Origin of the sequence: Capnocytophaga sp. oral taxon 864, assembly GCF_002998835.1 — a bacterium.
Lineage (GTDB): Bacteria > Bacteroidota > Bacteroidia > Flavobacteriales > Flavobacteriaceae > Capnocytophaga > Capnocytophaga ochracea.
Genome location: NZ_CP027232.1, coordinates 615,001 through 730,343, shown reverse-complemented (window position 1 = coordinate 730,343; position 115,343 = coordinate 615,001). Strand labels below are relative to the sequence as shown.

84 protein-coding genes, 2 tRNA genes, 2 rRNA genes and 1 pseudogene (2 of these 89 only partly in view) are annotated in these 115,343 nt (G+C 37.9%); 37 read left to right on the top strand and 52 right to left on the bottom strand.

Annotated features, from left to right (window positions below; translation table 11 throughout):
• A protein-coding gene (locus C3V44_RS03305; RefSeq protein WP_106096615.1) for a sialidase family protein crosses the window boundary here: on the top strand, positions 1 to 661 show its end. The gene continues 2,078 nt to the left of window position 1, outside the view; only the last 661 of its 2,739 coding nucleotides appear in the window; its start codon lies off the left edge, out of view; it ends in the stop codon at positions 659 to 661.
• A gap of 92 nt (positions 662 to 753) precedes the next feature.
• Here C3V44_RS03305 and C3V44_RS03300 read toward each other — a convergent pair whose 3' ends face one another.
• The 6 genes and pseudogenes from C3V44_RS03300 to dapB form a co-directional block, all read right to left on the bottom strand.
• Entirely contained in the window at positions 754 to 3,861 is a 3,108-nt protein-coding gene (locus C3V44_RS03300; RefSeq protein WP_106095515.1) for a glycoside hydrolase family 2 TIM barrel-domain containing protein, read from the bottom strand.
• A 47-nt stretch (positions 3,862 to 3,908) separates the two neighbouring features.
• Entirely contained in the window at positions 3,909 to 5,444 is a 1,536-nt protein-coding gene (locus C3V44_RS03295) for a sulfatase (RefSeq protein ID WP_106095514.1), read from the bottom strand.
• 517 nt (positions 5,445 to 5,961) lie between these two features.
• Positions 5,962 to 6,584, bottom strand: a pseudogene (locus C3V44_RS03290) (WbqC family protein).
• Between the two features lies 1 nt (position 6,585).
• Positions 6,586 to 8,139, bottom strand: coding sequence for a signal peptidase I (gene lepB, locus C3V44_RS03285; RefSeq protein WP_106095513.1), 1,554 nt, complete (start codon positions 8,137 to 8,139; stop codon positions 6,586 to 6,588).
• A 19-nt stretch (positions 8,140 to 8,158) separates the two neighbouring features.
• Positions 8,159 to 8,989 (bottom strand): HAD family hydrolase, encoded by an 831-nt coding sequence (locus C3V44_RS03280; protein WP_106095512.1) that lies wholly within the window; start codon positions 8,987 to 8,989, stop codon positions 8,159 to 8,161.
• Positions 8,990 to 9,088: 99 nt separating this feature from the next.
• Positions 9,089 to 9,790 carry a 4-hydroxy-tetrahydrodipicolinate reductase gene (gene dapB / locus C3V44_RS03275; protein ID WP_106095511.1) on the bottom strand — a complete coding sequence of 234 codons (702 nt, stop codon included), beginning with the start codon at positions 9,788 to 9,790 and terminating at the stop codon, positions 9,089 to 9,091.
• A gap of 80 nt (positions 9,791 to 9,870) precedes the next feature.
• Between dapB and C3V44_RS12035 the strand changes: the two genes are divergently transcribed.
• Entirely contained in the window at positions 9,871 to 10,014 is a 144-nt protein-coding gene (locus C3V44_RS12035) for a hypothetical protein (RefSeq protein WP_164996604.1), read from the top strand.
• Between the two features lie 135 nt (positions 10,015 to 10,149).
• Here the strand turns inward: C3V44_RS12035 and C3V44_RS03265 are convergent, their stop codons facing one another.
• The gene (locus C3V44_RS03265; RefSeq protein ID WP_009418743.1) at positions 10,150 to 10,926 is read right to left on the bottom strand and encodes a C40 family peptidase; all 777 of its coding nucleotides are present in this window, start codon (positions 10,924 to 10,926) and stop codon (positions 10,150 to 10,152) included.
• A gap of 109 nt (positions 10,927 to 11,035) precedes the next feature.
• On the opposite strand from C3V44_RS03265, the gene C3V44_RS03260 reads away from it, so the two are divergent.
• A complete protein-coding gene (locus C3V44_RS03260) occupies positions 11,036 to 11,950 on the top strand; it encodes an NTF2 fold immunity protein (protein WP_106095509.1) in 915 nt (304 codons plus the stop codon).
• Positions 11,950 to 12,288 carry a cell-division protein gene (locus tag C3V44_RS03255; RefSeq protein ID WP_106095508.1) on the top strand — a complete coding sequence of 113 codons (339 nt, stop codon included), beginning with the start codon at positions 11,950 to 11,952 and terminating at the stop codon, positions 12,286 to 12,288. Before C3V44_RS03260 ends, C3V44_RS03255 begins: the two co-directional genes overlap by 1 nt.
• Here C3V44_RS03255 and C3V44_RS12180 read toward each other — a convergent pair.
• Entirely contained in the window at positions 12,258 to 12,569 is a 312-nt protein-coding gene (locus C3V44_RS12180) for a hypothetical protein (protein ID WP_164996588.1), read from the bottom strand. The two genes, C3V44_RS03255 and C3V44_RS12180, sit on opposite strands and share 31 nt — an antisense overlap.
• Before the next feature lie 266 nt (positions 12,570 to 12,835).
• Here C3V44_RS12180 and C3V44_RS03245 point away from each other — a divergent pair, with 266 nt between their 5' ends.
• Positions 12,836 to 13,579, top strand: a complete 744-nt coding sequence (locus tag C3V44_RS03245) for a class I SAM-dependent methyltransferase (protein ID WP_174683108.1) — start codon at positions 12,836 to 12,838, stop codon at positions 13,577 to 13,579.
• A gap of 144 nt (positions 13,580 to 13,723) precedes the next feature.
• On the top strand, positions 13,724 to 13,963 hold the full coding sequence (locus C3V44_RS03240; RefSeq protein WP_009411771.1) for a hypothetical protein: 240 nt from the start codon (positions 13,724 to 13,726) through the stop codon (positions 13,961 to 13,963).
• Between the two features lie 4 nt (positions 13,964 to 13,967).
• Here the strand turns inward: C3V44_RS03240 and C3V44_RS03235 are convergent, their stop codons facing one another.
• From C3V44_RS03235 to C3V44_RS03190, 10 genes are all read right to left on the bottom strand, one after another.
• Positions 13,968 to 16,658: a M16 family metallopeptidase gene (locus C3V44_RS03235; RefSeq protein ID WP_106095506.1), complete on the bottom strand. Its 2,691-nt coding sequence runs from the start codon at positions 16,656 to 16,658 to the stop codon at positions 13,968 to 13,970.
• Positions 16,659 to 16,741: 83 nt separating this feature from the next.
• Positions 16,742 to 18,505, bottom strand: coding sequence for a leucine-rich repeat domain-containing protein (locus tag C3V44_RS03230; protein WP_254425463.1), 1,764 nt, complete (start codon positions 18,503 to 18,505; stop codon positions 16,742 to 16,744).
• Positions 18,506 to 18,551: 46 nt separating this feature from the next.
• Positions 18,552 to 19,745: a DUF4929 family protein gene (locus C3V44_RS03225; protein ID WP_106095504.1), complete on the bottom strand. Its 1,194-nt coding sequence runs from the start codon at positions 19,743 to 19,745 to the stop codon at positions 18,552 to 18,554.
• Between the two features lie 256 nt (positions 19,746 to 20,001).
• Positions 20,002 to 21,348 (bottom strand): RagB/SusD family nutrient uptake outer membrane protein, encoded by a 1,347-nt coding sequence (locus tag C3V44_RS03220; RefSeq protein WP_254425462.1) that lies wholly within the window; start codon positions 21,346 to 21,348, stop codon positions 20,002 to 20,004.
• A 58-nt stretch (positions 21,349 to 21,406) separates the two neighbouring features.
• Positions 21,407 to 24,427: a SusC/RagA family TonB-linked outer membrane protein gene (locus C3V44_RS03215; RefSeq protein ID WP_254425461.1), complete on the bottom strand. Its 3,021-nt coding sequence runs from the start codon at positions 24,425 to 24,427 to the stop codon at positions 21,407 to 21,409.
• Positions 24,428 to 24,682: 255 nt separating this feature from the next.
• Entirely contained in the window at positions 24,683 to 25,282 is a 600-nt protein-coding gene (locus C3V44_RS03210; RefSeq protein ID WP_009418740.1) for a 50S ribosomal protein L25/general stress protein Ctc, read from the bottom strand.
• Between the two features lie 99 nt (positions 25,283 to 25,381).
• The gene (locus tag C3V44_RS03205) at positions 25,382 to 26,326 is read right to left on the bottom strand and encodes a ribose-phosphate pyrophosphokinase (RefSeq protein WP_009418739.1); all 945 of its coding nucleotides are present in this window, start codon (positions 26,324 to 26,326) and stop codon (positions 25,382 to 25,384) included.
• A gap of 625 nt (positions 26,327 to 26,951) precedes the next feature.
• Entirely contained in the window at positions 26,952 to 28,460 is a 1,509-nt protein-coding gene (locus C3V44_RS03200; RefSeq protein ID WP_254425460.1) for a DUF6850 family outer membrane beta-barrel protein, read from the bottom strand.
• Between the two features lie 101 nt (positions 28,461 to 28,561).
• Positions 28,562 to 29,770, bottom strand: a complete 1,209-nt coding sequence (locus C3V44_RS03195; RefSeq protein WP_106095500.1) for a DUF4876 domain-containing protein — start codon at positions 29,768 to 29,770, stop codon at positions 28,562 to 28,564.
• A 14-nt stretch (positions 29,771 to 29,784) separates the two neighbouring features.
• Entirely contained in the window at positions 29,785 to 32,418 is a 2,634-nt protein-coding gene (locus tag C3V44_RS03190) for a TonB-dependent receptor plug domain-containing protein (protein ID WP_106095499.1), read from the bottom strand.
• An 827-nt stretch (positions 32,419 to 33,245) separates the two neighbouring features.
• Here C3V44_RS03190 and C3V44_RS03185 point away from each other — a divergent pair.
• Entirely contained in the window at positions 33,246 to 34,088 is an 843-nt protein-coding gene (locus C3V44_RS03185) for a serine O-acetyltransferase (RefSeq protein ID WP_106095498.1), read from the top strand.
• Positions 34,089 to 34,173: 85 nt separating this feature from the next.
• A complete protein-coding gene (gene cysK, locus C3V44_RS03180) occupies positions 34,174 to 35,082 on the top strand; it encodes a cysteine synthase A (protein WP_002671722.1) in 909 nt (302 codons plus the stop codon).
• A 46-nt stretch (positions 35,083 to 35,128) separates the two neighbouring features.
• On the opposite strand, the gene C3V44_RS03175 is transcribed toward cysK, so the two are convergent.
• From C3V44_RS03175 to C3V44_RS03160, 4 genes are all read right to left on the bottom strand, one after another.
• On the bottom strand, positions 35,129 to 37,030 hold the full coding sequence (locus tag C3V44_RS03175; protein WP_106095497.1) for a S9 family peptidase: 1,902 nt from the start codon (positions 37,028 to 37,030) through the stop codon (positions 35,129 to 35,131).
• Entirely contained in the window at positions 37,027 to 38,166 is a 1,140-nt protein-coding gene (locus tag C3V44_RS03170) for a heparan-alpha-glucosaminide N-acetyltransferase domain-containing protein (protein WP_106095496.1), read from the bottom strand. The genes C3V44_RS03175 and C3V44_RS03170 overlap by 4 nt, the downstream gene beginning before the upstream one ends.
• Before the next feature lie 423 nt (positions 38,167 to 38,589).
• Positions 38,590 to 39,141 carry a DUF4199 domain-containing protein gene (locus tag C3V44_RS03165; protein WP_015782863.1) on the bottom strand — a complete coding sequence of 184 codons (552 nt, stop codon included), beginning with the start codon at positions 39,139 to 39,141 and terminating at the stop codon, positions 38,590 to 38,592.
• A 252-nt stretch (positions 39,142 to 39,393) separates the two neighbouring features.
• Positions 39,394 to 39,738, bottom strand: coding sequence for a hypothetical protein (locus C3V44_RS03160; RefSeq protein WP_106095495.1), 345 nt, complete (start codon positions 39,736 to 39,738; stop codon positions 39,394 to 39,396).
• Between the two features lie 224 nt (positions 39,739 to 39,962).
• Here C3V44_RS03160 and C3V44_RS03155 point away from each other — a divergent pair, with 224 nt between their 5' ends.
• From C3V44_RS03155 to C3V44_RS03120, 8 genes are all read left to right on the top strand, one after another.
• On the top strand, positions 39,963 to 42,419 hold the full coding sequence (locus tag C3V44_RS03155) for an ATP-binding protein (RefSeq protein ID WP_254425459.1): 2,457 nt from the start codon (positions 39,963 to 39,965) through the stop codon (positions 42,417 to 42,419).
• Positions 42,420 to 42,468: 49 nt separating this feature from the next.
• Positions 42,469 to 43,338 carry a nucleoside phosphorylase gene (locus tag C3V44_RS03150; protein ID WP_106095493.1) on the top strand — a complete coding sequence of 290 codons (870 nt, stop codon included), beginning with the start codon at positions 42,469 to 42,471 and terminating at the stop codon, positions 43,336 to 43,338.
• Positions 43,339 to 43,358: 20 nt separating this feature from the next.
• Positions 43,359 to 43,724 carry a hypothetical protein gene (locus C3V44_RS03145; RefSeq protein WP_009418728.1) on the top strand — a complete coding sequence of 122 codons (366 nt, stop codon included), beginning with the start codon at positions 43,359 to 43,361 and terminating at the stop codon, positions 43,722 to 43,724.
• A 48-nt stretch (positions 43,725 to 43,772) separates the two neighbouring features.
• Positions 43,773 to 44,774, top strand: a complete 1,002-nt coding sequence (locus tag C3V44_RS03140; protein ID WP_002671739.1) for a PLP-dependent cysteine synthase family protein — start codon at positions 43,773 to 43,775, stop codon at positions 44,772 to 44,774.
• Between the two features lie 34 nt (positions 44,775 to 44,808).
• A complete protein-coding gene (locus C3V44_RS03135) occupies positions 44,809 to 46,071 on the top strand; it encodes an aminotransferase class I/II-fold pyridoxal phosphate-dependent enzyme (protein WP_106095492.1) in 1,263 nt (420 codons plus the stop codon).
• 133 nt (positions 46,072 to 46,204) lie between these two features.
• Positions 46,205 to 46,903, top strand: a complete 699-nt coding sequence (locus C3V44_RS03130) for a polyprenol monophosphomannose synthase (protein ID WP_106095491.1) — start codon at positions 46,205 to 46,207, stop codon at positions 46,901 to 46,903.
• 16 nt (positions 46,904 to 46,919) lie between these two features.
• Entirely contained in the window at positions 46,920 to 47,285 is a 366-nt protein-coding gene (locus C3V44_RS03125) for a diacylglycerol kinase family protein (protein WP_106095490.1), read from the top strand.
• Between the two features lie 8 nt (positions 47,286 to 47,293).
• The gene (locus C3V44_RS03120) at positions 47,294 to 48,169 is read left to right on the top strand and encodes a DMT family transporter (protein WP_106095489.1); all 876 of its coding nucleotides are present in this window, start codon (positions 47,294 to 47,296) and stop codon (positions 48,167 to 48,169) included.
• Between the two features lie 32 nt (positions 48,170 to 48,201).
• Here C3V44_RS03120 and metG read toward each other — a convergent pair whose 3' ends face one another.
• The gene (gene metG / locus C3V44_RS03115; protein ID WP_106095488.1) at positions 48,202 to 50,268 is read right to left on the bottom strand and encodes a methionine--tRNA ligase; all 2,067 of its coding nucleotides are present in this window, start codon (positions 50,266 to 50,268) and stop codon (positions 48,202 to 48,204) included.
• Between the two features lie 195 nt (positions 50,269 to 50,463).
• Between metG and C3V44_RS12030 the strand changes: the two genes are divergently transcribed.
• From C3V44_RS12030 to C3V44_RS03095, 4 genes are all read left to right on the top strand, one after another.
• Positions 50,464 to 50,823: a hypothetical protein gene (locus tag C3V44_RS12030; protein WP_164996587.1), complete on the top strand. Its 360-nt coding sequence runs from the start codon at positions 50,464 to 50,466 to the stop codon at positions 50,821 to 50,823.
• A 146-nt stretch (positions 50,824 to 50,969) separates the two neighbouring features.
• On the top strand, positions 50,970 to 52,448 hold the full coding sequence (locus C3V44_RS03105) for a YfcC family protein (protein ID WP_106095487.1): 1,479 nt from the start codon (positions 50,970 to 50,972) through the stop codon (positions 52,446 to 52,448).
• A gap of 12 nt (positions 52,449 to 52,460) precedes the next feature.
• Positions 52,461 to 53,087 (top strand): rhomboid family intramembrane serine protease, encoded by a 627-nt coding sequence (locus C3V44_RS03100; RefSeq protein ID WP_016478692.1) that lies wholly within the window; start codon positions 52,461 to 52,463, stop codon positions 53,085 to 53,087.
• 26 nt (positions 53,088 to 53,113) lie between these two features.
• The gene (locus C3V44_RS03095; RefSeq protein ID WP_106095486.1) at positions 53,114 to 55,843 is read left to right on the top strand and encodes a PD-(D/E)XK nuclease family protein; all 2,730 of its coding nucleotides are present in this window, start codon (positions 53,114 to 53,116) and stop codon (positions 55,841 to 55,843) included.
• A gap of 32 nt (positions 55,844 to 55,875) precedes the next feature.
• Here C3V44_RS03095 and C3V44_RS03090 read toward each other — a convergent pair whose 3' ends face one another.
• Genes C3V44_RS03090 through C3V44_RS03080 form a run of 3 tightly spaced genes read right to left on the bottom strand, consistent with a single transcriptional unit; the run spans position 55,876 to position 59,050 of the window.
• Positions 55,876 to 57,096, bottom strand: a complete 1,221-nt coding sequence (locus tag C3V44_RS03090; protein WP_106095485.1) for an aminotransferase class V-fold PLP-dependent enzyme — start codon at positions 57,094 to 57,096, stop codon at positions 55,876 to 55,878.
• Between the two features lie 34 nt (positions 57,097 to 57,130).
• On the bottom strand, positions 57,131 to 58,729 hold the full coding sequence (gene bshC, locus C3V44_RS03085; protein WP_106095484.1) for a bacillithiol biosynthesis cysteine-adding enzyme BshC: 1,599 nt from the start codon (positions 58,727 to 58,729) through the stop codon (positions 57,131 to 57,133).
• 18 nt (positions 58,730 to 58,747) lie between these two features.
• Positions 58,748 to 59,050 carry a hypothetical protein gene (locus tag C3V44_RS03080; protein WP_002671767.1) on the bottom strand — a complete coding sequence of 101 codons (303 nt, stop codon included), beginning with the start codon at positions 59,048 to 59,050 and terminating at the stop codon, positions 58,748 to 58,750.
• Between the two features lie 129 nt (positions 59,051 to 59,179).
• On the opposite strand from C3V44_RS03080, the gene C3V44_RS03075 reads away from it, so the two are divergent.
• On the top strand, positions 59,180 to 59,920 hold the full coding sequence (locus C3V44_RS03075) for a 16S rRNA (uracil(1498)-N(3))-methyltransferase (protein WP_106095483.1): 741 nt from the start codon (positions 59,180 to 59,182) through the stop codon (positions 59,918 to 59,920).
• Positions 59,921 to 60,165: 245 nt separating this feature from the next.
• On the opposite strand, the gene C3V44_RS03065 is transcribed toward C3V44_RS03075, so the two are convergent.
• The 8 genes from C3V44_RS03065 to C3V44_RS03030 all read right to left on the bottom strand — a co-directional run bounded on the left by C3V44_RS03065 (position 60,166) and on the right by C3V44_RS03030 (position 70,936).
• Positions 60,166 to 63,342 (bottom strand): efflux RND transporter permease subunit, encoded by a 3,177-nt coding sequence (locus tag C3V44_RS03065; RefSeq protein ID WP_106095481.1) that lies wholly within the window; start codon positions 63,340 to 63,342, stop codon positions 60,166 to 60,168.
• Between the two features lie 116 nt (positions 63,343 to 63,458).
• Positions 63,459 to 63,989: a DUF4136 domain-containing protein gene (locus tag C3V44_RS03060; protein WP_106095480.1), complete on the bottom strand. Its 531-nt coding sequence runs from the start codon at positions 63,987 to 63,989 to the stop codon at positions 63,459 to 63,461.
• Positions 63,990 to 64,049: 60 nt separating this feature from the next.
• The gene (locus C3V44_RS03055) at positions 64,050 to 65,015 is read right to left on the bottom strand and encodes a polyprenyl synthetase family protein (RefSeq protein WP_106095479.1); all 966 of its coding nucleotides are present in this window, start codon (positions 65,013 to 65,015) and stop codon (positions 64,050 to 64,052) included.
• Positions 65,016 to 65,058: 43 nt separating this feature from the next.
• Positions 65,059 to 66,717, bottom strand: coding sequence for a DNA repair protein RecN (recN, locus tag C3V44_RS03050; RefSeq protein WP_106095478.1), 1,659 nt, complete (start codon positions 66,715 to 66,717; stop codon positions 65,059 to 65,061).
• Between the two features lie 5 nt (positions 66,718 to 66,722).
• Positions 66,723 to 67,619 carry a DUF4835 family protein gene (locus C3V44_RS03045; RefSeq protein WP_106095477.1) on the bottom strand — a complete coding sequence of 299 codons (897 nt, stop codon included), beginning with the start codon at positions 67,617 to 67,619 and terminating at the stop codon, positions 66,723 to 66,725.
• A 28-nt stretch (positions 67,620 to 67,647) separates the two neighbouring features.
• Positions 67,648 to 68,772 carry a 3,4-dihydroxy-2-butanone-4-phosphate synthase gene (gene ribB / locus C3V44_RS03040; RefSeq protein WP_053580568.1) on the bottom strand — a complete coding sequence of 375 codons (1,125 nt, stop codon included), beginning with the start codon at positions 68,770 to 68,772 and terminating at the stop codon, positions 67,648 to 67,650.
• Between the two features lie 83 nt (positions 68,773 to 68,855).
• Positions 68,856 to 69,401, bottom strand: coding sequence for a hypothetical protein (locus C3V44_RS03035; RefSeq protein WP_009411807.1), 546 nt, complete (start codon positions 69,399 to 69,401; stop codon positions 68,856 to 68,858).
• On the bottom strand, positions 69,401 to 70,936 hold the full coding sequence (locus C3V44_RS03030) for a helicase HerA-like domain-containing protein (RefSeq protein WP_009411808.1): 1,536 nt from the start codon (positions 70,934 to 70,936) through the stop codon (positions 69,401 to 69,403). Before C3V44_RS03030 ends, C3V44_RS03035 begins: the two co-directional genes overlap by 1 nt.
• Before the next feature lie 523 nt (positions 70,937 to 71,459).
• Here C3V44_RS03030 and murB point away from each other — a divergent pair.
• Positions 71,460 to 72,443 carry a UDP-N-acetylmuramate dehydrogenase gene (gene murB / locus C3V44_RS03025; protein ID WP_106095476.1) on the top strand — a complete coding sequence of 328 codons (984 nt, stop codon included), beginning with the start codon at positions 71,460 to 71,462 and terminating at the stop codon, positions 72,441 to 72,443.
• 83 nt (positions 72,444 to 72,526) lie between these two features.
• The gene (locus tag C3V44_RS03020) at positions 72,527 to 73,609 is read left to right on the top strand and encodes an aldose epimerase family protein (protein WP_254425458.1); all 1,083 of its coding nucleotides are present in this window, start codon (positions 72,527 to 72,529) and stop codon (positions 73,607 to 73,609) included.
• Between the two features lie 3 nt (positions 73,610 to 73,612).
• Here the strand turns inward: C3V44_RS03020 and C3V44_RS03015 are convergent, their stop codons facing one another.
• The 7 genes from C3V44_RS03015 to C3V44_RS02985 form a co-directional block, all read right to left on the bottom strand.
• Complete coding sequence (locus tag C3V44_RS03015; protein ID WP_015782883.1) at positions 73,613 to 74,671, bottom strand: nucleoid-associated protein; 1,059 nt, start codon at positions 74,669 to 74,671, stop codon at positions 73,613 to 73,615.
• A 30-nt stretch (positions 74,672 to 74,701) separates the two neighbouring features.
• On the bottom strand, positions 74,702 to 75,211 hold the full coding sequence (locus tag C3V44_RS03010) for a hypothetical protein (RefSeq protein WP_002671788.1): 510 nt from the start codon (positions 75,209 to 75,211) through the stop codon (positions 74,702 to 74,704).
• Positions 75,212 to 75,313: 102 nt separating this feature from the next.
• On the bottom strand, positions 75,314 to 76,444 hold the full coding sequence (locus tag C3V44_RS03005; RefSeq protein ID WP_106095475.1) for a peptidylprolyl isomerase: 1,131 nt from the start codon (positions 76,442 to 76,444) through the stop codon (positions 75,314 to 75,316).
• Positions 76,445 to 76,469: 25 nt separating this feature from the next.
• Positions 76,470 to 77,042, bottom strand: coding sequence for a gliding motility-associated peptidyl-prolyl isomerase GldI (gldI, locus tag C3V44_RS03000; protein ID WP_106095474.1), 573 nt, complete (start codon positions 77,040 to 77,042; stop codon positions 76,470 to 76,472).
• Positions 77,043 to 77,048: 6 nt separating this feature from the next.
• On the bottom strand, positions 77,049 to 78,056 hold the full coding sequence (locus C3V44_RS02995) for a bifunctional oligoribonuclease/PAP phosphatase NrnA (protein WP_106095473.1): 1,008 nt from the start codon (positions 78,054 to 78,056) through the stop codon (positions 77,049 to 77,051).
• Positions 78,057 to 78,680: 624 nt separating this feature from the next.
• Entirely contained in the window at positions 78,681 to 82,085 is a 3,405-nt protein-coding gene (locus C3V44_RS02990) for a hypothetical protein (protein ID WP_106095472.1), read from the bottom strand.
• A 509-nt stretch (positions 82,086 to 82,594) separates the two neighbouring features.
• A complete protein-coding gene (locus tag C3V44_RS02985) occupies positions 82,595 to 83,935 on the bottom strand; it encodes a Fic family protein (RefSeq protein ID WP_106095471.1) in 1,341 nt (446 codons plus the stop codon).
• 447 nt (positions 83,936 to 84,382) lie between these two features.
• On the opposite strand from C3V44_RS02985, the gene C3V44_RS02980 reads away from it, so the two are divergent.
• The 6 genes from C3V44_RS02980 to C3V44_RS02955 all read left to right on the top strand — a co-directional run bounded on the left by C3V44_RS02980 (position 84,383) and on the right by C3V44_RS02955 (position 94,190).
• Positions 84,383 to 84,592, top strand: coding sequence for a helix-turn-helix transcriptional regulator (locus C3V44_RS02980; RefSeq protein WP_106095470.1), 210 nt, complete (start codon positions 84,383 to 84,385; stop codon positions 84,590 to 84,592).
• A gap of 9 nt (positions 84,593 to 84,601) precedes the next feature.
• On the top strand, positions 84,602 to 86,200 hold the full coding sequence (locus C3V44_RS02975) for an N-6 DNA methylase (protein WP_106095469.1): 1,599 nt from the start codon (positions 84,602 to 84,604) through the stop codon (positions 86,198 to 86,200).
• A complete protein-coding gene (locus C3V44_RS02970) occupies positions 86,187 to 87,299 on the top strand; it encodes a restriction endonuclease subunit S (protein ID WP_106095468.1) in 1,113 nt (370 codons plus the stop codon). The genes C3V44_RS02975 and C3V44_RS02970 overlap by 14 nt, the downstream gene beginning before the upstream one ends.
• Positions 87,300 to 87,309: 10 nt before the next feature.
• Complete coding sequence (locus tag C3V44_RS02965) at positions 87,310 to 90,621, top strand: type I restriction endonuclease subunit R (protein ID WP_106095467.1); 3,312 nt, start codon at positions 87,310 to 87,312, stop codon at positions 90,619 to 90,621.
• A gap of 81 nt (positions 90,622 to 90,702) precedes the next feature.
• Positions 90,703 to 92,130, top strand: a complete 1,428-nt coding sequence (locus C3V44_RS02960) for an SIR2 family protein (protein ID WP_106095466.1) — start codon at positions 90,703 to 90,705, stop codon at positions 92,128 to 92,130.
• 11 nt (positions 92,131 to 92,141) lie between these two features.
• Complete coding sequence (locus C3V44_RS02955) at positions 92,142 to 94,190, top strand: ATP-binding protein (RefSeq protein WP_106095465.1); 2,049 nt, start codon at positions 92,142 to 92,144, stop codon at positions 94,188 to 94,190.
• Between the two features lie 275 nt (positions 94,191 to 94,465).
• On the opposite strand, the gene C3V44_RS02950 is transcribed toward C3V44_RS02955, so the two are convergent.
• From C3V44_RS02950 to clpB, 11 genes are all read right to left on the bottom strand, one after another.
• The gene (locus C3V44_RS02950; protein ID WP_106095464.1) at positions 94,466 to 95,062 is read right to left on the bottom strand and encodes a hypothetical protein; all 597 of its coding nucleotides are present in this window, start codon (positions 95,060 to 95,062) and stop codon (positions 94,466 to 94,468) included.
• A gap of 23 nt (positions 95,063 to 95,085) precedes the next feature.
• Complete coding sequence (locus tag C3V44_RS02945) at positions 95,086 to 95,874, bottom strand: relaxase/mobilization nuclease domain-containing protein (protein WP_106095463.1); 789 nt, start codon at positions 95,872 to 95,874, stop codon at positions 95,086 to 95,088.
• A complete protein-coding gene (locus tag C3V44_RS02940; RefSeq protein WP_106095462.1) occupies positions 95,867 to 96,316 on the bottom strand; it encodes a special sigma factor in 450 nt (149 codons plus the stop codon). The genes C3V44_RS02945 and C3V44_RS02940 overlap by 8 nt, the downstream gene beginning before the upstream one ends.
• 111 nt (positions 96,317 to 96,427) lie before the next feature.
• On the bottom strand, positions 96,428 to 97,276 hold the full coding sequence (locus C3V44_RS02935) for a toprim domain-containing protein (RefSeq protein ID WP_106095461.1): 849 nt from the start codon (positions 97,274 to 97,276) through the stop codon (positions 96,428 to 96,430).
• A 220-nt stretch (positions 97,277 to 97,496) separates the two neighbouring features.
• The gene (locus tag C3V44_RS02930) at positions 97,497 to 98,726 is read right to left on the bottom strand and encodes a primase-helicase family protein (protein ID WP_106095460.1); all 1,230 of its coding nucleotides are present in this window, start codon (positions 98,724 to 98,726) and stop codon (positions 97,497 to 97,499) included.
• A 23-nt stretch (positions 98,727 to 98,749) separates the two neighbouring features.
• On the bottom strand, positions 98,750 to 99,088 hold the full coding sequence (locus tag C3V44_RS02925) for a helix-turn-helix domain-containing protein (protein WP_106095459.1): 339 nt from the start codon (positions 99,086 to 99,088) through the stop codon (positions 98,750 to 98,752).
• 144 nt (positions 99,089 to 99,232) lie between these two features.
• The gene (locus C3V44_RS02920; RefSeq protein ID WP_254425457.1) at positions 99,233 to 99,994 is read right to left on the bottom strand and encodes a hypothetical protein; all 762 of its coding nucleotides are present in this window, start codon (positions 99,992 to 99,994) and stop codon (positions 99,233 to 99,235) included.
• 16 nt (positions 99,995 to 100,010) lie between these two features.
• Positions 100,011 to 101,243 carry a site-specific integrase gene (locus C3V44_RS02915; protein WP_106095457.1) on the bottom strand — a complete coding sequence of 411 codons (1,233 nt, stop codon included), beginning with the start codon at positions 101,241 to 101,243 and terminating at the stop codon, positions 100,011 to 100,013.
• Positions 101,240 to 101,812, bottom strand: a complete 573-nt coding sequence (locus tag C3V44_RS02910; protein ID WP_009411836.1) for an AlpA family transcriptional regulator — start codon at positions 101,810 to 101,812, stop codon at positions 101,240 to 101,242. The genes C3V44_RS02915 and C3V44_RS02910 overlap by 4 nt, the downstream gene beginning before the upstream one ends.
• A 195-nt stretch (positions 101,813 to 102,007) precedes the next feature.
• Positions 102,008 to 103,912 (bottom strand): molecular chaperone DnaK, encoded by a 1,905-nt coding sequence (gene dnaK, locus C3V44_RS02905; RefSeq protein WP_048746774.1) that lies wholly within the window; start codon positions 103,910 to 103,912, stop codon positions 102,008 to 102,010.
• A 150-nt stretch (positions 103,913 to 104,062) separates the two neighbouring features.
• On the bottom strand, positions 104,063 to 106,669 hold the full coding sequence (gene clpB, locus C3V44_RS02900; protein WP_048746776.1) for an ATP-dependent chaperone ClpB: 2,607 nt from the start codon (positions 106,667 to 106,669) through the stop codon (positions 104,063 to 104,065).
• 913 nt (positions 106,670 to 107,582) lie between these two features.
• Here clpB and purE point away from each other — a divergent pair.
• The 8 genes from purE to C3V44_RS02860 all read left to right on the top strand — a co-directional run.
• Positions 107,583 to 108,068, top strand: a complete 486-nt coding sequence (gene purE / locus C3V44_RS02895) for a 5-(carboxyamino)imidazole ribonucleotide mutase (RefSeq protein WP_016478654.1) — start codon at positions 107,583 to 107,585, stop codon at positions 108,066 to 108,068.
• Positions 108,061 to 109,608 carry a glutamine-hydrolyzing GMP synthase gene (gene guaA, locus C3V44_RS02890; RefSeq protein ID WP_016478653.1) on the top strand — a complete coding sequence of 516 codons (1,548 nt, stop codon included), beginning with the start codon at positions 108,061 to 108,063 and terminating at the stop codon, positions 109,606 to 109,608. Before purE ends, guaA begins: the two co-directional genes overlap by 8 nt.
• A gap of 59 nt (positions 109,609 to 109,667) precedes the next feature.
• Complete coding sequence (locus tag C3V44_RS02885; protein WP_009421045.1) at positions 109,668 to 111,596, top strand: LysM peptidoglycan-binding domain-containing protein; 1,929 nt, start codon at positions 109,668 to 109,670, stop codon at positions 111,594 to 111,596.
• A gap of 19 nt (positions 111,597 to 111,615) precedes the next feature.
• The gene (locus tag C3V44_RS02880) at positions 111,616 to 112,605 is read left to right on the top strand and encodes an aspartate-semialdehyde dehydrogenase (RefSeq protein ID WP_106095456.1); all 990 of its coding nucleotides are present in this window, start codon (positions 111,616 to 111,618) and stop codon (positions 112,603 to 112,605) included.
• A gap of 337 nt (positions 112,606 to 112,942) precedes the next feature.
• Positions 112,943 to 114,460: ribosomal RNA gene (locus C3V44_RS02875) — 16S ribosomal RNA — on the top strand.
• A 122-nt stretch (positions 114,461 to 114,582) separates the two neighbouring features.
• Positions 114,583 to 114,656: transfer RNA gene (locus C3V44_RS02870), tRNA-Ile, on the top strand.
• 85 nt (positions 114,657 to 114,741) lie between these two features.
• Positions 114,742 to 114,815, top strand: a tRNA-Ala gene (locus tag C3V44_RS02865).
• Positions 114,816 to 114,978: 163 nt separating this feature from the next.
• Positions 114,979 to 115,343 (top strand): 23S ribosomal RNA (locus tag C3V44_RS02860) (it continues 2,480 nt past the right edge of the window).
• Together the 16S and 23S rRNA genes with 2 tRNA genes alongside form the textbook arrangement of a ribosomal RNA operon.

Sequence of the window (115,343 nt, the reverse complement as noted above, 5' to 3'; positions counted from 1 at the left end):
TATCCATTCTAACCTGCCCGATAGTAAAGTAAATGTACTCAAAGAAGACCCTAAAAACAGTCAGATTCTTTATGCAGGAACTGATAATGGGGTGTATATTTCGTTTAACTTAGGTGAAAGTTGGCAACCATTCAGCAAAGGATTGCCCGAAACAGGTGTTTACGATATTTATATAGACGAAACAAATGGCGAAATGACAGTTGCGACATTGGGACGTGGTATTTTTCGCACCTCGGTGAAGATGATGCAAGAGCTAAGAGTAGCGATTACCTCGCAAGATTTTTATCCACTTGAAACGCCTATTACGCTTCCTTATTCTGCAAATTGGGGAAATACCAATAACGAATGGGAAGAACCAGTGAAGCCTAATGTGTATTTCTATGCTTTTGCTTCAAAGGAAAATTTATCAATACCTATAAAAGTGATGAAAGGACGTGTTACCTTGCAAACATTTACTTATAGGACAAATGTTGGGTTTAATTATATACCTTATGACTTGACGATGTCTTATGCGGGAAAGACAGCCTATGAGAAGAGTCTTCAAAAGATATTTCTACCTATTGCTACTGATGGTAAAGTATATCTACCCAAAGGACGCTACACTATTATATTTACGCTTCCTGACGGCTTTGAAGAAGAAAGAACACTTGATATATATTAGAAGGAAAGAATTTTATAAGGGGTTTAACAAAAAAGCACAGACGACTTGAGTTTATCAAGAAGTCTGTGCTTTGCTTATATAAGAATATGCCATTAAAAAGCTTCTATTCTGTAACTATAGCTGTAAGGCTGATACAGATACAGTAGGTATTGTTCCATTGGTAAGTTGCCCCAGCTGTTGTCACCTCCCAAACCTAATTGTTGCAAGTCGATGTCTAAGTGAGTATACTTATCAGGGGTGAGTTCACCTGCGTGTGTTTGTCCTTTTTCTATACCAGGGAATAACTGTGCAGGACTATAAGGCAGGGCATTTATATTTAGTAGAGAACCTGTACTATAAATGGCAATGTTTACTCCTTTTTTCTTACTGAGCTTTGCCCAACGTACATCAGTTTTATTACCATTCTCTTGCGGACGCACATAAGGGTAATACTGGTTAGCAATAGCTCCTTCGTACAAGCCTATCATAGCCGATGTTTTCCTATCCCAATAACTTTCCCAAGGACCTCTACCATACCACTGAATGCGCTGAAAAGGCAGAAGTGTAAGATGATTGCCTATCTTAAAAGTAAGCGTTATGTCGTTCTTTAGAGGTTTGAAGTGATTGCTCACCGTTACGGAAGGCTTGCCATCAAAAAGCAACTCTTGAGTATAATCAATTGTACCTTCTACCAATCGTTTCCGTAGGGTTATCTTCACTTGACCAGAGTTTAGTTTCTCTACCGATATACGGACACTATCAGCTTTTTTATCTGCCTCTTGAAGCTGTTGCAGTTTTTTAGGTAAACCTGCCCCAAAGTCGTTATCAGTGCCAGCCCGCCATAAATTTACCTCTAAGCCTTCGGGAGCAAAGAGTTCTTCATTCTTCACTTGAAACGATACCCATTTGCCTGTTTGTTTATCTATTTTAGCTGTATAATGCTTATTATGCAATAGAATGTGACTAGTTGTTTCTTCTACCTCTAAAAGTGTTGTATCAGCAATAGCTTTTTGAGGAGTGTAGGAGGTGAGAGGAAACTCGGCAAAAGCAAGTTCTGTACCTTTCTTTAAAATGCCTTCGTCTTGTTTGAGACGGGCGGTACATTGCAAGATATATTCTGCCTTATTGTCTGTTTTAAGAGGAGGTAGTAAAAAAGTAGCCTCGCTTTGTGGTAATACTATTAAGTTGGTAATATTACCACTTTGAACAGGCACACCTTCTTTGAGCAGTTGCCAATGTATTTCGTAGTTTGATAAATCTTTAAAGAAATGTTTATTGCGCAATATCAGTTGGTTATTTTGATATTGGAAACCTATTTCTTGTTGCACTTTGCGTACTTCATAGGCGTGAGGATGCCAACTTCTGTCGGAAGCTATTACTCCATTGATAAGAAAATTATTATCACTGGGGGTATTTTTATCACCGTAATCACCCCCGTAGGTTACTATTTTCTTGCCATTAGGTAAGGTCTTATAAAGCCCTTGATCGATGAAATCCCAAATAAAACCACCTTGTAGTTTAGGATAATGCTCATACACGTCCCAATATTCTTGAAAGTTACCTACACTGTTACCCATTGCGTGAGCGTATTCACATTGCAAGAAGGGTTTAGTGTGATTGCTGAGTGCATAGTCGATAAGGAAAGGAATACGACGGTACATACGCGACTCGATATCTGTATTCCAATCGTAGTGAGCTAATTCATAGTGAATAGGGCGTGAGGAGTCTAAGCCTTTTATGTGTTGGTAGCCTTTGTAGAAGTTCCAACCGTTACCAGACTCGTTGCCCATACTCCAAAACAGAACCGATGGGTGGTTTTTATCGCGCTTTACCATACGTTCCATACGTAGCAAATGAGCATATTCCCACACGGGGTCATTGCCGATAGTCTTATCCATTTCATAATGCATACCGTGGCTTTCTATATTAGCCTCGTCCATTACATAAATCCCATATTTATCGCAAAGGTCATAGAAATAAGGGTCGTTAGGGTAATGAGAAGTGCGTACAGCATTAAAGTTGAGGGCTTTCATCTGCTTTACATCGTTCTCCATCTGTTCTTGACTCACTACTTGTCCCGTATGCGGGTTGGTTTCGTGGCGGTTTACTCCTTTGAAGAGTATGCGTTTGCCGTTTACCAAAATGTTAGCACCTTCTATCTCAATCGTTCTAAAGCCTATGAGACGACTTACTACTTCTTTCACCTTTCCCTCAGCATCGTACAGCACCATTTGTAAACGGTACAGATAAGGCGTTTCGGCACTCCACGCTCTCACTTGTGGCAATTGTGCTTCGAATTGCAATTCGGTTTTACCAAAGGCTTTTTTGAGTCCGATAGTTTCTTTTTGCTCTTGGTAGAGCAGTTGTTCTTTGTCGAACAGACTTACTTCTACTTGGTATTTAGAGGCATCGCTTGGAGTTTCGTTCCATATTTCTACCGAAGTGGTGAGTTTGCCATTGGTGTAGTTTTTATCTAAACCAGCGCTGATGCTAAGGTCGTATAAATGCACTTTAGGTCGCATATAGAGGTAGCAATCACGAGAAATCCCGGAAAAGCGCCACATATCTTGGCATTCGAGGTAGCTTGCGTCCGTCCATCGACGCACTTCCATTGCAATGAGGTTTTTGCCCTTAGTGATATAAGGTGTAATGTCAAATTCCGAAGCCAACTTGCTGTCTTTACCCATACCCACAAACTTACCGTTTATATACAGTTTAAATGCCGATTTCACTGCTCCTAAATGTAAGTATACCTTTTCTCCTTGCCAAGAAGAGGGCAAATCGAAAGTTTTGCGATACAGACCAGCATTTTGTTGGAGACTATCAGGAATATCGGGAGGAGTAGGGTTCTTTTGATTGAATTCGTAAGAAGCGTTCACGTAAATTGGAACGCCATATCCCTGTACTTCCCAATTAGAAGGTACAGGAATTTTCTTCCACTGACTTTCGTTAGAATTGGTTTTGTAGAAGTCTTTTGGCAACTGACGATAGTCTTCCTTCCAGAGAAATGACCACAAGCCATTGAGATTTAGGAAACGTGCTGATTGCTCTATCGTACCATTTTTTGCTTTAGCTGTATTCTCAAACGGAAAGTAGGAGGCACGCATTGGCATTCGATTGATTTCTTGCAGTGCTGGATTTTCGAAAATGGAATCCAAGTGTTGTGCATAAGAGACTATAGTTAGAAAAAATGATATAATAATGTATAGGTAGTTTTTCATACAAATAATATATTACAAATTTTGGCAAAGTTGAATCGTTATAAAATTTATTTCACAGGAAACTCTTTATTGAAAAATACCTTCTCAGCCAAATCGTCTTGCTTGTCTCGAATTTCTTTTAAAAGTAAAGATTCTAACTGTTTAGTAATTTTTAGATATTCTTTTTTGCCATAGACGTTGTTGAGTTCTTTAGGATCGGTTTTGAGGTCAAATAGCTCCCAAGTATTCACGCGTTTGTAGTAACGAATGAGTTTATAACGATCAGTGCGAACACCAAAATGAGGTGATACTGCGTGCTCCCCGTTTTCGTAGTAGTGATAGAATATTTGATTGCGTATAGGTTTAGCTTTTTTAGCAAACAACGGTAAGAACGATTTGCCTTGTATGTCAGCAGGGATAGGCAGGCCTGCTAATTCTAAGAAAGTAGGCGCCAAGTCGATGTTCAATACAAAATCATCGTTGGTTGTGCCTTTAGGAAAGAGCTTAGGGTAAGAGACAATCATTGGGGTACGGAAAGATTCTTCGTACATCCAACGTTTGTCAAACCAACCGTGCTCGCCCATATAAAAACCTTGGTCGGACATATAGATAATCACAGTATTGTCTTTCAATTTGTGCTTTTCTAAGTAATCGAGCATACGCTGAATGTTCTTATCCATCGATCTTACGGTAGATAGATAATCACGCATATAGCGTTGGAACTTCCATTGTGCTAATTCTTTACCACTGAGGTTTGTGCTGAAATACTGTTGACGTATAGGATTGTAGAAATCGTTGTAATGTGCTAATTGAATAGCGGTCATACGAGAGAAGTTTGCATCTTGCACTTCTTCTTTTTCATCTTTGAACATCTTCAAATCGTAGCCCATTATCATATCCTTACCAATGGACATTTCTTGCAAACTTGCGGGCTTGCGAGTTGCATAATCGTCAAAGAAAGTATCGGGCAATGGGAAGTTTACCTGTTCATAAGCTCCTAATTCAGGTAAATCGGGCATCCAAGTACGATGCACCGCTTTATGCCCCACTACCAAACAGAAAGGTTTATTAGGGTCACGACGATCGAGCCATTTTTCGGCTTCATCTTCAATGATATTGCTTACATAACCTTGCTCGTTTACACGTTTTTTACCTTCAATGATAAAGTCGGGGTTAAAATAACGACCTTGGTCAACTAAGATTTTGAAGAAGTCAAAGCCCTTGGGGTCATCACCTAAGTGGTATTTTCCCACCCAAGCAGTTTGGTAGCCTCCTTGTTGCAAGAGATTCACAAACTGTTGTTGTGAAGAATTATAGTGTGATGTCTCATTGTCCATAAAGCCATTCTTATGGCTATACTTACCCGTGAGAATACAAGCCCTACTAGGACCACAAATGGAGTTGGTAACAAAAGCTTTGTTGAACCTTACACCCTCATTAGCAAGTTTATCAATTGCAGGAGTTGCATTAGTAGCCCCATTGTTATAAGCCCCAATCGTTTGATACGAATGGTCGTCTGAAACAATAAGTATAATGTTAGGTTTGCTTTGTGCAAAAACTGTTGTGGCATATAAAAGCCCAAAGAAGAATACGAATTTTTTCATAAATGAATTGGTGTTAAAATGAACCACAAAAGTACAGCGACTTTTTTAAAGTACCAAATTAATTAAGAAAAAAATATTCTATTATGAGTATTTATATAAAAAGAAGTTAGCAATAGCATTCTAAATATAAAAAAGCTCTCTAATTTCTTAGAGAGCCTTTTTCACAATGCATATAAATACTACTACTAACTCCAAAAATGAAGAAATTTTTTCAGTTTTAGAATCTCTACTACTGTTCTCAGTAATAAAGTTTTTTTACATAAGATTTTGTTTTAAGTTTGATAGTTTTAATGAAAATGTTTTTTCTAATTCTTGTTTTAACAATGTTTCTTTTAGCAATCTTCTGTCTACTACATTGAAAACTCTGTGCCAAAAAAACATTCCTTTATATTACATTTTGTAAATTACTGATTATAAGGAAGTATATTTTGATAATAAAAAATTAATTACTTTTTGTAACCTTCTTTTTATTTGTGTAATTACACGTTTTTGATGTCTATTTACACACTTTATAGCACTACACTTTTACCTTAGTTAAAAACTCTTGTGTATTAGGTCCTTCGTGGAAAAGCAAATCTAAAATAGATAAGTTAGGAATAAAACCATATTTATCTGAGAATATTTGGTGGTAAGAGGGCATTGTTACAGGGTATTTTTTTTAGCACTACTCAAAAAACGATAGTCTTTCACTCCTTGTGGCTCGGCTTCATACGTTTTTGTCTTGTCAAAGTTAATATGTACTAACAAACAGGCTAAAACGGTCTCAATTGTGTCGATATTTACATCGAGTAGGTAAGTATATTGCTTTTCAAAAATACGTACCAAATCGTCTTCATAATACTCAAAATAAGGAGATGTGCGATAGGCTGTCTCTAAACTTTTCCAGTGCAGACGTTGCCATAGGAAATTATTCTCCACTTTCACATCTTTGAACAACTGTCGTCCGGTATCACCTCCTACGTGCTTAATAGGTAAGTTTAAGGATTGTTTGCCATTGGCACCGTAAATATATGTGCGATTGCGCAAGGTTTGTTTCTGATAGTTATCAGACACTTCTAAAACGCAAGGTTTGTTCAACATCAAGTGAAATTGAGCAATAGAAGGAAAATAAGTAGGGTGTAATAATACTTGTTCTACCATATTATTCTTTTACTTTTTTCTTTTTAACCAAACTATATACCAACCACAAACCAAGTAACCCAAATACAATATATCGGTAGGACACAGGTTCACCTTCACCATTTACGGTAGTGAACAAACGCTGCCAACGTATTTTCTTAAATCCTGAGGCATTCTTGTCTAAACTCATCCAAATGAGTACGGGTTTACCAAGTACGTGATCTTCAGGTACAAAACCCCAAAAACGACTGTCTTCTGAATTGTGACGGTTATCTCCCATCATCCAGTAGTAATCTTGTTGGAAGGTATAAGAGGAAGCTTTCTGTCCATTGATGTAAATATCATCACCTTTTGTTTCTAATTTATTGTGTTCATACTCACTAATAATGCGTTTATACAAAGGCAAATTCTCTTTAGTAAGTGTTACGTTTTTTCCTTTGGCAGGAATGGTAATAGGTCCGTAATTATCCTCATTCCAAGCAAAAGTAGGGCTGTGAGGGAAGATTGCAGGATTGTAGACCCCAGCCTTATTTATATTGCGAGTAACTGACACAATACTTGTATTAGCTTCCAAAGCCTTAGCTACGTCATCTGTAAGGGAAGTAAAAATATAAGTGTCGTTGTTTATGGGATAAGCGGGATCGGTAACACCGTACTGTTGGTACATCACTACTCTAAACTCATCGGGATGACTGAATAAATTGGGTTGTGTAACCACTATATAAGAAGTTTGTAACTTGGCACGTACAGGATAGATTTCTTTTTTGCCATTTATCCATACATCGCCGTTTTTGATTTCTAATACATCGTTAGGGATAGCTACTGTGCGTTTTACATAGTTAGACTTCTTATCTATGGGCTTATCTACGTGAATACCCGAATTGTCTCGGAAGTACCTTACTGTATCGGTAGGCCAGTTGAATACCGTAATATCATTGCGCTGTACTTTCTGCAAGGCAGGTAAACGCAAATAAGGTAACTGAGGCGTTTTGATATACGATTTTGTACCTATTACGGGAATTGAATCGTGTACCATAGGCAATGATAGTGGAGTCATAGGTACACGCACGCCGTAGTGAAACTTACTTACAAAAAGAAAATCGCCCACCAAGAGGGTTTTTTCTAAAGAAGAAGTAGGTATCATATAAGGCTGTATAAAGTAGGTGTGAATAGCCGAAGCTGCTACTACCGCAAAGATAGTAGCACTCACCCAAGAGGAAACATTCTTTTTGATGGCTTCTACATCTTTACCTACGTAGTGTGTAGAAGGTAAATAGGTTATGTAGGCAGCAAAAAGTCCCAAAGTAATTATTGATAGCAAGGTGTAACGCTTCTTGCGATAGTTAAATACGTGTAACCATTCGTAAGTCATCACAATTACCATAATATTACCTATTACAGGCAAATACAACAGGAATACCCACCACCAAGGGCGAGAGATGATACGTAAGAAAATAACGGTATTGTAGAAGGGAACAAAGGCTTGCCAAGCTTTGTAACCTGCTTTTTCATATCCTTTCCAAAAGAATAGCCCATTAATGAGCTGTGCAATGATTAAAATATATAAATATATCATAATGATGAATGATTAACGTTTAAAGGTTCATTACTTTTTGTTCTCTCAACTGTTTTAAGAATGTTGCCACACCGTCTTTGGAGTGGTGAAGCGTTATGTATTTGGCTACAGCTTTTACTTCGTTGCGAGCATTAGCAACTGCTACGCCACAACCTACGCCTTTGAGCATCTCCAAATCGTTATAGTTATCGCCAAAAGCTATTGCTTCGCTCAAAGGTAAGTGATATATCTCGTTTGATACTATTTTCACTCCTGTGAGTTTAGAAATACTGATATCTGATAGTTCTATATAAGTTTCTCTCCCGCGATAAATTTGCATTACCTCTGTATATCTATCGTTTAGTAGCTTGAACATTCGCTCTATAAGAGTTTCTTCTCCCATTAACATTAGCTTGTGAGCGCCGTGTCCTGCTTGTTTCCACTGAGTGAGTACTTCGCGATTGGGTCGCACGGTAGGAGTTACTTTGGTAATTGTTTCTTCACGTTGTGCCCATTCATCGTTAGCGGGTACATACCACTCGTCGTTATAATAAAAGCTAATGTGTATCTGAGCATTGAACTCTTGTTCGTTGAGAGCGACTACTTCTTCGAGAATAGAGTAGGGGATAGTAGTAGAGTGTAGCACCTTTTCGCCATTGAGCACTAATCCGCCATTATAAGCGATAAGTGGTAATCCTGCGATGCCTAAGTTTTTTTGTATGTGATACATTTGCTCAGGCATACGTGAAGATACTAAAATGAAAGGTATTTTGTCTTTCAGTTGTTTTACTTCGTGAATGGTGTTCTGCGTAAGGGTTCGCGAACCACTTAATAGAGTGCCATCGATATCAGAAAAGATAATTTTATACATTCTTTTAGTTAAGAGTCCTATGTTAAAAATTATGAGTTATTAAAGTGCAAAGATAATGCCTTTTTTTAAGATAAGTAGTTTTTTGATTAAAAAATACGCTTAATGAAGGTTGAGTACATCGTTCATCGTAAATACTCCTTGCTTACCTACAATCCATTCGGCTGCTATAACGGCACCGAGAGCAAAGCCTTTGCGATTGTGAGCGGTATGCTTGATTTCTATGGTGTCTACCTCACTGGTATAGGTGATGATATGAGTGCCTGGGACGCTATCTATGCGCTTGGCTACGATAGGAATTTCGTTCTCGGTAGCTGTGTTTAAATGCCAACCTGTTTTATCAGTTTCAGCGATAATACTTTCTGCCAAAGTAATCGCAGTACCGCTGGGGGCATCGAGCTTTTGAGTGTGGTGAATTTCTTCGATAGCTACCTCATAGTCTTTGAGTTTAGCCATCAGTTTGGCTAAGGTTTTGTTCAGTGCGAAGAATACATTTACCCCTATACTGAAATTAGAGGCGTAGAGAAAAGCGGTTTGGTGCTTTTGGCACAAAGCTACTGCCTCATTGTATTGGGCTAACCAACCGGTAGTACCTGCAATCACGGGGACTTTGTGTGTGAGACAGTTGCTAATATTAGCAAAGGCACTGCTGGGGGTGCTGAATTCTATAGCCACATCGGCTATTGTAATGTCGTAAGAAGTTTCGGCATTATCTATTTTTAACACGATTTCGTGTCCGTGAGCGATGGCTATTTGTTCAATGGTTTTACCCATTTTGCCATATCCGAGTAAAGCTATTTTCATAATTGACTATTATAAATTAAATATTTTATTTCTTCTGTTAAAATACGCAAAGTAGTAGTAGCACGACGGTCAGATAAACAATGAACGAACAAAAGACGGAGCGAGCCGCACGAGCAGATAAAGAAAAGACGAACAAAAGACGAACAAAAGACGAACAAAAGACGAACAAAAGACGAACAAAAGACGAACAAAAGACGAACAAAAGACGAACAAAAGACGAATAAAAGACGAACAAAAGACGAACAAAAGACGGAGCGAGCCGCACGCGCAGATAAAGAAAAGACGAACGAAAAATGGTTCGAGCTGCACGAGCAGATGAACGATAAACGAACCTAAGATGTAGGAATCTTGAATTTATACTACTTTTCAGTCGTTGAGATTCTTCGCAAGAGGCGTAGTTGGTGAGTGTAATTGCGCAGTTCACTATTAAAAATACCGATATGATCTAACCGGTCGATGCGCACTTTGCCAAAAGAATGAATAATCCTGTTGTCGCCTAAGAGAATGCCCACGTGAATGATATTGCCTTCTTCGTCGTCGAAAAAAGCTAAATCACCTGCTTGGCATTCTTCTATAAAACTAAGAGAAACACCACAAGTAGCCTGTTTTTTAGCCGTACGAGGTAGGTGTATGCCGTTGAGTTTGAAAACCATTTGCACCAGTCCGGCGGCATCTATCCCAAAGGGAGTTTTGCCTCCTGTTAAGAAAGGTACGTTTAAATATTCCAAAGCAGTGGGGATAATGCCTTGATGAGGTATTCTTTGGGTAGATTGTGAAGTTTGTAATAGATGATTGTGAGAAAAGGTAGCACCTTTGGGTATGTGCAGAAAGAGGTTGTCTCCGGTTTTCAAACGGAGTTTTGTAAGCCATCGGTGAGCGTATTTTTCTTTCTTTTTTAGAGATTTTTTGTAGTCCTTATCCGAAATTTCTGTAAACTGACTGTTGGCTACCCAGCCTTCAATATTGTCGAACAGCAAGCGTACATAGCTCCAATGCTCTTCTTTATCAATTACTTGCAACAACTCTCCGAAGAGTAATTGCGTAATCATCTCAGCCCCCTCAAAGGGCTCTAAACGTACGGGAACAACGCTCAAATGGCATATTCCATAAGGTGTTTCTAATATCTTCATATTCATCACGCCTGCAAAGATAGCAAATAATTAAGTATTAGCAAGAAACTATTCATATTTTTTTGTTTTTAAATGCTATTTTGTCTACTTTTGCACTCATAACAATCACATTACTATGGCAGTTTACAAACACCCTATTACCTTAGAAGCCGCTTTAAAAGAAGTAACCGAAGAGCGCTTCTGCAAAGGGCATCATTATAAAGATGTTGCCCTCACCGATGCGATGGTAGAGCAGATAGTGCAAGTAAAATCCTTAGTAAATATGGGTTTTATCAATACTGATATTACCGATGAAGCCCTCAAATACTTGGCTACTTTGCCCAAACTAAAACTTCTTTTTTTAGAAGACAATAAGCAACTCACAGGCGAAGGCTTCAAATACTTTGTCGAGAAACCTGTTGACCACGTTTCGTTGGACGGTTGCCCCGTAACCGATGAAACCTTGAAAATTGTTTTGCAAGTGCCTCGCTTGAAGTCTATTTCATTGCGCCGTACCCGCATCACTTTCGAGGGGCTAATGGCTGTGGCGCATTATAGCAGAATAAAGTTCTATCTCGATAAGTTTTTCACCGAGGAACAAATAAAAACCTTTGAACAAGCCCAGCGCACGGCAGGAAAGAAGAAACCTACTGCTACCAATGCTGATGATTTGCAAGTAGTGAAACAATTGCTCTTAAACTTTTTCTCGGCGATGACCCAGTGGGAAGAATTTGCTACAAAAAATGATGAAACAGAAGAGGATGACCTTTTGATAGAAGAAAAATGTAAAACGATTTTTAAAAAATATTGCACCGACAAATGCCGCATAGGCTATCGTCCTGAGTGGATTAGCTTTTCTATGACAAAAGGCGGGACCTATGGCAATCATCAAATTATAGATAGTGAAACCCTTACCAAGAATAAGATATATATTTACACCCAAGACGAGTTAAACTTTCAGTATCGCTTCCTAATTATCCGAAAAGACGGTATTTGGAAGATTGACGAGTGCCAATGGCGTGACGGAGGCTGGAAAAAATACGGATTATAATGAAGACAACTGCTCAACAACTTATAGAAAATGAACTTCAAAAAACAGTTCAGCAGATTAAAGAACATTTTCTCTCAGAAAAAGAGAAGCAAGAACTTGTAGATTATAAAAAGGAGTTAGAACAGCTATTATTCCTTAAAAACCTTTCAGACACCTATCATTTGGAACGAAAAAATATAGAAAAGCTCATTGTTTTGCCTGCTCCTTCTACCGATTTTGCTAATTTTCGTATTGTAGATGATACAGAAATTGAAGAGAGGAAATATTGGCAAGAGTTACAAATAGAGGGTGAAAAACTTTTTTTGAATCAGGGAGATATATTAATTAAGAAAAAATAATAAAGGTAAAAATTAAGTTTGTAGAATACAAAATTGAGTCTGTAGAAAGCAATATTAAGTCTGTAGAATACAATATTAAGTCCGTAGAAAGCAATATTAAGTCCGTAGAAAGCAATATTAAGTCCGTAGAAAGCAATATTAAGTCCGTAGAAAGCAATATTAAGTCCGTAGAAAGCAATATTAAGTCCGTAGAAAGCAATATTAAGTCTGTAGAATACAATATTAAGTCCAAACAATGCAATATTAAGTCCAAACAATACAATATGAAGTACAGGAAACACAATATCAGGTTCAAATAATACGATATTAAGTACAGGCAATGCAATATGAAGTAGAAAACTGACAGAATAGATAAGAAATATACTGAATATTATTTGTTTTTGGTAAAAAGTGAGGAAATATTTTTCGGATTTCTTGGATTTTTTATCAAGAATAATAGGGAAAGTAACAAAAATAGGTAGTAGAACGAAAAGATATAAAAAGGGAAAAAGCCCTATGGAATTTGAAATATAACTTAGTTAAGAGAAACTCATTTGAATAAATAAATATGATAACAGATATATCTCAAAAGCTAAAATCTGATATAAAAGTAGAAGATTTGAAGCAAGAAAATGGTATTTTATGCTGTATGAATGACTATTTCATTAGTGGAGATAACCAAAGGTATATGAAAATGTACGATTGGATGTCTTTTTTCTATGATTTTGGAGAGAAATGGATAGGAAGACTCAAGTATGGACACGCTATTGATCATCTACGTACCGAGTTGATGAGCCGTTTGGAATGGAAAAACAATATTTCGGTGCTTTATGTTTCCATAGGTACAGGAGCTGACTTGCATTACCTGCCACAAGGGATTGATTTGAAAACGATAGACCTTGTAGGAGTTGATATTTCGATGGGAATGCTCAAAAAGTGCAAGAAAAAAATGCAAAAGAAAACTAATTTAACGCTTGTACAATGCCCCGCTGAAGATCTTCCTTTTGCTGATAATATCTTTGATATTGTTTTTCACATTGGGGGCATTAACTTTTTTAACGACAAAACTCGTGCAATGAGTGAAATGCTTAGAGTGGCTAAAGTGGGAAGCAAATTGCTTATTGCAGATGAAACAGCCGACTTTGTGGAGACCCAATACAAGAAGAGTGTCTTCTCCAAATCCTATTTCGAAGGCAAAACAGTCGATTTGAATGCCATAGAACAATGTATTCCTACTTCAGTGGCTGAAAAGAAAACAGAATTGTTTTGGGATAATAAATTTTATGGTATTACTTTTAGAAAAAGTAACTAAATGAGTTATATTACTTTTAAAAGCAAGCTTATAATATGAAAAAGATATCCTTATTAACCTCCTTATTGGCGCTATTCTCTTGTGAACATTCACCAGAGCAACGAAAAACAGCAGAAGCCCTCCTTTTACAATCCGTGATTGCCTATGAATTATTGTGAAGAAAAGGACGGAGGTGTAGTGTTACGCTATTTTCTCAATTGTTCCGACTTGCACAAACAAAAAGATAACCGTTCTACTTATTTATACGATGAAATAACGCAAAAAGATTCCGAAACACACAGTAAAGAACGCGCTTATTATATAGGATATTACAAAAATAGGCAGCTTATTCGTTATAAAAAAGTATATCGAGGACAAGTGTTAATGGATAAAGAAATACACTAACGCTCTATTTATTCAATAAGTCAATACTTTCCAATATTTTTTCATAAGAAGAGAGTTCTTCTAAAGAGACATCATTTTTAAAGCAGTCCATAAGATAATTGCGCCAGTTATAAGCATTTTCATCAGAGAGATATTCTTTTTTGTTCACAGCAAAAGAATATTTAAAGTCAGTTAAAGCATTCTGGTTTATCTTTTTCTCTTTTACAAGATTATTGATAATTCCGATGACGCTTTTTTCTACATCATTGAAGTGTTTTTCATCAGTTTCACCACTTACGATAAGCACAAAGGTAGGAGTAGGCTCACTATAATACTCCAATTCTACATAAGGAGTGTACACCCAGCCCTTTTTTTCTCGTATTTCAGCAATCACTTCCTTGCGCAAGAGCTCTCGCAGCAGTTTGATAGATAATATACCTTTTAAATTCTTCTGATAACTATCTTTATATACGATATTGAAACTTGTGCGTTTGTTTTGTGTTACTTTTAGTGTCTGGAAAAAAGGTTTTTGTATAGTCTTTTTTACTGAGGCTCCCTCTTGTCTCTTTAAATGAGAAAGAGTCCCGACTAATTCTTTCTTTAGTTTATCTATCTCAAAGCTACCCGTTACTACACATAGAAGCTCATCAGAAGATAAAAAGTACTTTTGATAATAACTATAAAGCGTATCTAAATTCATTTTCTGAATATCATCAGTAGTTTTATTGAGCTCAGTAAGCGGATAAGTAGCTCCTTTTATGGCTTCTAATTTAAAAGCCATTTCTTTAAGAAGGTCTGCTTTTTTATCATTCTTTTTACTACTAAGAGATTGTATTTCATCAGCCTTCACCTCTTCAAAGGCTTTATATGCTCGCTCGGGATACCGCAACTTCTGATAGATAAGATTACAAAGCTCCTTGCTTTTATTCACAGGAGCGGTTGCCATTGCCAAGTGCTGATAGCCCTCAGTACCTACTATAAATGTAAGGTTGTTGTGATATAGTAGTTCTTCATAAGCTTCACCTTTTAATGATTCAATACCACCTAAGTGTACATATTGCAAAATATCTTCGTATTGTTTAAATTCCTTTGGTGGCAATAGCGAATACCCTCCTTTAAAGAGTAGTGTAACATTTAGTTTCTCATCATTTTCTGTAGGTTTGAGGTAAATAGTAGCTCCATTAGTGAGTTCAATCCTATGTATTCCTATTTCCTTAAAAAAGGTTTCATTTTTAATGTCTTTGGGATGAAAAGAAATCTCTTTTGTGAGTACCTCAGGTATAACAACAGATATTGTTTTTTCTTCTTCTTTGAAAATGGGAACGGTAGTATCAGGGTGTGCTATTCCATCACTGATAATATGCTTAAAATCCTCGTAAGTATATTCTTTATTATCTGCAGGAGTGTATAGAATGATAGGGTCTTTTAAATTCAGTACGTTTTTGCAAATGTGTTGCCAATGGTGGAGTTGATAGTCTTCTCTCAACTCTTTAATAAGTCTTTCCTTGTCCCTATACTGAGAGATAAAACGCTCTCTAAAAACAAAATTATCAATAAAACTCAGCACCCAATCCTCTGAAGTTCTCTCGGTGGGTATTTTCTCAATAGCAGTAGTTACTTTCTCTAAGGCTTTACCTATTTCTTCTTCTGTGAGTAAGGTTTTTACACCTTCAATAATAGCAAATGTTTTTTTGAGGGTTTGCTCTATATCGTCAGAGGTCATCTCTATCTCCAAAAAACTCGTTCTACGCAAATACCAATACTGACTGATACGAATATCTTCTTTATGTGCCCTAAAACGGTTATTAAGAATTTCTAATACTACTTTCGGAAGTTCTATTTCTTTTCTATATTCGTCTATGAACGGGGTACTTACGTACTCTATGGGGTATAACAAAGATAGTTTTGTTCTCTTGCCTTTCTCCTTTTCAACTGAAAACATTTTTTTATTGGGAAAGGAAATAGGTTTAAGATTTCCCACTTCTTCTCCTCGCTGTCCAAGCATTCCAAAGTGTTCTTTTATTGCCTTCTCAGTAGCTTGTGGGTCTATATTTCCTATTACAATAAGCGAGGCATTTTGTGGAGTATACCATTTCTCATAGAAAGAGCGAAGTTTTTTAGGTGTAACTTTAGCTATTTCTACTTTAGTTCCTATGGGAAAGCGCATCAGTTGCTTGTCATAGCCTACCATAATAGGGTTAAGGTCTTTGTAAGGCTTATAGCTGGCAATTTCCTGTGTGATGATTTTGCGCTCTTTCTCCACTGCCTGTGTGGTAATATCCATATAGTATAACCAATCGGATAGTATATGAATAGTCTTAGCTACCTGCTCAGTATTCACGTTCGAAAGGCTTACGCTGTATACAGTTCGGTCATCGGTAGTATACGCATTGATGTTTTCTCCATATTTTGCCCCTAAACTTTCCCAGAATTTTAGCGCGCTATTCTTAGGGTAATGTTTTGAGCCACTGAAAGCCAAATGTTCTAAGAAATGAGCAATACCTTCTTCTCCTTTCTGTTCTTGAAACGATCCTACCCGCAAACACAAACAGAGTTCCACCCTTCCTTTAGGCTGTTCATTAGGCATTATCACGTAACTAAAACCATTGCTAAGGGTTTCCTTTGTAGCATTATTGGGTAATAAAAACTTTTTACCTTGTGAAAAAGTAATTTCACTTACTAAAATAGCCACTACGAGTATAATATATCTTTGCATATTATTTACTAAAAAACTTTGGCAAATATAAAAAATATCTGCCAAAGCTCCTTAATTTATTATAAATAATTTACTGCAACTATCTATTTGAATGTTACTTTCTCACTTACAAAGCCATTTCTCATTTGCCCTAATAGTTTCGTGTTCTTCACAACGATTTTATAGCTTCCAGCTTTCTTTACAGTCAGCACACCTGTGTTGCTGTCGTACTGATAAGCACTGTTATCGGTATCTTTTAGGGTTACTTCGGTTTGTACACCGTGAGTAGGCTCTTGGCTAATGGCAAAAGTTACTTGGTTATTAGTAACTCTGCCTATCTTAAAGGCACGTTGCTTTACATAACTACACGCTTTTGAACTACTACCAGCTCCTGATAACGAAAAGTCAAGCGAAGGAAATGCTTTTTTAAGGGTATAAATAGCATCTGGATGCAATGCGTTATTTTCGCATTCTATGAGATTTATTTTAGCCGAAATGTTTTCTTGTCCATCGGTGTCGATGCTTGAAAGTGCGTTCCAATTTGCTAATAAACGTTCTAATTTAGCAAGTCCAGCAATTTTAAGATAGGAAAGAGCGCTTGGTGCAGTTGCTTTGGTCTCTCCTTTCTTATACCCATTAATATTTACTAAAGTAAGTTCTTTATAAGGTGATAAATCAACAGCAGTAAGCCCTTCGTTACCTTGCAAACTCAACATCGAGACATTGGCAGGAAGTTTGAAAGGAGTGCTACCTTTTAGTTCATTGTTGTTAAGATGGAGTTTGGTAACTTTGTTAAGAGAAGAAGCTTCAATATTTGCAATCTTATTTCCTGCAAGGTCAAGCGTTTTGAGTTCGCTTAACCCTTGAAGGGTGATGTTATTAAAATTACCATTCTGAATCATTAGCGAAGTAAGTTTTGGGCAAGCGGTAACGGATGCCTTAGTAACTGAAGAAATTTTGCTGATATTAATGTCGGTTAAGTTAGGCAATCCTTCCACACTAAGATTTTTCGCAGAGTTAGCAGTAAGTTTTTTAAGTGCCAATGAGGTCAATTTAGGATATGTAGTGGCATTAAAATCCAAATTCTTCATTGGAGCGTCCTCAATATTCAGTTCGGTCACATTTGCATTGTTCAGCAAATTGAGCTCTTTAAGTGTTTTTTCAGCACTCACCTGAATATTACTTGCCCCAATATTATTTAGAGTAACATTCACTAAATTCTCACAGTAATAATAACTACTTATGGCAAAATAATCCTCATCGTTAGTGGTTTTAAGGCTTGGGAAATCGGTTAAGGAAAGAGTTTCTAAGCCTTTCAAGTTACGAATAGTGATTTTTTCCAAAGGAGAAGTCTTTTGGGTATCATTTCCTTTGAGAATAATACTCTTTAAAGACGGAATGCTACCATCAATATACACAGTAGAAAGTTCAGGAGCAGTAAGTTCCACTTTTTCTAACTTTGTAAAGGCATTATTTACATCAAAAAAATCCAATTTGGTTATACCTTTGCCTCCACCTTTTGTGCCACCGAGCTCAGAAACAAAATAAGTGTCTTTACCATTAGCAGTTTCTTTTTTCCAGATGACCCCCAAATGTTCTTTTTTCCATTGCGAAGGGTCATCAGTTTTAAAGTCCTCTTCAAAGCCATTCATTTTAGCTATTTTGCGGAGGAATTTCACATCATCAGCACTACAGCTTGTCACGCTTTTAGGATCATCATAAATGGGAGTGGCAGGCGTAAGCTCTGTCCAAGGCACAGAGGGCTTGGGTTTGTCTGGGGTAGGTGTTTCGCTGTCGTCGTTCTTCTGACAGCTGATTGCCAAGCTCATTGCAAGGGCAATCATCGTGTAATTACGAATGTAACTCATTTTTAGTTTTGTTTATAATTAATTTTAAAGTGTTTTTACTTAATGTTTATTGGGCTATATACTCTATTTTTACGATAATGTAGTCCCCACCATATTCGTGAGAGATTAGAAATTCAAACGACATCTTCTTTTCCGTAAAGTTAATGCTTCCTGTTGAAGCTTTCCAAGCTCCTTTTTCATATTTATCACTTAAAATATTGGTAGTATTTAGATAATAAATAGGGTTAGGACCTCCCGCTTGCCCATTATTCTCTATCGCAATGGGATTTCCTTCATCTACTAACTTTTTAAACCTATCATAAGCAGAATAAGTGAATTGAAAAGGTACCATATCTGTTAAATCATCGTATAAATCCTTTGTCTTATGGATAAATTCTATTTGGCTAACCCCATTAGTAGGACTCCCTATCTTGATATTGTCCAAAGTAACCCCAAAAGTCTCTTTGCTATCCTTATTCCAATTAATCAAAGGCATTATAGCTTTTGCCACAGGTGACGCGGGAAAAAATTCGGTATCCTCAACGGTATTTTTTCTAAGCAAGAATAGCCAAAATTCTGTCAATCCCATTGGATTATCAGTCATTTTCAGTACAGGACTATCAGAAGTAGCCAAAGCACTAAGCGTGATAAGAGTACTTCCGTTAATTTCTCTTGTAAATTCCTTCACAAATGGTTCTGCATTACCACCAGCAGGACTAAAAATAGTACCTGTTACTTTTACTTTCCCCATAAAGGGGTACAAATCTATTCCTTTTGCCTTATAAGCGTTTAACAATTGGCGTTGGGCAGGGGTGAGATTCATTACTATTGCTGAAGGTTTTACAACTATAGCCAAATCTTCTTGTGCTATAAGCCCTGTTACGGGTTCAAAAGTAACTTTAAGGCGTTGTTCTTCGGTTATGGTTGCATTTGCTTTAAGAGTGAGGGTAAAAGTAGCCTCACGCGCCTCTTTGGCAATGATAATAGGATTAGCAGAAAGGCTTACAAGGTCGGAGGTTTGACCTTGTGCATCTACCACTTTTAGATGAATGGCCGTATCAGCATTCACTTTGGTTGTTAGTGAAAATTTAGCTTCAATTTTTTGATTAGCTTCTCCTAATGTAAGCACTTTATCGCCTTTGGCAGTGATATACACACGGTTTTCACCGCTGTATTGAGGAGCAGAGTCGTCGTTCTTAGAGCAACTCACAATGTTCAGGGCAATAAACATACCCATTGCTAATTTACTAATAAATTTCATATATAATACTCATTAAATGTTTCTTATTTGTATGTCAAATGTTTTTATCTTAACCGTTTAACATTATTACTTTTTCCACTTTATCTCTATCTTATCTTCACTCGTTCTTTATTTTTTCTTGTGGCTCATACCGTTCATTGTTCGTCTTTTGTTCGTCTTTCCTATAAGGTTCGTATAGGTTCTCCTAACTCTACCATTAATTTAAGCTTTAATAAACTAGCCCTATTTTTCATTTCACCAAAAAATGCTCGTCGTGCTACGACTGGTTTACACCTTCTCCAACATTCCATCCTTTATTTTGTAAAATAGCAGTGTTGTAACGCTTTTCAGAGGCAGGAATAGGAAGTGTCCAGCGCGGATCGGTTGCCTCAATGGTGTAGTTTGTACCTGCCGTAGTGGTACGCACAATAGGACGATGATTGCGCTTGAGGTCAAAAAAGCGGATGGGCTCTCCCACAAACTCTTTTTGCTTTTCAGAGAGCAAAAGGGTAAGCAGAGTGTCGGTGTCAGTAGCTGCTGGGGCAAGTGTATTGGCATTCCGAGCGGTTAAAAGGACATTCAGCAAGGCAAATGCACTGTTTTTGTCGCCTTGCTTGAGGTAGGCTTCAGCAAGTAGGAACACCAATTCTGATGGGCGTGTCCACGTGTAATACTGCACTTGTTCACGTGCCTTCACTTGCTTGCGATACTTGCCCAAGAGGCGATTGTTGGCATTGTGGGGAGCTACTATCGTATAGACATCAGTTCGTACATCGGTTGTAGTGTATGAAATAGTGCTTGCCACAAGCAAGTAATCACCTATGTTTTCATTGTATTCCAATTTCATATACGGTGAGACACTAACGTTGCGTGTATCTAAGGCAAAAAGACGCAAAGCAGAAGCATTAGCTGACCAAATATTAGCTGCGGGCAAAGTGGTGAGGCTTGTTTTGTATTTTTCGTAAAGCGGAAGCGCAAGCTCAATGGCTTTGACATTGTCCTGAGTCCACAAAGCCAACTCCGCCCTGATAAGTTGCGCTACCTCTGGGGTGATATAGTACGTATTGGTATCTTGCTCTGCCGAAATGGTGAGCAATTGCTCAATCACGTTCACCGATTGAGAAAAAGTAAGCCTGTTTTGCTCTTTGGTAAGGTTAAATTTGTCTTTTATCAAAATTCCATAGGGTTCGCTATTGGTTGTAGCATAAGCAGGAGAAAATATTTTCAGCAATTCAAAATAACAAAGAGCTTTGAGATAGATAGCACGTTGCTTGATGAGCCTCAATTGCCTACTTTCGGCATCGGTGAGGGGCGAAACATTAGGCAAACGCTCCAAAAGTACATTGCATTGGGCAATGGTAGCATAAAGAGACTTCCATATGCTCTCAGAATGATTAATAAGTTCACGCCCTACCCATTCGTAAGTGTTTTTGAGCTCTACTTCACGCGGAAGGTAGCTACTTGGTATCATATCATCGCTTCTTGCGACCCACGTAAGGGCATCGTTATAGGGAGCAAAGGACGTGTAAGCCGCTGCAAGCGAACGTTCAGCGGTAACCACCGAGGTAATAGCATCGGGGTCACTCACTTCGTCTTCTGGCGGAAGGTCTAAAGAACAACTCATAATAGCTAAACTAATGGCCGAAAAAAGAAATATTCTGTATATAAGCATAATATTCAATTTAAAAAGATAAGTGAAGGTTCAAGGTAATAGTAGGAGGTAGCGGATTTACAATATTATTTGTTTCAGGGTCGCTCTCTTTGTATTGACTCCATACCGCAATATTGGTAGCTGTAACTCCCAAAGTAGCGTGACGTATTTTCCCAATAGAAGCTAAGTCTTCTTGACTGAACTGATAACGCACAGATAGATTCGTAAAGCGTAAGAAGTCGGTCTTCATTAAAGTCTTGTTGTTAGGCTGACTAAGGTTCTCAATGGCACTCGACGAGTAGAAAGGGGTGTGATATCTCTTGTTCTCATCGCCTACTCGCCACCACATATCGGTAAGCTGGGCTTTGGCAGCATTGAAGCGTGCCGAATCCAAGTCGCGAATATACTTATTGCTATAATTGCGCACCCCGCCAAGTGTATAATAGAAGTCAGTAGATAGTTGCCATTGTTTATAGTTCACATAAAAGTTGAAACCTCCGCTAATAGGTGGAGTTGATTGCCCTAAGTAGATAAAATCTTCCCCTCGCAAGGTGGTAGTGGCATTCACTTGTCTACCATCAGCTGTGATAAACTCAGGCAATCCTGTAATAGGATTAATGCCAGTAGAGTTCAGCCCGTAAAGTGCCTCGGTAGATTTGCCTACCTGATATTCAGGGAGCTTCTGATCGGCACTGGTGTAAATACGGTCTCTTCCGTATAGGTCAATCACCTTATTTTCGTTATACGAAAGGTTCCCGCCCCAGCTCACATTCCAATCGGAAGAGGTAAAAATAGGCTGATTGATACTCACTTCTATTCCTTTATTCTCCAAGACACCTATGTTTTGCATCTGTACTTCAAAGCCAGAAGAAGAAGGAATAGGAATGGTAAGCAAAGCATCTTTGGTCGTGCGCTCGTATACTGAGAATTGCAAATTAGTTTTGAAAATAGTAGCCGAAAGTCCAATATCGGTAATAAGGTTTTGTTCAGCTCTCAAATCTTTATTGGGGAGTGCTGTAATATTCATTATACGCGTGTCGGCATAGCTTTCGGGTAGATATTTAAAGGTGGCTGTTATCAGTGAAGGCGATATAGCCTGCGCATTGGCAGTGTGTCCATAAGAACCTCGTATATCTAATTGTGATAGCCACTCTACTTCTTTTAAGAAAGCGTACTCTTTAATATTAACACTTACTCCTAATGCCCAAGCACTGTTCCAACGTTTTTCTCTGGGCAATATCGATGAGGCATCAAGTTTATAAGTACCAAAAAGATTGTAGGTACTATTGTAAGTATACCCAATGAGCCCTCCAAACCCCAGATTCCGATCTGTTTGTTTACGCCCTCCCACAGTAGGTTTCCCCGCTCCTGTAAGCGAGTTGTCAATTGCCGCTACCGAGCGTATTTTGCCGTACAATCCGTGCCCTACTACCGATAGATTATCGGTGATAGAAGTATAGTTGTCGGCATTAGCACCCAGGGTAAGCTCGTGTTTGCCAAAAGTTTTTTCGTAGTTAATACGCATATTAGCTGTAATATTGGTAAGTGTATTTTTAGCTTGGTATAAAGTCCCTAAGGCGTTGCGCGCTCTCCCAGAGTTTCTTTCAGAAAAGGCAGTCTCAGGAGTTATTTGCAAATCATCTGTCAAAGAATAATCTAAACCTGCCACAGCCGATAACTCTAATTCAGGACGTATTTTCCAGTTGAAACTCAATGAAGTCCCTATGTTTTTAGTAATGTTTTCCCTGCTAAACTGATTGAATAGATCGCTATAACTTCTGTTAGGATAGGAATATAGTCGTTTGGAATTTTTACTCTCGTAAGGGTTCAATTGGTAAATCAAATCCTCTATTGAAAAGTTAGCACCATTTGGAGTACTCACCTTTGCATAAGAACCATTAATTGATAGAGTAGCAACCGCATTTTCCGATAAGGCTTGATCTATTGCTAAACGAGAAGAAATGCGGGATAGTCCATTCCCTTTTATCTGTCCGTCTTGTTGCAGATATCCTAACGAGAAAAAATAAGAGGTCTTTTCATTGCCATTTTGGAAACTGAGATCGTGTTTTTGGTATACTTGTAAGTTAGTGAGCTCCTTATGCCAATCGGTATTGATGGCACGTAAAGAGTCTAATTTTTGTCTTCCTTCAGTTAAACGTGCTTGCAACTCAGGGGTACCTCCGTATTTCCTATTGATGTATTCTTCACTGTACAGATAGCCTGGTGTACCTTCATTCTTCAATAAACGCTCTAATTCTAATTTCTCTGCACTGTTCATCAGTTGTGCTTTCAGGGGTGATGCAAAGGTAAATCCCGTTTGTAAGTGATAACTCAATACCTTTTCCCCTCCGCGTTTAGAGGTTATTTCTATCACCCCATTCGATGCTTTAATACCGTATAGAGCTGTAGCTACTGCATCTTTTAGCACTTTCATCTCTTTGATATCTTCAGGATTGAGATAATAAAAGGTCTCTGCCGAAATCATTTTTCCGTCCAATATAAACAGTGGCTGGTTAGCTTCGTCTCCTTTACGTAACGAAGAATTTCCACGTATGCGAATTTCGGGAGTCGCTCCCACTTCACCCCTGTTAATAATGCGTAACCCTGGTGCTTTGCCCTGCAATGCCAATGCCAATGAAGGAACAGGAATATTTTTAACTTCTTGCATCGCTATAGCTTCTACATTTCCCGTTTTAGCACGTACATCTATTTCGTTGATGTTTTGCTTAGCAGTTACCTGTACTCCTTCAAGCATCAACATATCTTCTTGCATCGTGATAAAAAACTCAGCACTCCCCTGAAAGGTACGTTTTACTGTTTTCATTCCTATATAGCTAAAAACAAGCTCACCCTTCTGGTGTAAGGTTTGAAGTGAAAAAGCACCGTTTATATCAGTAGCCATTCCTTTAGCTGTATTGTTAATACGTACCGTTACTCCGCTAATAGGAGTCCCTTCCTTATCTTTAACAACACCTTTAAGAGTGATAGTATTTTGAGCTATCACGTCGCCAAAAAGAATAATAGTAAAGATGAACCATAAAATAAATTTCATTTCACATACCATATTTTGAGAGTGCAAAGATAGTATTTTTATTTTATCTAAATAACAATTGATGAATAATTTTATTAAAGAGAAGGATTATTTTTGTGTGATAATAATCAAATCTGTTTATAATCAGTGGTTTAATTAGTGAATAATTAAATGATAATGTTATGAGAAAAAAAGAGTTTGCTAAACTGCAATATAAAAGCCATAACAAACAATTGTTTGTTATGGCTTTTTTGTAGAAAGTCTATTTGTTAAAAGTTATTTCTTAGTGGCAGCTTTTTCAGCTTTTGCAGCATCTTGTGCGGCTTTCATTGCAGCACGAGATACTCTCACCTGGCAAACCACAGTATTATCTGGGTGCATAATCTTGTATTTATCTTGTGCTAATTTAGTAACGTATAGCTTGTTACCCATTTCTAAGCCCGAAATATCTACAGGAACAAAATCAGGTAAATTGTCAGGAAGAGCTTTTACTTTTAGTTTGCGGTTCACAATACGCAAAGTACCCCCTGCCATAATACCTGGTGAAGTTCCCTCAATTTGAATTGGCACTTCAATAGTAATTTCTTTGTCTTTGTGAAGCTGATAAAAATCGATGTGGATAATTTTATCAGATACAGGGTCAAACTGAATGTCTTGTAGAATGGCGTTATAGGTTTTACCATTCAATTCAATCGCAGCGGTGTATACGTTAGGAGTGTACACGATGTTTTTGAATGCTAATTCAGGTGCTGAAAAATGCAGAACATTGTCTCCCCCGTATAGTACGCAAGGAACCTGTCCAGCATTACGTAAGGCTTTGCTCGCAGCTTTGCCCACGCTTTCTCTTTGAGATCCTTTGATTGTAATTGATTTCATTTATTTATAAATAATTATTAAGTTACTTGTTCTTAGGCGTTAGGTTTTGTTAGATATTAAACATCAATCCTTACCTTTTCTTTTTTGCTTTTCACCTTGCTACATTATAAATTTAGAACTGATAGGCTCGTTGTGGTGTACGCGATGCATTACATCAGCAAAAAGATCAGCACAACTCAGTACTTTTATTTTGCTCGAAGGCTGCTTTAGTGGAATCGAATCAGTCACGATAAGCTCTTCTAAAGCCGAATTCTCTATGCGCTCATATGCGTTTCCGCTCAGTATAGGGTGAGTAGCCACCGCTCTTACACTTACAGCTCCTCTGTCCTTCATCAGTTGGGCAGCTTTCACCAAAGTACCTGCTGTGTCTACCATATCGTCTACCAATACTACGTTTTTACCTTCTACTTCACCTATGAGCTCCATTGTTTCAATCACATTGGCTTGTTTGCGCTGTTTATAGCAAATCACCACATCACATTTCAAGAACTTAGAATAAGCATAAGCCCTTTTAGAGCCTCCCATATCGGGCGAAGCAATACACAAATTGTCTAAGTGCAACCCCTGTAAATAAGGCAAGAAAATGCTCGAAGCAAAAAGATGGTCTACAGGGCGCTCAAAGAATCCTTGAATTTGGTCGGCGTGCAAGTCCATCGTCATAATACGAGTAGCACCTGCCGCTTGCAAAAGATTAGCCACCAATTTTGCCCCTATTGGCACTCTGGGTTTATCTTTCCTATCTTGGCGAGCCCACCCAAAGTAAGGCATTACTGCTGTGATGTGCCTTGCCGAAGCGCGTTTGGCAGCGTCTATCATTAGTAAAAGCTCCATCAAGTTATCTGAATTAGGGAAAGTAGAGCATATTAAGAAAACGCGTGCCCCTCTAATCGATTCTTCATAAGAGGGCTGAAATTCACCATCACTATAATAAGAAAGTTTAACTTCACCGAGCTGAGTACCGTATTTTTGCGCAATTTTCTCAGCCAGCTCTATGCTTTTAGAGCAAGCAAAGATTTTTGAATTAGGGGTGGTTTCACTAAACATTTTTATCAGTAAATGTATTAAGGTATAAAAACTTCTAACTTTTCAGGGTGCAAAGGTACGAATATTAATTGTAATTGCAAGTATCTTGATGTGTTTTTTTATTTTATGAGCCAAAACATACCTCGCTTTACCTTATTTATTTGTCTCTTTATTACACCAATTACACTCTCCCACTACTTTTGTCATTTCTCATTTGTCACTAGTCATCTCTTCCTTTTTCCGTCATATTCCCTCCTAGTGCCTACGGCCTAAGGTCTATCACCTATTTCTCTTTCTTTCGTCTCGAAACCTCGTTTTTAACATTTTTAGCGTTATTGTATTATATTATGAATCAATTTACTTATATACCCTTTCTATACCAATCGTCCAAGATTCGTATAAGCTTCCTATAAGCTCTCTATAAGCTAACCCCACCCTCCTAATACCCTTTTTCCTTCAAAATCCCTCTCAGTCTACTTCTGATATTTTTCGTTTTTCTCCGAAGTCTAAACCCCTTCTTTGAGTCTCTCCGAAATTCTCCAACTAATTCCCACATTTCCTAATTTTCTCATTTCCTCATTTCCTCATTTCCACATTTCCCAATTAATAACCCACTGCTCGCATAATACTCCCCCTTATATCAAACTCAGAAAGTAAGCCCTAAACTAAATTGATGAAAAGTATTCACTTTTTGACTCGTAAATACTCCTATTTCACTGTTAAACCCTACAAAATAGCTTAATGAAGGCGAAAGTTTGTGATGGTATTGCAAACTCACCTCATAACGCTGTCTATCCGAAGCAAGAAAGCGGGCATTGTGCAAAAGCATTGCGCTGAGCTCAGCTTCATTGCGGTCATTGCGCAATAGATAATTCTCGTGTAATACTTTCCGATACCGATACTGCACGCCTGTTACTCCTATACTCTTCTCCCCTAAGGGTGCTACAACACTTATCGTCATTCCAACATTCATATAATCAAAATGCTGAAAACTCCTCACCAAAGTATAATCCTCACGATAGGTTTCATAACTCACATAAGGCATTATACGATACTGCATAGCATTGTCGAAACCAAAAAGCACACCTAACTGATATTGCTCGCATTTAAGGGTATAGTTTTTGTTCTTCGCAATAACCTCTGTCCAATTGTTATTGCGCCCCGAGAGGATAGGCTCTACGCCCTTTTTACTTTGCTGATAATATCCTAATTTAAATCCGTAGTGATAGTGAGCACGACGGAACAATTTGGTAAGTTCTGTATTGAGTACCCTATTGGTTAGGGTTACTGCAACAATCCCATTGTCATCAGTCATATACTTCTCAATCGTCAGTTGATGGTAATCCCCTGTGAGGAAAAAGTCGTCCGCCCTGCTGATAGCCATTCCCCCACCATAACCATAACCTTCGTAAAAAGCCCTCAGTTTATTGCCTTTCAGCAAATGGTTGTAATACCCCAAGCCATTGAGGTGATACACCGTAGGCACCCCTAATTCGTTAAAGAACCTCAGTTCGTTTGATTGGGTATATTTCACAAAAGTGCTATAAACACCCATCTTCCACTGCATTACCTTCCACATAAAACCCGATTGCAATTGCAATTGCGAAGTAATATCCTTAGGACGCGGGTCTTTATCCCTACTTGCTAATTCAGCTTGGTAATTCAAGGAGATGCCCCAATGCAGGCGTTGCCATTGTTTGGCAAAACCACCCGTAAAGGCGTATTGTTCGCTGTGCAAATCTCCCCCTATGGCATCAGCAGTGAAGTAAGGATACAGCAACTCACCATCTAACGACTCGTTCCAGCGAATGTGTTTTAGGGTTCGATTTATATACGACGCATCACCCCAAAGCGTACGTGTGCTGTCATAAGGAAAATAAGAGTTCGCCTTTACTGAGAAAGCAGTATGACCTTCAGGATACTGTTGGGCATACGCCTGCTTATCGCTTCCCTCGTAAGTCGTTTGCACCGACGAAAAGCGATATTTCCCCCAATCTGTCATTGTTGCCGGATTCTGAAAGTAAGCTCTATAAATGCGTTGAATACTTTGTTGCTCTTTCAGTTTCAGCAGAAGGGTATCGATGGTATCTTGCCCCCAAGCAATCATCTCGCAGAGAAAAAATAAAAATAATATGTTGAGTGGACGATGTGTCAATTCTAATTCATTGATTTGTCAATAAAAAATGCTACAAACTTTGCCAAAGTTTAACTTTGGCAAAGTTAAATCTGCAAAAGCAATATTTCACTCTTCACTTTTCACTTTTTAAGTGTAGGTGTAGTGAGGATTTCGAAATCTTCAGTAGAGTTGTTAGTATCTTTAAAGATAGGCTTACCATTGTTTTCAGAAAGAACCTTACGGCGTACAGATTTGCCATAACGGGTTTTGTCTCCCTCATCTTTAGTTACATAAGTATAGCCTGAATCCAAAGAAGTATCGGTCACCAACCATTCGAAACCTTTTTCAGTACTTAGATTTACGGCATCTACTATCCACTCATTAGGAATTTTCAACGTACTTCCTGTCTTTTTAACTATTTTGCCTTTAACATTAACTTCATATTCATAGTCATATCTAAGCGTAGAAGTAGCAGTACCTTCTGGGAAACGCGCTATCACATAGCTTCTATTACCTCGATTATTGAATATGAGAATACCATACAAATTGATGTTATTGGTAACAGTAGGGCTATCTATATCTTTTACTCTTGGAGGATAATAATTCTCAAAGTTAGCTTTGCTCAAATCTAAAGAATTAGGATTGTTTTCTTTATGGTTAATTCCTTGTTCAGCAATAACAATAGAAGCACCTGGTTGCACGGGATATTGAGTGCCTGTACCAGGTATTTGCACCATACCTTCTACTGCAAAGGCCTCTTTCATTATATTGGGAGTGTAATCTCTTTTGGTTACCGTTAAAAACTTAGAATCTGCTAATACCAAACCATCGGCGTAAAGCACCTTATCGGTATTGTTATAAAGTTTGATATACTGGTCACCAAAGTATTGTTTTCCTTCAGGAGTTAAAGTGCCAACAAAAAAGATTTCTTCTATAATAAAGTCATTACCTTTAGCTTTGATAGATAAAGGTATTTTAAAAGAGCTATCGCTAAGCACATCTATTTTGCTAACGAAAGCACTGAGTTCACCTGCTACGGTCTTGCCATCAAGGGTATAAGTAGCAGTGGTGGCAATGCGCAGTTCATAGCTCCCCATCAAAAGAGGAAGGGTTAATTCATTTTGAGAAAGATTAGTAAAAATACGTTCTACTTTCTCATTCTTGTTGAGTTCTGTAAGAGTAAGGGTGAGCGTACCATACCGAACATTGGTTACCTTATTAGGATTTTGTAGCTGAAGGGTAAGATTGCGTGTTGTAACAATGGTGTTGATATTATCATCATCCTTCTTACAAGCGTTTAAGAGCACTAAAGTAAGTGCTAAAGCTAAAAGTTGTTTTAAATGTCTCATAATATGTTAATTTATTAATTTGCTAATTTACTCTTCCCTAAAGAAATGTTCATCTCCATTCCAAAATAGGGGTTGATGAGTCCGCGACGGTTGATGTATTGTCTGTTCACACGGTAGTCCTCGTAAAAGTTGAACAGATTGTTTACATATATCGAAAGGGTAAAGTATTTATAAAATTCTTTTGATATTTTCAGATGTATGTTCATTGATAATGGGGTTCTATCACTGAGACTTATAGTTGTAGGGCGTATGAGCCATTGCAATACGGGGTCACTCGCTTCTGTCGCTGTATATGGGTGACGCACACCATCTTCACTGATGTAGTGAGTGGGCACACGACTAAGAGATGGACTGCTGTTGATAACATACCAAGTGAGGTCGCAACGCACAGAGGTGATGAGATGCAGTTCAGGGAGGTAAGTATCGGCTACGAGACTGGTTTGTAACTGTTCACAGTCGTACTTCTCCATTTCAGGATATACTCCCAGATTGTAATATTTGCGGTTGTTAATGATATCTTTATCGGCAGGACGATATACAGGCAATGAGTTGTAATACAAGCTGTGAAACCACGCACCACTAAGGGTAAAGCGAGTGTTGAGCAATTGTAGGCGCTTGCTACTGTACTGAAATTCCACCCCTTGTTTATCGATAGCTGAGCCATTGCTCTCCATATCTGAGAGTATTAGGGCGTCTTGCACAGTATAGGGCAGGTTTTCTACCAAAGGAGGGGCAGTAATCGCATTGTGATTGAGCCCTGTAGCATCGTATTTTTTATAGAATACCTTGTGATAATCGCTCATTTTTCGAAAACCCGATTGCATACGCTCGTCGAAATAGGTGATAAACAGCGAATGGTGGTCGTATTCCAAGCCAAGACGCACTTCGGCTTTGCTGTTCACCGCGGGCATAATGCTGTAGTTCACTTGCGGAAAAATATACGTTTTATAGTGCAATTGGCGGTATGCCCTTTGGCTGTGATAGTAATTTAGCTGAACAAAATCTTCGTATTTTTCTTGAGGGTAGAGCATCTCTTGAGTAGGGAGTTTGCTGTGCTTGCCCCAACCACCTGTAAGACTGATACTGAGAGCTTTTTGGTTAGCAAACTCAATTTTAGGGAAAGTAACTTTCATATTCACACGTGGGTCGAAACACACCTTGTTATGCAATGCGTAGCGTGAATCAAGTCCTAAAAGGGTGTTGGCACGCAAACCAGCACGCAAAAAGAAATCGGTATGCCAAAAGGTTTTTTCTAACTGTTCTTCAACATAAAAAGACATATCCTGCATCGCGGGAATACTCTTGAAAGCACGCGGACGTGTAGTCATTTCAGGTGAAGGTGGGTGCGCCAAATCGTATACCTGACCCAGACCGTTGTTTTTGTTGTAGTTGTAAGTAAGCCCTATAAGAAACTCGTTAAGGAATCCTACAAAACGTTTATAACCTCCTGCTGCAAAGTCGGTATAAAGGTGTAGCGGTTTGCCATCTACGAGCAAGTGCGACACATAGTTAGGGTCGGAAAATGCGCCATAAAATTCACCTGCTTCTGTGTTTGTGAAGACAGGGCGCGCATTGGTGATTTGCACCCATTTGTCTTGTTCAATACGGTCGAAACTCTGCGAGTAACTAGTTTTGAGTACCAATGTTTTGAAGAATGTTTTGTGGAGTTCCCAACTCAGCCCATTGGCGATACGGATATTGTTGTAAGTAGATTGATAAGCATCATAGCGATCAAAACCTACATCGGGGTCGCGTTTTTCCTTGTCGATAGTGCCCGTATAGTCGATGCTGAAATTCCACGTAAGCGGATTTTTGGTATTAAAGTGTTTTTCGGCACGAGTCGAAGCAGTGTAACGTTTGTAGTTTTCAAAGCTGTTACGCGGGTCGGGTTGGGAATCTAAATAATCCAAACTGAAGTTAAGTTTGAAGCGATTTTCAGTAAGTTCAAAGCCTTTGCCTATATAGAAAAGTTTGCTAAAACCATCGGCTTTGGCGCGCGCCCTAAGGGGAGTATAGCCTTTTTTGCGGTGAATTGTTACTACTCCACTGCTGATGTCACCAAATTTCACCGATGGAATACCGCGTATAATCTCCACTGTTTCAATATCATCGGTAGCAATGGTGCGCATATCTACCCCTGAGCGGGTAGTGTTGCGCTTCTCATCGGCGTAATTCGATTGAGGGGTGATAATCATTCCGGTACCTACCGTAGATTGCATATTGTTATTCACATCTAAGGGAACACCATCAATATTGAAGCCTACGCCTAAAGAGGAAATACTATAGCCGTCCATAGGCGTTCCTGTCTGCCTGAGAGTGAGCGTATTGGCATAGTTCAGTGAGGGAGTCGTAACTTGCCGACCAGGGAGCAAACTCACCAAATCGGCAAAGCTGGAAGGCTGGAGATGTCGCATAGCTTTGCGGTCGATAAGCAAAGTAGAGGTAGGAGCAGGAAGTTCTTTGGCAGTTACTACCACTTCTTCTAACTGAATAGGCTGTGTAGTATCAGAAATAGTAGTAGGAGAAACAGTGGTGAAAGTTGCAGTTTGAGCGTAAAGAGCTGAGCAAAAAATAGGAAAAGCAATGAGTGCCAAAGAGATGAACCTTTGGTATCGTAATGATTGTGTATATTTCTTTTTACTTTTCATTCTTCACTAAATAGGACTGCAAAGGTAGTACTTTTTTTGAATTATATAAAACAAATCTAAATAATATTAATATTAAACTTATAAAAATGCTTAATTTAACATCTGTTAAATATAACAGAATACTATTTTTTCAATCGCTTTTGCATCACTATATTACCTCTCGTCGAATTCATTTAACCTTTGCACCTCCTACTATCCCCTTCCTTCCATTTCTTTCAAAGTCTTTCCGAAACCTCCAATAAGTCACTTTTACATTTATTAAATTCCAAATTTCCTAACTTTCAAATTGACTAATTCTCTAATTTACCCTTCCTTTTCTTTCGTATCGAAACCCTGTTTTTGGCATTTTTAGTGCTGTTGTATGATATTATGAATCAACTATTTATATACCCTTTCTATACCAATCGTCCAAGATTCGTATAAGCTTCCTATAAGCTTCCTATAAGCTAAGCATACCCATTTTACCTCTTATCTTTTATCTTTTACCTGAATTACCTCTTCCGTTCCTCTTCGTTATCTTTCTGCTTCTTCATCTCTTTTCTAAGACAATCCGAGAACTCCGATTATATCTTTTTGTATAACAAAGAAAATAAAAATATTTCAGTTTTTCTTTGGTAGTTAGAAAAATATTCTTACCTTTGCCCCGATTAATAGAATAGTACTGTATGAAACTGTATACTTTTCAAATAATGATGATGTGTTGTACCTTCTCTGTGAGCGGTGCAAGACTCGTTATTTCTTGAAAGTATCAGTATATATATTTTAGTAAACGAAATAACAACGCCCCACTGCTCATAATAGGTAGTGGGGCTATTTTTTTTATAATAATGACAAAAGTAAATTGCACCGAGAGTTTCATTATCGAACTCTATCAAGAAAGTAAAAATATCAAACATCACGTAAGCAAACAGCGTATTAACGCCTTTGTAGAAGAACTCTTTCAGTTCTTATTTCTCATAGATGAGCGTACTTGTCTCTCTAAAGCGAATATAGAAGCACGCTATGAGGAATTGCGTTATGATTTTATCAGTATTGTAGATGATTTTCTGCAAAACAAACCTCAGAAAGAGCAACTAACTGATTATTACGATTGTATTTTGCCCACTATTTATGCTCAATTAAAACAAGATGCTCAGTATTTTATCGATAGCGACCCAGCAGCTACCTCTCTGAGAGAAGTACAAGTTACCTATCCTGGTTTCTTTTCTATTATGGTATATCGTATCGCTCACGAACTATGGACGCGCGAAGTACCACTCTTGCCCCGTATACTCACCGAATACGCCCATAGCAAAACAGGTATCGACATTCACCCAGGAGCAACCATTGGCGTCCCTTTTATGATAGACCACGGTACGGCTATTGTTATTGGTGAAACTACGGTTATAGGTAACCACGTAAAAGTATACCAAGGGGTTACCTTAGGGGCACTTTCAGTATCGGTAGATAAGGCTCATACCAAACGTCATCCTACTATTCAAGACAATGTGGTAATTTACTCAGGTGCCACAATCTTAGGAGGTGAAACCGTAATAGGTCACGATAGTGTTATTGGCGGGAACGTATGGCTTACCCATAGTATAGAACCTTTTACTAAAGTTTTCCACAAGAGTCAAATTATAGTAAAAGACAACGAAGTGTATGAAGAACCTATTAATTTTGTAATTTAGTCTTTAAACATTAGTCCCTAATACCAATTCACTAATCATTAACCACTAACTATTAACAAATACGTAACTAATAAATAATTATATAATGTTGTACAAAAATGTTTTAGAACTTATCGGGCGTACTCCCGAAGTGAAAATTAATCGATTGTTTGGTAAAGATGCCAACGTATTTATCAAGTTAGAACGCTTGAACCCAGGCGGTAGTATTAAAGACCGTATCGCACTCGCAATGATTGAAGATGCTGAAAACAAAGGTATCCTCAATAAAAATACTGTGATTGTAGAGCCTACCTCAGGTAATACAGGGGTTGGACTTGCCTTAGTAGCTGCCGTAAAAGGTTATAAACTCATTGTGGTAATGCCCGAATCTATGAGTATAGAGCGCCGTAAATTGGTATCGGCTTATGGGGCTGAGGTTGTATTAACTCCAAAAGAAAAAGGAACAGGAGGTGCCATTGCCAAAGCTCTCGAAATAGCCGAAGGTAAACCTAACTATTGGGTGCCTCAACAGTTCGAGAACCCTGCTAACCCTGAGGTACACGAGCGCACTACTGCTCAAGAAATCTTGCAATCCTTCCCCGATGGCTTTGATTATTTTGTAACAGGAGTCGGTACTGGTGGACATATTTCTGGAGTATCCAAAGTGCTTAAACAACACTTCCCTCATCTTAAAACCATAGCCGTAGAACCCGAACTATCACCCGTACTCAGTGGAGGGGCAGCTGGTCCTCACCCTCTACAAGGGATAGGTGCTGGTTTTGTACCAAAGAATTATGATGCGAAGCTTGTAGATGATATTCTATTAATAAGTAAAGATGAGGCTTTTGAATATGCCCGCAAGTTAGCGAAAGAAGAAGGTATTTTAGCTGGTATTTCTACGGGAGCTTCTTTGGCAGCCGTAGCCAAAGTACTCAAAAAAGACCCTAAGGCACGTGTCCTTACTGTAAACTATGATACAGGCGAACGTTATTGGTCAGTAGAAGGACTCTTCTAATATATAGAAAAAAGAGGCTACCCGATTAGGGTAGCCTCTTTTAGTTTTATAATGTTTCTTTTAGCCATTTGAAGAACGTTCTCTGCCATAAGAGTCCATTCTGAGGTTGTAATACCCAGTGGTTCTCATCAGGAAAATAAAGTAACTCACTTTTGATGCCTCTCAGTTGAGCTGCTGTAAAGGCTTGGAATCCCTGTTCTTCGGGTACTCGGTAGTCCTTCCCTCCGTGAATGATGAGAATAGGGGTGTCCCATTCTGTAATCTTCTCTATAGGATTGAACTCTTTATACGATTTTTGCGCTACAGCGTTCTTTTTATCCCAATAAGCACCTCCTATTTCGTTATTGTTGAAGAAGAGCTCTTCGGTAGTGCCATACATACTTTGTAAGTTGAATACTCCGCAATGGGCAATAAACGTCTTAAAGCGTTTTTGGTGAATACCTGCTAAGTAGTAGATTGAATATCCTCCGTAGCTGGCTCCTATAGCTCCCAATCGTTCTTTGTCTACGTAAGGTTCCTTGGCTATATCATCAATAGCCGATAGGTAATCGCGCATCGGCTGTCCGCCCCAATCTCCGCTAATTTCCGCATTCCATTTTACTCCAAAACCTGGTAATCCTCTGCGGTTGGGAGCTATCACTATATAACCTTGTGAAGCCATTACTTGGAAGTTCCAACGGAAACTGTAAAATTGGCTCACAACAGATTGTGGTCCTCCTTGGCAGTAGAGTAGGGTAGGGTACTTCTTGTTAGGGTCAAAGTTGGGTGGGTAAATTACCCAAGCGTGCATTTTCTTGCCGTCAGTAGTTTTGATGATACGCTCCTTAATAGGACATTCAGCAATCCCTTTGTATAGCTCATCGTTAAAATGTGAAAGCTGTGATAGTGTTATGCGTCCTTTTTTCTCTTTTAAATTGATAGTATACAGTTCAGCTGCGTGGTTCATATCCGTGCGCATCACAACCAATTGGTCGCCTGCTTGTCCTACTATACCATTCACATCAAATACGCCTTGTGTGAGTTGTCTTGGAGTAGTATCTTTACTAAAAGGAGCTACTACAAACACTTGCTCTGTTCCTTGGGTAGCCGCAATTAGGTATATTTGCTTCCCATCATTGCTCCATCGGTAACTGAAAACAGTATTATCCCAGTTAGCTGTAAGGTTAATGCGCTTGCCGTCCTTCAATATATAAAGGTCGTTTTTATCAGCTTCATTACCATTGTGTGCCATACTGAGCCACGCAAGTACGCCCTCTTTGCTATACTGAGGGTTAGTGTCATACCCCATCATTCCTTCGGTGAGGTTTGTTGTTTTTTTCGAGGTGAGGTCGTACTCATAGATATCAGTATTAGTGCTCAGTACATAATCAGTGCCTACTTTGGCTTTGGTAACATAAAGTACCTTTTTACCGTCGAAACTCCATATATAATCCTCATCACCTCCAAAAGGCAACTGCGGACAGTAATAGGGCAGTCCTTCCATTATATCGGTTTGCTTACCATTACTATCTTCTATCATCACGTGATTGTAACTGCCTTCATTCCACGTGTCCCAATGGCGGTGGTCTAAGCTACTGTACAGCTTCCCCGATGATTTTTCTAAGTCGGTATAGAAGTCTTTCCCTAAAACCGACTTTAATTTTACTTCCTTATGAGTGAGTTTTAGGCTTTTATCAGTATTGTATTTAGCCGTGAGCTTTTCTACCTCTTCTTTGCTTATAGGAATGGGTACACCTCCTTTTACGGCAAGTTTATAGTATTCTTTGTTAAAAGTATTTTCCTTTATATTTGGAGTACTCACACTCACCAATACATATTGCTGGTCGGGGGTAATACCTATACCATTCACGCGATGTAGTTCCCATAGTTTTTCGGGGGTGAGAGGTTGTTGTGCTTGTATGCTATTAAATGCCATAACCGAAGCTAAAATAATAAGATGTTTTTTCATTCCTTAACAAATAAGGCAACAAGCCTTCCTAATAGTTTTACAATAAATTGGTAACTCTCTACCAAAAACGCTCTGATTTCTTTTAATACAAAAGCAATTCCTGATTTGATAACAGGTTTTATGCGGTTGTAAATAAATGATAACCATACGCACACGGCTATAAAGGCAGGCGCTCCTAAAACCACTTGATAAGGTTTTAACTGCCCTCCGAAGTGCTGTATAAGCCCGTGTGAGGTAATACTACCGTATATGATAAAGCAGTGTATAACGTAAATCGATAGGGTGTTTTGCCCAATAGTTTTAATCAGTTGTGAAGTAATCACATTGCGCATTAGGGCAAAGAAACCAAATACAAGCAATACATTCCCCAAACGTAAATAAGCAAAGTCCTGCATTAATCGCTCAAAAAATGGCGAATGGTTGATATAGAACAATTGTTCTATCACAAAGTGAGAACCCCACAACAAGAATGCTCCTAGGCTTAGAAATAGCAGAATAGCATTACGGTATAGGTGAGGGTGATTTTTGTATTGCTGAAATAGATACCCCATAAACCCTCCAAACGACACATAACCAAACCAAGGAAAAATAGGAAAGAAACTACCGTGTGCACGAGTCAAGTAATTAGCAATAGGCAAGGGTAGTGAATCAAAGCGCAATTCCTTGTAAAAAGGCTCAAAAGTGAACGCTAGTAGGGTAGTGGTGAGCAATATCGTAGGCATTACCCACGATTTGCGGTTATATGAAAGTAGGTAAGTAGCGATGAGCAACAAGAGTGAAAGCCCAATACAGTGCAGTACATCTACACTTTGGAAACTCATACGCAAGAAGTAAGCAATACCGATGAGCATCAGTCCACGCCTAATACCTTTCTTCACGCGAGGGTTATTCCAGCCTACTTTTGTAGCATCACTTTCTTTTACCAATAAAAAAGTGAAGATAAACCCCGAAACAGTGAAGAACACAGGAGCGGTAATACCAGTGCAGTAGTGCCATAGCCAGTATATAAAGTTATTTTCGTCGCGGTAGCGGTCAGCAAGTAGTCCATTTATAAAATGCCCTTGTAGCATCATACAGATAGCAAAGGCGCGAATCACATCTATGAAGTCAAGTCTGAATTTCTTTATTTTTTCCATAATCTTAATATCATAAAGAGAGTGCAAAGGTACAAAATAAATAACAATTAGCAAGTAATAGTTAAGAACTAACTAAGGAAAACGTACGGAATTCAATAAGTAAAGAAGTGAGGCTTACGTCATTATGAATTAAACAAAAATTGAGGTTTTTCCTTGTGTGAAAGGTTTTAGCAACGTATTTTTAGGTAGCTTGCTACCGATTTTTTTAAAATTTTGAAACTAATGTGTTTCAATTTCTGTTTCTTCTTTTTAAAAGGAAATTTTATGTGTTTGACTTAATAGCATCAACAAGTAACTAGCAATGTTAGCTCTTTTATAATAAAAGAACTTTGCCAAAGTTTCAATAGCTTGTTGCGCTACAACCTTTGGCAAAGTTTTATTACTGATAATCAGTTGTTTTTATCTATTGAGAGGGATCAAACACTAAAGAGGCATTGGGCGTTCTTTCTTCTTCACAGCTCCTACTATAGCCGAGATAATAACACCTCCAATGGCAGAGCCCAATATCGATGAAAAGAATGTCCATACCACAGAAGGCTTGCTCTCAAGTGTTTTTTCACGGAGCTCTTCCATTTGTTCTTCACTGAAATTAGAGGTAAAAGCACTCATTTTTTCCATTGTAACCTCTACTACTTTTTCATAATAGTTAGGGTCAATAACAGTAGTGTAGATTACACTATAAATAGCAGCGATTACCCCTCCCACGAGAGCGGTTACTATCCCCACTTTAATAGCTTCACCTACAGTTAAGAAACCGTCGTTAGCCGTTTTGTACTGCTGAACAGCCATCACGATAAAAACTACACAGATAGCTAAATTCAATAGCCAAGTGATAGCACCTATCAAAAAACTTCCAGTGTACAAAAGGTTTGTTACGTACAGCAATACGCTTAAAACTACACAAGCAACCCCTAATAAAATACCGTTTCTAAGTGCAATACTTAGGAAATTTACATTTTTTGTTTCCATAAACATTGAATATTTAAGTTAATGCCACAAAAGTAGAAAAAATATTAATACATACAATAAAAAAAATAATTTTTTCTTCTTTTTTTCTCACCTCGGAAATTCCCTTGTATAAATCATTTCTTATAAACACCAGTTCTACAACAAATTATCTTCTGCTCTCAATCTTATCTTCGCTTTAGTGTTATGAACTTTGCCAAGATTTAACTTTGGCAGAGTAGAAGTTCTTTCAATAATCTTCTTTTTATCTCTGTTTTAACGTTAACTTACCTTCACCTTTCCTTCGTTCATTGTTCGTCTTTTGTTCGTCTTTTGTTTGTTGATTGTTCGTCTTTTGTTCGTCTTTTGTTCGTCTTTTGTTCGTCTTTTGTTCGTCTTTTGTTCGTCTTTTGTTCGTCTTTTGTTCGTCTTTTGTTCGTCTTTTGTTCGTCTTTTGTTCGTCTTTTGTTCGTCTTTTGTTCGTCTTTTGTTCGTCTTTTGTTCGTCTTTTGTTCGTCTTTTGTTCGTCTTTTGTTCGTCTTTTGTTCGTCTTTTCTCTATCTGCCCGTGCAGCTCGTACCGTCTTTTATTTATTGTAGAGCCACTGTAGAGCCACTGTAGAGCCACTGTAGAGCCACTGTAGAGCCACTGAAAAGCCTCTCATTGTTCAACTATCTTATAAGCTTTCTATAATCCTCTCCCAATTTCACCATTAACCATTAATCATTAACCATTTTTTTATCTTTTACTTCTTAAAAATATAGATTTTTCCTATTATAGTTGTACATTTAAAAAAAAGTCGTACTTTTGTCGGTTAATAAATGTCTTTTTTACGCACTAAAATACTCAAAATGAAGTCAAACAAAGTAACTCTTAAAGTTATTGTGAGCTATGTATTGCTCATCTGCGTGTCTATTGTAGCTGGATATGTAGTCTATAAAGAAATACAAAAACTCTCACACCAAGAAGAAATTAACCAGCAAGACAGAAATAAAATTATCCAAATTAGCAAGATACTCACCCTGATGAACGATACCGAAAGCGCAGGAAGGGTCGCTATACGTACCGATGATAGAGAAGCGCTTCAAGTTTTCTTAGAAAAAAATGTTACTTTACAGAATGAGGTACTAAAATTTCGTCGTGATATTACTTCCGAAAGACAGCTCTTAACCCTCGATACTATTACTTCTTTGCTAAATCTTAAAAGTGAAAACTTGCAGGAGTTAAAAGCTTTTCAAGAAAGCGACAGTACTTCTATCATTATTCGCAGTGCCATCAGTAAGCTCTCAAGTTTGGAACCTTATTTAGGTTATGAAGTATATAACAAAACCTATTCCCGACGTAAAAATAGAGAATATACCCCTGTTCCCGCTACTGATATTGCCTCTATCTTAAAGAAATATAAGAACATCAAGATTCCAAAAACGTTCAAAAATACCAAATTCGATAAGGTAGTAATGGAAACGCTTACCTTGCTCAATAAGGTAAATGAAGATACGCAAGAGTCTAAAAGCCAAATTAATGAACGAATGCAAAGCCTTTGGCAAAACGATGTGCGTTTATCTCAAAAACTTGACGACCTACTACATAATTTTGAAGAAGAGGTATTGGCTAATTCACAAAAACTAAGTCAAGAGCGTCGAGCTATTTTTGAGAATAGTAAAAACCTATTGATGTTAGCCTTTTTGGTAGCTTTGGGCATTATTGCCATTTCTTCTATTGTGATTATCAATGATTTTGTTACCTCTCAGCGTTATCGTCGCAAACTCGAAACCGCTAACCGGAAATCGTATAACCTACTGAAAAACCGTGAGCAACTCATTTCTATGGTAAGCCACGATTTGCGTACTCCATTGAGTTCTATTGTGGGATATTCTGAATTGCTTAGCAAACAGAAAATCTCCGATAAGGGTAAGAATTATCTTTCACATATCAAGTATTCATCAGAATATATATCTAAATTAGTAGATGAACTATTAGATTATACTCGTATCGAGGCAGGAAAAATATCTGTTGAAAAAGTTCCTTTCAATACCGCCGAAATTATTGATGAGGTAGCCAATAATGTGAAGTCAGCTTATAAAACTAAGGAAATAAACCTTACCTTCACTTTCTCCGAAACGGTAAATAATCTAAACTTTTCAAGCGATGCTTATCGTGTGAAGCAGATATTGTATAACCTCATTTCTAATGCCTTTAAGTTTACCGAACGTGGCAACGTACACATACAAGCCGATGCACGTCCGTTAGGCAACGATGTGTATGAAATAGGTATTGCCGTTACCGATACGGGTATTGGTATAAAGAAAGAACAGCAACAACACATCTTTGATGAGTTTACTCAAGCCAACGATGAGATTTCTAAGCGTTATGGAGGTTCTGGTTTAGGTTTGCATATCTCTCAAAAATTAGCACATTTGCTCAGAGGTAAGATATATTTAGAGAGTAACGAAGGCAAGGGCAGTACCTTTACCTTACGCTTCTTAGCCGAAAAAGTAGTAGAGCGTACCAAAGCACCTCAAATTATAACCTCAAACAAGCCTGCCAATAAGATTACAATTATAGTAATTGATGACGATTTCTCTATCCTTAGTCTCATTGAAGAACTGTTAAAGCAGAAAAATATTAACGCTATTACGTTTAACAATGGTAGAGATGCGTTTACTCAAATGACTAACCATAATTTCGACTTGGTAATTACCGATATACAATTGCCCGAAATGAATGGCTTCCACTTTGTAACGCTCTTCAATGAACAGTATAAGAACAACCCGCTTCCTGTATTAGCCATTACAGGTAGACGCGACGTGCCCGAAAGTTTTTATATGAAGAGTGGCTTCTCCGGTATCCTTCCTAAACCGTTTACTCCTGAGCAGTTTTATGAGAAACTAAAAGTCTTTTTCCCTAAGCTCGACACCAAAGTAGAACAAAAGACAATTATCTTAACCGATAATGCTTCCACAGGAGGATATACTCCTGAGGTATTGGAGAACTTTATGGGAGATGATATAGAAGGTATTGTTAATATTTATCAACATTTCTTAGCCGAAACAGATACTAACTTGGAAAGCTTAAAAATCTATGTTGATAATAAGGATTACAAAGGTATTAAGGCAATAGCTCATAAAATGACTAGTATGTTTGCACAGATAAGTGCCAAGCGTGAATCCGAAATACTTATCTACTTAAATAAGGTAACTAATGAAAGCATTTCAGATTTACATTCTCAAATTCATAAGTTAGAACAGCTGTTTAACAATGAATGCAAACCAGCTATTGAAAGTTATTTAAAGAAAATAATGCAATAAGTCAAATATAATAAGTAATAATATTTTAGAATTAAAAACCCACCATACTATGATTAAAGAATCTGAACTTATCTTGAATCCCGATGGTAGTATTTACCACATCAATTTGCGACCTGAACAAGTAGCCGATACTGTTATTTTGGTAGGCGACCCTAATCGTGTACCTCGTGTGAGTGCTTATTTTGACAATATAGAATTTAGCACCCAAAAACGCGAATTCTGCACCCATACAGGTACTTATAAAGGCAAACGTCTTACTGTAATTTCTACGGGTATAGGTCCTGACAATATCGACATTGTTATCAACGAGCTCGATGCCCTTGCCAATATTGATTTGCATACGCGTCAGCCCAAAGAACAGCTCACCTCGCTCAATATAGTGCGTTTCGGTACCTCTGGCTCTCTACAAGCTGATATACCCGTAGATAGTTTTGTGCTATCTTCTCACGGATTGGGTATGGACAATATGTTCCATTCGTATAAAGATAGTCCTAAGGTACGTGAACTCGCTATGGAAGAGGCTTTTATTGCTCATACAGGTTGGAATCCTCTCAAAGGTCGCCCTTATATCATTGCTTGCGGACAAGAACTCAAAAAACGCCTCCTCACCGATAGAGTATTTGAAGGTATTACAGGTACTGCTCCAGGTTTTTACGGTCCTCAAGGACGCGTATTGCGCTTACAAGTGCAAGACCCTGACCTCAACGACAAGCTCCATAGCTTCAATCACAATGGTCATCGTATGACGAACCTCGAAATGGAAACCTCTGCTATCTATGGGCTCTCTAAACTCTTAGGACACCAAGCTGTTTCACTCAATGCTATCATTGCCAACCGCCCTACAGGTACTTTCACTAAGGATACTAAAAAAGTAGTAGAAGACTTGATAGTATATGGTTTAGAACAATTGGCAAAATAGTCGCTATATAAAAAGTGAATATGACGCCCCTCACAGGTCAAGAACTCCACAATTTAGCGATGAACATTGTAGGTGAAGCCTTGCAAAAGGAACTACAATGGGAATTCCTATTGGTAAATAGTGAACTCAAACGCGACCCTCAGTTTGTATGCGTAGACAAGAACAACCAAAAGTACTTCATCATTGTGCGGGCAGTACCCTATGGCGACGACCCTACCGAGTATGATATCGTATTTATGGAAGTCGTGCGCAAACACGCCGAAAAACACAACGCTCGCACTTTCTACGCTGGTGTAGGGCTTAGCAATGTAACAGATGAAACCCTCCCTTTATATAAAGATGAACCCTACAAACTCAACTTTCAAGGACTCATAGAAATTTGCTAATTGATAAATTATTCGTATTTTTGCCACTCAAAATAAACTAAGTAACTAATGAAAATAGATGAATCATTGAACGTACATAGCAGCTTACTACAACTCATTGGTAATACGCCCCTTTTGGAATTGCACAAAATTACCAAAGGTCTCAAAGGGCGTTATTTTGCAAAGCTAGAGGCTTTCAATGTGGGTCATTCTGCTAAGGATAGGGTGGCTAAGTACATTGTAGAAGATGCCGAACGTAAGGGATTACTTAAACCAGGTAGTACCATCGTAGAAACTAGCTCTGGCAATACAGGCTACAGTTTAGCAATGATAAGTGCCCTAAGAGGCTACCGCTGTATCATTGCTATTAGCGATAAATCGTCTCACGACAAGGTAGAAATGCTCCAAGCCTTAGGAGCAGAGGTGCATTTGTGCCCTGCAAATGTCGCTCCCGATGATCCTCGTTCTTATTACGAGGTAGCAAAACGCATACACAGCGAAATCCCCGATTCAATTTACATCAATCAGTATTTCAATCCACTAAACCCAGAATCTCATTACCAGACAGGGCGTGAGATATGGGAACAAACACAAGGCGAGATTACTCACGTGGTGGTATGTAGTGGAACAGGCGGTACCATTTCAGGTATTGCTCACTACCTAAAAGAGCAAAACCCAAGAGTGCAAGTATTAGGGGTAGATGCATATGGTTCGGCGATCAAAAAATATCACGAAACCCGAGAGTTTGACCCTGCCGAAGTATATCCGTACAAAATAGAAGGAATAGGTAAAAACCTAATTCCTACTGCTACTGATTTCGATGTCATTGATGAGTTCATCAAAGTAACCGATAAAGATGCAGCACTTATGGCTCGCAAATTAGCACGTACCGAGGGACTCTTTATGGGCTACACCAGTGGGGCTGCAATACAAGCGGTAAAACAATATGCCGAGGCAGGTAAATTCGACGAAAATAGTATTGTAGTAGTCCTCTTCGCCGACCACGGTTCGCGCTATATGAACAAAATCTATAGCGACGACTGGATGAAAAAACAAGGATTTATTGACTAACAATTATCAATTAACAAAATAAGATAAAGAACGAATGAAAGATTTATTTGAGCATATTTATGCAAATAAAGGAAGTATAGGGCGTTGGTCAGAACACGCCGAGGGGTATTATGTATTCCCTAAATTAGAAGGTGAATTAGGTCCTCATATGAAATTCCAAGGGAAAGAAATCCTCAACTGGAGTATTAACGACTATTTAGGGCTTGCCAATCATCCTGAAGTGCGCAAAGTAGATGCCGAAGCAGCTGCCGAGTATGGTGCAGCTTACCCTATGGGGGCTCGTATGATGAGCGGGCATACTACTATGCACGAAGAACTCGAAAAACGTTTAGCCAAATTTGTACACAAAGAAGCATCTTATTTGCTCAACTTCGGTTACCAAGGAATGGTATCTATCATTGATGCTTTGGTTACTAAAAACGATGTGATTGTATACGATGTTGATGCACACGCTTGTATCATCGATGGGGTACGCTTGCACTTCGGTAAACGCTATACCTATCAACACAACGATATGGAGAGCTTTGAGAAAAACTTAGAGCGTGCTGCCAAATTAGCTGAAACTACAGGAGGCGGTATCTTGGTGATTTCAGAAGGTGTTTTCGGGATGCGTGGCGAACAAGGCAAACTTAAAGAAATCGTAGCCCTTAAAAAGAAATATCCTTTCCGCCTTTTGGTAGACGATGCGCACGGTTTTGGTACCTTAGGCCCTCGTGGAGAAGGAACAGGAGTTCACCAAGGCGTACAAGATGAAATTGATGTTTATTTCTCTACTTTTGCCAAATCAATGGCAGGTATTGGAGCTTTCGTCGCTGGAAATGCTAAAGTAGTGGACTACCTCAAATATAATCTCCGCTCTCAAATGTTTGCTAAATCACTTCCGATGATTTATGTAAAAGGTGCTTTGAAACGTTTGGAAATGATGGAAACAATGCCTGAACTACAACAAAAGTTATGGGATAATGTAAATCGTTTGCAAAACGGACTTAAAGAGCGTGGTTTCAATATCGGTAATACCAATACTTGTGTAACGCCTGTATTCTTGCACGGTAGTATTCCTGAGGCAATGGCGATGGTAAACGATCTACGCGAGCACTACGGTATTTTCCTTTCTATTGTAGTTTATCCTGTGATTCCAAAAGGAATGATACTCTTGCGTATTATCCCTACCGCTTCACATAGTAAAGAAGATATCGACCGTACTTTGAAAGCATTCTCAGCGATTCGTGAGAAACTCGAAACAGGCGTATACCGCGCTATGAATGCTGAACTTACTAAAGAAATGGGAGATATGTAATTCAGCTAACAATAATGGTAAACTGAATATTTTATATAAAAATACTTTGCCAAAGTGAGATAGCTTACTATGCTACGACCAACTTTGGCAAAGTTTTTGTGTATACCCACCTTGTTAAATTATTAATTGTCCATTGTTAATTGTCATTCCTACATATAATGAAATTGAAAATATAGAAGCTATCATAAAGGCAGTATTTGCCCAAAGTGATAAGTTTCACATTCTTATTGTAGACGACAATTCTCCTGATGGTACTGCCGATAAGGTACGCGAATTACAAAATATTTACCCTAACCAACTCTTTTTAGAGGTGCGCACGGAGAAAAAAGGTTTAGGAACAGCTTATATTCACGGCTTTCAGTGGGCATTGGCACGCGATTATAAATATATTTTTGAGATGGATGCCGATTTCTCTCATAATCCTACTGACCTCTTGCGACTTTATGAGGCTTGTCAGCAAGGTGCCGATGTTGCGATTGGGTCGCGTTATGTAAAAGGTGTGAATGTAGTGAATTGGCCTTTGCAACGTATATTGTTATCCTATGGGGCTTCTATCTATGTGAGGGTGATTACAGGAATGAAAATCAAAGACCCTACTGCTGGCTTTGTGTGTTACCACCGAAGAGTATTAGAGAGCATCGACCTGAATACTATCCGATTTGTGGGATATGCCTTTCAAATAGAGATGAAGTACCGTGCTTATCTTAAAAAGTTTAAAATTACAGAAGTACCTATCATCTTTACCGATAGAATTAAAGGAAAATCAAAAATGAATAAAAGCATTATCTGTGAAGCTATCTTTGGCGTTATCGGAATGCGATTTAAAAAATAAATCAGCATAAAGAATTATGGAATTTATAAGAAAAAGACTCAAAAGCTTACAATATGTATTTCAAGGTTTGTTTTATTTAATAAAGAATGAACACCCAGTGATGGTACACATCGTCATCTCTTTAGTATGGGTGATTTTAGGCTTTTGTTTCGGCATTACTACCAATGAGTGGATTGTACAACTGTTGTGTATCGCTATAGTGTTATCAGTTGAAGGTCTCAATACAGCCGTTGAGAAACTCTGTGACTTCATCCACCCCGATCATCATAAAACTATTGGGATTATCAAAGATGTTGCTGCCGGAAGTGTAGGCTTTGCTGTGATACCTGTAAGCATTGTGCTCTGTATCATTTATTATCCTTATGTAATGGAACTCTTTTAATTTTTACTATGAAAGATATAGTAAAAGGGTATTTAGCAGCTTTTATTTCAGCGGTTACTTATGGTATGATTCCGCTGTTTATGATTCCTATCAAACAGCAAGGTTTTTCAGTAGATGCAGCACTTTTCTATCGCTTTATTACGACGAGTCTTTTTATTATGCTTTATCTTTTCTACCGAAAAGAGACACTGCGCATTACCCCTCGTGAAGTGTTTATCTTCCTTATTTTAGGATTGCTGTACGCTCTTTCAGCTGAATTTCTCTTTCTTGCCTACGATTTGCTCTCTCCAGGCATTGCTTCTACTATATTTTTTATGTATCCACTAATAGTAGCACTTGCTTTGGGTGTTTTCTTCAAAGAACATATTACTTTTCCTACGATTTTAGCACTTTTTATTGTATTAATAGGTGTTTTCTTACTCAGTGTAAAAGATGTAACAAACTTTTCAATCAACTATGTAGGGGCAGGAGTATCATTACTTGGGGCAGTTTCGTATGCACTCTATATGCTCATTGTCAATAAGTCTAAAATATCGGCTTCAGGAATAAAAGTATCGTTTTATTCTACCTTATTTTCTTCAGTTTACTTTCTTGTAAAACTATGGGTTATAGGTACCCCTCTCCCCATTCCAGAAGTAAAAATGAGTTTACTGCTCACAAGTTTCGGTATAGTAACTACTTTGTTTTCTATCATCACCCTTATTTATGCTATCAGAATGATAGGTTCTACTCCTACAGCTATCATTGGGGTAATGGAACCCATTGTAGCAGTAGCTATCAGTATTTGGATATTTCAGCAAGAAAGTCTTACAACAAATCTTATTATAGGAGTACTACTCATTATCATCGCGGTAATGATAGATATCTTAAAAAGAAAAAAGTAGAGATACAATGTAACTCTACTTTTATAATATTCTTACTTTACTTCTGTACCATTACTAATTCCATCGGCATCAGGATTGATGAAGGTGTATTTGCCTTCGGATTTTTCTACCATTAGTATCATTCCTTGGCTTTCCACACCGCGTAGTTTGCGCGGAGCAAGGTTTACCAATACAGTTACCTTTTTACCTATAATCTCTTCAGGAGCGAAACTTTGGGCTATACCCGAAACAATAGTGCGTTTATCAATACCTGTATCTACTTTTAAAACGAGAAGTTTATCTGCCTTAGGCATCTTTTCGGCTTCCAAGATAGTACCAATGCGAATGTCCATCTTTGCAAAATCATCGTAACTGATAAGTTCTTTTTGTGGAGCTACTTCAGTTTCAGCATTGACTTGTGCTTCTTGCTTATTAGCTAATTTAGTGTTCTCTAAACGCTGTAATTGCTTTTCGATAGCGGCATCTTCAATCTTTTCAAAAAGAAGTTCCGCAACGCCTATACGATGTCCTGCTTTTAGCAATTCGGTGGCGTTTGTTTTTAGACTTTCCCAAGTAATTGTCCCCAATTGCAACATACGTTTGAGTTTCTCGGAAGTGAAAGGCAAGAAAGGTTCGCTAGCGACAGCCAAAGCTGTTGCAATTTGTAAAGCTATGTACATTACAGTCTTTACGCGCTCTGGGTCAGTTTTGATGAGTTTCCAGGGTTCTTCATCAGCTAAATATTTATTGCCTAAGCGTGCCATATTCATCAACTCTTGTTGGGCTTCGCGAAAACGGTAACGTTCTAATGATTGTTCTATCTTATCGGTAAGTTCTGTGATTTGACGAAGAGTTTCAGTATCTACGTTATTATAAGTATCTGCTTGTGGCACAACTCCTTCATAATATTTCTGTGTTAGCACCACCACTCTATTGATGAAATTTCCAAAGATAGCCACAAGTTCGTTGTTGTTACGCGCTTGGAAGTCTTTCCAAGTAAAGTCGTTGTCTTTGGTTTCGGGAGCGTTGGCGGTAAGAACATAACGCAATACATCTTGCTGATTAGGAAAATCTTGCAAGTACTCGTGTAACCACACAGCCCAGTTTTTGGAGGTAGAGAGCTTGTTGCCTTCTAAGTTTAGGAACTCATTAGCAGGCACATTTGCAGGCAGTATAAAGCTACCTTCAGCCTTGAGCATTGCTGGGAAGATAATGCAATGGAATACGATATTGTCTTTCCCAATGAAATGCACCAATTGGGTATCACTGTCTTGCCAATAAGGACGCCAGTCTTTGCTTTCGCGTTCAGCCCACTCTTTAGTAGAAGAAATATAACCGATAGGCGCATCGAACCACACGTAGAGTACTTTGCCTTCAGCGCCTTCTACGGGTACGGGAATTCCCCAATCGAGGTCGCGAGTTACAGCACGCGGTTTGAGTTCGTCGTCTAACCAACTTTTCACCTGCCCATATACATTAGGTTTCCAATCGGATTTGTGACCTTCTAATATCCATTTTTCCAAAAACTCTTGGTAGCGATTGAGGGGTAAAAACCAGTGTTTGGTAGCTTTTAACGTAGGTTTGCTTCCTGTGATTGACGATTTAGGGTCGATGAGGTCGGTAGCGTTGAGTGAACTACCACAACGCTCACATTGGTCGCCGTAAGCCTCGGGATTGCCACATTTTGGACAAGTACCAATCACAAAGCGGTCGGCAAGGAATTGGTGAGCTTCTTCATCGTAGAGTTGTTCAGATATTTCTTCGATAAAATCACCTTGTTCATACAGTTTTTTGAAGAAATCGGAAGCTGTTTGGTGATGGATAGGGGCAGAAGTACGCGAATAGTTGTCGAATGAAATGCCAAAATCGGCAAATGATTGCTTGATAATCGCGTGGTATTTATCGATAATAGCCTGTGGGGTAGTACCTTCTTTTTTGGCTTTGATAGAGATAGCTACTCCGTGTTCATCGCTTCCGCAAATAAAGGCTACATCGTTGTTTTTTAAGCGTTGATAACGTGCAAAAATATCAGCTGGCACATATACTCCCGCCAAATGACCGATGTGAATAGGTCCATTGGTATAGGGTAGGGCTGCCGTAATGGTATAACGTTTAGACATTTTTTGAGTTTTGAATTATATATTTTTGGGTGGCAAAGGTACGAATAAAAGTGAAAAGTGAAAAGTGAAAATTGAAAAAGTATATTCTACGAGTGCGAGCCACACGGGCAGATGGAGAAAAGACGAATAAAATATCCTCTCCCCAACCCTCTCCGAAGGAGAGGGAGTGTAGCAACGGAAAAAGTGAGACAAAAAATGAACGAACAAAAGACGGTGCGAGCCGCACGGGCAGATGGGAAAAAGACGAACAAAAGACGGTGCGAGCCGCACGGGCAGATGGGAAAAAGACGAACAAAAGACGAAGGAATGACGAACAAAAGACGAAGGAATGACGAACAAAAGACGAACAAAAGACGAAGAAATGACGAACAAAAGACGAACAAAAGACGAACAAAAGACGAACAAAAGACGAACAAAAGACGAACAAAAGACGAACAAAAGACGAACAAAAGACGAACAAAAGACGAACAAAAGACGAACAAAAGACGAACAAAAGACGAAGGAATGACGAATAAAAGACGAACAATGAACGAAGAAAGGATGGGGATAAAGTGAATCTAACGCAAAGATAAGTTGGAGTAAATTTAATGTACTTGGTTCAGAAAAGTATTAAAAATTTGCTCAAATAAAAAAATAAACCATATCTTTGCCTAATGAATATTTGGAGGCAAGTCGATTTTTAATAACCTTGAACAGAACTGATGAAAAAACTCAAATTTCCTACCCCTTACACTGTACTGATGCTGGTGATAGTGTTGGCTGCGAGCCTTACTTTTTTGTTGCCATCGGGGTCATATAGCACTTTGCAATATGATAAGCAACAAGACTCTTTTGTGATACACACTGTAAATAATTCTTATACTGTACCTGCTACTCAAGAACAACTCGACGACTTGGGTATTCATATTCAGTTGAGCAAGTTTAAAGATGAAAAGATTAAGAAGCCTATTTCGATACCTAATACTTATGTGCAGAGCGTACCTCACCCGCAAGGAGCTAAATCTGTGCTTTTTTCACCTATACGAGGAATCTACGACAGTATAGAGGTGATTCTTTTCGTACTCATATTAGGAGGCTTTATAGGGGTGTTCAACAGTTCGGGAGCACTAAATATGGGCGTAGGCTATTTGGCACACCGACTCAAAGGGCGCGAGGGTATCCTTATCGTTCTGCTCACTACTCTGTTGGCGCTGGGAGGCACTTCCTTTGGATTAGCCGAAGAGACGCTTGCTTTCTACCCTATGTTAGTGCCTATTTTTTTAGCAGCGGGCTACGACCTAATGGTACCCTTAGCAGTGATTTACATAGGTTCAAATGTAGGCTCTATGGCATCGACTACCAATCCGTTTGCGGTGATTATTGCCTCAGATGCCGCCGGAGTAGATTGGACGTCGGGGCTTAGCATACGTGTGATAGCCTTAGCGGTATGTGTGCTGATAAGTATTATTTATATTATTCGTTATGCCGAAAAAGTACGCAAACACCCCGAAAAGTCAATTGTGTATGGAGTAGTCCTCCCTGAAATCTACAATGCTAATACCCCAGAAAAGACCACTTCCTTAGAGCTTTCTACTAAAATAGAGCTCTTAGTATTTGCGCTCTCGTTTATAGTGATGATTGTAGGTGTATCGCAATGGGAATGGTGGTTTCAAGAGATGACAGCTCTCTTTTTGGTAGCTGCTGTTGTGATTGCTATCTTACAACGTAGTAGTGAACAACAGTTTATCAGTCAGTTTATGGCAGGAGCACGCGATTTGCTGAGCGTAGCCTTTATCATAGGGATAGCCAGAGGGGTATCGTTTATACTGAACGACGGACAAATATCGGGCACGATTTTGCATTACGCCACTGACCTTGTACAAGGAATGTCGCCAATGGTCTTTTTGCCAATGCTGATGTTAGTATTTGGTGTACTGAGTTTATTTATAGCTTCTTCCTCAGGAATGGCGGTACTCACGATGCCTATTATAGGGTCACTGGCTTCGGTTGTGGGAGTAGAAGGACACAGTGTGGTGAGTGCTTATCTTTTTGGAATGGGTATTATGGGGCTTATCACCCCTACGGGACTTATCTTACCTTCACTAGCAATGGTGAATATTAACTACAAACAGTGGTTGCAGTTTTGTATGCCATTGGTGATTATCTTTGCAGTAGTACTTACTATCTTATTGTGGATTTAAAATATAAAACTTATGAATATCACTTTTATTATCATTCTTCTTGCGACTATAGCAATGAGTTATTATGGATTTAACAATCCTACTTTTTTCAACCGTTATAAGTTCAATGTAGGAGCAGTGCAAAAGGGCGATTATGTGCGATTGGTATCCTCAGGCTTCTTGCACGCCAACTGGGAACACCTCATTTTTAATATGATTTCACTCTACTTCTTTCAAGATGTGATTATCGGTTCTATGGGGAACCTACTATTCTTGCTTATCTATTTTGGTTCAATGCTACTGGGGAGTGTGTTCAGTTTGTACATTTACAAAAAACAGCCCTATTACTCCGCCATAGGGGCCTCGGGAGCTGTATCGGGGATTATTTTTGCAGCTATTGCTCTATATCCTACAGCATTGAGTGTAAACTTCTTGCCAGGGTGGCTCTTTGGAGCATTATACTTTGGGTATTCGGTATTTATGATGTTCAACCCACAACAAGGAGACAATTTAGGGCACGCAGCTCATTTAGGTGGGGCACTCTTTGGCTTGGCAGTAGTAATAATCTACGCTCCTGAGGTAGTGATACGCCACGCTTTCTATTTGGGAGTAATGGCATTGCCTTTGGGCTATATGGGAGTACGGTTGCTGAAGAAATGATGGAATTAAAAGATTAGCAAATCATTATGAGTTATCTACAAGAAGTTATTACCGATGTTTTAGAAAACTATTCTGATAAGATAGAGCGTCTTGTGTTTGTTACTACGGGTAAACGCCCTGCACTCTTCCTCAAAAAACACTTTGCCGAGCAAGTAAAGCACGCTACTATTGCCCCTGAGTTCATCGGGATAGCCGACCTATTTACGCGTATTTCGGACCTGCAACCTATCAGCAATTTGCCTTTGCTCTTCGAGTTTTACGATTGTTATGTAAAAACTTGTAAAGATACCCCCGATAGCTTTGAAGAGTTCCTCAGCTGGGGACAAACGGCTCTCAAAGATTTTAGTGAAATCGACCAGTATTTGGTAAATCCCGATAAGATATTCCCTTATATTCACGCCCTCAAAGAAGTAGAACATTGGTCGGGTATGGACGAGCTTAGCGAGATGCAGAAAAAGCACTTAGCTTTCTGGAATAGCCTCGGCGATTACTATTTCGCTCTCAACAGCAAACTCACCGAAATGGGTAAAGGTTATGGCGGTTTCATCGCTAAAAAAGCTGTTGAAAAACTCCCAAAATACCTGCAAACACACAGCAATAGCATTCATATATTCGTCGGTTTCAACGCCCTTTCCAAAGCCGAACAGCACGTCATTCAATCTATATTAATGGATATAGGCGGTGAAATTTATTGGGACGGTGATACTTATTTTTTAAACAATCCAGCCCACGATGCAGGGTTCTTCTTGCGCAAGTATATAAAAAACTGGCGTTATTACCAAACCCATAAGCCTAAGTTTATAGAAAGCAATTACGAAAAAGAAAAAGAACTCTATCTCACGGGAGTACCCAAAAGCATCAATCAGGCACATAGTGTAGCCGAACTGCTCAAGAATACCCCCTCTAATCAATTGGAAAAAACAGCCCTCATCATCGCCGATGAGAATTTGCTCATACCTGTACTACAAGCCGTGCAACCCAAAACAAGTGTGAACATTACTATGGGCTACCCCTTGCAACAAACTCCTCTCAACGACCTTTTTGTTGCCTATTTTCGCTTGCATCTTTCCAAGAGTTTTTACCATAAAGATATACTGAACCTGCTCTCACAACCTTTCTTGCACACCTTGCTAAAAGAAGAAGTGGTGCGCCATATTTCGCAGTACATCAAAACGTACAACCTCACCTATATCACCCGTAAAAAGCTATTCGAGTCGGTAGATGAAACCGAACACAAAAAGCTTACTTTGCTATTCCCCGATGCCAAAGGCAAAGCACTCATCACTACCCTTATCGACAATGCTATTACGCTTATCTATCGCCTAAAAGCACAAATCGACCCTGAGAGCAATACTCACCTACTCACTCAAGAGTATGCTTATCGCTTCTTTCAGTTATTCAATCAGTTGAAGCAGTTGCAAGAGCAGTACAACTATATCGATTCAGTGAAAACACTTTATCATTTCTATTTAGATGTTTTACAGAAGAGTTCACTCAATTTCCGCGGTGAGCCTTTGGAAGGCTTGCAAGTTATGGGTGTGTTGGAAAGCCGTAGTTTGGATTTTGAGCGCGTGATTATCACTTCGGTAAACGAAGGCGTATTACCCTTAGGCAAAAGCGACAACTCTCTGATTCCTTACGATGTGAAGTACGAACTGGAATTGCCCACCTACAAAGAGCGTGATGCGGTGTACAGTTACAACTTCTACCGTATTTTACAGCGCGCCAAACAAGTACACCTATTTTACGATACCGAGATGAATAGTCTGAAAAGCAAGGAAAAAAGTAGGTTTATTCTCCAATTGTTGGCAGAGAAAATTCCCACTCACAAGGTAGTGCATCAAATTAAGGCACCTGAGGTATATCCTGCCGTGTTGCGACCTCTTAACATCAAAAAAACGACCTCTGTAATCGATGCACTAAAGGCACTTGCGGAGAAAGGCATTTCACCTTCAGCACTAACTACTTATATCCGCAATCCACTCACTTTCTACGAGCAACAAGTACTACAGGTATACGAAGAAAAAGAGGTAGAAGAAACTGTTGAAGCCCGTACTTTTGGAAATATCGTACACGGCACTTTAGAAGATTTGTACACACCTTTCTTAAATGAAATACTCACCGAAGAGTACATTAAAAAAATGCAACTTTTGGTACTTCCCACTATCGAAAAACGCTTTGAAGAAGAGTACCGAAGTACTGATTTCAGAACGGGCAAAAACTGGCTTATTTTCAATGTAATAGAGAAATATGTGCGTAGTTTTTTAACTTTGGAACTCAACGAAATAAAGAGTGGTACTGAAATTATTCCTCTGTATTTAGAACAGAAAATAAAAATACCTTTCCAAGCTTCTCACTTGCCTTTTCTTGTTAATTTCAAAGGGATTATCGACCGGGTGGATAGACGTAACGGAGTGTTGCACATTATCGACTACAAAACAGGTATTGTAGAAGAAACCGATGTGCGCATCAAAGATTGGAATAACCTCATTACCGATATTAAGTATGGCAAAGCCTTCCAACTCCTCACTTATGCTTATATGATTACCCAGCATTTAAAGATTGATGAACCGATGATAGTTGCCAACCTATCATTCAAGCGTTTGCAAAAAGGATTCTTGCGTTTCCACACCTATATCGACAAGGTAAAAGACTGTGATGTAACTGCTCAAACTCTCGCTTTGTACAGTCAGTATACCGAAGAACTATTGCGCGAAATCTTTGATATAGAGAGACCTTTTTACGAGAAACTATAGTATTTATATCTTATATTTCTTTTGTGTGTTTATCAGCTTAACATTTTCTGAGCTTTTTTTACAGCTTCTACAAAGGTATCTATTTCTTCAAAGGTATTGTAAACAGCAAAGCTGGCACGAACTGTACCTGGTATACAGTAGAAGTCCATAATAGGTTGGGCACAATGATGCCCCGTGCGTACAGCAATTCCAAATTGGTCGAGAATTACACCTACATCGTAAGGGTGAATGTTTTGTAAGTTAAATGATATAACAGCGGTACGCTTACTCAAATCATCATTACCGTAAAGAGTAATGCCTTCTATATTTTGTAATTTAGCGATAGCATATTCTAATAATTTGTGTTCGTGTGCAGCAATAGCTTCCATTCCCAATTGCTGTATATAGTCAATTGTAACTCCAAACGCAATACCTCCACAAATATTAGGAGTACCTGCTTCAAACTTATAAGGGAGATCGGCATAAGTACTCTCTTCAAAATGTACTTCTTTTATCATTTCTCCCCCTCCTTGATAAGGAGGTAATTGTAATAGTAATTCTTCTTTACCATACAACGCTCCTATCCCCGTAGGTCCGTACATTTTATGAGCTGAAACAGCATAGAAATCAACATCGAGAGTTTGCATATCGGGTTGCAAATGTGGGGCTGCTTGTGCTCCATCTACTAATACAACAGCTCCTACGCGGTGTGCTTTTTCTATAATTTCTTCTATAGGGTGAATATTTCCTAAGGCGTTCGATACGTGCTGTACACACACTATCTTCGTACGTTTATTTAGCAGTTGGTTATACACCTCTAAGTCCAAAATTCCTTTCTCATTCATCGGGATTACCTTTAAGGTAGCTCCACTCCGTTGGCAAGCTAATTGCCAAGGCACTATATTGCTGTGGTGTTCTGAAGCCGAAATAATTACTTCGTCTCCCTCTTGCATCAGTGTGCCATAACCATTAGCCACTAAATTAATACCGTGTGTAGTTCCCGCAGTAAAAAGAATTTCAGAGCTTTTACGGGCATTGAAGTGGCGCTGTAGTTTCTTCCTCGCTTCTTCATAAGCATCAGTAGCTTCTTGGCTGAGAGTGTGTACTCCACGGTGTATATTAGCGTTTTGGTAACTGTAATAATGCACTATTGCCTCTATCACTTGTGTAGGCGTTTGTGAAGTTGCTCCATTATCAAAATAGATAAGAGGTTTGTTATGAATAGTGCGTGAGAGTATAGGGAAGTCTGTTCTTATTTCAAGAATACTTTTCATTGTTCGTTATTTTGGGTGCAAAGATACAACATTTTTATTGTATTACCACAAACCTAAAATCAAACGGATTAAAGTCTTTTATTAACTCAGGAATGAGTTCTTCTCCTTTCATCAAATAGAAATCTGTGAAGTTAGCAAAACGCTCCTGTAAGGCTCCATTAGGAAAGAGTTCATTTTGTAAAAAAATAGTCTGTTCCAATTCCTCTGCAAACTTCCTTTTCTGGGCTTTTAAGAGGCGTTTTTCCAGTTTGTCTAACCCTTTCAGCTGTTTTACTTCTTGTGCTTTTACAGCGTTTTCAAAAGTAACATCAGTGTGTTTAGCTAACTCATATAAATGCTCGAACTGCTTGTGTAGTAACTCTTTTTCAGGAGTAAAATCTATAGGAAATTCGCTTAACTGTCTTACTTTCTTGTTTTTTAAATCTTCTGGTTTTAGAAATAAGTCTTCTACTGAAAGTTTTAGTTTTTGTAGTTTTTCAGCTTGTCTTTGCGAAATAAGCATTGCTGAATTGCGTAGCATTAGTATCGGGAAGGGTACTTTCTCCTTATTGAAAAAGCCTTTTAATTCCAGCCAATAAGCTATTTCACCGCCTCCACCAATATATGCCAAATTGGGTAATATTACCTCTTGATATAAAGGTCGTAAGATTACATTGGGCGAAAATCGTTCTGGATAGGTGCGTAGTTCCTCTAAAATCCCCTCCTCAGAAAAACGAATATCCGTATCGTGTACCTCAAAGCCGTTCGCAGTGCGCACAAGACGATGTCGTCCTCCTTCTGTAAGATAAAACATATTCACCTCACGAGGGTTCACTTGCACGGGATAAGAGCTATTTACAGTCTGTAAAGCCTTAATACTTTTAGTAACCTCAGTATGTGCCACACTGTGCAGTAAATCATCGCTTATGTAAGGGATAAATTGCCTTTTTAGGGCTTTATCGTTGCCATCTATTACTACAACTCCGTATGCTTCAAAGAGAGCATTTACTAAGTAACGAGTGGCAGAGGCTAAATCTTTATTTTTCAGATAACTATCGTGGAAGAGTGTGCGCAAAGTATTAGCATTTTTGCCTAGACCTATGGCTTTGTCAAAAGTATGAAACACCGCTTCAAGTGTGTCAGTAGCAAAGTTGCCTGTGGCTCCTGTTTGGTCGCTATTCCAGCAAATTGTGCGATTGTTGAAGTGAAAGTGGTTAATCTCCTCAAAATCGTGGTCTTCTGTAGCCATCCAATATACAGGTACAAAGTGCTTATCAGGGTACTTTTCGGCGAGCTGTTTAGCAGTATTAATTACCGAAATTATCTTGAAAATGAAGTAAAGATGTCCTGTAAAAAGACTTAATTGATGTCCCGTAGTGATGGTAAAAGTATTACTTTTGGATAAAAGTTCGATGTTTTTAAGTACTTTCGGAGTAGTTTTTACCTCAGCGTATTGTTCTTTTAAACTACTGACCAAAATATGGCGTTTCTCCTCGGTAAAATCAAGAGCTTTTTCTTCTATTTGCTTTTTAAACTCTAACAATGAAGGGAAATTATGATAAAAAGGACGTAATTTTTTATTCTCACCTACATAATCAGTGATGAGTTTAGAGAAAAAACGAATATTTTGATAAGGAATATAAGCGGTAATCATACGCTTTTTAGTGTTTTATTATTCGTCGTCTAATGAAGAGTCATCAGGTATATCTAAATTGCTTACACTCATATCATCTTCTTCGTTATTCATAAAGTCATCATCTTCGTCGAAGTTTTCCATAGTGTCAGCTAAGCGGGTACTCACTTTCACTAAATATATAGTGTCATCAGTACGGACTTCCAAGGCATCAACTGTTTCATTTTTAGCATTCTTAAAACGAATCACATCTGCATCTGTATACCCTTCGGGGTATTTCTCTACCAACATTGAGAGAATCTCATTAGTTAGTTTGTTGTAGTCTACTATTACACGTTTCATATTAATATTACTTTTCACGGGGCGAAAGTAAGTCAATTTTTATAATTACAAAATAAAAAATCTACTTTTTTTTATTTTGTTGTATCTTTGTCCCGCAATAAAGCCCATTTTTTCTAAGAAAATAAAATTATGAGTATGCAATTATTTTTCCACTCCAGCCTTCATTCAAGTAGCACAAATTGCTTTTTTGATAAGGAAGAAAGCCAACATATAGTAAAAGTACTGCGCAAAAAATCAGGCGATATACTCCATATTACCAATGGTAAAGGACTTCTTTTTGAAGCAAAATTAGACTTCGCTACACCTAAACAATGTGAGGTGTCTATACTGAAATGTACTCCTCAGCTTCCCCGTCCTTACTACTTACATTTGGTGGTAGCACCTACCAAGATGAATGAACGTTATGAGTGGTTTTTGGAGAAAGCCACCGAAATAGGCGTTGATGAAATTACTCCTATTATCTGTGAACATTCTGAGCGTACCACTATCAAAGTAGAGCGTTTTGAAAAGATACTCCTTTCAGCAATGAAACAATCGTTGCAATGCTATTTGCCTAAACTGAATGCGCCTATTGCATCAGCTCAGTTTTTCAAAACGATGCTGACAGATAGTTCAGCTAAATATATAGCTCACTGTCAAGAAAATGAAAAGCGCTTGCTCTCTCGCGCCCTCAAGCCCTTTCCTGAGCGTATTACCGTGCTTATAGGTCCTGAAGGCGATTTCTCTACTAATGAGATAAACACCGCTTTGCAACAAGCATTTGTGCCTATCTCATTAGGAGATACTCGCTTACGCACCGAGACAGCAGCCATAGTAGCCTGTCATACCGTTGCGGTAATAAATGAACTGACTAACATTAGTTCAACTTAATATCATCTTAGGTCTGTCATTCCTTCGTCATTCCTTCGTCTTTTGTTCGTCATTCCTTCGTCTTTTGTTCGTTCATTGTTCGTCTTTTGTTCGTCTTTTGTTCGTCATTCGTTCGTCATTCGTTCGTCATTCGTTCGTCATTCGTTCGTCTTTTTCCTATCTGCCTATGCGTCTCGCTCTATCTGCCTGTCGTGCTACGACCTCGCACCGTCTAAGAGATAAGTAAAAAATAAGATGAATTATAGTTATACTTCGTGTTCGCCTTTGATGTCTCTGTGCTCATAATCAGCAATCATCAGTTTTTCGTAATCAGTTTTAGTACCTTTACCGAAACGTCTGCCAATATTGTCAAAAATAAGATATACCAAAGGCACTACAATAAGTGTTAAGAACAATGAGGAAATAAGTCCACCTATAATTACAATCGCCAAACCATTGTTCACTTCGGCACCTGCTCCATTGGCAATAGCAAGCGGAATCATACCTGCTACCATTGCGATAGTCGTCATCAAGATAGGGCGTAAACGGGCGTGGTTTGCTTGTATTAATGCAGTTACTGTATCTTCCCCTTCTTGCTTGCGGTGGTTAGCGAAGTCTACTAACATAATTGCGTTCTTAGCAACCAACCCAATAAGCATAATGATACCTAAAAGAGTAAAGATATTGAGTGACATATTGGCTAATGCCAAAGCTACTAAAGCTCCAATGAACGAAAGCGGTATAGAGAACAATACTACAAAAGGTCGTGAAAAACTGTCGTATAACACTACCATTACCATATAAACTAAGAGAATAGCAGCAAATAGCGATATAAACAAGGTGCCAAACCCCTCGTCTTGCATCTCTTGGTCACCCGTAAAAACAAAGTGTACGTTAGCAGGCTTTTCTAATTGGTCTATCTTAGTTTTCCATTCTGAAACTATAGTACCTGTAGGACGACCTACCGATTGAGCTTTTACGGTTACCGAAGGCGATTTGTCATAACGTTCTAGCTGTGTAGGTCCTGAAGCATAAACAATATTAGCAAATTGTGATAGTTTTACCTGTTGTCCCACTGAGTTGATAAACATCATATTTTCTATATCGTCTATAGACTGACGGCTACCTTCTTCAAACACTATATTAATATTGTATTCTGAATCTCCTGTACGGAACTTACTGTCGTCATTACCATTAAAAGCGGTTCGCATCGTTCCCCCTACAGTAGCAATATTAAGTCCTAACATTGCCATCTTATCGCGGTCTATCTGCACATTTATTTCGGGATTACCAGATTCTGAGGAAAGCTTAATTTCAGTAGCACCTTCAACAGTTTTAAGAAGCTCAGCTGTTTTCTCAGCGTACTGTTGGGCTACTTCCACATTGTCAGAAGTAACAACCAAAGCAATTGGTGCTTGTTCAGCTCCCATCAATCCTACAGGCACCGTCTTTACTTTAGCATCTACCAAATACTGACTCAGTTTGCGTTTCAGCTTTGCCGCAATCACTTTAGTCGATTCACTACGCTCTTTCTTATCGATAATAGTAAGCTGTATTTCCGATTTATAAGGGGTTGCTTGTGAAGCTCCCATACCACTGGTAGACTGTCCTACAGTAGTAATCATACTCTCTACCAAAGGTTTATTGGTACCCTCTACTTTTAAGCTACGAAGATAATTTTCAGCTTTTTGGGTCATAAAGTTAGTCTGCTCTAAGGAAGCATCTTTATTTAATTCAAACTGCACTAAAAACTTTCCTCTATCCATATTAGGCATAAATTCAGATCCGATAAATCCAGTAGGAATCAATGAACAAGAACCTACAAAAAGGAAAAATACCAAAATAATAGTTTTCCATTTATTGGCAAATACCCATACCAATAAGTCAGAGAAGAACTGTGTAAATCGTTTGAGGTATCCTTCAAAGCCTATGGTTAGTTTTCCCAAAAATGAATTGGGATTTGCGTGTTCTAATTTTCCAAACCTAGAGTACAACCAAGGGACTACTGTAAAAGACATCAATAATGAAAGCATTGTAGCAATAGCTACAGTCAAACAGAACTCACGCAATACTTTTACTACAATAGCATTACCTAATGAAATAGGAACGAACACTACAACAATTACTAAGGTAATTGCCATTACAGTAAGCACAATTTCCTTAGAACCATCAAAAGCAGCACGCACTTTATTCTTACCCATCTCCATATGGCGGTGAATGTTTTCCAATACTACAATAGCATCGTCCACCAAGATACCTACCACCATCGAAAGGGCAACAAGGCTCATCAAGTTCAGTGTAAAACCAAAGAAATACATACCTATAAAAGTAGCAATCAGAGAAGTAGGTATAGATACCATTACAATAATAGCATTACGTAGGCTGTGAAGGAAGAAGAACATCACTACTGCTACCAATACAATTGCCAATATCAAATCGGACATTACAGAGTTGGCTGCTTCTAAGGTAAACTCACTGGTATCTTCTGCCAATAACATTTTTACACCTTCATTTTTATAAGTCTGCTCCACTTGTTCCATCTTCTTGCGTACCAACTCACTCACCGATACAGCATTAGCATCGGTTTGTTTCAATACTTGTAGCAAGAGAGTATTTTCTTGGTCTATACGCGCTATTTTGGTAGCTTCTTCTTCGGTGTCTTGCACATCAGCTACATCCGAAAGTCGTATCTCTACTCCATTCTGTGAAGCAAGTATAAGGTTGCGCAATTGTTCTACATCTTGTAATTTACCAAGCAAACGTATAGAGGTACTATTCTCACGAGTTTTAATTTTACCCGCAGGAATTTCCATATTCGAAGCTGCAATCAATTGTTGTACTTGAGCAATAGAAAGACCATAACCTTCTAACTTCTTAGCATCAATGCTCACGCGTATTTCGCGTTTGCGACCACCTATTATATTCACTTGTGCTACTCCTGGAACACGTGATAACTCTGGCTGTATTTTTTTATCTACCAAATCGTACAATTCTTGTGCCGATAACTTAGAAGTTACCCCAATAGACACAATAGGCAAATCGGAAAGAGAGAATTTACTCAATGATGGCTCTTTAGCATCATCGGGCAAATCAGCTCTTATTGCATTAATTTTGCGCTGTGCCTCATTAAGGGTATTATCTACATTCGCATCGTTAGTAAGTTGTACTACTACCACCGAAAGGCTTTCATACGAATATGATTGTATCTTTTTGATATTTTCCAAAGCCGAAACGGCATCCTCGATTTTCTTTGTCACGGTGCTCTCAATCTCCGAAGGAGAGGCTCCCGCATACACAGTAGAGATCGTAACTACATTCACTTCAAACTTAGGAATGAGTTCGTAGTTCAATAACTTATACGAATAGAAGCCACCAAGTAGCAACAACAAGAGCATCACAATAAGTACACTGGGACGCTTAATAGAAAGTTTAATTAAATCCATCTTTTGTTTGTTCTAAATCGGGGGCAAAGGTACGATAAAAAACTTAATAAACAAAAAAAGTTTCCATATTTTAGGAAACTTTTATTATGAGTAAGTACTTGAATAATTTGTGAGACTTACTGTTTTGGGGGATATTTTTCTAACATTTTATTTACAAAGTTATTAATAGCATCTTCTTTGCGCTCCGTTGTTTGAGGTAGGTTACCTATACCTTTACCTTGCCAAATGAGTTCGCGTTTATGAGCGTCTATAATTTCAATATAAAGAGAACCTTCTGTACTTCGAGCTACATTATAGGTTGCTCCTCCCCAAAAAGGTCCCCAGCCCATTCCCCAGCCCCAATAGTATGGAGAATTGTTGTACACATCTACATTTTCTTGTTCACGTGTAAAGATATTTACTAAAACGTCTGGTTTTTCAGAAAGTGTCATCCCTTTAGACGTTAAATTACGCTCAATAGCTCGTAGGATACGTTTCTTATCTAAATCTGAGATAGGAACTTTATCAATACCTTCTTTAAAGAAAGCAAATGATTTGTATGCAGAAAAATCGGCCTGTTGGTCATAATCTGTAGCTACATATACACTAGCACAAGAACTAAGAACAACAGCCATAATTAGGAGTATAAAAACAGTTGTTTTTTTCATATCATAAGTTATTTAAAAGGTTTTGAAATCTTGTTTTATAAGCACAAAATCTATACCGTTTTATATTTTTCTATCCATTAATTGTAGGGCAAAAGTTCTGAGGTATTCTCGTTTATCATCTCCTATAGTTATTTTCTCTAATATCATAAGAGCTTTTTGAGTATAATTTTCTATCAGCTGGCGAACTGCTTTGTCTGCATTTGTTATCTGAAAAATCTCTCTTACTCTTGCTATTTTATTATCAACTTCATTTAAAGCATATGCTCTCAATAGTTCTTCACGTTGTTTTTCATTGCTTAGTGCTAAAGATTTTAAATAGAGTATAGTTTTCTTATTTTCTATAATATCACCTCCTATTTTTTTACCAAATGAAGCATCTCCAAAAGTATCCAAATAATCATCTTGTAACTGAAAAGCTATTCCTAAATTTAAACCGAAATTGTACATATTTATTTGGTTTTCCTTAGTAGTTTCAGAGATAATACTACCCATTTGTAAGGCAGCTCCTATAAGAACTGAAGTTTTGTATGAAATCATTTGCATATATGCCTCAATACTTACCTCTTGTAGCTTTTCAAAATCCATATCCATTTGCTGTCCTTCACATACTTTAAGGGCTGTTTCACTTAATGTTTTTACTAATTCTTGAAATATTTTTGAAGGATAATTCTCTAATAATTTATAGGCAATGATAAGCATAGCATCTCCTGAAAGTATACCTACATTTGTATCCCATTTTTGATGTACAGTAGGTTTGCCACGCCTTAGAAAAGCATTATCCATAATATCGTCGTGGATAAGTGAAAAGTTGTGAAAAACCTCTATGGCAGTAGCTGCATTAAGTCCTTTGTGATAGTCTTTACCAAAAATATCGGTTGCAATAAGGGTAAGTATAGGGCGAATACGCTTTCCCCCTAAGTTAAGAATGTACTGAATGGGTTCATAGAGGTGAATAGGCTCTTTGGGAGTAAAAATTTTTTCTATATGCTGTAAAAAAGCTGTTTTATACTCTTCAATGGGAAGCATAATAATTTATTATTAGTTTAGAAAGTTAATACTTGTCTGTTTTTTATCCTTTTCTTAAAAGCTCTATTGCGTGATTACGAGCTGATTCACCACTATTTTTTCCTTCAAGCATTTCTGAGAGTTCTGAAATGCGTTCTTGTTCGGTGAGCATTTTAAGATGGGTAGTTGTCTTACCTGTTATATCTTCTTTAAATACTTTAAAATGATAAGCACCTTTAGCAGCTATTTGCGGTAAATGGGTAATAGCAAAAACCTGTCTGTTTTTGCTCATTTGTTTCATTATATCACCCATTTTTTGAGAGATTTCCCCTGATACTCCTGTGTCAATTTCGTCGAACATAATAGTAGGGAGCGCTGTATGTGCTGCCATTATAGCTTTTACAGCTAACATTATACGCGACAGTTCTCCTCCTGAAGCTACTTTCTTTAATGGTCCAAAATCTCCTCCTTTATTGGCAGAAAATAAAAATGAGAGCTCATCATTTCCGTTGTTAAAGAAATGTGAGGTAGATGTTAGCTTGATATCAAAACGCCCATTTGGCATTCCTAATTCGTGCATAAAGCTCTCTAATTGTTTAGTGAGAGTAGGAACTACTTTTTCACGAGTTTTGTGTAACTCAGTTGCTTTTTTAGAAGTTTCTGCTTGATGTTTTGCAACTAACTCTTGTTGTTCTTTAAGGTCGAAATCTGCGCTTTCAGTTTTAGAAACAGCCTTCTCTAAACGTTCTTGAATACTCATCAACTCTTCAACGGTTGTTACTTTGTGCTTTTGTTGAAGTGAGTAGATTTTATTGAGTTGCTTAGATATTTCCTCTAAATTTTCTGGGTCTGTTTCTATGTTTTCATCAATGTCTGCTACATCTCTACTCAAATCTTCTAAATCTAAGAAAGCTGAGTCAATGCGTTCATATAATTCGCGGTATTGCTGTTTGTATTCTGTAAGATTTGAAAAAGAGCGACGCAGTTCACGCAAATTATTCAAAATACCTATGTTCTCATCGTTGAGTAAATATAAACTTTCAGTTACACTTTCTTTTATCTCTTCAATGTTAGAGGCTTCTTCATAGCTTTCTTCCAATTCCTCCAAAATGCCTTCTCCTAAAGTAACCGATTTCAGTTCTTTGAGTTGGTGCAGATTGTAATCGTATTCTTTATTAGCTGTCTGTTGGAAATCTATGAGCTCTTGTAGTTTTTTTTGTTCGTTTTTAAGTAGTGCTAAAAGGCGTTGGTATTCCTCTAATAAAGATTTATTTTCAGCCATTGCATCTATAATTTCAAACTGAAAAGCTGTGTCACTTAAAGAAAGAGTTTGGTGCTGAGAATGAATATCTACGAGTACTTCACCTAAACGTGAAAGCACGTCTAATGTTACAGGAGAATCATTCACGAAAGCTCGAGATTTTCCCGAAGGAAGAATTTCACGACGTATAATAGTTTGAGTGTCATAATCTATTTCCAGCTCATTGAAGAGAGATTGAAATTCATAATTTTGCAAAGAAAATTCGGCTTCAATTACACATTTTTCATCTTTATTCCTCAAAGCAGACATATCGGCACGTTTCCCCAATACTAAGGAAAGAGCGTCAAGCATTATAGATTTTCCTGAACCTGTTTCGCCTGTGATAATAATAAAGCCTTTAGGAAAGTCAACTTTTAGGTCATCAATTAATGCATAATTTTTTATAGATAGAGTGTTGAGCATATTCCTTATTTTATTTCATTCCACTTAGTTACTTGGGTGGGAGCTAATTTCATTAAGGCTTCTTTTAGCATTTTGGTATTAAAAATCATTCCACCTGAGTAAATAGAGGCAATTTCATCAGTTTTTGCATTAAAAAACAATATCATTGCATAGGAGCTCAACCGTAGGCTCGGTATTTTTTCAAGTAAAATAATAGCATTCTGGATAGCTTCTTTTCCGCCTTTCTCATCGGTGCTCATTATATCTAAGCCCAAACGATGGTATTGGTATAAAGCTTTGTGATAATCAGTGTAATTTTCTGAAATGAGCTCATTTATTAACAAGAATCGGTTGTTTTTACCATTATCAGCCCAACCTGTATAACTACTGTTTTGTGCTATATTAGCAATTTGTTGTGCCTTTAAGAAATAAGGTCTCCCTGCATTTTCAGCAAACGTATCAGCATCGAACCCTAATAGCAAATAGGCATAGTAAGCTATTACCGACGTGAGGTTCGACTCAAAGGCATTTTCATTGAAGGTAAGAGGAGCAAACTCTTGATAGTCAAAAGCTATTTCTTTATCTTGCAAATTAAATACAGGAGATTGATAAGCTGAATTGTATACAGGACGTGAGGATTGCACCAAAAGACTTGCTTCATAGTGCGAATTTTCAAACTTATTAATCACCAGAGTAAAACTACAACGGATACGTTCGTTTTCGCGTACTTTTAAATCTGTCCAACGGGTTTGATTGATAAATTCTTGTAAAGATTTTTCTAAGGTCTTAAAGACTGAGCGATTACTTAAATTTACCTGTTGTGTATTGACCGTTACCACGGCATTCAACTCTTGTGAAAAAGAAAATGAGCTGGCAATTAGGGCTAAAAAGAGTGTCATTTTTCTCATAATGATATGTGTCATATAATTATTTCCTATTTTCCCATTCTAATTAATACGGTATCTCTTCCGTAATTTCAAGACCGTAGCCTGACATTCCTACGTAATTAGACGCATTTTTAGAGTTGGTAAGTAATCGAAGTTTTCTAATACCTAAATCGTTGAGTATTTGAGCTCCCATCCCAATATCTTTGGTATCTTTACCTACTTGAGGAAGAGGGTGCCCTGTTTGGTGTTCTTTGATTTCGGTAATGTGCTGTAACAACGTTTTCGAATAACCTTCTTTATTAATTACTATCACAGCTCCTTTGCCTTCCTCATTAATTTTTCTGAAAATGCGTTCAAGAGGGTTGTCCTTATCTCCTGCTATAACTTCCAGAATATCATTGCTGATAAACGATGAATGAACGCGCGTAAGCACAGGTTCATCTGCTTTCCAAGTGCCTTGTGTAAAGGCTAAGTGTATTTGCTTGTTAGTAGTTTGTTCATAAGCGCGCAAGCGGAATTCTCCATAAGGGGTTTGCAACAAGAAATCTTCTTTCTTTATTACAAGTGTATCTTTGCGCATACGATAAGCAATAAGGTCTTCAATAGAAATGATTTTAAGGTCGAATTTCTTAGCTACTTCCACCAACTGAGGTAATCGTGCCATCGTACCATCTTCATTTAAGATTTCTACTAAAATACCGGCAGGTTTTAGTCCCGCAATACGAGTGAGGTCAATAGTTGCTTCTGTGTGTCCTGTACGGCGAAGCACTCCGCCTTCTTTAGCGCGTAAAGGGAATATATGTCCAGGACGCCCCAAGTCGAAAGGAGTGGTCTTTGGGTCTACCAATGCTTGAATAGTTTTTGCCCGGTCGAAAGCTGAAATACCGGTAGTACAACCCTGACCTTTCAAATCTACTGAAACAGTAAACTGAGTTTCGTGTAGTACGGTGTTGTTTTGCACCATCATCGGAAGGTCAAGCTCAGCACAGCGTTTTTCAGTAAGAGGAGCACAGACTAACCCGCGACCGTTGGTAATCATAAAATTAATCATCTCAGGAGTTACCTTTTCAGCAGCAGCAATAAAATCGCCTTCATTTTCGCGGTTTTCATCATCTACTACTATAACGACCTTTCCTTTTTTTATGTCTTCAACAGCTTCTTCAATGCTGTTTAGTTTAATATTGTTCATCTTTATCAATTGATTTTATACAAAATGAACACGAGTGCATTACTCGTGTTAAAATTATAAATAGTTATTAATCTTCGTTCAACTTAAAAATTAACTGTAATACGAGCGATTTTGGCACTTTCCTCAATATCTCCTTCTGAGATATTATCGGTAAGGTCAAAAGCTGTTTTAAGAGCCGATTTATCAAAAGTAAAGTAGTAATTCTTTCCTTTTGGAGTAACCATTACGCTACTGATAGAGGGCTCAATTTCTAAATCGGGATATTTTTTCTTTACGTCTTTAAAAGTACTCTGTAACGAAATCCCTTTTTCGGTAGCGTATTTATCGCACAATATTAATACACTTTCCACTATTTTGTCCCCCTTATCATTGGTAGTGGGAGTAATTTCAAGAAGCTCTTTACCTTCTTTGTCTAAAATAGTAATGCGTTCAGCACTTGCATAACGCAGCTCTCCTTCCATAGTCGAGTTTACTATGGAGTCCTTAGCAAAGATAGAATCTAACTTTTGTATGGGAGTGTCTTTTTGGAGGACTCCTACACTGTTATTAGTGATGAGGAACTCATTCTTTTTATTGTTACACGCCACAATAGTTAAAAGAACAGTAATGATGATAAAGTATTTTTTCATTATTTCTTGATGATTTTATTTAATATTCCTAAAACTCCTCTTACGAACGAAGCACTTGTAACCATTTTTATCAAAGGATTAGTACCCGAACGCTTAGTAGTGGTTTTTTGTGTAGTGGGCTTAGGAGCAGAAGCTTTTTCAGCTTCCTTAGCTTCTTTTTGCTTCTCTTCCTCTTTCCGCACGTCCTCTATTTTCTTATTCAAGATTTCATAAGCACTTTCACGGTCGATAACTTCGTTGTATTTGCGCACTAACTCCGAACGCCCTACCAACGCTTCAATTTCACTATCACTAAGGATATCCATTCTACTCATCGGTGCGCGCATCATTGTGTCTACCAATGGAGTAGGTATTCCTTTTTCGTTCAGTACTGTTACCAGTGCTTCTCCTGTTCCTAAGGAAGTAAGCGTATCGGTAGTGTCGTAAAATTCTGATGAAGGATAATTCTCTGCAATTAGCTTAATGGCTTTACGGTCTTTAGCGGTGAAAGCACGCAGAGCGTGTTGTACCTTCATACCCAGCTGAGAAAGTATCGCATCGGGGATATCGGTAGGGTTTTGAGTACAGAAAATAAGTCCCACACCTTTTGAACGTATGAGCTTTACAATGTTCTCTAATTGGTTGAGAAGCGTTTTGGAAGCCTCATTGAAAATAAGGTGCGCTTCGTCGATAAAGATAACCAACTTAGGTTTCGACATATCGCCTTCTTCGGGGAAAGTAGTGTAAATTTCAGCCAAAAGACTCAACATAAAGGTCGAGAACATCTTAGGACGGTCTTGAATGTCTGTAAGGCGAATGATGTTTACATAACCTTCGCCCTGTGCATTGGTTCTCATTAAGTCAGCTGGTTCAAAACTGCGCTCGCCGAAGAAAAGTTCAGCACCTTGATGCTCTAATTCCACAATTTTACGCAAGATAGCACTTGTTGAGGACTTAGAAACCGCTCCGTACTCTTTCTCGAAGTCGGTCTTTCCTTCATCAGTGGCATATTGAAGTATTTTCTTTAAATCTTTCAGGTCTAACAAGGGTAGTGCGTGGTCATCGCAGTATTTGAAAACCACTGCCAAAACGCCTTCTTGTACATCGCTTAGGTCTAAGATGCGTGAAAGTAACACAGAGCCAAATTCTGATACAGTAGCACGCATACGCACACCCTTTTGCTCCGAAATGGTCAGTAGTTCGGTGGGGAATGCCTGTGGTTGAAAGTCTAAGCCTATCTTACCTAAACGCTCTAAGATAAAAGGTTTTACTTCACCAGATTCAGCAATACCACTGAGGTCACCTTTCAAGTCCATTAGCAATACAGGAACACCTTTTTTAGAAAGGTTTTCGGCGATAACTTGCAGAGTTTTAGTTTTACCTGTACCCGTAGCTCCTGCGATAAGCCCGTGGCGGTTAAGTGTTTTTAAAGGTAAATTTACCAATACGTTTTCAATAGGTTGCCCTTCGTAGATAGCCCCTCCTAAGGTAATGTAATCACCTTTAAAGGAGTATCCAGCGAGCATTGTTTCTTTAAAAGAATCTATTTTAGCCATTTGTTATTAGTTTTAAGCTGTTAGTAGTGTTTTACTTATTCGATAGGTAGTTGGCATTTTCAAGGCACAAAGGTAGAAAAAAAAGTTGAAAACCCAAAATTTATTAGGTAACAAATTTATTTTTAGTGCAATAAAAGGGGTTGCTAATAACTTTATAAGACTTACAGACTAAGAGCAAACAACGGTCTTTCCTTTCGTTTTACGTCGCTTTATTTCCCTCAAAACTACGGTTTTCCATTAACTCTTAACTCCTCATTTTTAATTATTTACATAGCTATTGTATACCAATCGTCCAAGATTCGTATAAGCTTCCTATAAGCTTCCTATAAGCTAAGCATACCCTCCTAATAACCTTTTTTCACCAAAATCCCCTTCAATCATCTTCCGAACCTCTCCGTTATCTTCCGTTTCTTCGTGACCCTACCACTAAGCCATCAATCTCCCTTTGCTAATTTACTAATTTTTCACATTTGCTAATTCATTTTTTTTACATACCTTTGCACTTGTAAGTAGACCGTAAGTTATGCAAATACCTAACACTTTTAACCTTAAAGTTCAAGCTGAAAAATATATTCCTATCCATAGTGAAAAGGAACTCATCAGTGCGTTACAAGAGTATCACAATCCATTTGTTTTAGGGGGTGGAAGCAATATGCTTCTCACTAAAAATATTACGCAACCTGTGTTTCACATTTTGCTTAAAGGCATTAGCACTGTAAAAGAAACTGATGAATACATATGGCTTAAAGCACAAGCAGGAGAGAATTGGCACCAATTTGTGCGTTATACTTTACAACAGGGCTATGGTGGACTTGAAAATCTTTCGCTGATCTACGGCAATGTAGGTACTACTCCTGTACAGAACATAGGGGCTTATGGAGTGGAAATAAAAGATGTAATGGAGAGTTGTGAGACGATTGGGGTTCATACACTGCAAAAACGCATATTTACAAATGCAGAATGTGCTTTTGCTTATCGAGAATCTATTTTTAAGGGGAAAGAGAAGGGCAATTACATCATTACTTCGGTTACTTTTAAACTTACTAAAAAGAACCACCAATTGCACACGCAATACGGAGCTATTCAGCAAGTCCTTTCAGAGCGAGGAATTACCCAACCTACCCCCAAAGAGTTGTCCGATGCGATTATTACCATTCGCGAAAGTAAATTGCCTAACCCTAATGTTTTGGGTAATTGTGGCAGTTTCTTTAAAAACCCAATTGTTCTAAAAACTGATTACGAAAAGCTACAACAGCAATATCCTGAAATTCCTTGTTATCCAGTGAATGAAACCGAAGTGAAAGTGCCAGCAGGCTGGCTTATAGATCGCTCAGGGCTCAAAGGCTATCGGAAAGGAGATGCAGGAGTGCACAAGCATCAAGCATTGGTATTGGTGAATTATGGTGAAGCTACAGGTGAAGAAGTTTTAGCGGTGGCTAATTATGTAAAAGCTCAAGTACAAGAAAAGTTTGGTATTGCCTTGGAGTTTGAAGTGAATATATTTTAATGGATATACTCTATTTACATACAACTCAATCCAACTCTTGATTCACATTATTTCAATATCTTTATCTAAAAAAATAATTATTGATGAAAAAAGAATATCATAAAGAAAAATTACAAACTATCGTACTTTCTAATAAGGGAGGTATGGAAGTAACCGTACTTAATTTTGGTAGTGTGATTAGCTCTATTAAAGTGCCTGTAAAGGGGAAAAAAGTAGAGTGTGTATTGGGCTTCGACACGTTTGAAGAGTACGTAAGTGAGGCTTACCGCAAAGAGTATCCGTATCTTGGTGCGATTATAGGGCGTAACGCAGGTCGTATAAAGTATGGAAAAGTTATTATCGATGGCAAGGAAATACAATTGAACTGCAATTTGGGAAAAAATCAAATACACGGAGGCTCAGTAGGCTTTGATAGTGTCTTTTGGGACGTAGTGGCAGTAAATAGGGGAGATGATAATTCTTCAGTAACCTTACAATATGTTTCTAAAGACGGCGAAGAGGGTTACCCAGGAGAGGTAACGGTGCGTGTAACCTATACGCTTACTTCCGATAACCGTTTGCGCATTGATTATCACGGCACCACCGATGCACCTACTATTTTAAATCTCACTCAGCATACGTATTTTAACCTCAATGAAAGCAATACTGATGTGCTTAACAATACCTTACAAATAAAAGCCGATAAGTACGTACCGTTAGAAGAAGGGTTCTTTACTCCTACAGGTGAACGTCCTCCTGTGGCTGGCACACGTTTGGATTACCGAAAAGGGCAAAAGGTATATGCTCATACTGATAACTCTTTTGTACGTGAGATTACCCCTGAGGAAGTAATGGCTACACTTACTAACGGAGAAGGTTCATTGGCAATGGAAGTGCGTACCAATCACCCTGTCTTGCATATCTATGCAGGATATTATTTACCTGAGTTGCAACCACCTCATCGCAAAACTATAGGGCAAAGCAGAGGGATTTGTTTTGAAGCACAAGGTTATGCCGATGCTACTAAACATCCACAGTTCGATAATGTAGTGTTAAGACCTAAAGAAGAATACAATTTCTTTACCGAATTTAAGTTTATACACCTTTCGTATAAGGAATATAAGATAGATAGAAGCATAAAAAAAGAGTCTGATATACAGACTCTTTTTTATGCTATTACCATTTAAAAATTAGCTTTTTTGTTCTTTATTGAAGTACACCAAATAGTAATACATTTGTTTTTCTTCGTCCCAACCTTTCTCAATAAACTTATCAACTGATTCTGGATTGATAAAGTCCATACGTATCTGAATATTAGTGTCTAAATCAATCACATTTTTAATTTTTTTGCGCACATCCGATACAGCCTTATTAACAATCGGGAAGGTTGATACATCTTCTATTTGGTACTTAGGTCCTTTCTCTACTTTGTAGTGCTTAAACTCTGGTATCAATTCAGGATTTTCAAACACTTCATTCATAAACGAGGTTTCTTCAAAATCATCATTCTTAGCGAAGTAATTAATCGCACGGTTCATAAACAAAACCTCTTCTTTTTTATCTTCAGCAGGCAAGATTACATCTTTGGCAAAGTCTTGGCTGAATTTTAAGTACTTTTTAGTATAGAAATTATCGTCTATTAACGCATCGACATTTAGAAAGTTCTCCAACCAATACTTAGTGTCATAACGATTGCTGTCGATGGAAAGTATTTTGTATCCGTCCTCTTTATTCACATTAAAGATAATACAACCTTTATCCAATCGGTGAATGTTCACTCCCTCTTGGATAATCATCTCCAACTGGTTAGCCTGTTCCTCAAACTGCAAAAAGCTGTTCCTCATCTCCGATTTGAAGATACCTACTGCTTTTACCTTTTCATTATCTAAATAACTATCGTGAAGAAGCGCTACATACACCTCTCCACTTTTGATATGTGGGTGATTAGACTGATTGTACAAGTGTTGCGCAATCTTCTTAGATTGCTCGTGAATAGAGCTCTCGTCCTCAAAAATAGGAGTTACCAGCTGGTAAAGTTCATTGAACTCAACATCGGTATCGTGTACTAAGTGAAAGTAGTTTTCTTCTTTTTCACGGAAAGGTTTGAAGAAGTATTCTTTCAGTAGCCCTATAATCTCATCGTTTAGTGCATAAGGTTTTTCTGAAAGGAATAAAGGTTCTCCTTTGCTTAGATTACCTACCCTGTGAATAGAAAGTGTTTCAATGTTTGTTGTATATAAATTTAGCATAGTTACTTGTTATCTGTTACTATTACGTAATTAGTAGTATTCTTCTTCACTGAAACTTCCATAATCGTCTTCGTCGAGGTCAAAATCGTTAAATTCATCTTCAAACTCATCAAAATCATCAGCTACGAATGATTTCTCGGGAGCTTCAGCAGGAATAGAACCGTGAGCGTATATCAAAGCAGGATAAGAGACGCCTGTTTCTTCTTCATCAATCTCTACTAATTCTACGAAGAATGTCCACATCGACATAAAGTCGTATACGTACAACAGTTTAGGCTCTTCTTCACTTACTACCGATTCGATAGTTGTCTCTTCCATCAAGCGCATTTCTCCACTTTCTGATACATCAAAAAGGGTGATTTCCTCTCCCTGATTCCAATCCTCGTCGGTAAGATAGAAAGAAGCCATTTCGTCACCAGCAAAGCCAAATGATTGGTTGATTACATTGTGTAAATCTTCTAAAGTAGCTTCTCCCTGAATGATAATATCTCTAAAAACGTCTTCTTTAACGTCGAGTATCACTCTGAATTTGTATACCATTTTTAGTTATTTTAGTTGTTAGTAAAAAAACTTTGTCAAAGGTCGTAGCACGACAGGCTGTTAGAGACTTTGACAAAGTTTGTATATTCTTATTTTCTATACTTATTTAGCTATATCTGTAATTTCAATATCGAAAATAAGGTCGCTATTAGGTGGAATCACATCGCCAGCACCTCTTTCGCCATATCCTAAAGCAGCAGGAATAAATATGCGTATTTTATCACCTACTTTCATTGTAAGTAAAGCATCTCTGAAGCCTGGTATAAGTTGTGCAGAAGTGTTGTAAGGCATAGGGAAGGCTTGGTATCCTCCTTGTTGTTCACGTAATGAGTTGTACTTACCATAAGCCTCTTCAATTTCTTTTACGTTAGAATCGAAAAGGGTTCCGTTTCTCAAATAACCTGCGTAGTTTACCATTACTTGATGTGTGTGATTAGGTTGTTTGCCTTTGCCATCAACTAACTTAAAGATTTTTACTCCTGAAGGAAGTGCTTTAGCTTGTGGTTCCTGTACTTTTACTTCTTCTAAGAACTTAGCTGCAGCGGCTTTCGTCTTAGCCTCTCTTTCTCGTTCTCTCTTGTTAATTTCTTTGAAGTAATCTTCAAAAACTTTTACAGCATTGAAATTTTTAGCATCTTTACCATTAGCGATAATAGTAATCTTATTGATTTTGATATCCTTTTCAGGCTTGTCATTCATTACTGTTTTAGTATTAGCAATAGCATCTATTACTTCTAAACCTTTCACCGTTTCGCCAAATACTGTGTGGCGACCATCTAAATGAGGAGTAGGCACTTGAGTAATAAAAAACTGACTGCCATTGGTAGCTGGTCCTGCGTTTGCCATTGACAAGATTCCTTTTTTATCGTGTTTTAAAGTAGGCACTATCTCATCTTCAAATCGGTAACCGGGTTCTCCCATTCCGGTGCCGGTAGGGTCACCTCCTTGTATCATAAAATCCTTGATTACTCGGTGGAAAATTGTTCCGTTGTAAAACGGTTTACCTTTGTATTCAGCTTTTACGAAAGTGTTTTTACCTTCTGCCAAAGTAACAAAGTTGGCTACTGTTACAGGAGTTTCTTTGTAGTTTAGTTTTACAATAATATTTCCTTGAGTAGTTTCGATATCCGCAAATAAGCCATCGCCTAAATCTTTATAGGCTTTCTTTTGCGAATTGCAACTGAAAAATACAAACATTGCAGAAAGCAATGCGATAAAATTGAGTCGTCTCATATATATAATTAATTAAAATTTCTACTTATTCAGGTCGTGGTTCTATTTTCTCTTTGTTTTTTTCAATTTTAAAAACCTCTATCTTGGCAATAATAGGCTGGTTGAAAGTTATTTTATCTTTATCACCACGATAACCATACGCTACGCTCGAGGGGAAAAAGAAAACACCACTTTCTTTCTCTTTTAGCAATTTTAGTGCTGAACGTAACCCTTGGAATACTTCTTCTTTATCTACATTATACTTATAATCACCATCGGGTTTCTCTTGGTAGAGTTCGTTACCTTGCAAATCCGAAAGACTGTAATCATAGGTTACGATATCGCCAAACTGTGCTGTGTAGTCAGCATTAGGATTTTGGTTTAGGTAATAGAATTTAAAACCGTGTTGTGAATCTATAAAGGTGTGGAGCGTATCTTTTTTGATAATAGAATCAATAAGAGCTTCTTCTGAAGCTAATAGCGCTTTGTTTTTCTTAGCCGATTCCTTTAAAAAGGCACTTGTTTTCTTGGTTACAGGGTGGCGTGCTTGTCGGTCGGCACAGCTTATGAAAACTATGCCAGCAACTATTATTATTGCTATTTTTTTGAGTATATTCATTGTATTTTAAATATTCTTGTGAATAAAATCTGGCAAAACTTGTTTAAAATAAGTTACGGCTTCTTCCATTGTACCGTCAAATCTACCCCCTGCAGCATTGATGTGCCCTCCGCCGTTGAAATATTTGCGTGCAAACAGGTTTACATCGTTATCACCTTTGGAACGCAACGACATTTTTATAAAATCGCCTTCTTGAATGAAGATTACTGCCAGCTTAGTGTTCTTAATGGTAAGCCCATAATTTACGAAACCGTCAGTATCTCCTTTTTGGCAGTCATATTGTTGTAGTTCTTCGGAACTAAGCGTTGTGTAAGCCGTGTCGTACTCTTTTAAATACATCATATTTTTCAGAATTACACTCAGTAATTGCAATTTGTTAAATGAATTATTATCAAACACATTACTGTTAATCTGACTGTTTTTAGCTCCTTTTTCGATAAGAAAAGCTGCTATTTTTAGCGTATTGCTAGTAGTGGTGGGGTATTTAAAATTTCCCGTATCGGTCATTATTCCTGTGTACAAACAAGTAGCTATTTCTCTATCTATTTGGTTTTTATCGCCCATTGCATCAATAAACGAATATACCATTGCGCAGGTAGAGCTGGCATTGGGGTTAGAGAAAGTTACTTTGGCATAAGCCTCAGGCGCTTGATGATGGTCAATCATCACAAATGTAGCTACCGAGCTTTCTAATAAAGGTGTGAGCCCATCAGCGCGTTTAAGCGAATTAAAATCAAGCGTAAAGATGAGCGTAGAGTTTTCTATTTGTTTTTTTGCTTTTTCAGGAGCATTGTCATAGATGAGAATCTCATCGGCTGAGGGTAACCATTTTAAATAATCAGGAAAATCATTAGGCGACACCACCGTTACATCTTGGTGCAATTGTTTTAAATACAAGTATAGTCCCAAGCAACTCCCTATGGCATCTCCATCAGGGCTTTTGTGAGGAATGATACTTATTTTCAGCTGTTTTTTAAGTAGTAGCTTAACGTTTTCTATATCATATATATTCATAGGGTGCAAAAGTACGACATTAATTTGTTCTTAATGTTTTCATATCTGAAAAATTTTAAAATTGAAAAAGAAATGATTAATTTGCAGGACAAAGGTAGTAATTAATTTTTAATGACAAAAAAATAATTTTGTTTTTTAATGGATATTCGTTGATAATGAACTCTTAGCGATAATAAGTAATTATCAGTTGATAACAACTAGTTCCGCTGGTGTAACAGATAATTATCAATTGATGATAAAGAGAAAACAGAGTAGGGGATAGGATTATTGTAGAATTACAAAAATATTACACGAAGAACTATTGTATAGTATTCTTTCTGCAAAAGCTATATAAAGAGCCCCACCTAATTATTTATTAGATGGGGCTGTTATTATTTGCTTGCGGAGGCTCTCCGCTATTTTACTTCTTCAAAAATAACAGATACTGAAAATCAATAATTTATAAATTTATGGTACAAATAAGGGTGTAAATGCTCTTAATATTGCCAATCAATAAAAATTGGGAAGTATCGACGTTCTCATTCTACTGAATAATATTTATTGCTTGTTATGTATTCCTCTATTTATGGTTGTACAAACTACTGAGTTTTCTCATTCATGCAAATTACTTTGCTATAGTATTTTTTATGTAAATACAATCATAGGATCTGCCACGATATCTATAGCAGAGAGGAATGTAATATCATTTACTTGATCATGCTCAAAATATTTGTAAGCATTTTCATGATATGTCAGGAATATCGTCTTAACAAAATATTGAGCATCTACTTCAGGTACATATAACTTAAACTTATCGACATTGCCTTTACACCACACATCTCTTTCAATCACATGGGAAAGCTCTTTAGTCACAATTTTTCGGTTCTGCTGTATCAATTCGTATACTGTTCTACTCTCCGAGAAATTCTTAGCCTCTATACAAACAATTTGCTTTGTCTTTTTGTTTATAAGGAGAATATCAATATCTCCAAGTTGTTTGGTGGAATTGAGGAGTTTGCCTGGCATAATCTTAACCTCGGAATTCACATATAAATAGTCAAGAGACAGACTTTCGTATAATCCCTTTATGTTTATAGTGAATTCACGACCTTTTTCATAATTCACCTTTGATACAAGTTTCTCCATCTCTGGGGTAGTATTAACCACAGTTCCATTATTCAATCGTTCTACTCGAATCATCCAACTCTCATAAAGTGTTTTAGTTGAATAATAGATGTTGCCATCAAAGAGTATCCAAGGTCTTGCTGTAATCTGTACAGGACGATTAAACCTCTGAACCCACTTGTCGCTAAACTTAAGATCACCATTATTGAGATCTTTCGTAAGGACAAAGTTTGCCATGAATGCTTTCTCCTCTTCTTCATCAAATATGCCGGCACATACTTTCTCAAAAAACTTTTTCTCCGGTAACACCATTACTGGTTTATTATTATCGTTAGCATAATCAATTGAAGCCGTTAGTATCTTACAATACTTCTCAAATGAGATGCCGAATTGCGCTTTATAAGCCTTTACAAACGTATCATCATTTATGTCGATGGAAGAAGTTGGTATCAGATTATGTAACTTTGTGTACAAATCTGGATTACTCATTGACAACTCTCTTAGCCTATAAAAATAGGCATTTAGTTTATTAATTATAGGTCTTGGCATTACCAGTCTTCCATTTTTTAGAATTGTCAACTCTGAACCTTTTATTTTTTCTCCTAATTGATCCATATATATACCCATGTTCAAACTAAAGTGCATAAGGGCAAACAGGCGATCCAACTTCTCTAATCCAGGCTTTCCACCAGTATTGTGAATGCCATTCAGAACAATGGTTTCAATCATACCTTGTGTTAACGTATTCATCTCAGAATATTCATTGACATAATCAAGCTGATTATCAAATGTTGCATCTAAAAAAGAATAGGCTTTGCTTAATGACTCATACCTTCGTTGTGTAAGCTTCGACCAATAGATCATGGCATGATGTAGCTTGAGAAGACTTATAAGAAGTTGTTTGGTATCTATCTCTGCCAATAGCATTTTCACTTCTGAAAGAATATAATCTGATACCTGAATCATGATTTTCTTTGACTCTGCAAAATCAAAAGTTTGTTCTGTCCCTTTCATGTTTAGGAAATCAGCAATTTCCGAAAGCACTTTATCACAACATCTAGAATTGACAAAATAGCATGACTCAACACCATCTTTCTCGTCAATAATAGTTATATTTTCACTCTTGCCAACCTGAATAAATCTACCTGGTGCAGAATCAAACAATTGCATACCAGCATCAAATAATGACTCGTTTGAAGAGAATTTACAATCTTGAATTGCTTTAAGGAATTGGCCTACTAACTCTCTCTCCAAAGTAGTTACATCCGAACTCATTATTTCTTCAGGTACACAAAATACCATAGTATTGTCATTTGCCTTTTTCCACTCGTAGTCACGACCTGGCAAAATCAATAATTCTACATGAAGAGTATTACTAATACTGTCAATTTCCAATTTTTTCTCAAGAGCATATACCCAATTCATCAACGCGATAGTTGCTTCTCTACCAAATATACGAAACTCGTCTTTGCATTCCACATGAATCCACAATTCGTACTTTTGTAACTGAAGCATGAGGAGACCCTTTATCATATATGGTGCGTAGATAGGAATCTGCTTTGGAATGTCTGCATAGTGTTTAACCATAACATGACACCCTCGTGGGGCATATTGAACAATATACTCATCATGTCCACACAAATATTTCTCACGCATTGATAGAGCGTAACCTATTTGCATGAATGTGATATCTGGTATTTCATCTCGATAGAATGTATAATTATTAGAACAATAGTATGCAAATCTATCAATTTCTTGGGTAAGAGGAACAAAGTTTAGATCTAATTTATCTTGATTATAATAATATAAATTCAGTAGATTTATTCTATCCTGACTCATTACAATTTTCAATTCCTCTAACGAGAAATGAGTCATGTTGTGACTAAAGGTCATAAACAGACCTTCCTCTGTCATCACTTGAGTAACTAAAAACGTGAATATGCTTTTGGAAGGGAACACTTGTTTTATAGCTGTCTCTGAATCTTTAACTGCTTGTTCTAAATCAGGATTCTTATCTGCTAATATGATTGCAACATTGGCAACCTTGTCTTCATCAAAACAAAACCAAAGAAAAGGTGTGTCTTGGTAATTATTTTGTTCTATAAATGATCCATGACCATTTTGCAAAAGAAATCCAGTTTCTTGGATCATCTCTTTTTCGATTAACGAGAGGAACGTTTTCTCGCCCAGTTCCTTTACAAGAATAGCATAACATAGTCTGTAGGCTAACCTTAAGAGATTAGCTGGGAACATAACCAAGTATTCCCCATTATCAAGTTTTAAGAACGGATGGAATTCGAACGTATCGCTATGCCCTAATTGAGATAATTCTTTTTCGTACTTTTTCCTTTTTAGGCATAACAAAAATGATTGCAGATACTTTCCCTCAACTTGGTATTTTGCAAGGATGGAGTTTACCTCTGCTTTGCTAAAACAGTTATATGATTTATACTTGCTATATTCCTTGTAGTTTGAGGTATAAACTGATTCTGCATCATATTTACCACATACATTCCGATTATAATTATACCTATTAACTATTTCATTGGATATTTCCAATATTGCATAGATAATTGCTAACTTATTTCGATCAATCTTTTCCTTATGAGCCAAAAACAATAACTGGCTGAGAAGATACTTATGAGTCAAATAGAACGCAGAGAATACCTTGTAAGAACCAATCGGAGTATTTACAGTTTCAATAAACAATCTCTCTTGCGGATCTTCAAACTGAGGATTGCCATGCTCAAGAATTTTATCAATGAGGGAACAGTTATATTTTCCCTGTCTCCACATCAAATAAGCTTCAATTAAGGCAGTTTCTAATCTATAACAGAAACTGGAATTTTCCTGCTGCACGGACAAAAAAGAGAGATACTTAAGCATATTATCTCCCTTTAGATTATGATAAAATTTATATTTCATTAATTATCTTGCTTATTATTGAGTTAGTTTATATCGTGATTTAGTAATAAAGCTATTGGTGTTTATTAATAAAATGTTGATGTTAAAAAATTAAATTCTAATTGTATATTTTTGATAATTTCTTATCTCTTACAAGATGTGAAAAACTCCATAATAGAGTTGTCTACAAATGAAGAACTTCTATTATGCGCATAGTTTCGATTATAGTTCCTTTAAGTTTTAAGTCGTTTTTGATAATATTTATTGAGAAATAAGTGATAATAGCTATATAAATCTGGATTCTAATAGCATTTTTCGGATGTTCCTCAAAAGGTTTTTACCTTGGGATATTGCTTTATTCACTAAAAAATAGTTCAACTTGCTACCTATTCTTATACAGTAAGGCTATTTTATTAGCTTTTAGATAGAAATTGTCTGTATAATAAACATATTTTTTTTAAGTTCTGGTGGATAATCACTAGTGTCTCATTAATAAAATATTTTATTAATGAGACACTAGTGATCTAAGTTTATAGTTTGTCTTTTAACTGTTTTCCCAAGATGGTTAGTCGATATTTTTGTAACCTACTATTAGGTTTGTCAGGAATAGTCATTTCAATAAATCCTTGTTCCAATGCAGGTTTTAAATATTTTGCTCGAAAGTGTTCCCTGTGAGAAAGCCCCAACATATCTTGTATTTCTTGTCTATCCATCTCTTTAGATAATATTTTAATCAAATCTTCAACTTGCTCGGTGACTTGCTCGGTGACTTGCTCGGTGACTTGCTCGGTGACTTGCTCAGTAGCGGGAAATATCATTCGAAGAAAGTTTTCTGTAAACTTGAAACATTCTTTTCCATAGCTTCTTAGAATACGAGGGACTCCAGAACCCAAATGTTCTACTAAATCCAAATCTCTAAATACACGCATCAGCTCTTTATTGCGTGGTACCGAATAGCCTTCAAAAAACTCTTTCTCTGTCATGCCTTGTGGCAAACTACCAAATGAGGTAATCTCAATTCTATCATCAAAGAACTCAAATTTGGGAGGTACTTCGGAGGTATAATCATTATGAACAATGGCATTAATTACAGCTTCACGCAAGGCAACGGGATTCCATAATCTGGTTTCTTTTCGTTCTTTGGGTGTGATTTTTGCCAATGTCTTATTTTCAACTCCTATCTTATCCAATACCTGCTTGGTTGCTTTTATCAATGAACAATACCCATACTCGTTGTTTTCGATCAAGTCAACACGATCCAAACCATCATATTTTGCAACTTTCACTGATATTCCATTAGTATCAGCTAATAAATATGCTACATAATTGTATTGTCCTTCTTCAGTAAGAAGTTCCAAATTAGGTGCAAACTGCTGATTTAGTATCTTTCCTGAGCTTTCATAATATATTTTGAGTTGCTCAAAAGTAAGATTCTGATTTGGAGACTTGATTTTACCAATTGAGTTACGAGTGCGTTTAGCAAACAGTGATTCTATCATTTTTATGGGCATTGGCTCGGCAGCCGTTCCGATACGAATAAAGGTACCTTTTTCCGACATCCCAAGTTTCTTGATATAGTAAGGTTTTTCAGTACCACTTGCCAATGTAATCTTAATTACATTTTTTGAATCTATAGTTTCTGCTGATACATCAAACAACCCCATACAAGATGGCTTAATATTATTTTTTAATCGGTCTTTGATTTTAAGCATATCTCCATCAATGTCTGCAACACCAACAGCCTTTCCTTCCTTGTCAATTCCAATATAAATTATCCCTCCTTCTTGATAATTCAAAAAAGCGACTACTTCTTTTTCCAAATCATCTATAAGTTCTTGTTTGTATTCTATACGATTAGTTTCTGGATTCATATATAATATCTTTCTATTTATACTTAAGTAATTCAACTTGCTAGTTGAAAAGTTCAAAAAATAAAAAAGCAAACAAAAGATTTGTATGTTTGTAATTGTAAAAAAATAACAACTCTAAAGTTTTGAAAAGACAAAATTACGTCTTTTTTTTATATTATCGATGATATTTTAAAAGAAATTAAACATCGTGAAGACATTATCTGATAGCGATATCATTACGACAAATTTTATAGCTATTACTAGTTTCTATGCGAGCTATTATTCGGCTATCAAATTTGTTATTTGGTAGCCTCTTTTTATAAAGGGATTGCTTGTAAAATGACTATGATTTTTATGTAATTCAGCTGGTTATAATTACTTTTTATGAAGCAGTAGTGCATTCTAAAATAAAAAGTGTATCTTTGCACTGTTATAAGTATTGTTTTATATTGTTAAATCCATCATATAATGGCAATCAATAGAATTAAAATAATGTTAGTAGAGAAACAGCGTACAAGTAAATGGCTAGCAGAACAGCTTGGAAAATCGGAAAATACAGTTTCAATATGGTGTTCGAATAAGGTTCAGTCAACATTGGACAACCTATACGAGATAGCTCAAATATTAGATGTTGAAGTACGACTTCTTATTACTTCCAGTAAGGAAACAGCAATCTAAAAACTGATTATGGCAAAGAAAAAGAAAACACAGGAAACGGGTTCGCTGAACCTTGAAACAATATTGTTCAACTGTCGTGAATACCTCCGCAGTAACGCTTCTCTCAATGACAAGCGTGACTTACTGCTTACGCTGGTCTTCCTGCGCTTCATTGGTGAGAAGTTCGAAGACGAACAGCAGAAGCTTCGCCAACAATGTATTGACAACGGACTGACCGATGAGGAGATGATACAGGCCTATCTCGATCAGCCCGGAATGTACAGCGGTATCGCCTTCGTTCCTCGTGAGGCACGCTGGGACTATCTGATGTTGCAGCCTGCCAACAAGCTCAACGGTGCTCTCGACGATGCTTTGCAGGCACTGGAGAATGGTGGAGGCTCACTGAAAGGTTGTGTGCGGTTGGGACTCTTCAGTAGTATCAATCTCGAAGCAAATGTTATCAAGAAGGTAATGGACGAGGTGAACAAGATTTCTCATAAGGTTTTCGGAACAGAACGCGACCTTATCGGACGTGTGTACGAATACTTCCTGAAGTCGTTTGCCATCAATGCAACGAAGGAGGAAGGCGAGTTCTATACCCCTCACGATATTGTTGAGCTGATAGCAGCCTTCATTGAGCCTTTCAATGGTACACTCTACGATCCTTGCTGCGGTTCGGGCGGTATGTTCGTGCAGTGTGCTAAGTATGTCGAGGAGAAGCAGGGCGATATTATGCAGGTCAATGTCTATGGACAGGAAACCGACCCTGCCACCTATCGTCTGGCAAAGATGAATCTGGCTATGCGTGGCATCTCTCATCATCTGGGCGAGAAGAACGCCTCAACCTTTACCAATGATATGCACCGTGGACTGGTGTTCGACTATATAATGGCTAATCCGCCCTTCAATCTTAAGAAGTGGTATGACACGTCCTTGAGCCACGACGCACGCTGGGCTGACTATGGCTTACCACCTGAGGGCAATGCCAATTATGCTTGGATTCTGCATATCCTCTCCAAGCTAAAGGCGGGACGTGGTGTAGCAGGATTCCTCCTTGCCAATGGTGCTTTGGGTGATAGCGATGCTGCGGAAATCAGAAAGAAACTTATTGAAAAAGATAAAGTCGAAGCGATTATCGTCCTTCCACGTGAGCTCTTCTATACCACGGATATCTCCGTGACACTTTGGATTCTCAACCAAAATAAGAAAGGCGGAAAGTGGCACGACCGAAAACTGCGCAACCGTGAGGGAGAAATTCTCTTTATGGACTTGCGCCAGTGGAACGAGAATGCCATCAAGAACGAGCAGAAGAAGAAAGTGCAGCTTGTAAAAGAGCAGGTAGAGCGTGCCACGAACATCTATTTCCGATGGCAGAGTGAAGGAACAGATGGCAAGAACTTTGCCGAACCAGAGCTTTACCGCTCTGTTGGGCTTGACGAACTGCGCAAAAACGACTTCTCGCTGGTGCCAAGCCGTTATATCGAGTTTGTAGACCGTGACAGTAATATCGACTATCATCAAGTGCTTACCGATACCGCTGCTACCGTCAAAGACCTCTTGCATCGCCAGCAGAAGAATGACATAACCTTGCGTAACGCTTTAAAACAGTTGGGATATGAGTGCGAATAAGACCAAATGGGTAAGGCTGGGGGATTATATTGAAGAAATAGATGAAAGAAACTCAGATTTAGCTATAACTCTTTCACAAGGTATTGCTAACACAAAGGTGTTTCAAGAACCTAAGCAAGTTTCTATAAATTCAAAAGCTGATAAAATTGTACGTACAGGATACTTTGCTTATAATAGAGCGACAACTCGAAATGGAGAAAAAATCTCTATTGCATACCGCGTTGGACCAGATTGTACGGTTTCATCTGCATATTGTGTTTTTAGAGTAAAAGACGAGAATATTATCAATCCATATTTTCTTTGGTTGTATTTTTCACGTTCAGAGTTTGACCGTTATGCACGATATGCCTCAAAAGGAAGTGCACATGAATTTTTTGGGTGGGATGAAATGTGCCGTGTACAAATCCCTCTTCCCTCAATTTCCATTCAGCGTGAATTGGTAAACACCTATAATGGCTTAAAGTCGTTTGCAGAGGACAATGAAGCCCTTATTGCTCCCCTTACACAAGCGTGCGAAGCTCTTGTTGTGGATTGTAAAAGAAAATATAACGAAGTGGCTTTGGGGGAGTATATTGAGTCTTGCGATGAAAGGAATAGCGAGGGGAAATATACGATTGATGATGTACGAGGTATCAGCATTGAAAAGAAACTTATATACACAAAAGCAAATATGGAAGGCGTTTCTTTAATACCTTACAAAATTATTAAGCCATCTGAGTTTGCCTATGTTACAGTAACTTCTCGTAATGGAAATAGAATCTCTCTTGCTATTAATGATACCATAGAGACCTTTATTGTTTCTTCATCTTATGAGGTTTTTAGCTGTAAAGAATATCTTCAGCCCCAATACCTTTATATGCTCTTGAGTCGTACAGAGTTTGACCGTTATTCACGTTTCAATTCTTGGGGCAGTGCACGTGAAACCTTTGATTGGGATGAGCTATGCCGTGTAAGAATCCCTCTCCCCCCTCTTGATGTTCAGCAATCTATTGTAAACCTATATCATTGCATAGAAGAGGCGAAGCGGATTGCGGCAGAAGCCCGTGAGCAGATGCGCACACTCTGCCCAGCATTGATACAAAAAGCCATACATTCTTAAATAAACACAAATGAGACATAACGCGAAATTCTACGAAAGTGAGTACGAAGAAGCCCTTATTAACCTGCTGACCGACGGCACAGGCTGGCAATATACGTATGGAGGTAATATTCATCGTAAAAAACGTGAAGTTCTCCTGACAGACGACCTGAGTACCTATCTGAAGGACCAGTACAAGGAACTGACTGATAACGATGTGGAAGAGATTATCAACCATCTGCGCCACGTCGGCGGACAAAGCCACTTCGAGCTGTTGCGGAATACATATAAGCTCATCCGTGACGGCTACCGTTATGTACGGCACGGAGATAATAAGCCTTTCGACATCAGCTATGTTGACTTTGATGAGACTGCGAATAACATCTTCCGCGTGGTCAACCAGTTTGAAGTGGGTTATGGCTTGCAGGCGGATGTCCGTATTCCCGACGTACTTCTCTTTGTCAATGGTATTCCGCTCTGTATCTTTGAGCTGAAGAACCCTGCAGATGAGAAAGCCACCATTGCTGACGCCTATACACAGATACACACCCGCTATCTGCGTGACATTCCGCACCTGCTGCGCTATTGCCCGCTGTCGTGTATCAGTGATGCTACGAAGAACAATACAAAGCTGGGAACAACCTATACTCCCTACCAACATTACTATGCTTGGAAGAAAATAAAGAACGAAGACCTTGTAGCAGAGAAAGGGTTAGACCAGGTGCGCACTATCGTCGGAGGTGTCTATGAGCCGAGTCGCTTTTTGGAGATTGTGCGAGATTATGTCTACTTCCCCGATGCCAAATCAGGAAAGGAACAAGAGGTGGTATGCCGCTATCCTCAGTTCTTTGCCACACGTATGTTGCGCGACAATGTCCTGAAAGCCTTTGCCAATAACGACAGGAAGGGCGGTACTTACTTTGGTGCCACAGGCTGTGGAAAGACTTATACTATGATGTTTCTGGCGCGTCAGCTCTCTTTACGCTGCCCAGAGTTAGAATCACCAACCATAGTGATGATTGTTGACCGTGAGGATTTGCAGACACAGGCAGGTAAGCTCTTCTTGCAATCAGAAGAATTCCTTTCATTGGGTACAGCCAAGGTAATTGAAAATAGAAAAGAACTTGGAGAAGAAATGAGTTCTCGTAAGTCGGGAGGTTTCTTTATCTGTACTATACAGAAGTTCTGTGAAGAAACAGGACTGCTCAATCCCCGACATAACATTGTATGCTTCTCAGATGAAGCCCACCGCACACAAGTACACCTAGATACACATCTAAAGGTGAAAGATCTTGAGAAGGGAAAAACCGTAACGGATGAAGATAAAGAAAAAATAGGAGCCTTTGTGACAAAGCCTTATGCTGAATTGCTTCGTACTGCCTTCCCGGACGCAACATTCGTGGGCTTTACAGGCACACCGATAGACGATACCATACAGGTGTTCGGACAAATTGTAGACAGCTATACAATGCGGCAGGCTGTTGAAGATGGTATCACACGTGACATCAAGTATATCCCTCGTATTGCAAAGGTAACACTTGACATGGAGAAGGTAAAAGAAATTGACGCCTACTACAAACAGTGTGGTGATGAAGGGGCTACAGAGGAAGATATAGAGAAAAGCAAAAAAGCTATGAGCGCTATGGAAGTTATCCTAGGTGATGACGAACGATTGGGACGATTGGCGATCGATATCATCAATCATTACGAAACAGCCTGCGACAACAAGGTGAATGTCGTACAGAAGGCAATGATTGTATGTAGTAAGCGTGCAATAGCCTACCGACTGTTGCAGAAGTTCAAGGCATTGCGCCCCAACTGGTTTGTTGAACGGAAATCAGCAGATGACAGTAAGCTCACGAAAGAAGACTTGCTAAGGCTGACACCCTTACCTACCATCGCTATGGTGGCAACCCGTGGTGCCAACGACCCTAAGGAGATGTGGGACTATCTGGGCGATAAGGCACGGACAAGGCTACTGGACGATTCCTTTAAGGACGAGAATAGCAACTTCCGCATTGTAATCGTTGTGGATATGTGGATTACAGGCTTTGATGTTCCTTGCCTGACCTATCTCTATAATGACAAGCCTCTGCAGAAACAGACCTTGATACAGACTATCAGTCGTGTCAACCGTAACTATCCTGGAAAAGAGTTTGGCTATGTGATTGATTATATCGGCATACACAAAAATATGATGGAAGCTATGAAGCAGTTTGGTGGTAACGGCTTCGGTCCGAGTGATGACGATGTGGAGCAGACTTTAGAGATATTACGTACAGAATTAGAGGTTATTAACCAGCTCTTTGCAGGCTTCGACCTTAGTCCTTTCACGGACAAGGAGGTGAAACCACTGGTGCGCCTTGAGTGCTTGTCGACTGCCGCTGAGCATATTATGTCAATGACTGAAATGCAGAATATTCACAAGGCGAGAGCACTTCCACAGAAGGTCAGTGCCAAGACCTACTTTCTCTCACACGTGAAAAGCCTGCGTACGGCATACGATATCTGTCAGCCATCGGGCGTTCTAAGTTATGAAGAACTGTCGTTGTCACAGTGTTATATGGCTGTGGCGTCCTATGTGCGTAAGACATCTGGTGAGAAACACGATGTGGAAAGTATGAATAAGGCAGTTGAACGGATGGTTGAGGAGGCTTTGAAGTGTAATGCCGTAGTAAGTATTTTAGACACTGACGTAGAGGAACAGATTTTTAGTCCAGAGTTTACCGAGCGACTGGAAGGGGTAAAACTACCTGCAACGAAACTGGAAGTACTTGTGAAACTGTTGCGCAAGACTATCAAGGAATATAAGAAAACCAATAAGATTGCTGCAGAAAAGTATGAAGAAATGCTCCGTAAGACCCTTGATGAATACCACAAACGTCGAGAAGCACTATCTGCCGATGAAGCCACGGTGACGCAAAATGAGGCTGTGACCGCCATTATTAATGAAGCTACAAAGCAGGCATTAGAGCTACTGAATGCGTTGGGGGAAGACAAGGAGAGTTTCCGAGGTCTAGGACTGAGCTTTGAGGAAAAGGCTTTCTATGATATCTTGATGCACCTCAGAGATAAATATAACTTTGAGTATGGCGAGGACAAGAAGGTAGGGGCATTGGTTGTCAACGAAAAATGCAAGAACTTGGCAAAGAAGATTAAAGAACTGATAGATGTTCAGTCTACCTTTACAGACTGGCTTAATAACAGTAAAATACGTGCCGACCTAAACCAGAAAATATTCTTCTGCCTGTATGAAAATGGCTATCCTCCACAATATAACAAAGAGGTGTTTGACCAGGTGATGGAGCAGGTGGAGAACTTTAAGAGCTATGATAACGAGTAAATATGATTTTGAGACAAAGTAAATTTCTCTTATAATCATTATAGAAATCATATTAATAAACTATACTTTTTTTATTTTTATATGGAAGAACAACAAGCAAAAACTCCACAAGAGGTTATAAAAAATAAAGGCAATGTGATTAAGACACGTGATGATCGTGAATTGATTCTCATTGATCTCAAAGGAAAAGTAGTAAATCCAGAGAAGTGTAGCTGGACTCCTAATAATAGTGAGACTGTCAATAACAGTGTCTTTCGTTCGCGTATAGAGCCTTGGCTTACTTCACTTTTTCAATCCGAACATTTGTCTCTATTGTGTGGGTCTGGAATAACAACTGCAATCAGTTTACTAGCTTATGGAAAGAGTGGAACGACAATGGAGGATATAACATTCTCTAACTATAAAGATGAGATTGGCGCTGCAGTAGATGCATCAGCGAAAGCAAGTGGTCGTGAAAAGGGTAATATGGAAGACCAAATTAGAGTTGCTAACGATTTACTTCGAGGATTAAAAGTACTAGGCGATGAGAATGCAGTGAAGTTAGAGGAGGAGCTTCACACAATCATTACCAATTTTGCAACCTCCTTATTAAGTTCTGAAAAAGAAATAGCAATTTCTAGTGAAGATAAACGAGAAAATGCTTATCGTGCTCTCATTAACTTTCTCTTAAGTTTTGCTAGTCGCACAGGGAATAAAGAGAGGTTGAATATATTTACAACTAATTATGACCGCTTGATAGAGGTAGGAGCAGAATTGGCTGGCATTCACCTAATGGATAGGTTTGTAGGCACCATTATGCCTATATTTCGTTCATCAAGGCTCAATTTAGATCTTCACTATAATCCTCCAGGAATTAGAGGTGAACCACGCTACTTGGAGGGAGTAGCACGTATTACAAAACTTCATGGATCTCTCGATTGGGTGCAAAGTGGTGGAGAGATTCGCCGTATAGGACTTCCATTTGGAGCAGCCAACATAAATCCTTATTTGGAGGCTCCAGGACTACAGGGTGCAGATGCATTGAAGTTGATGATTTATCCCAACTCAGCTAAGGATCGAGAAACAGCTGAATATCCGTATGTAGAACTCTTCCGAGACTTGGCAGCTTCCATTTGTAGACCTAATAGCACACTGGTTACCTACGGCTATGGGTTTGGAGATGAGCATATAAATAGAGTTCTTAGCGATATGCTCACTATTCCTTCAACTCACTTAGTTATTATTTCGTATGACGACCCAATAGGACGAATCTTAAAATTCTATTCTGAGTCTGCACATAAAGATCAGATGTCTATATTGATTGGAGCAAATTTAGGAGATATAACGAATCTTACAAAAGATTATCTCCCAAAATCTGCTATTGATAGAGCTACAATTAGGATGACAGAACTACTGCAAAATCGTATGGGGGTAGCCTCAAATATAGCCAACCCTACTATACCTGCTCAGATAGAACCCTCAACTACAAATGAATCTGCTACAGAAGAAATTATTAATTCAGAATCTTAATAGTATAGTTTATGTCTACAACTCCAATTGAATATCTTGCTTCACTCCGTATAGGTACGGTAGAATATATATCTCCTGATAAAATAGAAGTTCAACTTGACATAGAATCTCCGGAGAGTGTAGCTTTGAACGCAGGAACACCTCGTAACTTTCCACATATTAATGGCTATGTTATGATACCCGTTGACCTTGGTTTTGTTGTCGGACAGATATCATGGATTACCATTCAACGTTCTCCTTATCCTAAGCGAAGAGGTTTTCAAGATTTTGGTTTGATTGACTTGCCCTTTCCTTTAAGAAAAATGGAACTTCAGCCTGTCGGAACTCTTCGTTCTATAGAGGGAGGTTATAAGTTTAAGCGTGGTCTTGAGTCCTTTCCATCTGTTGGTGACATAGTCATATTACCCACAGATGAACAGCTACGTTCTATCATAGAATCAGGAGAGAATCGGAGAGTCTATATAGGCAATAGTCCATTAGTGGGTGATGCTAAGGTTATGATTGATCCTGATCGCTTATTTGGACGCCATCTTGCCGTACTCGGAAATACTGGAAGTGGAAAATCTTGTTCTGTAGCAGGATTAATCCGTTGGTCTATCGACAGTGCAAAGGAGAAACTCTCAAATAAAGAAACAGTTAATAGTCGATTTATAGTGTTAGACCCCAATGGAGAGTATGGAAAAGCCTTTGCAGATAAGCGTAATGCAAATATCTATACTGTTAATGTGGAAGGGGAAACAGATAAACAACTAGAAGTTCCTTTATGGTTTTGGAATACAGATGAGTGGTGTGGATTTACTAAGGCATCTCCAAAAACTCATAGAACTACCATTGTGCATGCCCTAAAATCGGTAAGAAGTGGAAATGTCTTCGAAAGACAAACAAAAGAGCGCGAGCTAGCAAACTATACTCGTGTTATTATTCAAGCCCTTCAAATTGAGGTAAAAGAAGGAACTCCATTTGAAAGAAAAAGAGCCTATGGTTTTCATCCGATCTTAATGAAATGGTGCGCTGGATTTAATATAGATGAAGACTTTTCCGACAGTTTAAAAGACTCAATAAATGCACTTAACGATAAGATAAATAATTTTAACATTCAACGCTCTGGAAATGGATTTATTGACTATACCTATTCAAGAGAAGAAATCGAAACTCTAATTCAGTTATTAAATAATATTTTCTCTGAATCAGGAGGAAAAGAGGAAGAATTTTTACCCATAGACGAGGATAGTCCTATCCCATTCACTGGAGAGAATTTTGTTCGTTCCATAGAGGCTAATGCAGAGATACTGAGAACAACAGACTATATTGTCACTCTAATGCCTCGTATTAAAACATTACTGACAGATGTACGTGTCAAGAAGGTTATTGATAATAATACTCTCCAGCTAAATGATTGGTTAGATAACTATATAGGGGCTAATAATCAAGAGTCGCTGACGATAATCGATTTATCTCTCCTGCCTTCTGATGTAACTAGTATCATTACAGCCGTTATAGCTCGTATGGTATTTGAAACACAACAGCGTTATCTCAAACTGAACAAGCAATGTCTCCCAACTGTTTTGGTTATGGAGGAAGCTCATTATTTTGTCAAGCGATATAATGATGACGCTGAAAACTTTGGAGCAAACATTCAATGTTGCAAGATATTTGAAAAGATTGCTAGGGAGGGGCGAAAATTCGGACTAGGACTTGTTTTGTCATCACAAAGACCTTCTGAATTGTCTCCTACCGTTTTATCTCAATGCAACTCTTTCTTGTTGCATCGTATATCTAATGACCGAGATCAAGAACTGATTCATCGCTTATTGCCAGATAATATGAGAGGAATTCTTCGTGAAATACCATCACTTCCCTCTCAATATGCTGTTCTATTAGGTTGGGCATCAGAATTGCCCGTTATGGTGAAAATGCGCACATTGCGTGATGAACAGCGTCCACAATCTAATGATCCAGATTATTGGGATGTTTGGACTGGTACGAAAGAGCGAGAAATAAAATGGAGTAAGATTACTAATGACTGGCAAAATAAACAAGGTGAATCTACAGAGAATTAAAAAAATATAACTGTGCTGTATTCATTCGGACTTTTCTTTTGGTTATTAGTCTGTAAGCTGTGAGTAGGTAATAGCTTTTTCCGTTGTGCAAGGATTCTAGAATTATCACATATTTTGTCTTTGCCATAAATGTAAGTTCTACTCCCCTTGAGGTTATTTTGATATAAAAATCAATATATCCTCCTTTTTCTATTAAAGAGGTGTTTTGTCCAAAGTGTTATTATTTTGCAGAAGTACAATAATAAATGATTATAAACGATAATACACTAAAAAAATCACTTCGCTTCATACCCTTCCTTAAATTTTAAAAAATTGTTTCCTTGTTTTGGATTTCTCTCAATCCATTTATTGATAATTTCTGTATTCATTTTCAATCGATTAAATACTTCTATATCATAAAACTCTTTGCCTTCTGATCTCATTTCTTTAAAAATTTGGCTTCTAATTTCTTCTTTGGTTTTTATACTTGTATCATACCATTGCTTAGAAAGATAAAATGATAAAAACATTACAATAATTGCTATTCCCAAACAACTAAAACTACCTAGCAATAAATATTTTAATAACTTGGATTTCTTCTCGAAATGTTCTAATCTTGAAAGTGTATTTTCAGATAAATCCGTTTTAATACTCTTAGGAATAAATTTTGTTGTGCTTTCAATTTGTTTAGAAATGTCTTTAAATGAAGTTTCAATATTATTTATTCTATGATTTAGTGAACTAGCTGAGCTTTCAAACTCACCTACTAAATCTAAAATATCTTGATAAACAAAAACTACATCTGTTAGTTTTTCTATGTTATCCTCATTGCTCTTTATGACTTTGTTTAGTAAATCTAAACCATTATCTATTTCTTGTTTTTCTGCATTCATATTCTTTAAAATTTACATTTAGTTTAAAACCTTCTTCTTGGTCTGTTTATTTCTTCTTTTTCTCTTTTTAGAATTGAACTATTTAGCTCCAGAATCTTTTTAATTTCTTTCATTTTAAGTTTATTAGTAATTTCAGAGAGTTTGTATCCTGCTAAATATTCCCTTTTTGTTTCTGTATTAATATCAGAAAGTTTTACAATCCGCATTCCTGAAACGCCTACTTTTACATTTTCTGACAGTATTACTTTGTAACCCAATTTATCCATTTCACTAATCAATTCATCAAAATTAGAGGCTTTTCCCAGAGATTTTTGTAGATTTTCAAGCATTTTCTCTTTCTTTTCTTTGCTGATTTCTACATCTGTTTTAAGATTCATATTCTTACAAATCTCCCTTACAGCTTGCCCGAATAATTCTCCTATTTTATGAGCTTTTATTGTGTTGTCTCCATGTGTATTTACTCTATTGACTATAAAATGAATATGTTTGTGTTTTGTAGAATTATGAATATCTAGTCGAATTTGATTGTCTTTTGTAACACCAACTTTTTGTAGAGCTTTCAGGGTAATATCAACCAAAACTTCATTAGAGATTTCATTTTCTTCACTTCTCTCGGGAGAAATATACCCCGTTAAAGCCCAATTCTTTACATTCTTATTTCGATCTGCTACCGATTTCATCTCTTGGAATTGATTTTCAGCAGTATCGGATAACAAATTGCTGGAATATACCATTTCAGCTGTGCCTTTATCATTTCCATTGTATTGTAAAGCGATTTTGGAAATTCGTCTTGTTGTTGCAGAATTATTCATCTCGTACTCTATTTTGGTATAAATAATTGTAAATCAATTTAGTAACTCCTTCTATCTCTCTCATAATCTCAGCCTTATTCTCTAAACTTGAAAACTCACGATTTCGCAATAGATTCTTAATTCTATTAAAGTTATTCCCATAAGATAAAAGCACTTCATCGGTTTTAAATTCATTGACTTTCAATTCTTTTTCCGTTAAAACTAATCGAACATATTTAGAGATTTTGAGGTTTAGTTTTTCTGCTTTTATTCTGAGAATTTCAAATTCTTTTTCAGTGAGTTTTGCAGAAATTGTTTTAGAAAAAAGAGCAGATTTTTTCTTGGCTAAACCACCTTTTTTACCAATAGTTTTGAAATGATTTTTCCTTTTTTCTTCTGCATCTTTTTGTTCTTGCTCTTGTTGAATCTTTGTTATGAAATTCGTTAAAAAATCTTGTTCCATTCTTTTATTTATTAGCGTTTTTAGAATGTTTTTGACGATAGGAAAAAACCAAAAAGTCCCATTTTACATTAAGCCACCCTCGCTTTTTGTAAACAATGGGTACTTTTTGCACTAATATCGTAGCAAAGAGATTTTGCCCATTATAAAATCATTTAAATCTTTGTAGTTTTGATATAATATTCTATTATCTTTAACATAAGGATTTAATCGTTTAACTTCATTTGTTGCCCTATTTCCTGCCTCATCATTATCAAAATATAATTCTATTTTCTCATAACTTTTAATGATTTTTTCAAGTTTAAAAATCATTGTAACAGAATTCAAAATCACATAATCTGATAGTGCTTTTTTGAGAGCTTTTTCCATTTGTTTAAAAGAAAGATAATCCATAAATCCTTCGAAAATCCGAAGATTGTTTGATTTATTTTTTATTGTAGTAATGTCTTTTCTCCCAATACAAATTTTTGAATATTTATTCCTTACTTCATAACCATTAGCATCATTTTTGAAACCAATTCCAAAATATTTTTTATTAGATATTTTATAATGGATTTCTTTAAGCAAGTGAATGTTATTTTCAATTCTTCTTTCTTTTAAATATTGAATTAAGGCGTAGTGTTTAACCTCTGAAATAGATAATATTTCATATTTACTTCCATCCCTAGTTATATTGTACATTTGCTCCTTAAAAGAAAAATTAAACTGAGACAAATATTCTAAGGCTTGAGATACAGAACATTGTTTGATGCCCTGAACTAATGAGACTATATCGTATTTCTTTCCCGTTCCGAAGTCAAAAGCAATATTCTTTACAAAATTGACAAAGAGACTGGGTGTTTTTTCTTCTCTATCAAAAGCAAAATAAAATGCTGTCTTAGAATTATCTTTGCTTGGGAAAAGAGAAAAACTTTCTAAAACATTTCTAATAGATATCTGAGTATTTGCTTGCTTACAATTCATATGTTATTATCTGAGTTTAATATATTTGTTTTTTCGTTGAATTGTTGAATAAAGAATGTAACCATCTCATCAAGTGTGCTTTATACACTCAACAAAAACTCAACAATTCAACAAAATAGGTTTATGATTATTCAACAATAGCTCAACAAAATTCAATGTTTTAAAATTTGTTGAGTACTTCGTTGAATAAAAATTTAATTAGTTTTCAATGGCTTGAGATTTAATTCAACAAATCAACGTATTTTTCAAGAATAAAATTTTTGGAAATTTTGAAGTACCTTCCCACAGAATTGTTCTGATAAAAATTTCCTGAATAGTCAATATCATAACGGGTGTAGGTTAATCCATTTTTTTGGGGTTCCAAATTCCATTTTTCTTTCAGTACATTTCTCACATCATTTCGAGAATAATGTAACTGACGGAACATTCTATTGAGCATATTCAAAATATCCTGAGGAACAACTTCTATTTCTGTTTCCTCATTTGATTCAAAAAACTCATAAAGAAGCTCCATCATCTTACATTCCAACTTATTTGAATTTTTGAGAATAAGTTTTTGAAGTGCTTTAGTTTTTATTTCTTCGGGAGCAAACCACATTCTGCTTTTCTTTTCTGAATAGAATTTCCGATGGATTAAAAAACTTAAAAACAAAGGAATTTCTGTAATTAGATTTTGAAGAAACTCAGTATTTTCAAGCCTTATAGGATTGATTTTTAATACCCAAAAACGAATTTCATTCTCATCAATTTGTATGAAATTTTCTTCATTATTAGAGCAAAGAATAAATTTTCCAAAAAAGTCAATTTCCTCTCTGTCTTTTCCTTTGTTTTCCAATTTGTCTTTATTGGTAGTCGAGAGATATTTTAACCGTTCGGTAATTTCTTTTCGGTCAAAAAATACTTCATCAAGGGCTATAATCAACATTGAAGCCCAATCAGAATTAAATTGACTATTAAAAGAATCTCCCTTGATGTAAGTCATATTTCTTCCAAAAATTTCTTTCATCCATTTTAGAAAAGTGGTTTTCCCTGTAGCTCTTTCCTTGCTTACCAAACATAAAACAGGAAGAATCTGAGTAGGATTTTCCAGTAAAATTTTCAGATAATCTAGACCTAAGTCTACTTGATTCCCAAAAATATGTTGCATAAAAGAAATGGTAAATGGAATATCATTTATCGAAGCCTCTGAAACGCTTGGCTGATAGGGGATTTCATTATAAATATTGTAGAAGTTTTTAATTGTTTTTTGATATTTCAAATGGTTGGGAATACAGCAAAATCCATCATATTTCGGTATATCATAGATATATTTCTTGCCATGATCTTGGATAATAGTTTCCCTTGACCACTTAACGAGTGAAGTGATTTTGTCGCCAGAGATTTGTGGACGTTCTATAATTTTGTAATAAGTAGTGCCCACACGAATGTAAGGTATAAGTAATTCTTCCATCTTAATACATTTTTACGTTAAAATTACTTGAACCTTTTTTCAGTTTTATGGGCTATTTCATTTATTTCTTGAATTGTCTTTCTTTTCCCTTGAGCAATCCAATCCAAAAGTTCATCTTCATAGAAATAGAGCTTTTTTCCATTTTTGTAATGTGGAATTTGTCGCTTTCTGACTAAAGTATAAACTGTAGGTTTAGCCTTTTTTATGATTGTGCAGGCCTGATCTATACTTATAGGATTTTTCTTGTTATTGATCTCTATTGTATCTTTATTTTTTACAATAGTTTTTAATTCTTCTATCTGATGAGATAGAAAAGCAACTGCTTTAGGCAGATTTTCAAATGAAATTTCGTTTGCGTTCATAATTTTGATATTTTAAAATCACGGCGCAAACTTAATAAGTGTTTTATTTGTGATAAGAAAAACACACAAAAACACATAAAACATAGAAATCACAAGAGAATCACAGGAAAACACAATAAAAATATTCTTTTTTATTATTTTTTTTTACTCATTAGGTTTAGATAAATCTTCTTTGATTTTAACTAATCCTTTGTTTTCATCATCTCTCAAATGACTTTTTATTGTTTTCACATCAACATCTAATAATTTTTGCTTAAAAATTACCTTCAAAAATTTGACAATCACATCTTGTTTCCCAACTCTAAAGTGATTCCAAATACTCCAAGCAAAATGATATAAATCAAGATTATTTAGTCCCTTAATTTCTACTGATGGATATTTTGAAAAATCAGTCTCCCCTTTAGAATAATCTATTATAGCAGCACAAATATTCTCAACTTCTTCATTTGAACAATATGGAGAAAAAGTTTCTGTTATATATTCTTTAGCAATATCAAATTTGCGTTTTTTGTTTTGTGCTTTTCTTATGCTAACATCATTTATATTATCATTAATTATATCTGAAGAAGCCGTATTTACAGGGATACTATCAGGAAAAACTGTATTAGCAGGGATAATATTAGCTGGAATAGTATCTTTTGTTTTATAAAGTAATGTATTAATATTTATAACTTTTTTAGAGTTTATTTTATTTTTAATAAAGTATGAAATTTCCATCAGAAGTAACTGAAGATTACAATAAATAAAAATTACTAACAATATAATTGTAATCATAATCATTGTAACAATCGTTTTAGTTTCATAAACTTCAAATTTCATCATAAAAGGTATTATTATCTCTATTAACATAACTATAATAATCGCTAATTCTCTTGATCCCCAAATTAAATATCTTTCTTGTATCATATTAATAGTTTTACAATTAAAAATTCAACTTAATAACTTCTGCTGCTTTTATTTTATTTTCATCAATTACTTTTGCATAGATTTGTGTTGTATTTACATTTGTATGCCCCAACATTTTGCTTACCGTGTAAATATCTGTACCATTAGCTAATTGTAAGGTAGCAAATGTGTGTCTAAAACAATGAAAAGTAATATTTTTGTGAATACCTGCTTTTGCAATCCACTTTTTCAAAGGGCGAGAAATCCAAGAAGGATCAGGTAAATTTTCAAAAACTAAATCCTCTAAGTTTCTTCTCTCTCCACATAATTTTAAGGCCTGTTTCGAAATGGGTTTATATTCTACTCCTTTAGTTTTCTTCTGAGTAAAGTGGAGTTCTATTTTATCATTATCTTCTATAACTTCCTTCCATTTCATTTTTTGAATATCTGAATGTCTTAATCCTGTAAGAGCAGAGAAAAGTGAAGCTCGTTTCAAAACATCATTATCACAATCTGTTTGTGCCAAAATATTTAGTTCTTCCTCTGAAAGATATTCTCTTCTTGACTCTCTATCGGCAATACCTTTTATTTTTCCTGATAAATCTGATAAAAAATATCCATCAATAAAAGCTTGTTTTAAAATAGCTTTGAAAATAGAAAAATATGTTGCAGAGGTATTGACAGATATAGTTCCTTTCTTATTCCCCCCACAAGGAGCAGATAATAAGAAATTTTTAAAATCCTCTGAAAATTTCATGTCAATCTGTGCAAATTTCACTTCTTCTCCTGAAAACAATTTTAGAAATCTTATTACCCTTTTCCAATTTACACGAATGGAGTCTGAACTATTCTTATGTTTTTTCTTCAATAGCTCTTCACAATATGAAATAAAATTTTCTTCTAATAATTCTTTCTGTTTTAATTGTTGATTATCTCCTAATAAAATTTGCTCATCATATTCTTTTTGTAATTTTCTACGAATTGCATCCGCAAATAACATTGTCTCTTTATCTAAATCACTTTTACAAATGATTACTCCATTTTCATCTCGTTTGGGTTTATAGGAAACATTTCCTTTATCATCAGTTTTTGCTGAGCGAGTTTTGTCAAAAACTACAGAACTAACACTTCTATTGAGATATTCTCTGACTCTTTTAGGTGTTTCTTCATTTGCTTCATAAACAGGGTAAGACTCCACGTAAACATACCATTCTTTCTTAAATTCTGCCTTACGAAGTCTTACTGTACATTTTGTGGGTTTTACTTTCATTGTCTAATAAATATTTTATCAATTTCAACCTTTGGAACATATACAAATTTCCCTATTTTTTCCTTAGGAATATTAAATCTTTCTATGATGCTATTTACTGTCGAAGGATTTGCTGCAAACTTTTCACTCACTTGCGAAAGCGTATAGCAATCTTCTTTTTTATATTTTTTAGGAAGTTCTTTTTCTTGTTTATCATTTTCATTTATAATAATTGGAGATAAAAGTTTTTCTAATTCTGTTTTATTTATTCTCGTAAGTCGTTCTCCCAAATTCACACTACAAATGACATTTCGCTTAATCAATCTATGAATAGAACTTTTTGAAATTCCAAATAAAACAACTGCCTCACTTACAGAAATTAATTCTCTATGTTGCAGAATAGCAATCTTATCTGCATATTTTTCTAAAACTTTTTCTTTTTTCTGTAATTCTAGCTCTCGCTTTTTTTGTTCTTTCCTATTTTTATCCGCACATGAATGCGAGCAAAAACGAGTTGTTATTGTTTTTGCCTCAAATGGTTTCTGACATTGTTCACAAACCTTTGGTATTTTCAGTTTACTAAATCCCATTTTATACTATTAAGAATCATAAGCGTTTTAAGAACCACATTGTAGTAAATTAAGACCCGATACAAATATGGTACAAAATTATGATTAAAAAATGAGAAAAACAAATATTTTTGATTAATTAAAAAATAGAAAAACCACTATAAACTAAGTGTTTATAGTGGTTTTTAATATTTATTAGTTGTTAATAAGTAATCTCTATTTTACTTCTTCGAAATCTACGTCTTGAACGTTGTCTGTATTGACGTCTTGTGCCCCACCAGTGTTAGGTTGCTCTTGTGCGGTAGAGCTACCGCCTCCCTGTTGGGCTTTGTAGATGTCCTCAGAGGCTTGTTGCCAAGCAGTATTGATTTTGCCCAAAGCAGTCTCAATAGAGCTGAGGTCTTTGCTATCGTAAGCTGTTTTAAGTTCGCTAAGAGCAGTCTCAATAGCACCTTTCTTGTCGGCTGGGATTTTATCGCCAAACTCTTTGAGTTGTTTTTCAGTTTGGAATATCATCGCATCAGCTTCGTTGAGCTTATCTACTTTTTCTTTGGCTTTCTTATCAGCTTCGGCATTGGCTTCGGCTTCGCGTTTCATCTTCTCGATATCTTCTTTTGAAAGTCCAGAAGATGCTTCTATACGGATATTGTGAGACTTGCCTGTACCTTTATCAGTTGCCGATACGTTGATGATACCGTTAGCATCGATATCGAAGGTAACCTCAATTTGTGGTACGCCACGTGGGGCAGGTGGAATGTCATCTAAGTGGAAACGACCGATAGTCTTGTTGTCGTTTGCCATAGGTCTCTCACCTTGCAATACGTGAATTTCCACACTCGGCTGATTGTCGGCAGCAGTTGAGAACACTTGCGATTTTTTAGTAGGGATAGTGGTATTGGCTTCTATCAGTTTAGTCATCACACCTCCCATAGTTTCGATACCCAAAGAAAGAGGAGTAACGTCCAAAAGCAATACATCTTTCACATCACCAGTAAGTACGCCTCCTTGAATAGCGGCTCCAATAGCTACTACCTCATCGGGGTTTACGCTCTTATTAGGTTTTTTGCCAAAGAATTTTTCAACGGCTTCTTGTACGGCAGGAATACGAGTAGAACCACCTACTAAGATTACTTCGTTGATATCACTTACGCTGAGACCTGCATTTTCTAATGCTTTTTTGCAAGGTTCAATTGTGCGTTTTACGAGGTCGTCGATGAGTTGTTCAAATTTAGCACGGCTGAGCTTGCGCACCAAGTGTTTAGGACCTGAAGCTGTAGCAGTGATATAAGGCAAATTGATTTCGGTTTCAGTAGTTGAAGAGAGTTCAATCTTGGCCTTTTCAGCAGCTTCTTTAAGACGTTGCAATGCCATAGGGTCTTTACGAAGGTCGATTTGTTCCTCTTTTTCAAACTCTTCAGCAAGCCAGTTGATAATTTTTTCATCTACATCATCACCTCCTAAGTGGGTATCACCATCAGTAGCGAGTACTTCAAACACGCCGTCGCCAAGTTCCAAGATAGACACATCGTGAGTACCACCACCAAAGTCGAATACAACAATCTTATGGTCGCTATGGTCTTTATCCAAGCCATAAGCCAATGCAGCGGCAGTAGGTTCGTTGATAATACGTTCTACTTTTAAGCCTGCGATTTCACCTGCTTCTTTAGTAGCTTGACGTTGAGCGTCGTTAAAGTAAGCTGGTACAGTAATTACCGCGCTTGTTACGGGTTGTCCTAAGAAGTCTTCTGCAGTTTTCTTCATCTTTTGAAGAATCATAGCTGAGATTTCTTGTGGAGTATACAAACGCCCGTCTATGTCCACACGAGGAGTATCGTTGTCGCCACGTACTACTTTATAAGGTACACGAGCGATTTCTTTTTCCAATTCAGAAAACTTGTTCCCCATAAAACGCTTGATAGAATATACCGTGTTTTTAGGGTTGGTAACTGCCTGACGTTTGGCAGCGTCACCTACTTTTATTTCGCCACCTTCGGTAAAAGCTACCACTGAAGGGGTTGTGCGTTTACCTTCGGCATTGGTAATCACCACGGGGTCATTACCTTCCATTACAGAAACACAAGAGTTTGTGGTTCCTAAGTCAATACCTATAATCTTACTCATTAATATTATCGTTTTTTTAAGTTCAACATTATTTTTGTAAGCCTTACGCTTACGTAGTTAGTAGCAGTCAATGATTATGCCAAAGGGATAAAAACTGACAAATTGTCATTTTTAGTCATTAGTTGTTAGTAAGCGACTAACAACTAATTTCTATTTTTTATCTTCTGATGTTTGATTTCTAAATACCAATTGGTTATCAAAAGCATCTAATAAGATGACAGCATCGCGTTGTACTGTGCCACTCAAAATTTCTTTAGAAAGCTTGTTAAGCACTTCTTTCTGAATGATACGTTTCACTGGACGAGCACCAAACTGAGGGTCAAAACCTTTTTGTGCTAAGTAATCAATAGCCTCATCGGTAGCATCGAGCAAGATGCCTTCTTTGGCAACCATACGGAATACTGATTGCAATTGCAAACGCACAATACTACGGATATCCTTGGCGTTGAGCGGTGTGAACATTATAATGTCGTCTATACGGTTCAAAAACTCAGGACGTACAGTTTGTTTGAGGAGTTGTAACACTTCGTCACGTGACTCGTCGATAGCGCGCTCGGTATCCTTAGGATACTTTTCAAAAGTTTCCTGAATGATATGGCTACCCATATTGGAGGTCATAATGATAATCGTATTCTTAAAGTCGGCGGTACGACCTTTGTTGTCAGTAAGCCTACCTTCGTCGAGTACTTGCAACAAGATATTGAATGTATCGGGGTGAGCTTTTTCAATTTCGTCTAAAAGTATTACGGAATAGGGACGGCGACGCACAGCTTCAGTAAGCTGACCACCTTCGTCATAACCCACATATCCTGGAGGCGCACCTACTAATCGGCTAACAGCGTGTTTCTCTTGATATTCGCTCATATCTATACGCGTCATTGCATTTTCATCGTCGAATAGATACTCGGCTAAGGCTTTGGCAAGTTCGGTTTTACCTACCCCCGTAGTTCCTAAGAAAAGGAAAGAACCTATAGGACGACGTGGGTCTTGCAAACCAGCACGACTACGACGTATGGCATCGGAAACAGCCTCGATGGCTTCTTCCTGACCTACTACACGGCGGTGCAATTCTTTTTCTAAGTTCAACAGCTTTTCGCGTTCACCTTGTAACATTTTAGCTACAGGTATACCTGTCCATTTTGCTACTACTTCAGCGATGTCTTCGGCGGTTACTTCTTCTTTTACAAGAGCATTTTCGTGTGACTTGCTGTCTAAATTCTTTTGCAATTCTACTAACTTGTCTTCCGCTTCTTTGATTTTGCCATAACGCAATTCCGCTACTTTACCGTAGTCTCCTTCACGTTCAGCTCTATCGGCTTCCAAACGGTATTTCTCAATAGCTTCCTTAGTGGTTTGTACTTCATCAATTACGCTTTTTTCACTCTGCCATTTAGCATTGATAGCGTTACGTTCTTCTTTAAGATTTGCCAAATCTACATATAGCATTTTGAGCTTATCTTCGTCTTTTTCACGTTTGATAGCCTCAATTTCTATTTCGAGTTGCATTATCTTACGGTCGAGTACGTCTAACTCTTCGGGTTTAGAATTGATTTCCATACGGAGCTTGGCAGCTGCCTCGTCCATTAAGTCTATTGCCTTATCGGGTAAGAAACGATTAGTGATGTAGCGTTCAGAAAGTTCTACTGCCGCGATAATAGCTTCGTCTTTGATACGCACTTTGTGGTGAGTTTCGTATTTTTCTTTGATACCACGCAATATTGATATAGCACTCTCGGTATCAGGTTCATCTACCATTACCTTTTGAAAACGACGTTCGAGAGCTTTGTCTTTCTCAAAGTACTTTTGGTACTCATCGAGAGTAGTGGCACCAATGGCACGAAGTTCACCACGAGCTAAGGCAGGTTTTAATATATTAGCAGCGTCCATAGCACCTTCGCCTCCTCCTGCTCCCACAAGGGTGTGAATTTCATCTATAAACAGAATGATATTGCCATCGGAAGAGGTTACCTCTTTCACTACTGATTTGAGTCGTTCTTCAAACTCACCTTTGTACTTCGCACCTGCGATAAGGGCACCCATATCGAGGGAGTAAATTACCTTGTCTTTTAGGTTTTCAGGTACGTCACCTTTCACAATACGGTGTGCTAAGCCTTCGGCTATAGCCGTTTTACCTACCCCAGGTTCACCCACCAACATAGGGTTGTTCTTGGTACGACGTGAAAGAATTTGCAATACACGACGTATTTCCTCATCACGACCAATCACAGGGTCGAGTTTCCCGCTATCAGCTAACTGATTGAGGTTTTTGGCGTATTTGTTGAGTGAATTGTAAGTATCTTCAGCCGAAGCCGAAGTTACGCGTTCGCCTTTGCGCAATTCTTGAATGGCTTTCTCCAATTCTTTTTCACTCACGCCTTGGTCTTTGAGGGCTTGGGCGATTTTACTGTTTGATTTGAAGATAGCCAATATAAGGTGTTCTAAGGATACATATTCGTCGTTCCATTTTTTAGCGATGTTAGCAGCTTCGTTGAGCATAGTGTTCGCTTCGCGTGAGAGCCCCATATCGCCACCGCTGACTTTGGCAAATCCTTGCAAAGCAGTTTCCAACTGTTTATTTAATTGCTCGCGGTTGATATTCAATTTTTTGAATAGGAAAGGCAATACGTTCTCATCTACCTGCTCAATAGCTTTGAAGAAATGTTCGTTTTGCAATTCCTGGTGCCCATACTGTTGGGCTATTTGCTGAGCGGTTTGTACCGCTTCTTGCGCTTTGATAGTAAAGTTATTAAAATTCATATATTTTCAATTTAGTGTGTTCAACATTTTATGATTTGTTCACTCCCAATAGGGCAAGAGTTGTGCCAACAGCTTTTAACTGACAAAAAGACAGTTTTTTAAAAGGATTTTTATACCAAATAGAATATTAAATAGGAATCTAAAAATAATTAACAATCTGATTATTATTTAATAATAACTACTTGATTAGAAATGTGTAACAAATGACAAAGTGTCAGTTAGTAATTAAATCTCTGTTCATTAACGGGTAGGTACTGATTCCTATCTATTTTTGAAGCTAAAAAGTAAATAGTGCATCTGCTCCAAAACACTTACCGAAAATATGAGGTGGAATGAAAAAAGTTACTTGGCAGGTTGGAGGTTTCGGAAGATAACGGAGAGATTCGGAAGAGAAAATTTAGGTGAAAGGTAAAAAACAAGAGGTAAAGTAGCTGTTGAGAGGGTGGTGGTAGCTTATAGAGAGCTTATAGGAAGCTTATACGAATCTTGGAAGATAGATATAGAAAGGGTGTATAAGTAGTTAATAATGAGGGGTTAAGAATGAGTAGAAAAAAGAGATTTAAGCGGATTTAAAGTAGAAGAAAAACGAAAATAAGAGAAAGAAGTAATCTTTTTAAAAGGATAGTGTGGCGATACAAAAATGTGAGATGAGCAAAGGTAAATAGAAAAATAAGCATACTTCAAGAGGAAAAAATATAGATAGCTATTAGACTAAAAGACAAGGCGTATTTGCAGAAAGCGCAAAGACAAATTTAATATTACAATACCCAAAATACTAATGATACCAAATTAATGACGAGTTGCGAATGGCGAATGACAAGGTTGCAGGGAAGTAGCACGGGGAAACAAAATATAAAGCCTTTATATTGTGAATTGATATTTTTTTGTACCTTTGCACCAAAATATAGACAAAATGAAAGTAGCTGTGGTAATGGGAAGCAAGAGTGATTTGCCTGTGATGCAGGACGCTATTGATATCCTCAAGTCCTTTGGTATCACAACTGTGGTAGACATCGTGTCGGCGCATCGCACGCCTGAAAAGCTGATGGAGTTCAGTAAGAACGCTCATAAAAAAGGCATTCAGGTAATTATTGCGGGAGCAGGAGGTGCAGCTCATTTACCTGGTATGGTTGCCTCGATGTCGCCTTTGCCTGTGATAGGTGTGCCGGTGAAAAGCAGTAACTCTATTGACGGTTGGGATTCTATCCTTTCTATCTTACAAATGCCTGGCGGAGTGCCTGTGGCTACCGTAGCTTTAAATGCTGCTAAGAACGCAGGTTTATTAGCCGTGCAAATATTGGCAAGTGCCGACGCTGAGCTCTTGCAAAAAATGATTGATTATAAAGAAAATTTGAAACAAGCGGTGCTTACTGCCGCAGCAACCCTTGACGATGAATAAAGATACTTTTCAGGGCTCACGTCTTTTATTATTAGACTTTGGCTCGCAATACACCCAACTTATTGCACGCCGTGTGCGCGAATTGAACGTGTATTGCGAAATGCACCCCTACAACCATTTGCCTGAGAACTTAGAAGACTTCTCGGCAGTGATACTCTCAGGTTCGCCTTATTCGGTGCGTAGTGCAGAAGCCTTGCACCCAGACCTATCAGCACTGAAAGGTAAAATGCCTCTTTTGGCAGTATGTTACGGAGCGCAGTATTTGGCACACTTTGGCGGTGGTGAAGTAGCCCCTTCGAACATACGAGAGTACGGGCGTGCTCACCTTACCTATATTAAGCCTAATGAACCTCTTTTTGAAGGGATTGCAGAAGGAAGTGTAGTGTGGATGAGCCATAGTGACACTATCAAACAATTGCCTACTGGGGCGGTTTGTTTGGCGAGCACTCCTGATGTAGTGAACGCTGCTTATCGCATAGAAGGAGAAGAAACCTACGCAATTCAGTTTCACCCCGAAGTGACCCACTCAGTTGATGGAATGAAGCTATTAGCTAACTTCCTTTTCAAAATAGCGAAACTTATCCCTAATTGGACGTCCGACAACTTTGTAGAGATGACGGTTGCCCAGCTAAAAGCACAAGTAGGTAATGAGAAAGTGATATTAGGCTTATCGGGAGGAGTAGACTCTACGGTAGCTGCTGTATTACTTAACAAAGCGATTGGCAAGCAATTACATTGTATTTTTGTAAATAATGGACTCTTGCGCAAAAACGAGTTCGAAAACGTACTGAAACAATATGAGGGTATGGGACTGAATGTGAAGGGTGTAGATGCCTCAGCGCGTTTCCTTACTGCCTTAGCAGGCAAAACCGACCCCGAAGAGAAACGCAAAACCATAGGGCGTGTTTTTATTGAAGTATTTGATGATGAGGCTCATAAAATTACCGATGCTCAATGGTTGGCACAAGGCACTATCTATCCTGATGTGATTGAATCACTATCAGTAAAGGGACCTTCAGCGACTATCAAATCACATCATAACGTAGGAGGCTTACCCGACTATATGAAATTGAAAGTAGTAGAGCCTTTGCGTATGCTCTTCAAAGATGAAGTGCGAAGAGTAGGACGCAGTTTGGGCATCAGTGATGAACTATTAGGCAGACACCCTTTTCCAGGACCTGGATTGGCTATCCGCATTTTGGGAGATATCACTGCCGAAAAGGTAACTATTTTGCAAGAAGTAGATGCTATATTCATCAACGCTCTGAAAGAAAATAACCTATACGACAAAGTGTGGCAAGCAGGGGCTATTTTACTGCCTATCAACAGTGTGGGAGTAATGGGAGACGAACGTACCTACGAGCGTGTGGTAGCCTTGCGCGCTGTGGAAAGCATAGACGGTATGACGGCAGATTGGGTAGACTTACCTTATAAATTTCTGCAAAAAGTGTCTAACGATATTATCAATAAGGTGAAAGGCGTAAACCGTGTGGTGTACGATATCAGCAGTAAACCGCCTGCCACGATAGAATGGGAATAGACAATAAACAATTTAGAATTATCAATTAACACTAAAAAATTAAATCATAAGACAATATTATGAAACAACTTTTTACATTAGCTTTGTTATTGTGCTTAGGAGTTGCCTATGCACAACCGCAAACGTACACAGCAAATAACTATGAAAGTATTGAAAATATAGCTAAGACCTATCGCTTTTCGCCCGCTGACATCTTAAAACTCAATCCAGGGCTTAAAGATGGAGTACAAAAGGGAATGACCATTAATATTCCTATTAGTAAAGTGAAGCATTACAATACCCAACGTCCTGTAGGGTTTACGACTCACTTGGTAAAAGGAGGTGAGACTTTCTTTGGTCTGTCGCAAAAATACAACATCACTATTGATGATTTAAAGCGTTATAATTTAGACCTCTATATAAGAGAGTTACAAGAGGGTGAGCGCATTACTATTCCACTATTTAGCAAAACAGCTGAAATGGTACAGAAAAGCGTACAAGGACAAAAGCGGTACGTAGTAAAACCGCAAGAAACACTTTGGCGCATTGCTAAAAATCACAATGTGAGTGTAGAGGAATTGGAAAAGCTGAACAAAAACGAAAAAGGTTTCAACCCTAATAGTATAAGAGAAGGGCAAGAAATCTGGGTGCCAGCCTCTTCTACCGATAGTACAGAGCCTGAACCACCAGCTCGCCCTAATACTAAGAAAGAAGTGGTGCTTTACCTTGTGGAGAGAGGGGAAGGATTTTACAGCTTAGAACGCAAGTTCGGTTTATCGGAAGCTGAGCTTGTGAAACTAAATCCTAGTCTTAAAGATGGATTAAAAAGCGATGCTCAAATATGGATACCCAAAGAGAATTACGAACACTATAAAAGTGCTTCACTGAATAATACAGCAAACTACAACTTTCAGAATTCTAACAATACCTTGCGTTCAGCATCTTCACCAGCCAATGTGAAGGAGATATCTTATATTTTACCTTTTAAACTATCAGATGTCAGCACTGGGCAAGTTGCTATTATAAAATCTAGACTTACTGAAAATAAACTAACTCCTGTGGCTACCGATTTCTATTCAGGAGCTCTAATAGCTTTGGACTCTCTTCAAAAAATGGGATATAAGTTTAAAGTGAACGTATACGATAGTGAAGGTGATTTAAAGAAGATAGCTTCTAACGCTTCAGTACAGAACTCACAAGTAGTAATAGGTCCTTTTACCACCAAATCGTTTAATACTTTAGCATCATTGGTTACAAATAACAATACGATATTATTAGCTCCTTTATCTAATAAGAATATAACTCTCAATCCTAATGTGTATCAGACCTTACCGAACGATGAGGTGTTGCAAGCACAAATGATTGACTATCTGAATAAAAACTATTCAGATGAGAATATGATTATCTTAGCTGATAGCAAGAATAGTTCTTTGCGTGAGAAATTAGAGCGTTCATTCCCTAATGCTAAGGTAGTAACCGAAATGTCGGCTAATGGATTTGTTAATGCTCTAAACTACAACAAGGAAAATGTAGTGTTATTACAGTCGAATGATATAGGTTACGTGTCGATGGCAGTGCGTTTGTTGCACAATGCGCTTAAATCTAAAAGGAACAACACCTTCCCTAAGATTATGTTGGCGACTGTGGATAGAGGTTCAGTATACGATTCTAATAACCTTTCTAACAACCAGCTATCCGATTTACGTTTTACTTATCCTACTGTAAATAAATATTCTAATGGTACAGATAGTTTTTCTGCGCGATATTTAAAGACTTATGGTATTCTACCTAATAAGTATGCTATTCGCGGGTTTGACCTTACTATGGATGCTGTATTGCGTTTGGGAGTGTCGGGCAATCTTACTAGTGCCAATACACGTATAGGAGAGACTTCTTACTTAGAGAATAAATTTGCTTACCTAAAAAATTTCTATAAAGGTGGTGGCTATGAAAACCAAGGCGTATATATTGTACAGTATGACAATATGGAAGTAAAAGAATTAAAATAAAACAAAATTATAATTAAAAATGAGAGTAGCAGTAGTAGGCGTTACCGGAATGGTAGGTAACGTGATGTTAGAAGTACTTGCAGAACACAAATTTCCTGTAACCGAATTAATTCCCGTAGCATCGGAGAAGTCAGTAGGGAAGAAAATCACTTTTCAAGGAACTGAATATACTGTGATAGGCTTACAACAAGCCGTATCGCTCAAACCCGATTTAGCTCTTTTTTCAGCAGGAGCTACCGTCTCTAAAGAATGGGCACCTAAGTTTGCCCAAGTAGGCACAACAGTGGTAGATAACTCATCGGCGTGGCGTATGGACGATACTAAAAAATTGGTAATTCCTGAAATCAATGCCGATGTGCTTACGAAAGACGATAAGATTATTGCAAACCCTAATTGTTCTACGATACAGATGCTCGTAGCTTTAGCCCCTTTACAAAAGAAATACGGTATCAAGCGTGTGGTAGTCTCTACTTACCAGTCGATTACAGGTACAGGAGTGAAAGCCGTACGCCAGTTAGAAAACGAATACAAAGGAGAAAAAGGCGAGATGGCTTATCATTACCCAATACACCGCAATGTGATTCCTCATTGTGACGTGTTTGAAGATAATGGTTATACCAAGGAAGAAATGAAATTGGTGCGTGAAACTAAAAAGATACTCCGAGACGACAGTATTGCAGTAACAGCTACAGCGGTGCGCATACCGGTAGTAGGCGGACATAGTGAGGCGGTGAATGTAGAATTGAAAAAGGATTTTAATGTTGATGAAGTGCGTGCGCTCTTAGCACAATCACCTGGGATTAAGGTGCAGGATAATACTGATACGAATACTTACCCTATGCCACTGTACGCTCACGGCAAGGATGACGTATTTGTGGGGCGTATCCGTCGTGACGAGTCACAACCTAATACTCTTAACTTATGGGTAGTAGCTGATAACCTACGCAAAGGAGCTGCTACTAATACCATACAGATTGCTGAGTATCTTATCGCACATAAACTGTTGTAGTAATGGTGATGTATTTGAAAAGTATTAATGCTTAGAAAATATAAAAAAGTGTTACATTGATAATAAGAAAATAAAATATATAAAATTTTATAAATCTTATAATCAACTACTTATCAAATTATTAAAAAAATCTTCAAAAAAAAGTGTATAAAAATTTTGGAGGTTAGGAAAAAGGTTATACCTTTGCACCCGCAAAAGAGGAGAGTAGTGCCTCTGGAGTGGAAAGAAACAACACGTACCTTGACATAATGTTGTACAGCACAAAAAAGATTTAAAGAATTGAGTGAAACCTGAAGTCAATAACTTGAAGATCGGTTAGAAGATATAAAAGAATTTAACGATGAAGAGTTTGATCCTGGCTCAGGATGAACGCTAGCGGCAGGCCTAACACATGCAAGTCGAGGGGGAGGTTACTTTCGGGTAACTGAGACCGGCGTACGGGTGCGTAACGCGTATACAATCTGCCTTTCACTGGGGGATAGCCCGAAGAAATTTGGATTAATACCCCATAGTATAGTAATACGGCATCGTGATACTATTAAAGCTTAGGTGGTGAAAGATGAGTATGCGTTCTATTAGTTAGTTGGAGAGGTAACGGCTCCCCAAGGCGATGATAGATAGGGGTTCTGAGAGGGATGTCCCCCACACTGGTACTGAGATACGGACCAGACTCCTACGGGAGGCAGCAGTGAGGAATATTGGACAATGGTCGGAAGACTGATCCAGCCATGCCGCGTGCAGGATGAAGGTCTTATGGATTGTAAACTGCTTTTGTAAGGGAAGAATAAGGGCTACGTGTAGTTTGATGACGGTACCTTACGAATAAGCATCGGCTAACTCCGTGCCAGCAGCCGCGGTAATACGGAGGATGCGAGCGTTATCCGGAATCATTGGGTTTAAAGGGTCTGTAGGCGGGCTGGTAAGTCAGAGGTGAAAGCGCTCAGCTCAACTGAGCAACTGCCTTTGAAACTGTTGGTCTTGAATGGTTGTGAAGTAGTTGGAATGTGTAGTGTAGCGGTGAAATGCTTAGATATTACACAGAACACCGATAGCGAAGGCATATTACTAACAATTGATTGACGCTGATGGACGAAAGCGTGGGGAGCGAACAGGATTAGATACCCTGGTAGTCCACGCTGTAAACGATGGATACTAGCTGTTTGGACGCGAGTTTGAGTGGCTAAGCGAAAGTGATAAGTATCCCACCTGGGGAGTACGTTCGCAAGAATGAAACTCAAAGGAATTGACGGGGGCCCGCACAAGCGGTGGAGCATGTGGTTTAATTCGATGATACGCGAGGAACCTTACCAAGGTTTAAATGGGGACTGACAGGGGTAGAGATACCCTTTTCTTCGGACAGTTTTCAAGGTGCTGCATGGTTGTCGTCAGCTCGTGCCGTGAGGTGTCAGGTTAAGTCCTATAACGAGCGCAACCCCTGCCATTAGTTGCTAACGAGTAAGGTCGAGCCCTCTAATGGGACTGCCGGTGCAAACCGAGAGGAAGGTGGGGATGACGTCAAATCATCACGGCCCTTACATCTTGGGCTACACACGTGCTACAATGGCCGTTACAGAGAGCAGCCACTGCGTGAGCAGGCGCGAATCTATAAAGACGGTCACAGTTCGGATCGGAGTCTGCAACTCGACTCCGTGAAGCTGGAATCGCTAGTAATCGGATATCAGCCATGATCCGGTGAATACGTTCCCGGGCCTTGTACACACCGCCCGTCAAGCCATGGAAGCTGGGAGTACCTGAAGACGGTTACCGCAAGGAGCTGTTTAGGGTAAAACTAGTGACTGGGGCTAAGTCGTAACAAGGTAGCCGTACCGGAAGGTGCGGCTGGAACACCTCCTTTCTAGAGAAAACCGAAAATTGACGCATAAGGAATCAACAGATTCTTTAAATCTTGCTGACAACAAAAAAATAAGGTACAGAGTAATTGACAAAGAGAAGAAAACCTCTTACCTAAAAGAACAAAGTCTCATAGCTCAGCTGGTTAGAGCGCTACACTGATAATGTAGAGGTCGGCAGTTCGAGTCTGCCTGGGACTACAAGCTAAAGAAGGAAATTCTAGGAGCTGAAGAGAGGCGAATATCGTGAAACGTAATTCGTAATTCGTAACTCGTCATTAAGCACGGGGAATTAGCTCAGCTGGCTAGAGCACCTGCCTTGCACGCAGGGGGTCAAGGGTTCGAATCCCTTATTCTCCACAACAAACGTACATTGACATATTGGGATAAAGAGCATAAGAGATCAATAATAGATTATTGATAATCTAACGAAAAATATTAAAAAGAATCAAAGAGAACGAGAGGTACCTAGATAATTGTCAATTATCAATTGTTAATTGTCAATTGACTAGGACTACAAGCGCGAAAAGTTATGTAAGGGCGTATGGGGGATGCCTAGGCTCTCAGAGGCGAAGAAGGACGTGATAAGCTGCGAAAAGTTGCGTGTATTGGCACATACGATATGATACGCAAATATCCGAATGGGGCAACCCAGTACATTGAAGATGTACTACACCGTAAAGGTGAGCAAACCCGCTGAACTGAAACATCTAAGTAGGCGGAGGAGAAGAAAACAAAAGTGATTCCCAAAGTAGTGGCGAGCGAAATGGGATTAGCCCAAACCCATATTGTTACGGCAATATGGGGGTAGTAGGACCCAGATATAGGTTGTAAAGCTGGATTAGAAGTGTTTGGAAAGACACACCATAGAGAGTGAAAGTCTCGTAT

Excerpts from the sequence above, each read along its gene's own strand:
- C3V44_RS03300 (WP_106095515.1), bottom strand. The coding sequence starts at position 3,861 with ATGAAAAACTACCTATACATTATTATATCATTTTTTCTAACTATAGTC.
- C3V44_RS03295 (WP_106095514.1), bottom strand. The coding sequence starts at position 5,444 with ATGAAAAAATTCGTATTCTTCTTTGGGCTTTTATATGCCACAACAGTT.
- lepB (WP_106095513.1), bottom strand. The coding sequence starts at position 8,139 with ATGATATATTTATATATTTTAATCATTGCACAGCTCATTAATGGGCTA.
- C3V44_RS03280 (WP_106095512.1), bottom strand. The coding sequence starts at position 8,989 with ATGTATAAAATTATCTTTTCTGATATCGATGGCACTCTATTAAGTGGT.
- dapB (WP_106095511.1), bottom strand. The coding sequence starts at position 9,790 with ATGAAAATAGCTTTACTCGGATATGGCAAAATGGGTAAAACCATTGAA.
- C3V44_RS12035 (WP_164996604.1), top strand. The coding sequence starts at position 9,871 with ATGAACGAACAAAAGACGGAGCGAGCCGCACGAGCAGATAAAGAAAAG.
- C3V44_RS03265 (WP_009418743.1), bottom strand. The coding sequence starts at position 10,926 with ATGAATATGAAGATATTAGAAACACCTTATGGAATATGCCATTTGAGC.
- C3V44_RS03260 (WP_106095509.1), top strand. The coding sequence starts at position 11,036 with ATGGCAGTTTACAAACACCCTATTACCTTAGAAGCCGCTTTAAAAGAA.
- C3V44_RS03255 (WP_106095508.1), top strand. The coding sequence starts at position 11,950 with ATGAAGACAACTGCTCAACAACTTATAGAAAATGAACTTCAAAAAACA.
- C3V44_RS03245 (WP_174683108.1), top strand. The coding sequence starts at position 12,836 with ATGATAACAGATATATCTCAAAAGCTAAAATCTGATATAAAAGTAGAA.
- C3V44_RS03240 (WP_009411771.1), top strand. The coding sequence starts at position 13,724 with ATGAATTATTGTGAAGAAAAGGACGGAGGTGTAGTGTTACGCTATTTT.
- C3V44_RS03235 (WP_106095506.1), bottom strand. The coding sequence starts at position 16,658 with ATGCAAAGATATATTATACTCGTAGTGGCTATTTTAGTAAGTGAAATT.
- C3V44_RS03230 (WP_254425463.1), bottom strand. The coding sequence starts at position 18,505 with ATGAGTTACATTCGTAATTACACGATGATTGCCCTTGCAATGAGCTTG.
- C3V44_RS03225 (WP_106095504.1), bottom strand. The coding sequence starts at position 19,745 with ATGAAATTTATTAGTAAATTAGCAATGGGTATGTTTATTGCCCTGAAC.
- C3V44_RS03220 (WP_254425462.1), bottom strand. The coding sequence starts at position 21,348 with ATGAGTTGTTCTTTAGACCTTCCGCCAGAAGACGAAGTGAGTGACCCC.
- C3V44_RS03215 (WP_254425461.1), bottom strand. The coding sequence starts at position 24,427 with ATGAAATTTATTTTATGGTTCATCTTTACTATTATTCTTTTTGGCGAC.
- C3V44_RS03210 (WP_009418740.1), bottom strand. The coding sequence starts at position 25,282 with ATGAAATCAATTACAATCAAAGGATCTCAAAGAGAAAGCGTGGGCAAA.
- C3V44_RS03205 (WP_009418739.1), bottom strand. The coding sequence starts at position 26,326 with ATGTTTAGTGAAACCACCCCTAATTCAAAAATCTTTGCTTGCTCTAAA.
- C3V44_RS03195 (WP_106095500.1), bottom strand. The coding sequence starts at position 29,770 with ATGAGACATTTAAAACAACTTTTAGCTTTAGCACTTACTTTAGTGCTC.
- C3V44_RS03190 (WP_106095499.1), bottom strand. The coding sequence starts at position 32,418 with ATGAAAAGTAAAAAGAAATATACACAATCATTACGATACCAAAGGTTC.
- C3V44_RS03185 (WP_106095498.1), top strand. The coding sequence starts at position 33,246 with ATGACAAAAGTAAATTGCACCGAGAGTTTCATTATCGAACTCTATCAA.
- cysK (WP_002671722.1), top strand. The coding sequence starts at position 34,174 with ATGTTGTACAAAAATGTTTTAGAACTTATCGGGCGTACTCCCGAAGTG.
- C3V44_RS03175 (WP_106095497.1), bottom strand. The coding sequence starts at position 37,030 with ATGAAAAAACATCTTATTATTTTAGCTTCGGTTATGGCATTTAATAGC.
- C3V44_RS03170 (WP_106095496.1), bottom strand. The coding sequence starts at position 38,166 with ATGGAAAAAATAAAGAAATTCAGACTTGACTTCATAGATGTGATTCGC.
- C3V44_RS03165 (WP_015782863.1), bottom strand. The coding sequence starts at position 39,141 with ATGTTTATGGAAACAAAAAATGTAAATTTCCTAAGTATTGCACTTAGA.
- C3V44_RS03155 (WP_254425459.1), top strand. The coding sequence starts at position 39,963 with ATGAAGTCAAACAAAGTAACTCTTAAAGTTATTGTGAGCTATGTATTG.
- C3V44_RS03150 (WP_106095493.1), top strand. The coding sequence starts at position 42,469 with ATGATTAAAGAATCTGAACTTATCTTGAATCCCGATGGTAGTATTTAC.
- C3V44_RS03145 (WP_009418728.1), top strand. The coding sequence starts at position 43,359 with ATGACGCCCCTCACAGGTCAAGAACTCCACAATTTAGCGATGAACATT.
- C3V44_RS03140 (WP_002671739.1), top strand. The coding sequence starts at position 43,773 with ATGAAAATAGATGAATCATTGAACGTACATAGCAGCTTACTACAACTC.
- C3V44_RS03135 (WP_106095492.1), top strand. The coding sequence starts at position 44,809 with ATGAAAGATTTATTTGAGCATATTTATGCAAATAAAGGAAGTATAGGG.
- C3V44_RS03125 (WP_106095490.1), top strand. The coding sequence starts at position 46,920 with ATGGAATTTATAAGAAAAAGACTCAAAAGCTTACAATATGTATTTCAA.
- C3V44_RS03120 (WP_106095489.1), top strand. The coding sequence starts at position 47,294 with ATGAAAGATATAGTAAAAGGGTATTTAGCAGCTTTTATTTCAGCGGTT.
- metG (WP_106095488.1), bottom strand. The coding sequence starts at position 50,268 with ATGTCTAAACGTTATACCATTACGGCAGCCCTACCCTATACCAATGGA.
- C3V44_RS12030 (WP_164996587.1), top strand. The coding sequence starts at position 50,464 with ATGAACGAACAAAAGACGGTGCGAGCCGCACGGGCAGATGGGAAAAAG.
- C3V44_RS03105 (WP_106095487.1), top strand. The coding sequence starts at position 50,970 with ATGAAAAAACTCAAATTTCCTACCCCTTACACTGTACTGATGCTGGTG.
- C3V44_RS03100 (WP_016478692.1), top strand. The coding sequence starts at position 52,461 with ATGAATATCACTTTTATTATCATTCTTCTTGCGACTATAGCAATGAGT.
- C3V44_RS03095 (WP_106095486.1), top strand. The coding sequence starts at position 53,114 with ATGAGTTATCTACAAGAAGTTATTACCGATGTTTTAGAAAACTATTCT.
- C3V44_RS03090 (WP_106095485.1), bottom strand. The coding sequence starts at position 57,096 with ATGAAAAGTATTCTTGAAATAAGAACAGACTTCCCTATACTCTCACGC.
- bshC (WP_106095484.1), bottom strand. The coding sequence starts at position 58,729 with ATGATTACCGCTTATATTCCTTATCAAAATATTCGTTTTTTCTCTAAA.
- C3V44_RS03080 (WP_002671767.1), bottom strand. The coding sequence starts at position 59,050 with ATGAAACGTGTAATAGTAGACTACAACAAACTAACTAATGAGATTCTC.
- C3V44_RS03075 (WP_106095483.1), top strand. The coding sequence starts at position 59,180 with ATGAGTATGCAATTATTTTTCCACTCCAGCCTTCATTCAAGTAGCACA.
- C3V44_RS03065 (WP_106095481.1), bottom strand. The coding sequence starts at position 63,342 with ATGGATTTAATTAAACTTTCTATTAAGCGTCCCAGTGTACTTATTGTG.
- C3V44_RS03060 (WP_106095480.1), bottom strand. The coding sequence starts at position 63,989 with ATGAAAAAAACAACTGTTTTTATACTCCTAATTATGGCTGTTGTTCTT.
- C3V44_RS03055 (WP_106095479.1), bottom strand. The coding sequence starts at position 65,015 with ATGCTTCCCATTGAAGAGTATAAAACAGCTTTTTTACAGCATATAGAA.
- recN (WP_106095478.1), bottom strand. The coding sequence starts at position 66,717 with ATGCTCAACACTCTATCTATAAAAAATTATGCATTAATTGATGACCTA.
- C3V44_RS03045 (WP_106095477.1), bottom strand. The coding sequence starts at position 67,619 with ATGACACATATCATTATGAGAAAAATGACACTCTTTTTAGCCCTAATT.
- ribB (WP_053580568.1), bottom strand. The coding sequence starts at position 68,772 with ATGAACAATATTAAACTAAACAGCATTGAAGAAGCTGTTGAAGACATA.
- C3V44_RS03035 (WP_009411807.1), bottom strand. The coding sequence starts at position 69,401 with ATGAAAAAATACTTTATCATCATTACTGTTCTTTTAACTATTGTGGCG.
- C3V44_RS03030 (WP_009411808.1), bottom strand. The coding sequence starts at position 70,936 with ATGGCTAAAATAGATTCTTTTAAAGAAACAATGCTCGCTGGATACTCC.
- murB (WP_106095476.1), top strand. The coding sequence starts at position 71,460 with ATGCAAATACCTAACACTTTTAACCTTAAAGTTCAAGCTGAAAAATAT.
- C3V44_RS03020 (WP_254425458.1), top strand. The coding sequence starts at position 72,527 with ATGAAAAAAGAATATCATAAAGAAAAATTACAAACTATCGTACTTTCT.
- C3V44_RS03015 (WP_015782883.1), bottom strand. The coding sequence starts at position 74,671 with ATGCTAAATTTATATACAACAAACATTGAAACACTTTCTATTCACAGG.
- C3V44_RS03010 (WP_002671788.1), bottom strand. The coding sequence starts at position 75,211 with ATGGTATACAAATTCAGAGTGATACTCGACGTTAAAGAAGACGTTTTT.
- C3V44_RS03005 (WP_106095475.1), bottom strand. The coding sequence starts at position 76,444 with ATGAGACGACTCAATTTTATCGCATTGCTTTCTGCAATGTTTGTATTT.
- gldI (WP_106095474.1), bottom strand. The coding sequence starts at position 77,042 with ATGAATATACTCAAAAAAATAGCAATAATAATAGTTGCTGGCATAGTT.
- C3V44_RS02995 (WP_106095473.1), bottom strand. The coding sequence starts at position 78,056 with ATGAATATATATGATATAGAAAACGTTAAGCTACTACTTAAAAAACAG.
- C3V44_RS02990 (WP_106095472.1), bottom strand. The coding sequence starts at position 82,085 with ATGAAATATAAATTTTATCATAATCTAAAGGGAGATAATATGCTTAAG.
- C3V44_RS02985 (WP_106095471.1), bottom strand. The coding sequence starts at position 83,935 with ATGAATCCAGAAACTAATCGTATAGAATACAAACAAGAACTTATAGAT.
- C3V44_RS02980 (WP_106095470.1), top strand. The coding sequence starts at position 84,383 with ATGGCAATCAATAGAATTAAAATAATGTTAGTAGAGAAACAGCGTACA.
- C3V44_RS02975 (WP_106095469.1), top strand. The coding sequence starts at position 84,602 with ATGGCAAAGAAAAAGAAAACACAGGAAACGGGTTCGCTGAACCTTGAA.
- C3V44_RS02970 (WP_106095468.1), top strand. The coding sequence starts at position 86,187 with ATGAGTGCGAATAAGACCAAATGGGTAAGGCTGGGGGATTATATTGAA.
- C3V44_RS02965 (WP_106095467.1), top strand. The coding sequence starts at position 87,310 with ATGAGACATAACGCGAAATTCTACGAAAGTGAGTACGAAGAAGCCCTT.
- C3V44_RS02960 (WP_106095466.1), top strand. The coding sequence starts at position 90,703 with ATGGAAGAACAACAAGCAAAAACTCCACAAGAGGTTATAAAAAATAAA.
- C3V44_RS02955 (WP_106095465.1), top strand. The coding sequence starts at position 92,142 with ATGTCTACAACTCCAATTGAATATCTTGCTTCACTCCGTATAGGTACG.
- C3V44_RS02950 (WP_106095464.1), bottom strand. The coding sequence starts at position 95,062 with ATGAATGCAGAAAAACAAGAAATAGATAATGGTTTAGATTTACTAAAC.
- C3V44_RS02945 (WP_106095463.1), bottom strand. The coding sequence starts at position 95,874 with ATGAATAATTCTGCAACAACAAGACGAATTTCCAAAATCGCTTTACAA.
- C3V44_RS02940 (WP_106095462.1), bottom strand. The coding sequence starts at position 96,316 with ATGGAACAAGATTTTTTAACGAATTTCATAACAAAGATTCAACAAGAG.
- C3V44_RS02935 (WP_106095461.1), bottom strand. The coding sequence starts at position 97,276 with ATGAATTGTAAGCAAGCAAATACTCAGATATCTATTAGAAATGTTTTA.
- C3V44_RS02930 (WP_106095460.1), bottom strand. The coding sequence starts at position 98,726 with ATGGAAGAATTACTTATACCTTACATTCGTGTGGGCACTACTTATTAC.
- C3V44_RS02925 (WP_106095459.1), bottom strand. The coding sequence starts at position 99,088 with ATGAACGCAAACGAAATTTCATTTGAAAATCTGCCTAAAGCAGTTGCT.
- C3V44_RS02920 (WP_254425457.1), bottom strand. The coding sequence starts at position 99,994 with ATGATACAAGAAAGATATTTAATTTGGGGATCAAGAGAATTAGCGATT.
- C3V44_RS02915 (WP_106095457.1), bottom strand. The coding sequence starts at position 101,243 with ATGAAAGTAAAACCCACAAAATGTACAGTAAGACTTCGTAAGGCAGAA.
- C3V44_RS02910 (WP_009411836.1), bottom strand. The coding sequence starts at position 101,812 with ATGGGATTTAGTAAACTGAAAATACCAAAGGTTTGTGAACAATGTCAG.
- dnaK (WP_048746774.1), bottom strand. The coding sequence starts at position 103,912 with ATGAGTAAGATTATAGGTATTGACTTAGGAACCACAAACTCTTGTGTT.
- clpB (WP_048746776.1), bottom strand. The coding sequence starts at position 106,669 with ATGAATTTTAATAACTTTACTATCAAAGCGCAAGAAGCGGTACAAACC.
- purE (WP_016478654.1), top strand. The coding sequence starts at position 107,583 with ATGAAAGTAGCTGTGGTAATGGGAAGCAAGAGTGATTTGCCTGTGATG.
- guaA (WP_016478653.1), top strand. The coding sequence starts at position 108,061 with ATGAATAAAGATACTTTTCAGGGCTCACGTCTTTTATTATTAGACTTT.
- C3V44_RS02885 (WP_009421045.1), top strand. The coding sequence starts at position 109,668 with ATGAAACAACTTTTTACATTAGCTTTGTTATTGTGCTTAGGAGTTGCC.
- C3V44_RS02880 (WP_106095456.1), top strand. The coding sequence starts at position 111,616 with ATGAGAGTAGCAGTAGTAGGCGTTACCGGAATGGTAGGTAACGTGATG.